This window comes from Proteus penneri, from assembly GCF_022369495.1.
Lineage (GTDB): Bacteria > Pseudomonadota > Gammaproteobacteria > Enterobacterales > Enterobacteriaceae > Proteus > Proteus penneri.
In genome coordinates this window covers 2,652,574-2,767,916 of sequence record NZ_CP059690.1, presented here as the reverse complement: position 1 = coordinate 2,767,916, position 115,343 = coordinate 2,652,574, and the positions used below count along the sequence as shown (strand labels likewise).

Here is a 115,343-nt window from a genome sequence, read left to right as displayed (position 1 = left end):
TTTTGTTCACTCGAGTGTTTTAATGACTCAACCACCGGCCACCAAACATCACACATGGTTTTGTCATTTGGCTCTGCTTTTCCTCGGCTTACAATGCCTTCTACACCTTCTGTTACCATTTCAACAAGTTGATTAAGTTCTAAGTTTTGCAATGCAGCCGTGGGTTTGGCGGCACGAATAAAGAAGGTGCCAAATAGTGGGCCACTTGCTCCACCAATATTTGAGAGCAATGTCATACCTGTGGTTTTAAGGATTGTGCCAATATCTTGTCCTTCAAATTCAGGTAGTTTTTCTTGCACTTTTCTAAAGCCTCGGTTCATATTTAAACCGTGGTCAGCATCACCAATTTCACGATCTAAGTCTGTCAGATAATCACTATTTTGTTCAAAAAGTGATGCGCATTGTTGTAACCAAAGAATGATTTGAGCATGTGTTAAAGCCATTTTTTGTTCCTTTTCTTGTGATTAAAGACTTATTTCACCATCGCTGGTGTATTCACAGGGGCATCCCATAAGGTAAGTAATTCATTATCAACTTTTAATAACGTTATTGAGATCCCTGTCATATCGAGCGAAGTACAATAAGAACCAATTAAAGAACGTTCGATGGTCAAGCCAAATTTTTCACAGCATTGAGTTAAACGGTTATAAACACCATAAAGTTCAGATTGTGGTGTGGCACCAAGGTTATTCACTAAGACAATGACGCGATCGCCAGATTTTAACGGCTGTTTTTCCTGCTTTTCATCGATCCAAGTGCCGTTTTCACGATCCCAATTGCGGATCACTCGTTGATAGTGACCATTTTCAATTAAGGTATTAAACATGGCATCAACGGTATCATTGAGAGAAGTAAATTTACGGCGGTCAATACCCGGTTCACCATGAATACCGACACCAAACTCCATTTCATTTTCAGGTAAAGTAAAAGAGGGTTTTCCTGCGGCTGGAACCGTACAGGCTTCTAAGGCGATACCGATAGAAAAACCATTGTTATTAATGTGGTGACCTAATTTAACTAGTTCATCTAGAGCGTCGCCTCTTTCTGCTGCCGCGCCCAGTAGTTTTTCTATTAAAACGGTATTGGCAACACCACGGCGCCCTGCGGTATATAAGCTATCTTTTACCGCTACATCATCATCAACTAATACGGTTGCGATTTTTACACCGTCGTCATGAAGCAGTTCTGTTGCTGTTTCAAAGTTAAGTACATCACCGGTGTAGTTTTTCACGATCATTAAAACACCTTCACCGCTATCAATCTCTTTGGCGCAGTCATACATTTTATCTGGTGTTGGTGACGTAAATATTTCACCCGGACATGCACCATCAAGCATTCCTTTACCCACAAAACCTGCATGCATAGGTTCATGCCCGCTACCACCGCCGGACAATAGCGCAACTTTATCTTTTACTGGAGCATCTTTTCGCGTGACATAAAAAGAGGAGGGATGAAGTTTGATTTCAGGATGGGCTTTTGCAAAGCCTTGTAGTTGTTCAGATAACACATCATCAACTCGATTAATCAGCTTTTTCATCTTAAATGCTCCATTTGAAATTTGTGTTTAGTCTTCAAACTAGAAATAGGGGTTCTGGTTTGGGGGCTGACAAATTATTTATTAAAGGATTGGCAAACACAGTATCAATAGGCGTGTTTGTTTTATTTAAAACATAAGAATTATTTTCATTTAGCTTAAAAATGAATCTACATCATTTATCTTTCTATAAGAATAAGTTAGTCAAATAACCTGTCAGAATGGGAGCAAGATCATAAAAATAAATAAAAAAGAGTATCTATTTGTGAGGGTTACATGTCTTGCAAAAGCGTCAATGCTTTATCTCGTTGCTCTGGAGAAAGATTTTTAATGACATCTAATAACAACGTATTCTTGTTTTTTGCGCTAGGCATAAGGGTGTGACTAAACGTGAGGTTTAAAACAAAGGTATGTCCGCATTCAGGATCACGACAAGCGCAATAGAGATCGGATAACTCTTTGTGTTTACGATTACTTTTCTTTATAAGCGCTTTTTCACCACATTCAGGACAAAAGATAGTTAAGACACGCATATTATTTTTCTCTTTACTAAGGGCTATCGGATACCTTCTATATTAGCTTAAAATTGTATTATAACCAGCCTATTTATTGTTTTTTTATATAAATATTTGTTTTATGGTTGTTTAAAGGCATATAAAACAAGTTTATTTGTATTGTTTGGTGTGAATAGTTCGGTTATTGTCGGTTAAAGCATGATAGCCGACAATAACCGAACAAACTTACTAGCCTGAAATACAAACTTTGTCGATAATGATTTTACGTTAAACCATATGGAGATAAGTAACGCTTTACAGATTATCTGATGAATGTTGGGAGGAGAGGGTTCTTTTTACGGTTAAAAAAAGTGTGATCAGAGATGAGGTGTATTCATGGATGAATATGACAGCACATTGATATCGTTAGTGGTAGTGGGCGCTTTTATTGCATTAGGAAAGATGCTCGTTGCGAATGAAACAATGACATTAAGATTGTTTATCGGCAAAATTATTTTAGGCTCGGCGGTTTCTGTTGTTGCTGGCGCACTGCTTATTTTATGGCCTGGAATTGATTCTGTCGCAGTAATGGGGATTGGCTCAGCGCTCGGTATTGTGGGTTATCAGTTAGTCGAAATCTGGTTACGTAAACGAGGTAATCAATTTTTTTCAGGGAAAGAAAAAGAGGATACCAAGTAAAAAGTGCAATATGTTTTCATCATAAAAAGTCGATAAAGTCAGTTTTGTCTCGAATGACTAAGGAGTTAGGTCATGTTCAACAAACAAGCGTTATATGCATGGATTGCAATACTGGCGTTTAGTTTGGTTTGGATTGCTCAAGGATGGCATCGAGATAATATAGCGTTAGAACAACGGATGTTAATAACGGTAATCGAAGATCAAGCAAACAGGGATGTTTGTCTTGATCTTCACTTTTTTCTTTATCATCCATCTAAATATGCTGACATCCTTTTGGGCTAATTAATTGGCCTTGTATGTCAGCGATACCGATGTGGGCAATGCAACCCGCATTAAATTGTAAATAGTCATCTTCTATACCATCAGAGAAAATTACGCCATTTTCTGGCATCAAAGATTCTAATTGCAACGGTGAATCTGGCTCAATCGTGCCGAAAGTGAGTGCCACTCCGGTCGTTCTGCTTGGAAACGGTTCTCTTACACTAAATTGTAATTTTCGTTCACTCCAGTTAAAACCTTGTAACAGAGGGTGCGAAGTTTCTCCTGTAATGGCCATCGCACCAGCAAGAATAGATTGAAACCAACCTGTTGATCCCAGTCCTGTTGATACAATAATGCCTGATGAAGATTGCGCTTCTTGAGCGCCACTCCATTGTAAAATATACCGTGCGGAGGTGTGACTTTTAGGGCCAATAAATAAGTCATTCACTGCTAATAGTGATTGACCATCATTGGTTGTCGCTTGCGCGAATGTGACCGTTTTAAATGGCATTTTTTGATTAATGGTATTAATGACTGTCTCTTTTAATTGCCCTATTTCAAAGGGTAATAATTTACCATCCCATCTTGATGGATCAGGATTTATGGCAATAATGGGCTGTCCATTAAGGTATTTTAATGTATTAGCAACCAATCCATCTTGACCGATCACCACCACAATGTCGTGGGGTGAAAATTGATAGCTAGGTAATAAACCTCTTTCTAAAAGTTGAAAACGCCCTAATGATTTTAAAATCAGTTCAGCTTCTGTTAATTGTTTTTGATATAAATTGTGTTCATTGAGGTAATCCTTTACCTCAACATTGTTGTGTTCTAGATAGAATTTGGCTTGTGACCAAGTATTAAAACGCTCGATTAATTCCTGTAAACGGCTTTTTCTCATCACCAGTACGAAGCGAAAATCATTATTACGTTGCATTATTTCCCCCCTTTTTTCATGAATTGGCTAAATAAATCAGGGGTGATATTTAGTTCGCCAATTTTTCCTGAATTCAGCGCTAAGGTTTCAAATGCCATGGCCATTAACTGTTGTGAGTCCATTTTTGCTAGCGCCATGGCTTTTAGGTTCTCAACGGGTAATTCACGATAAGCACGCATAGTCGCCTCAATGGCATAAGCATCGGCTTCTGATTGTGTTCGCTGATTTTCAGCACTTAACGCGACCAGTTCTTTGCGTTTTGCTTCTGCATTAACCTTCGCTTCAAGGCGCTCTTTTTCAATCTCGGCTTGTTCTCGTAATAATGTACGTTCATTTTCTAAGCGTGCTTCTTCAATTTCTTGACGTTTACGTTGAACGGATAAATCGGTTTCTAACTCAGCTTCTTTAATGGTGCGTTCTTGTTCTACTGAGAATTTACGGCGAGCATAAATGGCATCATCGGCTTCTTTCAGTAAGGATTCTCTCGCTTCGGCTTCTAGTGCTTTTAAAGTTTCTGGTGATGGTGTGATTGCCGCAATAGAGACATCTAAAATCGCAATACCTAATGCTTCTAATGATGAGTGTTCAATCAATTGTTCCATCACTAAAGTGACTAATGATTGGCTGAGTAATAACGCTTCTCTAAGTGGGGTACTTTGGATCTTTGCTTGAATTAAGGTTTGTGCAATACGTACAACGCGATCACTGAGTTTGAGTGGATCTTCAGAGGCATAAGACTTGCCGTTTTTACTCAAGTTAAAATTGAGCACTTCTGCCGCTTTTTCAGGCGCTTTGACCTGAAATGAAATTTGCCCTTGAATGCGTAAACCCTGAAAGTCTGCGGTTTGGAAGTTAAAAATAAAAGGGGCTTCTTGAGCGTTTAAAGGTAATGCCGCAATAGAGGTTGTGGCTGAGTTATACCAAAAACTTAAGCCTTTACCTTGTTGGCGGATTTTGCCATTAACGGATTTAATGATAAATGTTGATGAGTCAGCTTTAAAATAATTTAAGTTAAACATAGTATTTCCTTATTAAGTGTCTTTATGACAATAATTGATTGTGTCTTATCGACACTATAATTGTCAGCTGATTTAGTGTCTTTATGACAAAATTTGATTTTTTGCTGTTTAACCTTAAAATAGCCTTATCGTTTTCTAATAAAGCTTCCGTCATGAATGAACAAGATTTTTTAGCCAGTTATAACCGTCGTGATTTCCTATCCCCACTAATCACCGTTGATGCCGTGCTGTTTACTTATCATGAAGAGCAGCTAAAAGTGTTGTTGGTGAAAAGAGGGGAGCATCCTGAAAAAGGAAAATGGGGTTTACCCGGTGGGTTTGTTGATGAAGTGCAGGACAAATGCCTTGAAGATACAGTGCTCAGAAAATTAAAAGAGAAAACGGGTGTGATCCCTCCTTATATTGAGCAACTCTGTTCAGTGGGAAATAGCCAGCGTGACGCAAGAGGTTGGTCAGTAACGGTTTGTTATACCGCGTTGATTGCACATCAAGCCTGTGAAGCACATATTGATACTGTGGATTCGGTAATGTGGTGCCCTATTGATGAGGTTACACAACAAAGCTTAGCCTTTGATCATCAAGAATTAATTACACAAGCGAGAGAGCGATTAAAGCAAAAATCACTCTATTCAATTGTTCCCGGATTTGCATTACCCGAGGTGTTTACCTTGCCTGAGTTACAACATGTCCATGAAATTTTGATTGGGAAAGAGATCCAGAAAAAATCATTTAGACGACGCATCGAACAGGCAGATTTATTGATTGATACTGGTGAAAAACGGGCAGAGAGAGGACGCCCTGCAAGTCTATATCGACTCAAAGAGGCGTCGGCAGATTATCGTTTTATTCGTAATCTTGAGTTTTAATTTTTGAGTTGTTTAACAAAATAATCGGCGCCATCTCGGATGGCGTCATCAGCCACTTTCATCATACGTGAATAATGTAAAAAGGCATGTAATGTGCCAGAATACATTTTATATTCACAAGGTAATTGATGGGCTTCTAGCGTTTTAAATAACGTCACACTATCATCAATAAGTGGGTCGTATTGTGCGCTGGCGATAAAGCAAGGTGGAATATCTTGCGTCAAATCGTTATTAAATAAGCAATAATAAGGTGCGTCACGACTGCCAAGTGCGGTTAAATACGCATTATCATATTCTTCGAGATCTTGCTGGCGTAATCCATCCCATTCACCACCATACAGCCGACGGCTGGTGGAATCACGTAAGCCATATAATCCATACCAAAGTAAAGCTGCGCTCACTTTGCCACAGTGAATGTGTTTGTCACGCAACCATAACACGGTGGCAAGTGATAACATGGCACCTGCGGAGTCACCAGCAAAACCAATACATTGAGTATTAATATTGTAGTGTTTTGCATTTTGATAATAGTACTGACAAACCTGTGCGGATTCATCAATGGCTTGGGGATAGCGCGCTTGCGGTGACAGTGAATAATCAATACCAATAACGGTACAGCCAGTATAGCTGGCAAGCAGTCGCATAATGCGATCGTGGGTATCTAAATTCCCTAAAATAAAACCGCCACCATGCAGATAATAGAGAGTTGCGGGTGTTTTTTCTTTGGGTTGATAAAGACGCGTTAATACATTTCCATAAGAAGTACTAACCGAAATATCTTTTACATTAAACATCTCTGGTGCGTCTGCATTCCAATAACGTCTGTCTTGATTATAAGCAAGGCGCATAGAAGGGTAGTCATTACTTTCCGGCGCAGGTTGCGGATTATCTGCATAATATTGCATAACTTGCTTCATTTCTGGCGAAATAAGTTCTAGCACATTGATTTTATTTTTAATATTCATTAGCCCCTCCAATTATCACTATGCGGTATTGTAAATGCTAGGGCTTAATAAACTGGGATCTTGGTATCCAATATTGAAGGTTAGAAAAGTATTGAGGGGTTTCGCACTGAAAATGTGATTTTGCGTTGATATCAAATTAAAGGCTAAAGTTTGATAGATTGCACAGTTTTTCTTAACTAAATAATGCTGTTAGAAATAAATATAATCATAGCGTTCAGATCAGTGGTCGAAAAGCGTTCTTCTTAAAAATGAGTACAAAGGTTGAATTGATAAAAAGAGAATAACCCGCAATAAACTAAACGGATTATTCTCTTACTTTATTAATTTGAGACTAATTGCACCACAACAAGCCGTCCGCCTTCTTCTGTCGATAACACAAATTGCAATCCATCGGTTAATGCTATTTTATCGCCAACCGCTATTTTCCTTTTCTCTGGCAATACCATTAATCCATCAATACGCTCGTTAACCAGCCACCATGTTGAATTGTGATAAACAAAATAGCCTACACGCTTTTTTTGTTCATCTGTGGTGCGCTCATTAGGTGCAATCAGGCGATTAACGTGCCAAGGAAAGAGTGATTGATTACTCCAAACCATTAAGCGGTGATCGTCTGGTCTGAAGCTACCAGCTTTACGGGAAGAGTAGAGATTTAAAATCGGCAATTGCCCTTTATATGGTGTATGACAATAAGGACAAACCGGCTGTGTTTTTCCAGAAAAAACATACCATTGCTGTTCACAATCTTTATTCTGACAAGGCTGAACCAAATCTACCGTTTTGACTAAAGCAGTTTCCCATTCATCAGCGGTAGGCCGTTGCGAAGGATCATGTAATCCTGTAATAAAGGCTCTTTCAAAAAGAGGCGTCAGGTAAGGCCCCATAATCGTGTATGGGATTTTTTCGGGATCAGCCCAAGGTAGAGATGACGGTTTTACCTGATTAAGTTTTACCGCATTGCTACGATCTGTTGGGTGTTCAATAAACAGCGCTTTTTCACCCATAGAGAGTGTCTCATCACGCATTTCATCATCAAGATCGTGAATTTTACCGCCACGTAAAGGGTGGCGATAAAACAGATACATATAGATTAATACCGCAAGGGCGTGTCTATCAGTCGTGATACTTGGCAAGATCCGGTTAGGATCTTCTTTCGGTAAATGACTGGTTTTTACCACTTCTGGTGCAATAAAATCAGGTGTTCCGACAACATCAGGTGGGTATTTCCCAGGAACCACTAAACCGTCAATATCAATGACACAAGCATGACCTTGTTCAGGATCGATAAGCACGTTTTTATAGCTTAAATCACTATGGCATAAGCCTGCTGCATGCATTCGGCGTACAGCATGAGAGAGCAATAAACAGACTTTCAGGTAATTTAATAGATTGCCTTTTTCACGAGGATCGAGAAATTTATTTTGGTTATTTGCACTTGCAAACCATTTACCTTCTTTTTCTCGGCCTTTTATGGCAAGAAAGTCATTGTTTTTAGAGCCATATTTAAAGAAAAAGTGGGATTGATACGTGGGCACCACAATACCAATTTTTCCTTGATATTCAACAACATCTGTTGGCCAGCAAAAGAGGTTTTTCCAATATTCTCCACCACTTTGCTCAAAGATATTATGTCGATAAGAGCCTGTTATCATATCGATTCTATCTTTGGCTTGTGCGTTTTGTTTTGTCTTATAAAAGGCAACAACATAGGTTTTGTCAGGGGAAAAATAGACATCTTTCATTGAGCCAGAGCCAATAATCTCATTGACGTACTGAACTGTTTTTCCACTTTGCGTTGTACAGGTAATGATCTCTGCCATGAAACTCACCTATTTTCTCTTTGATGATCACCAAGCCACAACCAGAGTGCGGTCATCGTGATTGCCTGCTGAAAAGAAATTTAGCCATTCGGCCAGTTTTTGATCTGCGGTTTCTGGTGAGGCTAAACAAGGCGATATTTCATCAATAAGCGCTGCCCATTTATTGGGATCTTGTAAGCCATTATCCGTTTCAAATACCGGATCAGAAACGCCGTCTGTCATTAAAATAAGGTGTGAAATTTCTTTCCATTTACCAATAATAATGCGTCGATTAAATTCAGCATCGTTGAGCGCACTATCATCAAGGAAACGGGTTTGTCCTGCATATTCACCACTATCTGGAATACCTAAAATGCGAACTTTTCCCGCTGGGCCATAAGCGGCAATAGCACCATCTCCCATCCAAAATGAGGCCGCAAATAGCTCGTCATTGATACGCAAAGAAACGGTGGCTAATAACGTAGTAGAAAAAGATTTTACTGGCTCATTAATATGAATGGCTTCGTTTTTGAGGTTATTAATCGCTAATTGAGCCGCATTACGGAAGAGTTGAGCAAAGAAGCTTCCCAATTGATTAATTGCGTTATTGTCATTCCATTGATGAATGGTTTCAAGATGAGGTTTAAGCGCTTTATTCTCCACACTTAATTGCGATTTTAAATAGTGGCTTACGGTATTGATAGCAATCCGAGAGCCTTCACGAGAATAGCGCGCACTGCCAGCACCATCAGCAACAATTAAAATATTCCATTGGCTTTGGTTATCGTGATGAATATAAAAATCGTCATCACGGAATGTGCCTGCATGTTCATGAGAGCGACCGCGACGACTTGCACCTGCGATACGAATGTTGTCTTTAAGAATAAGTTTGCTATCAATATGCGCTTTGGGGTAAAGGCTATCGGCGGGAGGCTCATTGATTTGCCATAAGCTACGAGGATCAGGATTGATGATTAATAAGACTTCATCGTGATAGCAAATGGCATTTACAGACCAATGGACAATCAATGTGAAATTGCCACTTTTTGTTGGCGTACCCACTAAGCAACAACTTTCAGGATCAAAGCTTATTCCAACTACTTCTGGAAAATCAACCGCTTCAATTTTGGCAATTTCGAGGGTATCTAGTTCGATACTGAGTGTAGAATTGAACGCTGTACCGACTTTGGCATTAGAAAGGGTAATTTTGGCCGTAGGGCGGTGAATAATCGGTTTTTCTATTGGCATTGGTGATGAATGTGTGGGAGTTTGCCCCGGTTTTAATGGGGGCTCTTCTGGTAATGATATTTCTTCAGAGGCTAAATCGCGGGCGGGTGGCAATAACAGAAGAATAGGTTGTACTTTATCTTGTGGTGTAATTTTTTCTGCTGTTTTTGCTTTGATTTTACTAATAATAAAATCAATGTATTGAGCGATTTCTGCATCTTCATATAACGCAATAATCAGTTCTTCATGTATCGCAATGCGTTGCGAAGTTAGCGTATCATCAATAATCAGTTTTGTGAGTAGGGCTTTTTTATCCATTAGCCTTTACCTCGAGTGACATCAAAGTCAGATTGATTGCTGTTATTTCCAAAGGTGATGCTGTTATCACACCATGGGCAAATAACAGTTTCTGGGCCATTTACACAGAGTAATTTGCCACATTGGCAAACAGCGAAGGCGGTGGCATTGCCACAATAGGGGCAACCAGGAGTGCCATGAAGTTCACTGGTATTCACTTGATATGCCGTAGCGCTGAGATCGCTCCATGCAAAGTAATCTTCGTTTAAGGTGTAGCAGCCCGTTAAATTAAACCCATTGAGGTTGAGATTAAAATCAAGTCCAGAGGCTTTCATTGGTGGGCGTTCATATTTCATTAAATAAGGCGAGCGAGTGTGGCTACAACGGCCGACAAATGTGACACAAGATTCATCATAGGCACGAGCTACATCATCTTTAGCAAGGCGAACAATTTGCTCGGTTTTGCTTAAAAGTGGAGGTGTTTCCTCGCCAACACTGCGACTGTGGGAAACCACAGACATCGTTATCCATTTTATAAAACGGGTGAAATCGCCTTCTTGTGCTTCAGTAAATAACAGTACATTTTCAGTTAATTGTGATAACGCGTGTAAGTCAGCACTTAAGCCTAATCCAATCGCAATTAAGTTAACTTTATTGGCGTAGTGGGCTTTCCAGCGTTTTATCTCTTGTGCGTAATCATCGGTTGGTCTACCGTCAGTAAGAAGATAAACAACAGGTTTCCAATCACCTTTTTGCTCAATCGTGGTTTTTCTAACTTGAGTATCGATTTGGTGAGTAAGTTCTCGTAACGCACTGCCTAATGAAGTGCCTCCCCCTAAAGGAAGCTGAGGAGGATAAAAAGAGACGACTTCAGTGAGTGGAACAATGGTTTTTGCAACGCCAGCAAAGGCGATAACAGAAACCCAAGCAGTTTCAAGAGCGTGAGGATCTCGCCTGAGATCGCTAATAATAGTCGTCAGACCATCATTCATCTTTTTTAGGTTTTCACCTATCATCGATTCTGAACAATCTAAAACAAAGAAAATGGGTAGCCTTCTCATTGTTATACCTTATTACTTTATCGTGGCTGTTATGTATTGGAGCAGATAAACCAAAGCCTGAATAAAATAAAAGCAAAGCCTTTTGGAGCACTTTGCTTTTGCGGATCACAGTACAAGTTGGATTTCAGGAGGCGGTGGCGGTAAGGTATCTTTATCCGTATTCACTCCTGCACTTGAACTGCCTGATGCGACACTGGCAGAGACCCATTTAAAAAAGCCAGAGAAGGCATTAGAGTCTAGTGTTTCTAAAGCGACCACTTGAGGTGTGAGTTCTTTAAGGTGATCATGTTTGGCTTTAGGGCCAACAGCACAAGCGATGATCGAACCAAATGAACGTTTTTTCACTTCTTTAATCGCTTCACCATAAGCATAAGCATCAGAAGGTGTGCCATCAGTCATCAAAAAGACGAGAGGACGCCAGTCACCTTTTTGGTCACCATCGGAACGCTTAATATCACGATCGACACATTGGATTAAACATTCTAGCGCAGCACCCGTGAAAGTACCGCCGGAGCTAGGGACGGTGATATCAGAGAATTGGAAATCTTCTAATGCAGTTAATGGGATAAATTCACGTGCTTCATTATCATAAGTGATAATTGAGATATGAACGCTTTCTAATGCGTAAGGATCTTGTCTCAATGCATTAAGCATAGTTTGTATCCCTACGTTAACGGCATGAATTGATTCTCCTCTCATTGATCCTGAAGTATCAATTAACAGGTAAACAGGCAGTCTTCTCATTAGGTGAAGTCCTTTAAGTAAGAAATAAAGCTATCTGAACTCGAAGGCTCACCAATGGCGTTAAGTTTCCAGCCATTTTCTTCTCTGACTAATTCAGCAAACAGCATTGAACGTTGATTGTTGAAGGCTTCGCCTCCAGATAAATCAAAACGAGCCATTTCTATATTTTTGGCATCAACGGCGCGGATAAAGGCATTTTGTACTTTACCAAAGTGTTGTTGTCGTTCTCGACCATTGTAAATCTGCACAATAAAGACGATTTTGCTAAATTTAGGATCAAGTGTGTTTAATTTCACGATGATCTGCTCATCGTCTCCATCACCTGCACCTGTTCGATTATCACCTGTTAACCAAATCTGCCCTGATTTGTGTTGTAGGCTATTAAAGAAAATAATATCGCCATTGACGAGAGAAGGTCGTCCATCTTCGATTTTACCCAAATCGTTGACTTTGCCGTTTTCGCCACATAAGAAGGCGATAACATCTAAATCGTATTCTTCGCTTTTTTTACCAAAGAGACCACCAAGAAATCCGCGTTTTTCTTCGTTGATATCCCAGCCTAAACCGATAGTAACAGAGGAAAGGTCATATTCATTTTTCTTTAAACTAACACCTTGTCCTTTTTTTAAACTAACAGACATATTCATTCCTTTTTTATTTAAAGTACAACGTTAACCTCAGGGGGCGGTGGCGGTAAGTCATCAAGATCACTAATATCTTTCTTAGTTAAATCGACTTTTTGACTACCAACAGAAATACTGGCTGAAACCCACTTAAAGAAAGACTTAATCGTGTTGGAGTCTGCCGTATCTAGCTGTAATACAATTTCAGTGATATTTTTTAGTACATCTGTTTGTGCTGATTGTCCTGCTGCACACGCAATAACAACGCCAGTGCGTGCTGCTTTAAATTTCTCAACGCCTTTTTTCCAATCGTCCGTGGGGGCGCCATCTGTCATCACGAAAACCAATGGACGCCAATCGCCTTTTGTCTCAGCCGTAGTTTTTTGTACTTCTTTTTCAATACGATTAGAAACTAAAGTGAGTGCAGAACCTAATGCTGTTGTTCCACTTGCGACTAAATCAGGAACTTTGAAATTGATTAAATCAGTGAGTGGCACAATCTGTTGTGCGGTTGAGTCAAAGGTGATGATAGAAATATAGGCGGTTTCTAAAGCGTAAGGATCTTGGCGTAGTGTTGATAAGAGCATTTCAACGCCATTCTTTACTGCTGCAATAGGTTCTCCATACATAGAACCTGATGTATCAAGTAAAAGGTAAACTGGCAATCTTCTCATGCATTTATCCTGTGAGTGAGATAGAAATAAGCGATTAATATACTAACCGACTCATAAAGGTGTTCAATTGAGATTATGCTTAGTTTAATTAAATTGGAGAAAAAACGCAGTGATGATTGTCCAATATTAATAATCTGAATGAAGATAGTATGAAAAGCAAAATAAAAGAGGAATTGGCCTGTTTATCCCTCTTAAATCGAGTGACGAAGCGATATAATTTTATTAAAGAAAGCCTGTTTTATTCAGTCCGTATTTATAAGTGTGGCAAAAATTGAATGGTTAATAATGATTAGGTGTAAATACGTATTTCAACTAAAAATAATAATAATTATAAAAGCTAATAAATTCAATTGATTAATATATTTGTTTTTGGGTTTTTAAATATACTTAAAATAAAGTAAAAGTGTTGAAAATATATAAAATGACTTTATTAGATAAGTGTTTTTATATATTTTATTATTTTTTCTTATTTTTAAAAAATTAACTTGATACCGAAGTATCAAGTTAATTTTTATTATTTACTTTTAATTCTTTTTTTCTTTTTCTTTCTCGGCCATTTCAGCGAGTGTTGATTGAATTAAATTTTCAATATAATGATCAACTAATAATTCTACAGCTTCACTACGTGTGGAATTATTTAAATAAGATAATCTATCGATCTTGCGTAATGCTGACATTTTTAATGAAAGTGAAACTGATTTCTTTTTATCTTTATCGAGATAAACTTTGCTTGTCATTCCATTGTGACGAAGCTCTTCACTGGCGGATAATGCCTCACGCATACGACGTAATGCCTTACTATCGAGTTGGCCTCGTTCAGTCATTTGATACGCGCGAGAGGCTTTGCTGTATTTTATTTCAGCACCATAAGAATCTCTTATCTCTTTTAATACGCGAGTTAATGTAGGCTCTGAGCATTCAAGAGCAGAAATAATCTTAATAGTTGGAACCTTTTTTCCTGAGCTTAAAAGGATTGCCAGTGTAAAGACTCTGACCTGACGGGTGCTTAATTGCATGCTTAGTTACCACTTATTCTGTTATTTGTGTGTTAAAATAGTCAGCAATAATATTTATTATTCTTGTTCTGTGTTGACAAGAGTAAATAAAATAAGCTTCCTATTAAATGTAGTATAAATTAATAATTGAAATAAAAATGTACTTTTTTAAATAAAAAAATTCGCGTTATTCTTATAAGTTCTAGTTAAAGATAACATGCTTTAACTAGAAACTTATAAATTGAAATCAATATAAGATAATTATTTTATCTCATAGAGATTACAGCTCTGTTATAGAATATTTTATGTTGCGTTAAAACGCTGAGCATTATTTTGTTGATTAGGAATAATACCATAAATTTTAGCTCTGGTTAAAATACTCAATGCCCAGCGACGATGTGTTGCAGGTTCACACATCGCACCTTGTGATTTAAAGACGGCTTGCGTTGAATTTAAAATACGCAATGCATCTGAATGGTCGGATTGAGAAACCATCAGAGCTTGTTCAATTTTATGAATTTGCTTTGGATGTATCGCCGTTTTACCGACAAGACCATTGGCAATATCAAGAGCAAGCTCTTTATCCATAATATGGTGATCATCAATATGTTCACAAACAGGTGCTGTGAGGGCAAATTGACGAGCACCAAAGACAGCAACCAACATTTTTATCACGTAACCCATTGGGCCATCATAAAGTGTTAATTGGCGATTACGTCTAAGAGAAATAACATTCATTAAATCATTGCCACCAATACGTAATGCAATAATTCTGTTATGGCAAGGGTGAGTTAGTAGGTGATTTGCAAGTTCTGTCATTTGGATAACATCAAACACTTCTTCTGTTTCAAGTGTTGGCATCATACATAACTGCGTATTTTCAATAATCTTCCACCAAACTGGCAGAGAAGCTTGCGTAAACTTAGGTAAAACAAAGCCATCGATGGCACTGACATCAAGGTTTTCAGTGATCCATTGACCCATTTCAGTATGGCGAGGACGAATAAACAGCAGTGGCCAATGGCTACAATCACTGTTTTTTTTGTGTTCTGCTAAAGTATTTAATAATACTGCCAAGTTTTCTAATGCAACAGGAATATCCGCATCACTCACCGCATCTTCTAAACAGATAATTAAAGAGCGTAACCCTTCAATTTTCTGGTTAATAATTGTCGTCGCGATATCTGTCCGTGTTGCCGGCATATAAAGTGTTGCCCCTAAGTTCCATGGGGATAATCGTTCAATCATTATTTCACCTTTTTAATGATAGTCACTGCACGATATTGACCAAGCGCTTGTCCTGCTTCAATAACAGCAATATTTTTTTCCTGTGCAAGATAAACCAGTAACGCGACATCAGGATCGGTTCTTTCTCTTACAAGGACATGATCAGGTACACGGCGTAAAACAGCGCGTGTGGCTTCAGCAATACCCGGTTTTATACGATTGATATTTGAAATATCATATTTGTTTGCAAGTGAACTAACGACGTTTTCGCTCAGTCTTTTTAAGTCTGACTGTTGTTCTTTAAATGTAGCTAATGGAATATCGTTATTGATTAATATATCAACAAATTGTCCTACAGTATCAACAAGGTAACGGCTGCATTCATACTGTTTTAAATGCTGGCAATCTACAAAACCGTGAAAGCCTTCTTCAGTCCAAATTGAACGTGAAATTAATCCTGAAACAGGTGCTCCCATGATCCCAAATGGAATAAGCCAATCTTCATCGCTAGCACTTAACCATGCACAACCACAAGGATCAGCGAGGACAACAAGACGAGGTTGGGGGGGATAGCCTTTTCGTCCTGATAATGAACGAATAAGTTCACCCGTAATAGCGCCTTTTCCTGTCCATCCATCAACAAACACAACACCTTCTGTGCCGTGACGTTGTTCTATCCATGAAAGCGCTTCACTATCAATGCCTCTATCTCGAATAATACTTATTCCATAGTGATAAGAGGTTTTTCCCATTTTGCGCAATGTTTGTTGCAGCATGACACCTAGAGGAACACCAGCACGAACAAGGCTTGTCAAGATAATTGGGGTATCACCGAAACGCTCAATCAATGATTTAGCTAACATTATGACTTCAGTGGCTAAACGTGTAGCACCGGTTTCTAGCGCTTTTTCAAAGAGATCTAAATGCCATGTCGTTGGTTCTGGCTCTTGACTTAGCATGTCAGAATAGTGTCGTTTACCTGATTGTATTAGCTCTTCTTTTAATTCAACGGGCGTCATTTCAATATTAACCGGTTGAAGTAGAAAATCGACATCACCTGATACATAAGATCCTGAAAAAGGTTTATGATCCATCATGTTTATTCTCCAAAAATTTTTGTGTTGATCGCATCCGCAAACTGACTTTGACGAGGAAGCCCATACCAACTGCATAATTTCATAAAGCGATGGTCACTTAGGCTATCGCCTAAACCAATGACAGGAAATACGCCGCGTTCTGCTTTTAATTTATTAAGCAAATAGGTGACGGCTTTGCCTTTTTCAATAGGCTCAGGTAACCAAGCAATATTGTTACTGTTACGATGAATATAAAAACCTTCAGTTGAGAATGTTTTTTCTATTTCATCACCTATGGTGTATAGCTCGTCTAATCGAGTGCTATCGTTATGCTTCATGACTAAATAAATAGGCAACTCACTGTATTCATAGTTAATACGTGCCCAACCATTAATATTTCGTTCTGCCATTAATTGCGTAATTGATTGTTGTAGAGTCAACAAACGTTGTGTATAGGGCGCTAAGCTTTGAGTGATGTGATTTTGCCATTGTGCATCAGCATGACCTTCAGGTGTTAATATTACCGCCCCATGTGTGGTGATCGCCCAAGAATGAAAAGGAATGGTAACTCGGCTAATCTCTTCCGTTCCGCGTGCAGTAACAGGAATTAAATCCGCATGCTCTAACATCCAATCTACCAGCATCGCTTGCTCTTGAGTCATAAAGCTACGGGGTTCTAAACTTCTATCTAGTGCGCCAGTTTTATAGGGTTCTAGTGCTAATTCATCCACCATCTTACGACGTGTTTGAAAGAGGGTGTCATCGAGATCAGTTAAAATAACAGGTTTAGTCATAACTAATTACCTCAACAATAGGTGCCACTTTATTGAGGGCTTCAATCAGCTGGCTATCAATACTTTCGGCTGGTGTTTCACAACAAAGCAAAATGCGATCAAATTGTTGATGTGCTACGTTATAGACGAAGTTTGGAATACCTAAACCATAATTATCAGTAAATGTAATTGCTGATTGAATGGCAAAATTGGTTGAAATAGGTGAACGTGTTGTCGAACTATATTTTACGATAGCCCCTTGTTTTTCAAGACGTTCAGCTAATAAGAACGGTTCCCAAACAAACTCTCCTGATCCTAAAACAAGGATCTTTTCACCCAAAGAAGCATTGATAGATAAACCCAGATCGCTTGCGGGCGTTGTCATGCCTAATCGACCCCAGCTCTGTTTACCCGTGATCGCAAATTGCCCTGATGCTGTGATATTGACATTAGGCATAATAGGTAAAGGCGCATTTGGATTGGCATCCCATTGCCACGTCCCTTGTACTAAGGAGAGGGTTTTAATCGGTAATGGGGAGCGTTCAGCGATAGCGTCACCACTCCAATCAGTTAAGGTTACCGCAATAACCTGCTTAATATGGGTTAATCCACCGTCTTCACGCAGTGCTGAAAGCAAGTTAATGAAGGTATTACCCGTAGTCGCTTCATCATCAATTAATACTACGGTTTTTGCTTGTTGTACCCATTGGCGTTGCTCTGCTGTTTTAGGCAAATAGAGTAAGTGGTCAGTTGCGTGGCTGTGATTTTCTTTAAACTCACATAGCAACTCACCTTTATCAACAGGATGGCGTGTTGATGTTAAATAAATCGCTTGTTGAAAGCGATCTCTCACTTCATCAAAAATACCAGCACCTAAACCAACAGCGGTTTCTGCCATACCAATAAACAGAACTGGGCCTTCGAGTGAGTCAGGAAACTGACTGGCAAGTTTTTGGTAGGTTTCACGCATTTTCTTTGGCGAAACAGGGATATGTCGGCCTAATACTTTACTGACAAATAAAAATGCACGCTTAGGATTGCGTCTTTCTGCAATATCAAATAATTCATCAAGTAACTCAATAGAACAATTTGGCGTCACACTTAATGTGCCACAAGAAAGAGGGCGACGATAAACGGCTGAGTCACTTATACTATTTTTCATTATTAATTATTATCCGTACTGATTAAATTTGTTAACGTTGAATTGAAAACAATAGAATCGGTGATTGAGCGTATTTTTGTTGGTGTAAAATGGTTATTTTGGGCTTGAGCCTCTTCAATACTCATTAATCCTAATTGGCGTAAAGCAAAAATACCGGCAAGATTAATTCCACAATGTTGGGTATAACCAATTCCCCCCGAAGGGCGCATATTAATTTCAAGTAACAGCGGGCGACCTTGATGATTATTTCGAGTTTGCACATTCACCAGCCCATCGGCTTTCATCGCTGTTGCACACGCTTTGCCTAATTCATAGGCTTCACCTGAAATTTCTAAATGCTGTATTGCACCTTCTTTGCGTCGAGCTACAGCTGCAATAACATCACCTTGTTCAACCACCATATCAACAGAGTATTCAGGGCCGGGTAAATAAGGCATGAGCACTAATGGTTCAAAGTGTTCAACTGTTTTTAATGCATCAAGATATTGTTGAGGATTGACTTGGCGATTTTCTGGGTGATTAAACAGTGCCATTGGTGAAACCTGATTATCAAAGCGCCAAAAGCCCATTCCATAAATGCCTTTTATTGGCTTAATGCATAAAGGGATCTCACCAAAAGGTGGATTTTTTATTTGTTTTTCCAATTCATTGATTGAGTCAATGTAAATGGAAGGTACAACAGGAAGACCGCATTGTTCCATAGCTTGTGCAAAAGCGACTTTATTATCAGCTAATTGCAGTTGTCCTAGCTCAGTTGCACCTGTGGTTAATTTTACCCCTAATGACTCAATTTCTTGGCGGTGTAATTCAAACCATGCGCTATTGCGCCCAGTATGAATGGCTCTGACTTGATGTTGTTTTACAACATCAGCGATAAATTTTAAGCGTAATGTCTCTTCAAGAGGTTCATAAAAAGCCCCATCAGCAAGCGATAAAATCTCATTTCGAGTATGACGATGAGAAGCGAGCACAAAGATTTCTTGGTGCTGCTGTTTTGCAAAGTCTTTAACACTTTGAATTATATCGCGTTGTGATGATAAACCTTCCATAAACCAAATTGTGTTATTCATTACTCTGTATACCGTGAAATAAAAGTGTAGGGTTCAATGCTTATAATCATGAAGATTTCGAAGAACTGTGTCAATCATAATATGATTTATTTGACTTTGGTTTAAATTAGACTAAAAAAATAGCGTTATTATTATGATTACTTTGTATTTTTATAATTTTTTATCATAAAAATACAAACAAAATCAATTAATTGACAAAACTTTAGATTCTGGCGGTAAAAATAGTCTTGCTCATGTACTTCATCATGATATGATGATTTTCACGATATGGAATTAATCACAAATGGCATTATTGTTTCACTCTACCTCTGAAGGAATTTAATTATGGTTTCATTAAGCAAGAATCAAACAGTTTCTCTCAGTAAACAAGCACCTACACTGAGCCATTTAATGTTTGGTTTGGGCTGGGATCCGATTAAGAAAAAAGGATTATTAGGCGGTCTTTTTGGTGGTGGTGGTTCTATTGATTTAGATGCAAGTTGCGTATTGCTTGACGCAAGTGGCAATCAAATCGATACCATTTGGTTTAGAAAATTAAAATCAAGTTGTCAATCAGTTATTCACTCTGGTGATAACTTAACGGGTGACGGTGATGGCGATGATGAAACAATTTTCGTTGATTTAGACCGTTTACCAACAAATGTTGAATACTTGGTATTCACAGTAAACAGTTTCCGTGGACAAACATTTAATGAAGTTGAAAACGCATTCTGTCGTGTTGTTGATAAAACAACTAACAAAGAACTGGTGCGTTATACCTTAACAGAGCAAGGCTCTCATACCGGTATCGTGATTGCTTCTTTACAACGTAATCATGGTCAATGGGATTTCACTGCGTTTGGTGCGCCTTGTAAAGGTCGTGTTATTAACGACATGATGCCCGATATTGTGGCTACGGTGGTGCGATAAATGAATATGACTCCAGGTGGGAACTTACCTGTTCCTAATCAGACATTAATCATTAGAATTCAATCAGGTGCTCCTGTTGATGTGTCTGCTTTTAGGCTTTATGCGTCCGGTAAAGTGAAAGGCGACACCGATATGGTGTTTTATGGACAGACTGCTAATGATGATCGTACGGTTATCTATGCAACAGCAGGAAACTGCACATCTTTTACTGTAGATTTAACGCGTTTACGTCCAGATGTTGAAAAAATCGCGTTTACAGCGACTTGTGACGGTCAACAAACTATTGCAAATTTACAACGATTATCAATTCAAGTTGATGCTAATAATGAAGTTGTCGCGAATGGTAATGTTGATATTAACGGTCGTTCTGAAGCAGCATTAATTTTAGGTGAATTATATCGCCGTAATGGTAGCTGGAAGTTCCGTTTTATCGCTCAAGGATTTAACGGTGGTTTACAGCCATTAGCTGAACATTTTGGTGTTGATATTGCAGACTCTGAACCAGCACCAGCACCAGCACCAGCACCAGCACCAGCACCGAAACCCGCTTCAGCGCCAAATTCGGTGAACTTAAGTAAAGTTTCTTTAACTAAAGAGAAACCAGCAATCAGCCTAACGAAGAAAGATGACTTCGGTAAAATTCGAATCAACCTTGATTGGCACCGCGAAAGTAAAAGTGGGGGCTCTGGGTTATTAGGTGGTTTGTTCGGTGGCAACAAAGGTATCGATTTAGATATTGGTGCATTTGTTGAACTTCAGCAAGGACATAAGTCCGTTATTCAAGCATTAGGAAACGGGTTTGGCGATTTCAATCGAATTCCTTATGTTGAATTGCAAGGTGATGATCGTACCGGAGATGTTGCTGGTGGTGAATGGATCTTTGTGAATGGGCGTGAATGGAAAAATATTAAGCAAGTGCTTATTTTCGCGTTTATTTATGAAGGTGTACCGAATTGGAGCAAAACGGATGGTGTGGTTACCATTCATGTACCTGATCAGCCACCTATCGAAACACGCTTAACTGACGGTAATAATGGTCGTGGTATGTGTGCTATTGCCCGACTAGTTAATGAGAACGGATCAATAAAAGTTGAACGTCTCAATGAGTTTTTTAAAGGCCACCGTGATATGGATAATGCGTATGGGTGGGGATTTCGCTGGACAGCGGGTTCTAAGTGATCAAGTAGATATAAGGAAAAATAACATGAGTTTTTTTAATAAATTAAAAGAAGGTTTTAATACAAGCCGTTCTGAGTTAGCCAAGCAAGTTGGTCGCTTTAAAAATAAAAAATTTATGCAAGGTACTGTTGCAGTTTGTGCGCGTATTGCCATTGCGAGTGATGGTGTCAGTTCTGAAGAAAAACAGAAGATGCTTGGTTTTTTAAAAGCATCGGATGAACTTAAAGTTTTTGATACTTCTGAAGTTATCGAATTCTTTAATAAGCTAATCTTGAGTTTCGAATTCGATACTGAAGTCGGTAAAGGCGAAACCATGAAGTATATTCTGGCAATGAAAGATCAGCCAGAAGCTGCGCAATTAGCTATTCGTGTCGGTATTGCTGTTGCGAAAAGTGATGGTGATTTTGACAATGATGAAAAAGAAGCTGTGCGTGCTATTGCCATTGCATTAGGCTTTCAGCCCGCAGAATTTGGTTTGTAATTAATTTTATATAGGGAACCGTTCAGGAATTATTATGGTATCCACACATATTGGTTTTCCGACAGAAACTGTCATTGTCTTTGTTGTACTTGCGATTGGCGCTATTTTTATCGACTTATTTATGCATCGTGCAGATAAGCCAGTAACGTTAAAGAATGCCATCTTTTGGTCTATATTCTGGGTTGCCATTGCAATGGTATTCGCAGGATTCCTTTATATTCACCATGGTGCAGAAGTTGCGAGCTTATTCGTAACAGGTTATGCATTAGAGAAAGTGCTTTCCGTTGATAACTTGTTTGTCATGATGGCGATTTTCTCTTGGTTTGCGGTACCTGATCGCTTCCGTCACCGCGTTCTTTATTGGGGTATTATCGGTGCTATCGTTTTCCGTGGGATCTTTGTTGCCATCGGTACAGGACTGCTAAGTTTAGGACCATATGTTGAGATAGTATTCGCCTTAATCGTTGCTTGGACGGCAGTGATGATGCTGAAAAGCGGTGATGACAGTGAAGAGATTGAAGACTATTCACAACATCTTGCTTATCGCTTAGTTAAACGATTTTTCCCTATATGGCCAAAAATCACTGGACACGCTTTCTTATTAACACAAAAAGAAGTTGATGCTGAATTAGCAAAACCAGAAAACAAAGAGATTACTATCGGTCGTGGTACAAAAGCTGCGTTATATGCAACACCACTTATGTTGTGTGTGGCTGTTGTAGAGCTTTCCGATGTGATGTTTGCTTTCGACTCGGTTCCCGCTATTATCGCAGTAAGCCGTGAACCCCTTATTGTCTATAGTGCAATGATGTTCGCAATCTTAGGCTTACGTACGCTTTACTTCGTGTTAGAAGCGTTAAAACAGTATCTGGTTTACCTTGAAAAAGCGGTTATTGTGTTGTTGTTCTTTATTGCCGTAAAACTAGGTTTAAATGCAACAGACCATATCTGGCAACATGGATACAGCATTTCCGCGACAACTAGCTTATTTGTTGTGCTAGGTGTTCTTGCTCTGGGGATTATTGCAAGTTTTGTATTCCCAGAAAAAAAGGATGATCAAGGTAAGACAAATTAATAAATATTCTTGAGAAATCAGAATATTAAAAACAAAACTAAAGAGGTTATAAAATGAGCGTTTCTCTTTCTAAAGGTGGTAATGTCTCTCTGAGCAAAGCAGCCCCAACGATGAAAAACGTCCTTGTCGGACTTGGTTGGGATGCCCGTTCTACAGATGGTCAAGATTTTGACTTAGATGCATCTGTATTTTTGTTAGCTGCAAATGGAAAAGTGCGTAGCGATGCCGATTTCATTTTTTATAACAATTTAAGATCTGCTGATGGTTCTGTTGTTCATACTGGCGATAACCGCACAGGTGAAGGCGATGGTGATGATGAAGCGCTGAAAATCAAATTAGACATGATCCCAAATGATGTCGATAAGGTTATCTTCGTTGTCACTATCCATGATGCGCAAGCACGTCGCCAAAGCTTTGGCCAAGTATCAGGTGCATTTATTCGTTTAGTTAATGATGACAACCAAATCGAAGTGGCTCGTTATGACTTAACGGAAGATGCCTCAACGGAAACTGCAATGTTATTTGGTGAGTTATATCGCCATGGTACAGAGTGGAAATTCCGTGCTGTAGGTCAAGGTTATGCAGGGGGCTTAGGTTCAGTTTGTGCTCAATACGGTATTAATGCCTCTTGATAGCGGATCGATAAAATACTAACTACACTGGTAGTCATAAGATGTGATTGCCAGTTTATTCAATAAAGTAGGAGCTTTGATATGGCAGTTTCCCTCGTTAAAGGTGGTAATGTTTCTCTGACTAAAGAAGCACCAACAATGTCGGTTGCTATGGTTGGTCTAGGATGGGATGCCCGCGTGACAGATGGCGCTGAGTTTGACTTAGATGCGTCAGTATTCATGGTAGGTGAAGATGGAAAAGTACTTTCAGACGCCAGTTTTATCTTCTTTAATAACAAAGTGAGTCAATGTGGAAGCGTTGAACACCAAGGAGATAACCGTACTGGGGAAGGCGACGGTGATGATGAGCAAATCAAAATCACTTTATCAAAAGTCCCTGCTGAAGTGAAAAAACTAGTATTCGCGGTTACTATTTATGATGCAGAAAACCGTAAACAAAACTTTGGTATGGTTAGCAACAGTTTTATGCGCGTTTATAACAACGACAATAACACTGAAATTGCACGTTTTGATCTTTCTGAAGATGCATCAACAGAAACTGCAATGATCTTTGGTGAGTTATATCGCCATGGTACAGAGTGGAAATTCAAAGCAGTTGGTCAAGGTTTTGCGGGTGGTTTAAGTGCGTTAGCATCACAGCACGGCGTAAATATCTAAGACTCTATCATATAGCCCTCGCTTTTGCGGGGGCTATGGTTTGTGTTGATAAGAAAAGAGTAAGTTATTATGACTCTTTTTTTGTCGTAATTTTGATTGGCGAATTTTTAGCTTTACGGCGATCAGTATGAAAGTGACGCCAATGAGGATCTTGTGCGGCAAAAAGCAATTCATGATCGCCACGAGAGTCTCCCCAAGCTCTTAAATGATATTGTGTCAAATCCCCATAAATATTTTCTAATCGTTTGATTTTTTCACCACAACGACAGTTATTACCAATAATTTTACCTGTTAATACACCTTCAACCACTTCAAGTGTTGTACCAATTAATTTAATGCCTAAGCGGTCAGCAAATGGCTGTAATACCATTGCAGGTGATGCAGAGCAAATCGTCACTTCAGCATTATTCTTCACTTCTTCAGCAACAGCTAATAAGCCTGTAGGACGCATTAATTTGCTCCAGTAAAGCTTGCAAAATTCTTCTGCTTTTTCTTTTAACCATTGCTCATCAATATTGGTTAGGAAGGTTTTAATCAACACTTCTTTTAACTCATCGCGCGTGAGTTTGCGTCTAAAACAACGTAATGTTGGTAATACCATTTTAATCAAACGGCGTGAGAATTTACGTTTGCCAAAGGCGAATTTTAGAAAAGGGATAAAACTGTCGTGATAGGTTAGCGTGCCATCAAAATCAAACACTGATAACGTTTTTACGGTGTTTTTCGCGTTTTCAAATTGGGGTTGCATACAGGGTAAGGCTCCGTAAATCATCAGAGTTTTTAAGTTCATTAAACTTATTATATCACTGTTCTCAAAATGAGACAGCGTGTCTATTGGTTATTCAAAATCACTAATTTTTATGTGTACAAGTACAAATTATTTATGTAACTAATAAAAAAGATATCTTATAAAACAAATCGCTGATTATTTTAAATGTAGATATTAATTATTGATGGATTAGTATTATTAAAAAATATTAATTTATCGCTTTTATATTTATAGAGTATTCAATGTTTATTGTTTTTTTCTGCGTTTAAATTTTTGACTTATTTTTAGTTTTAATTAAAGTCAAAATTTAGTTGCCTACTAACTAATAACACTGAAATACTATTTCATTGCGGTATATTATTTTCGTTAACTGTTTAAAAACAGAGTAAAAAACCAATGGATATCATGGATTGAGAATTGTAATAAGTGTTTGTATTGATAATTCTGATTAATGAGTAAATAAAATCTATTTCGTGCCGATAAATGAGTACATTTGTAATATTTTATTGCCGGGGTAGATTATTTCATGAGTATTGAAAGATCAGCTAAAGTAGGTTCTATCATACTATTAGTTCTTTTCTTATTATCATCTGTATTGTCGTCGTTTTTTATTTATAGAATGCAAGAAAACTTTGCATCATTGGATTCCTTGAATACCAGATTGAATAGTGTACAAGAAGCAAGGTATGAATTAGCGACCATTCGTTCTCACGTCAACTACCTGATGTTGTTGAAAACAATGACGGATGTGAATAAGCAAGAAACAATTAAATCACTTGTTACTGAAGCAAAAGAGCTGGCGACAAAATCAAAAGCAACGATTACACATTGGGTAGGCGTGAAGAAGATAAGTCCTGATGCTCAACGTAATTCAGAACAATTATCAGTGCTATTCTATTATCTTCTCGATGAGCTGATTGCACCTATCGATACGCTAGATTACACAGAATCAAACCTCTCCAATGATTTTAATCGCTTATCTGATCTCTTTGATGAATATCTTATTATCACTAAAGGTGTGAATGATGACATTAAAGCGCAGCAAGTTTGGATGGTACAGTTGTCACTTTACACAACGATTATTGCACTGGGGATCATTCTTGTTCTTCTTTATATTGTCATCCGTTGGGTCAATAAAACGTTTATCTTTAATTTGAATACATTATCAGCCATTTTGCAGAAAGTGGGAGAGGGAGATTTAAGTTTTACGCTACCTAAGAAACGAAATGATGAGTTTGGCACCTTGTTCTCTAATGTGGGTGACATGCAAACTGCACTAACATCGACTATTCAACTTGTTAAAGAAGAAGCACTAGAGATCAAAAAAGGTTCAGCAGAAATTGCGTCTGGCAACCAAGATCTCTCTTCACGTACTGAAGAGCAAGCAAGTGCTCTGCAACAAACAGCAGCAAGTATGGAAGAGATAAAAATTGCAGTAGTAAATAATACTGATAATGCGATTTTAGCAAACTCGATTACCGCAGAAACCCGCGATTTAGCAATTGATGGTTCTAACATTATGAATGATGCGATTAACTCAATGAAGAAAATTGAGGTAGGAACATTAAAAGTCGCTGAAATCAATGATGTGGTTAATAATATAGCAAGCCAAACTAATATTCTGGCATTAAATGCCGCCGTTGAAGCTGCACGTGCTGGTGAGCAAGGCCGTGGATTTACGGTTGTTGCAACAGAAGTGAGAAATTTAGCAGCGAGAAGTGCGGATGCTGCACGTGAAATTAACCAAATTATCAGAGGAGCCGTTGCGGATGTGGCTCATGGTAGAGAATTAGTAAATAGATCTGGTGAGCATATGCAGGATATCGTCTCTTCTATTACTAAAGTTAGCGATATCATGCAAGGTATTAGTATTGCATCAGAAGAGCAAAAAGTGGGTATTGAACAGATCGCAGTAGCTATTAACCAAATGGATTCTGTTGTTCAGCAAAATGCGACCTTAGTTGAACAAGGTGCAACTTCAACAATGATTTTAGATGAAAAAGCACAAAACTTAACTGATAAAGTGTCGATCTTTAAGGTTAAAGAATAAGACTAATAAGTTAAATTAGTTACTTACTATCATATGTAAAATAAGCTCACTTTAATCGAGATATTAGAGTGAGCTTTATTTTTTTAAGCGTATTTTTCTTTTTTGTTGTATCAGTCTAGATAATCAGTTGATAGTGAGGAATAAAAATATACGGTATATCAGATAAAAAAGCGCGTATTACGAATTTGCCTTGATGAGTGCGAGTAAAGAATTCTTTTAACTTTTACACAACAACTCACTCGAGATGAAATGTATAAAAATTTTTTATACATACGACATAACAACAAAAGCAAAAGCTGAGAATGGTCCAGGCTCTACTTGACCTGTAGGAGTGAAAAGAGTGGATGTAACCGTAAATCTGTTATCATTAGCAGATAGATTAAACAGAGTCCTATTTACAGCTGGTTTATCATTAATAGTGAGTATGCTATATAGTTCATTTTCTCTTAATCTTACTCTAGTACCTATATTAGGATTACTATTTTCTTCATTAGGACTCATTAACGATAAATACATCTCAGCGTTTTGGTTGCAGCGAACGATAAAATCACCAGACACAGTATTTCCTGCAACTTCATCTACAACGAGTTCGCGGTGATCCAAATCAATACCAGCGGTTTCTAAAGAACATTCTACATCAGGCGGATTAGGTAGACTACTGCACTCGCCCCCTGACATTATTTTATATGACATATTAATACCTGATGTAGATATACCAATTGCTCCACACCATGTGATACCCTCGCTTGTTCTATTTGGTGCTGTTGCTTGATTTACATAATAGTAGGAGCCCAAACGCTCATACATTGCAGTTAAAGCGTCACCAACAGTTGTACCTTTAAAATAAATATTTTCTTGTTCTGAATCAAGATAACGTAAATCATCAGGACCACGAGATAAAGTCTGCGTGTTTATGCCTACCCAACACCCGTTCAAACAATTAGCATTTAAGGGTTCTTTCGATTTTAAACCCTCTTCACTTAAATATAAAACTGAAGTATATTCGAACTGTTTACCTTGTGGAGCACTTGGATTAATTCTATATTTAGGAATACTTACATACCAAGCATTATTAGCAAAAGATAGCATAGGGAAAAATAATAGAAATACAAATAACTTTCTCATAATATATGACCTTATGGATATTCCAATTCGAATGTAGCTGTCGCCAAAAACTCACCAAAACCTAGTGACTTATTCCTTAATACTCTATCATCACCTTTAACAAAGGCTTTAAAAGCTAAAGCGTTATAGCCACTAATTAAATTCATAGCCTTTGTGCTTTGATTTAGGGGTAAAAATTTTCCATTATCTGTTTCTATCCCAATCCCTACTCCAGAGGCGACACTACTGCTATCTAATGCAAGAAAACCACCTAACCCCTCACCGGAAGAAGACTTTCCAGTAAAAGTAACAATAACAGAATTGGCTATATCAGTTTTACAATCATCTAATTCAATAGAAAAAGGGATACTACGTGTTCTATCGTGTATATAAAGATATTTGCCAATAATATCGCCAAATTCTACATTTATAATCTTATTTCTTATTTTACAAGGAGCGTTTAATATTGAACCATGAATATAGATATTAGTCTGATTATTTCCTGAAGAAGCAGAATAGGAAATATTAGGTATAAATATAAGAGCAAATATTATTAAAATTATTTCTTTTATCATTTTCATAATAAATATCTCTATTCATAAGATAGTAAAAAGTAAATAATCGCTGTATAGTTGCTCGCTTTTAAATCTTGAGAAATTCGTACAGGTGCTAAATTATAAGTCAAAATATTTTGCCCAGGCTGCAAAATCTCAGGTGTCGTATATTCATTCAACGATATTGTTTTCTTATCTTTATCAAGAATAGCTAAACCAAAACCTTCTGCGCCAGTAACAGAAACTAGATTAGGGTAAAAAGGAACTGTTTTGGCATAAAAATTTATTTTAACAGATGGTTGTATATGACTCCAAAAAGAAGTACCCAACTTTTTATTTATTGCACTTGCTGGTGTTCTAATACAATCTATTAGTTCAATAGAAAAAGGTATTGATTTATCGACTTTCCCAATATTTTGAAGTTCAGCAGTACCAATAATACCTAAATTAATTTCTTGATATTTAGATGTCATTGCCAACTTGCAAGGACTTTCAACAAGAGAACCATAAACATAAAGTTGCCCTTTAGCACCATCAATACCTTCAGTACTAGTGTACGGTCGGAATAGTGTTTGATTGGAATCTTTTTGTGCCATTGCATTTAAAGATAAAGAGAAAACAACTAATCCAACAACTTTATACAAAATAAAATTTGATAGTTTCATCATTAGCCTTTTTCTTTTACAGCGCATTTATTGCTTACACAAGAAAAAGATACCTGAGAACGTCCACCATAATCATTAATATACGTAATCACAGGTTTAGAACCTAATACTGATGGATTAACATTTATAGTATCTTTACCAAATGGCGCTAACATAATTGGATTGAAATTAGGATCTGTTTTGCTTTTTTCATCCTTTGCCATATTAACAATAGTAACATAATATGGCGTTGGATTTTCAACAGTGTAGTTACTACTATTTTCTTGTAGTACTACCTTTTCTTGCCATGGATTATTAATAATATCCGTTCCACTCATAATTAACTTTTCTGGTCTATAGAAAAGCTTAATTTTAGTTTGTAACGCAAGTTGTAAAACATTAGCTTTTTCACTCTTAGGTGGAATCTCTCTTAGATTAAAATAAAATATACTTTCTCTGTCTTGTGGTAATGTTTGTAAGACATTAATAGCTTCTATTTTAACTTGTGTCGGTTTTCCAGGTTCAACTCGCTGTACAGGAGGAACAACAACAAATGGTGACTGGATTTTAACGCCCTTATCATTTTCAATCCACGCTTGAGCAAGATAAGGTAGTTTTTCACTTGTATTTGCAACATTCAAAGAAACAGATTTTTTATCTCCTTCAAATATCACTCTTGTGCGGTCTAAGGAAAGTGCTGCTTGTGCACTCGTGGAAATAACACATAATAACCCGATACAAAAATTTTTATTTAGAATAGTCATAACGTCAGCTCTATTAGAATTAAATTTTTATTCATTAACATTGGAACATACTAGTATTAAAGATTGGCCATTGTTTTCTATTTTATCAGGGAAATTAATTTGGCATTTTTTATTTCCACCCCAGCTAACAGTCATTGATTCATTTGGATTAATACCTGTTATATAAGCATTACCAAATTCACCTACTATGCCAGTATTTCTATCTTTCGAATTCGTTATTTGAGCTGCAAAAGGAGGATAACTGCCATCATTTAACCTAATAACAACCATTAATTTCATACCTGAATTAACTTCAAATTTACGATAACCAATAGCACCTTCAGTCAACGTTGCTAATAATACGTTGTCATTAACCTCGGCATCCTCAGGAAGGTTATTAATATCAATTTTAATTTTATTTTTATAATAACTATTCACTTCAGGTAAAATAGCTTTGCCGAAAGCATTTGTATAGACAGGAGTGCTATATCCTTGAACAGGAATATTTTCAACACCATCGGTATCAACTAACAGACGTGTACCACCAGGTAAACTACTTCTATGTATGGCCCCACCATTCATTGTCATAGTCAAACCACCCTGCACATTCAAACCAAATGCAGTATATTGATTATGAACATAAGCAGCTGTCCCGCTTAACGTGGCATTATTCGTTTCATGATAAATATAAGCGTTAGCAAGACCACCTTTACGTTGATTACCCGCACTTATTCTATATGAAGTATTATCATCAACACGATTGAAGAAACCAACGCTATTTGAAATATTATTATCATTATCAATGTTTGAACTGTAACTTAAATTACCACCAGTTCCCCAAGGCATGGTCATACTTACATAAGCACCTTGGTCATTACCCCAATTACTTTTATTTCTAAAGAGACTTAATGATAAAGATAAATTTTTATAATTACCGATGTCAAAATATTTTATTGCAGTGAAATCATAACGGTTTTGGTCAGGCTGATTCCAATATGTTTGGTAACGATAATTTAAACCTGTTGAAAGTCGATAATCTCTAAAGTTTTTACTTAGTGTAACGGTATATAATTCTTTTTGGTGATTTTCCCGAATACCATTATTTTGTTGAGCATCTAAAAATTGAGACATACTCATAAAATCACGTTCAGAAAAACGGTATCCAGCAAATTGTATTTGGCTATCTATATCATCAAATCTTTTCGAATAACTAATTCGATATGAACGACCTTGGTACTTATCTTTGTTACCACCATTATAAAGCTTAGCAATAGATTGAGTTACATCAAACGACAGTGCACCAAATATAAGTAAATCACGTCCAAAACCAGCAGAAAACGCATTATAATTTTGGCTATTAATACTACCTGCAAATAGTGACCAACCGTTTGTTACACCCCATGAGAACTCACCTGTGGCAAACACATCCCCATTAACTCGGTGATCCATATCTGCTGGGCGTCCAAAAGCGACTTTATATCTCACTTGTCCAGGACGAGTTAGATAAGGGATTGTCGCAGTATTAACTTGATATTCTTGAACACGTCCATCTTGCTCTTCAACTCTAACGTCTAAAGTACCACTAACTGCACTACTTAAATCTTGAATGCTAAAAGGTCCGGCGGCAACTTGGGTCTGATAAATAATTCGTCCTTGTTGCGAAATAATGACTTGAGCACTGGTCTGTGCGACACCATTAACCTCTGGAGCATATCCACGTAAATTTGGTGGTAACATAGATAAGTCAGAACCTAATACCGCACCAATAAATCTAAATGTATCAAATAGATCAGATTCTAAATAAACTTCTCCCAACGTTAATTTAGCTTTTAGCTGGGAAATTGCGCGATAAGCATAAAATCGGCTCCACTTAAAATCTGTATTTACAGTCTCTTCAGATCCTGTACCATGGTTTAAACGTCCTTGCCAATCACCACGAACACGCCAAACACCTAAGTTAATACCAGTAACACCATTACTATTTAATGAATATGTATTATTTCCTGACTTATGAGGTCTATTTGTTTTAGCATTTATATTGTAGTCAAATATAAGTCCAGAGATACCTTCATCCCAACGTGAAGCTGGCTCCCATGTTGCATCTGAATATTCGATATAGGCTTGAGGCATACTAATATGTAATGTCAATGTACCAAGATCACCAGTATAAGTTGCACCAGGGAGTGAACTCCAATCAAGGCAACTTTCATCATTTAGCCAAGTGATTTGTTTCAATATTTCTGGTTTTAGGGCTAATAATGAAACTTGTTCTGGTGATAAACAGACTGAACTACCTGTTTCTCGAGATTCATCAGCATAAAAAGTGATTGGTTGTTCAGCAATAACATTTTGGTTAAGCTGAATTTTTAATGTGTAGGTTCCTGGTAGAATATACCCTGACTTTGAAAACTGGGTGACATCAATATTTTCGCCATCTTCTAAATTAAACATATTTGAACTAAATTCAAATGTGTTTGAATAAGCCGGATTAAAAATAAAAAAGGCACTTATTATGATCAGCTTTCTTACTAATACATTTTTTATTTTCAATAATAACATTATGATTATCCGAATAACTAGAATTAGTAATAACTGATTCTATAAATAATAATAGTATGAAAATCACCTGCTCTTATATCAGAGCCATCAGCAATAAGTCTTAATTTATAATTTAAAAACATATCCCCAGGTGAGATTTGTATTTTATCCATACTCTTCCCTGGTATAGCTAACTGCTCACTGGTATCTTTTATTTGTAAAACAACGCCTCTTGCGTCTCCATTGACGGTATAATAATTACCATTATTAGCTCCATCAAAAGTTACATCGAAACTTTCCCATTGAAAGTTTTCTTTTGCTGTTGACACCAACTGGCAATCTATCAATTTAATTGAAAACTCTTTTTCTGGAGATGAACCATATTGGGACATATATGAAATAGGAATAATACCTAAATCTATTGATTGATCTGCACTTCCCGTATCAATTAAGCAAGGTGTTTCAACTATAGTTCCCCTCATATCAACTCGACCATGTCCTTGTTCTGTGGACGAATACGTATATGAAGTGACTAATAATAATGATAAAAGAGATATCAATTTTTTCATTAATAGTTCCAATTAGTAGAACAGGTCAGTTTTATATTAATAAAACTGACCTGCTATTTCTTATTGGTATGCTAAAGTAAAGTTAGCGGTTGCGTAGAATTCACCGACTTTAATAGCCTCATCACCTGTACCACCAAGACCTTTCACATAAGAAGCGAATTGTAGAGTGTTAGGACCAGTACTTAATTGGTGTGGTTTAGTGGCAACGTTGTTCACTACTTTGCTGCCACCAGAAACAATTGCAATACCAGCACCCATTCCTTCTTTGCCATCAAATCCAATTAAGTTGGTATCTTGACCAGCATCAGTGAAGCTAAATGTAGTAGTAACTTGTTTATCAGTTAAGTCAGAGATATCACAGTCAGCTAATTCAATGCTAAATGTTTTAACATGACTTTCACCAGTGTTACTATTAGCAGCTAGTGCCTTACGAGATATTTGGCCGAAATCAACTTCGATTGGGTTTTCTGATTCTATTGAGCATGGAGCATCAATAATATAGCCGTGGAACTTCACTTGACCAGAACCTTGACCTTGTCCACCAGCAGCAAATGCTGATGAGCTTAAAGCTACGGCAGTAGTAATTAAAGTAGCAACAATAACCTTTTTCATACTTTTCCTCTATAATATAAGTAACATCTTATTGACTCTAACGGATGAGCACTTTTAAAAATGATGGACATAGGTATCTTATTTCCATAATAAGATAAACATAATATTCCTTTTAATTTTAAATAAAGGAATATTATGTTTACTCATTAGGGAAAAACTAATGAAATAAATTTTTAGCTTAATGTGAAAATAAAAATCATTTATTATGAAATATTTATTAATTATTCATTAAAATAGAAGTATTAAAGAAATTCTTTGTTTCAGGTATTTTATTATCAAAAAGTGTTTAAATTTACATTTTTGATAAATTCATTAATAGAGACGTTTAGGATATCAAGTATAATAACGAGTGTATCGGCTGTAATATTACAAATATCGTATTCATATCTAGATATTTGTTGTTTGGAAACATTTAATAACTAAGCCAGTTTTTTAACAGTCATTAATCCATTGAACGTATTATTATGAACTCTATTTATTTTTTTTCGACTACTTTTATGAAAAAAGTCTAATATCACATTTGTTACAGTAATCACATGGTTTATTTACCTATTCATATAATTTTATTAATTACCTAGTCGTCATTTTTAATGAGCATAATAAAATAATTTATTTCATTATGTTTTCGACTAAATAATTTACTTGAGATGTTTTATAAAATCAAGACATTGAAAAGTGGTGGTTATAATATTTCATCAAAAACAAAACACTTAATAAGTGTATATTAATTTATTGTTTTTTTATTTAAGTCATTAATGGTTATTCTCTATTAGATTGTCGTATAAGTATGTTTTTTATATTTTATAAATATAACATGTGGTTGCGTTTTTTTTAAAATATTAAAATACTCGTTTTATTTGTTTTTTAGTTTTTTATAAATATATAATAATGAGCAATTCTTATAAATAATACACTATTAACTTGTGGTTTATTTTTGTAAAAAAATAAGTTTATTTTTTTTATTTTAATTATTTACACTATAAAGTAGTAAGTGAGATTTGTTTTTGGTCAAAGTTAAGTTAATTTAATAATTAATTTTTTATAAACTTTCTTTTTATGATTGTTTTAAATTGAGGCTTTTTATGATGCTAGGAATTATTAGATATTATCTATAACTCAAAATTCGATTATTTTATCTAAAATAAATTCATGAAAATTTAAAATTGATAAAATAAGTGATTTATTTCTGTTGTTATTTATCATTTTACTTTATCACCTCAGAGTTGAATAAATCGAAAAAAGATTAAGATATTCTAATTTGGATGTTCTAATATAGTTATAAAAGTATAAATATTAAAAGATCTATCACTTTTCTTGTAAAGAGTGAATTCGATACAGACACCTTAAATACAACTATCATTCTATATGAATTGATATTGAGGATATTGAACAACAAAGATGGATGAGTGATATCAAAATGTGGAGTAGGTTTTTATAGAAGGTTATAGCGGATAATTAGAAAAATAGCGCAACACTCAGCTTCGCCCATAGAAACAAAAAAGCCACTTGCTAAGAAGTGGCTTAATGTGCTGATTTAACAGCTAAAATTTGGTGGCCCCTACTGGACTTGAACCAGTGACCAAGCGATTATGAGTCGCCTGCTCTAACCAACTGAGCTAAGGGGCCTTAATGGAGTGTGATTATACGTGCCATTTGGCACTAGGTCTAGCCTTTGAATGACTGTATGCGCAATTTATGTTCAATTTAAACAATAAAAAAATAAAACAGAGAATAACTATGATATCAATAAGATAGCGTAACGATATCATTAATAAGCATGCGTACAGATACAAAAATATAAATAATAAGGCTATTTTTTATAAATATATGTAGGTGAAATCTATCGTAGTTTAAAGAGATTGTAGATATCGTATCTAAATCCTCATAAAAAAACGCCTGTGATATCACAGGCGTTCATTATAACTTTTATTGAGAGGGAAGTTGATTACTCATCAAGGAAGCTACGTAACACTTCAGAACGGCTTGGGTGGCGTAATTTACGCAGTGCCTTCGCTTCAATCTGACGAATACGTTCACGGGTAACATCAAACTGTTTACCCACTTCTTCCAAGGTATGGTCTGTATTCATATCAATACCAAAACGCATACGCAAGACTTTCGCTTCACGCAGTGTTAAGCCAGCTAACACTTCGTGAGTTGCTGAGCGTAAGCTTTCTGATGTCGCAGAATCCAGTGGCAATTCGAGAGTTGTATCCTCGATAAAATCACCTAAATGTGAATCTTCATCGTCACCGATTGGGGTTTCCATGGAGATAGGTTCTTTAGCGATTTTTAGTACCTTACGGATCTTGTCTTCAGGCATTAACATGCGTTCTGCAAGCTCTTCTGGTGAAGGCTCACGTCCCATCTCTTGCAACATTTGACGAGAGATACGGTTCAGTTTATTAATCGTTTCGATCATATGAACAGGGATACGGATTGTACGCGCCTGATCAGCGATTGAACGAGTAATTGCCTGACGGATCCACCATGTTGCATAAGTTGAGAACTTATAACCACGACGGTATTCAAATTTATCAACCGCTTTCATCAAACCGATATTCCCTTCCTGAATTAGGTCAAGGAACTGTAAGCCACGGTTGGTATATTTTTTCGCGATAGAGATAACGAGACGTAAGTTCGCTTCGACCATCTCTTTTTTCGCACGACGTGCTTTTGCTTCACCGATAGACATGCGACGGTTAATATCTTTAACCTGTTCGATTGTCAATCCAGTTTCAACTTCAATTTGTTGCAGTTTTTGTAAGCTGCGTTGTACTTCTTCTTCAATGCCTGCTAGCTTTTCAGACCAAGGCTTATTCATTGCTCGAGCAGCAGTAAACCATGTGTCATTAGTTTCGTTACCTGTAAACAGCGTAATGAAGTTTTTCTTAGGCATCTTAACTTGATCAACACAAAGACGCATGATGTGACGCTCTTGAGTACGAACTCTGTCCATCATTTCACGCATATTGTTAACCAAATAATCAAACTGTTTCGGTACTAAACGGAACTGTTTGAAAATTTCAGATAACAATAAGATTTCAAGCTCTGTATCTTTGTGGTTGCGACCTTTCGCCTTGATAGTTTGGCGAGTTTTTTCGTATTGCTCACGAAGCTCAGTAAACTTCTGACGTGCTAATTCAGGATCGATGCTGTTATCGTCATCGCTATCGCTGTCATTGTCGCCATCTTCGTCTTCATCTTCATCTTCGTCTTCAGCGTCATTGGCAACTTCATCATCTTCTTTGCCTAAATTGACATCTTCACTTTCTGCCACTTCTTCGGCATTAGGGTCAATAAATGCAGTAATTAAGTCTGAAAGACGTGCTTCGCCTGCTTCAACACGATCATATTGTTCAAGAAGATAAGTAATTGCTTCAGGATATTCTGCAACGGAACATTGAACTTGATTAATACCATCTTCAATGCGTTTTGCGATATCAATTTCACCTTCCCGGGTGAGCAGTTCAACTGTCCCCATTTCACGCATATACATACGCACAGGGTCGGTTGTACGGCCAATCTCAGATTCTACACTAGAAAGTACCTGAGCTGCGGCTTCTGCAGCATCATCATCAGTATCATTTGAATTTTCTGCCAGCATCAGATCATCGGCGTCAGGTGCTTCTTCCATAACCTGAATGCCCATGTCGTTAATCATCTGGATGATGTCTTCGATTTGATCTGAATCGACGATATCTTCCGGCAGATGGTCATTGACCTCAGCATAGGTCAGGTAGCCTTGCTCCTTACCTTTAGTAACAAGTAGCTTCAGCTGTGACTGCGGGTTTTGCTCCATAAGACGGTATCCACACTTCAAAGTAATTTGGGTTGGTGTCGGGTCGGCGATAACTGTTTAGCCAACAATAACTACGGAGGGGCATTTTCATTGTCGATTGCTACGATCCCCTCAGCGTAGCAAATGTAGGTTTTTAGTACCTACCGATAGCGGCAATTAAGCCGTGTTTTTAATCTTAATTTTGTATTTACTTTTTAACGCGTGCCTGTATTATCAATTGGACTTCTTCGCGTTCATCTTGCGTTAGACCTTCTGTTCTCTCTTTCGCAATAAGCGCGTTTAAACGTTCGTCCATTGCGGTTAAAAAAATATGATCTAACGTGTCTGTAAAGGTTTTTTCTGCAATCTCATCTATATCTATATCGTTCCACATTGCCAATTTTTCAAGCTGTTTACCGAATTTATTCTCTCTATAGAGTTCGATAATCTGCCCTGTATTCAGGCCTGGTTGTGCTTGGCAAACAGAAACTAATTCAATAAAAAGCGATAAACCTGCGATTTTTTCTGTACTTAATCCCTCGAGAGGGGGCACTAATTTAGAGAATTCTGGGTTTTGTATCAATAGGGCAATCAATATACGCATCGGTGTTGTGCGTAATTTTGTCGGTTGATACGATAACTCGTGATTAACCGGCGTTCTGCCAAATAATCGATCCATCTGCTCAATATCGGGATTTCCCGTTAAGCTTCCAAGCTCTCTTAATAAATATAGACGTAAAGTTTCACTTGGGATCTTATCTATTAATGGTCTGGCTAAACTATATAGCTTACCATTGCCTTCTTGAGTACTCAGATCCACTTGAGGAACGAGTGAATCAAATAAAAATTCTGATAATGAATGTGCTTGTTCCATACGTTTTTCAAAAGATTCTTTACCTTCACGACGAACCAGAGAATCGGGATCATCACCTTCGGGTAAAAACATAAAACGTAAAGAGCGGCCATCATTTAAAAAAGGAAGGGCGGTTTCTAATGCTCGCCATGCGGCATCACGTCCAGCTCTATCTCCATCATAGCAGCAAATAATGTTATCCGTTGTTCGAAAAAGCAACTGGATATGTTCTGCTGTGGTGGAGGTTCCTAATGAGGCAACGGCATAATCAATACCAAACTGTGCTAATGCCACAACATCCATATAACCTTCAACAACTAATAGCTTTGTGACGTTATTATTAGATTGTTGTGCTTCATAAAGTCCGTAAAGTTGACGGCCCTTATGGAAAATCTCTGTTTCTGGTGAGTTTAAGTATTTAGGTAAATCATCACCTAAAACACGCCCACCAAAGGCAATAACTCGGCCACGTCTATCTCGGATAGGAAACATGACGCGTTGGCGAAAACGATCATAAGTGCGACCATTATCGTTAGTGATTACCATACCCGCTTCAAGAAGTAAGGCTCTATTATCGGCATCTTGACCAAAACGTTTTAGGACGTTATCCCAACCAGTTGGCACAAATCCAATAGAAAAACGGGTAATAATTTCTTCACTAAGCCCACGATGCGCAAGGTAGTTTCTTGCTTCCTGTGCATCAGGTTTATTGAGAGCGTTACTATAATACTGATTCAATCTCTCCATCACTTGATAGAGATTTTGTCTTATATGTCGTTCAATAGGGCTACTGCCTGTTCCTGATTCATAAGGAACTTCTAACCCATGCATTGCTGCTAACTCTTCAATGGTTTCGACAAAATCGAGCCTGTCGTAATTCATCAAAAAATCAATAGCATTGCCATGCGCGCCACAACCAAAACAGTGGTAAAACTGTTTGTCACTATTTACTGTAAAAGAGGGCGTTTTTTCATTATGAAACGGACAACACGCTGAATGATTTTTGCCTTGTTTTTTTAACGGCACGCGAGCGTCGATAAGATCGATGATATCGGTTCGAGCTAGCAAATCATTGATAAATGAACGTGGAATTCGTCCAGCCATAAGCCCTTTTACGCCTGTTGTTGAACGAGAATAAGCCGCGCTCTCGAAAGAAAGCACGGCCTTTAACTGCGACTACTGTGTCTGCATATGTTGCGGTATAAGCCGCAATATATTAGTACAGACGAGTACGACGTGCGTTTTCGCGAGCTAATTTTTTAGCGTGACGTTTTACTGCTGATGCTTTAGCACGTTTACGTTCAGTCGTTGGTTTTTCATAAAACTCACGACGACGAACTTCTGCTAATACGCCTGCTTTTTCACAAGAGCGTTTGAAACGACGAAGAGCAACGTCAAATGGCTCGTTTTCACGTACTTTGATTACCGGCATGTGCCTCTCACCTCAATAGAAATCGGTTTGCGCTGGCATTATTTAAGCCAGCCGACATTTAAAATGGTGCGGAATTTTACTTCAAAGCAGGGCACTTTGTAAAGAGATGCACAAAATTGAAACGCAAACTCTCACTTTTGTGTCTTTTTAATAAGCACAAAAAGCGAAAGTCGCTAACCACACATTTAAATCACTTAAAATAGGTGGATAATTATAGACCAGAAAAAGGAATTTGTCACATGCTGGTATGTAAAAGATGTCGTGAAGGCGTATAAAATCACCGAAATAATGATACAATTGACTTATTACGCGGATCAGCGATGAAGAATTTGGAAGCGTCATGCGAGTTTTAGGTATTGAAACATCTTGCGATGAAACCGGTATCGCAATTTACGATGATAAAGCCGGTCTATTAGCAAATCAACTTTATAGCCAAATTAAATTGCACGCCGATTATGGTGGTGTGGTTCCTGAGTTGGCTTCACGAGATCATATCCGTAAAACAGTGCCACTTATTCAAGCCGCGCTTAAAGAAGCAAATCTGACTGCAAAAGATATTGATGCGGTTGCTTATACTGCGGGACCTGGTCTTGTAGGCGCATTACTTGTAGGTGCAACTATTGGGCGTTCATTAGCGTTTGCGTGGGATGTTCCCGCTATTCCTGTTCATCATATGGAAGGCCATTTATTAGCACCAATGCTTGAAGAAAAAACCCCCGAGTTTCCATTTGTGGCACTTCTGGTTTCTGGTGGTCATACACAGTTAATTAGTGTGACAGGAATTGGTGAATACACCTTATTGGGTGAATCTATAGATGATGCGGCTGGTGAGGCTTTTGATAAAACGGCAAAACTGTTGGGATTAGATTACCCTGGTGGTCCAGTATTATCGAAAATGGCGCAACAAGGTACAGAAGGCCGCTTTGTTTTTCCTCGTCCAATGACAGACAGGCCGGGACTTGATTTTAGTTTCTCAGGTTTAAAAACTTTTGCGGCTAATACTATTCGTCAAAATGATGATACAGACCAAACGCGCGCGGATATCGCACGCGCGTTTGAAGATGCAGTTGTTGATACGTTAGCAATAAAATGTCGTCGAGCCTTAGAACAAACAGGTTTTAAGCGTTTAGTCATGGCGGGTGGAGTGAGTGCAAACCGCACATTACGTGCAAAAATGGAAGCTGTTATGAAGCAAATCGGTGGAGAAGTCTTTTATGCTCGCCCTGAGCTTTGTACAGATAATGGCGCAATGATTGCATTGGCAGGTATGATCCGTTTTAAAGGTGGTACAGAAGGCCCATTAAGTGTGACGGTAAGACCACGTTGGCCTTTAGCTGAATTACCTGCGCTTGATAAGCAATAATTTATTTGAGTATTTAGATTTTATTCCTTTGTTAAAAAGCCACTTTTTTTCAAAAGTGGCTTTTTGTTTTTGGTGTTTATTTGAAGCGTAGCGTAATGTAATTAATCTTCTTTTTCTTGTTCTTTTGCTTCTTGAATGATCTCTTTTTCTGTTTTTTCCGTTTTTTTCTTCAATTTTTGCCAAATCCGACTCTCTTGACCACGCCATAAACGTTGAATATTGTCATGATGGCGGTAAAGTACAAGGCATGATAATAACGCAACGGGATAAGTGAATTCTGGTTTAAACCACCAAACATAAAAAGGGGCGAGTAATGCGCTGATAATCGCGCCAAGTGATGAATAGCCACTAAGTAATACGGTGAGTAACCACGTTCCTGCGATAAGACCACTTAAATCCCAGCCAATTGCGGCAATGGCACCAAAGGCGGTTGCAACCCCTTTTCCTCCTTTAAAGTGGAAAAAAACAGGGTAGATATGCCCAAGACATGCGGCAATGGCGACAATGCCGAGGTAAAAAGGAGGCACATTTAAGTAATAGGCGAGCCAAACAGGGATCATCCCTTTTAGGACGTCACAGATAAGAACGGCTGCTGCGGCTACTTTTCCACCAATACGTAGGACGTTGGTCGCTCCGGGATTGCCAGAGCCAAATTTTCTTGGATCAGGTAATCTTGCCAGTCGGCAAATCAATATCGCGCTGGAGATTGAGCCGCACAAGTAGGCGAAGATGATCATTCCAAGTGCGTTAGCACTCATTTGTATTCTCCAATGTTTATGTAAGTTCGTTAGGCATGTATGGATAATACGCATATTTCATCGGAAGTGGTATCCGATGAACAGAAAAAATAAGAGATGACGTGATGGATATCGTATTTATTGAGCAATTATCAGTAATAACTACAATCGGTGTTTATGATTGGGAAAAAACCATAAAACAAAAATTAGTGTTCGATATCGAAATGGAATGGGATAACAAACGCGCATCCCAAACTGATGATGTTGTTCATTGTTTAGATTATGCCAGTGTGAGCAATGCAATCATTGATTATGTCGAGAGTCGACGTTTTGAATTAGTTGAACGAGTAGCTGAAGAAGTGGCACAGCTATTGATAACGCAATTTGCTGTACCAAGAGTAAAAATTAAATTAGCGAAACCGGGAGCTATTGCACAAGTGACAAATGTGGGTGTGATTATTGAGCGTAAAGCTTAATTACTCACTTTCTCGATTAAGTTGCGATTTCCATTTAATAATCGCAACTTCTCGTTGCTTGGTTAGCGCATCTCGTATTGCACTTCCTTTTAATCCACTTTCAATGATTGGCTTAATATCCACATTATTTGCAACGGCGAAAGCTTGGCAAAAAAATGCGTGTTGTGGATAAGCTAGGTTTTCTAACCCGAGACGTCCTCTAGCATCCGCTTCACTGACCATTGCTAATTGTTCAACACGTTCAGGCTTTCGCCATGCATCAATAGCATCAAATAAGCGGATAATTTTAGAAGGGCGCATTCTATCGATACGATGGATATGATCGTGAAATTTTGCTGTTAAACGAGCCAAATCACGAATGTGATTTGGAATACGATATCGTTGACACAATGCTTCAACTAAAGGTACACCAGCAGGCCCATGACCGTGATGATGAGGCCAATTTTCAGGAGGCGTTAATCCTTTTCCTAGATCATGACATAAGGCACTAAAGCGTACCGCAATATCGTCTGTTAATTGACTGGCGATATTCAGTACCATCATGGCATGAATACCCGTATCGATTTCTGGGTGCCATTTTTCAGGAGCCGGTACGCCAAATAAGGCATCAATTTCGGGGAAAAGAACTTTTAAAGCACCGCACTGGCGTAAAACTTCAAAATAAACCTGAGGGGCATGGCTCTCAAGGGCTTTTTCAGTCTCTTTCCAAACGCGTTCTGCCGTTAGTGCATTTAGTTCGCCACTTTGTGCCATTGTCTTCATTAATTGCAGTGTTTCTGGTGCTACGCTAAAACCTAAAGGCGCAAATCGAGCCGCAAAACGTGCAACCCGCAAAACTCTTAAAGGATCTTCTGAAAAGGCATCGGAGACGTGGCGAAGCAATCGTGCATTGATGTCATCTATACCTTGGTAAGGGTCAATGTATTCACCATTTGCAGAATACGCTATGGCATTTATAGTGAGATCGCGACGTGCAAGATCGTCTTCTAATGTGACATCAGGAGCGGCATAACAAGTAAATCCCGTGTAACCTGATCCAGATTTTCGTTCCGTACGTGCAAGTGCATATTCTTCATGCGTATCAGGATGAAGAAAAACAGGAAAATCTTTGCCGACTTGTTGATAGCCTTGTTGTAACAGTTCTTCGGGTGTTGCACCAACAACAACCCAATCTCTGTCTTTTACAGGTATCTGTAATAATTGATCACGCACAGCGCCACCAACAAGGTATATATTCACGGGATCATGATTCCTTTTGGCTGAATATTAGTTCATCCAACGATCGTTGCGTTTACGACGACGAGGAATGATATGCGGAAGGATCAGACCAAAAATCAGACCTGCACCAGCAACACCACCACCATACATAAACCACTGTAAAATGATGTCACGTTGTCGGTCATCTAACTGTTGATTAGCAAAATCGAGTTTTTTCTCTGCGACAGCGAGCTTTGTTCTCATTTGCTCATTTTCTTTTTTCAAACCATTGATGATGTCATCGCTGTTTGAAACTTTATTTTGCATATCAATGGTGCGTTGGTTCCAGCTTTGGTCGATATTTGCCAGTTTATCACGCAGTGTTTGGATCTCTTTTTCCATAGCAGGGATGCGAGTACGCATACTTGGCTGCGTGCTGAGTTGGTTTTCTGGTAACCAAACAGTACGATCTTTATCATCTTTAACCTGTACATAACCCGTTGCTGCATTACGAGAAAGTACAGTCACGGTTGAGCCCGAATTTAAAGAGCCAACAATTCGATACTGATTTCCAGGTCCACTGTGTACATAAGTGGATAATTCATCGGAAACATAGCGAGTTTCTGCGTGTGAGCTCAGAGAAACACCTAAGCCAAGTAAGGAAAGAAAAAGTAAGGGTAATTTTCGCATTATGTTTTCAACTTTTTTATCTATACAAGAGAATATTTTTACTGATACTAAAGAGTAAAGTTTGCGTAAGCAAATAGTAAACCAGAATGAGAACACTCTTAACTGGTAGAATATAGGGATAATCTGCCTTTTATTCATTATTGTTATTAGGCTATCACTTGCTAAATGAAAATGCGTTAAATATTTTACTAATCAATTGATTTACTTAAGGGAAATAGAATGAGCCAATTAGAAACCGAACTCAAAATGAGTGCCATACCTGCCGCTATTCCTCACATTATTCAGCGCATTCTGACTCTACCACATCAGCACGCTGCCCCCAAAAAGCTGACTAATCTTTACTTTGAGACGACAGATAATCAAATTCGTCGTTGGGATATGGGGTTGCGTATTCGTGGTGTTGATGAACGTTATGAAATGACAATTAAAACAGCGGGTAAAGTTGTTGCAGGTTTGCATCAACGTCCAGAATATAACGTTGAATTAACACAACCTAAATTAGATTTGGCTCGCTTTCCTGCGGAAATCTGGCCAGAAAAAACGGATCTCACTTTATTAGAATCCCAGCTTAATGTGTTATTTCATACCGATTTTTATCGTGAAATCTGGCTTGTTGAGTATCAAGACAGTCAAATAGAAGTGGTCTTAGATCAAGGTGCTATTCGTACTGAGCAATATGAATTACCCATCGAAGAGTTTGAGCTAGAACTTAAAAAAGGTAAGGTGTCAGACGTTATTGCATTAGCGACGTATTTAGGTGAAAAAGGCGGATTACGTCTTGCCTCTCGCAGTAAAGCGGCTCGAGGTTATTATCTGGCAAAAGATAAGCCTGCGTTATCGTTGAGTGTCGTAAATCTTTCTCCTAGTGATACTACGGCACAACAACTGACAAAATGGTTAAGTGCAATACAGGCATTAGAAGAAGCTATTTTTGCTAATCCAACACCTCCGACAATAACTATGCCAGCGATGTTGGCATTATTTTCAGATTGGTGCAAAAAACAGTCAGATCTGCCTGAATTTATGCAACAGTCACTCAATGCAATTTCACCGTTAACATTTACAACTGCAACCAACTATTATCATGTTTTATGGTTGAACTTTAAGTTATCTTCTACGTCGTGGTTACTGTCTATTGCTTAATTTCCTGACAACGTGAGAATCTATTTATGTCTGTTATCAGTGTACTTCAATCATTGTGGGATAAAGCACAGTGTGGTTTTTCTTCTCAACTTAATGCGCTGGCACCTTTTAGTGAACAAGAACAACAATTTCTTGCATTTAGTCCCTTTGCAACCGAGCATTTTCGGGTTAATCCTCAATGGTTGACTGATATCAGGCAAAATCCACCAACTTGTGTCGAATGGCAGAGTTATGAATCTCAATTAACGGCAAAATTAGCCAATATTGATAATGAAGATGATGTGATGCGGATCTTACGCCAATTTCGTCATCAACAATTAGTGCGAATTGCATGGTTACAATTTTTTCAATTAGGCGATATTCCTTGTGTGCTAAAACATTTGAGTGTATTGGCTGAAACATTAATTTGTGTCGCGAGAGATACGCTTTATCAGCAATGTTGCCAACAATGGGGGACGCCTTGTGATAGTGAAGGTAAACCTCAGCCATTACTGATTTTAGGCATGGGGAAATTAGGTGGATTTGAACTTAATTTTTCTTCTGATATCGACTTAATTTTTGCCTATCCTGAAAATGGATTTACGCAAGGTGGACGTCGAGAATTAGATAACGCACAGTTTTTTACTCGCTTAGGTCAAAAGCTTATTAAAGCGCTGGATCAGCATACCATTGATGGTTTTGTCTATCGTGTTGATATGCGATTACGCCCTTTTGGTGAAAGTGGGCCTTTGGTGATGAGCTTTGCGGCGCTGGAAGATTATTACCAAGAGCAAGGGCGAGACTGGGAGCGCTATGCAATGATCAAAGCGCGTGTTTTAGGTGCAGAAAAGAGAGAGTATTGCCAAGTTTTACGGCAAATGTTGCGTCCTTTCGTTTATCGTCGTTATATTGATTTTAGTGTTATTCAATCACTTAGAAATATGAAATCCATGATAAGTCGTGAAGTTCGTCGTCGTGGCATGATTGATAATATAAAATTAGGCTCTGGTGGTATTCGTGAAATCGAATTTATTACTCAGGTTTTCCAGTTAATTCGTGGAGGAAGGGAGCCTGAGTTACAAAACAATTCATTATTAACAGTGCTTAATGTTATCACCAAACTTGAACTATTAACGCCACAAGAAACCGCCCAATTGTCTGATAGTTATCTTTTCCTTCGTCGATTAGAAAACTTACTGCAATCTATTGGCGATCAACAAACCCAAACTTTACCTGAAAGTGAAGAAGATAAAGCACGGTTAACTTTCGCAATGGGATTTGATGATTGGGATACGCTTTATCAAGAGATTAACCACAAGATGCGGGCTGTTTCCGTGATTTTCACGCAATTAATTGGTGAAGAAGACGAGAACGATGATGAAGATGATATCTCTGAATTTAAACGTCTTTGGTTACTTGGACGCTTACCTGAAACGTCGTCATTATTTCATGAAACATTAACCATTGAAGCGCTTGAGGCTATAAATCAGACGTTGCAGATTTTTCGCCAAGATATTGGCAAGCGAACTATTGGGCCGAGAGGACGCGATGTTCTTGACGCCTTAATGCCAAAACTATTGGCTAAAATTTGCCAGCAACCTCAAACATTAGTCACGTTAAAACGGATCACTCCATTACTATTAAGCATTGTCAGTCGCACGACATATTTAGAGTTGATGCAAGAGTCTGATGAAGTTTTAACACACGTTATTCGATTATGTGCAGCATCTCCGATGATCGCAGAACAATTAGCGCTTCATCCTTTATTGTTAGATGAATTACTTGATCCTAATTCACTCTATCAGCCACTACCTTTAGATGCCTATCGTGATGAATTACGTCAATATTTATTACGTGTACCAGAAGAAGATGAAGAGCAACGATTAGAAGCACTGCGCCAATTTAAGCAAGCCCAACTGTTGCGCATTGCTGCGGAAGATATCACAGGTGTATTACCGGTGATGAAAGTTAGCGATCATTTAACCTATTTAGCTGAAGCTATTATTCATGCGGTTGTGCATCAAGCTTGGTCATATATGGTGAAACGTTATGGTGAGCCTGAACATTTATCTCATCGTGATGGATTGGGCTTTGCGGTGATTGGATACGGTAAATTGGGGGGATGGGAATTAGGCTATAGCTCAGATTTGGACTTGGTTTTTTTATTAGATTGTCCAATGAATATCATGACAACTGGAGCAAAACAGATCGATGCCCGCCAATTTTATCTTCGTTTAGCACAGCGTATTATCCATTTATTTAGTACCCGAACCTCCTCTGGCGTATTGTATGAAGTCGATGCGCGTTTACGCCCTTCAGGTGAATCAGGAATGTTAGTAAGTACGATCCAAGCTTTCGATGAATATCAGAAAAATGAAGCTTGGACATGGGAACATCAAGCCTTAATTCGTGCCAGAATGATTTACGGTGACGAGCAACTACAACAGATGTTTTCACGTATTCGTCATGAAACATTGTGCCTCTCTCGGGATGCTGATGTGTTACAAAATGAAGTCCGCGATATGCGTAAAAAAATGGTACAACATCTTGCACCAACACAAGCAGACAAGTTTGATTTAAAAAACTCATCTGGTGGTATTACTGATATTGAATTTATCGCGCAATATTTAGTATTGCGTTTTTCTCATCAATACCCTGCTTTAACTCGTTGGTCTGATAATGTGCGTATTTTTGAGTTAATGGCAAAGCATCAAGTAATGGATGAAGATGAAGCTCTCGCTTTAACACATGCTTATGTCACTTTGCGTAATGAATTACATCATCTGGCGTTACAAGCATTACCTGCCATTGTGGATAATCATTGTTTTATCGCAGAGCGAGAGTGTGTATTAAAAAGCAAACTGAAGTGGCTTGGTGAACAAGAGTAATGGTTTGTTGGCATGAAGTCTTTATGTGTATCTCTTTTTGCCTAACAAGTTATGGTATTATTTCGGCTTATTTTGAAAATAAATGTGGAGTATGGGATGAAAGTAACGCTGCCGGATTTTAATAAGGCCAATGTGTTGGTTGTCGGTGACGTCATGTTAGACCGCTATTGGTATGGCCCAACAAGTCGAATTTCACCAGAAGCCCCAGTGCCAGTGGTTAAAGTCGATACCACAGAAGAGCGACCAGGCGGTGCCGCAAACGTTGCGATGAATATTGCGTCTCTTGGTGCTAATTCGCGTTTAGTGGGTTTAACAGGTATTGATGAAGCCGCAAAAGCATTGAGTAATACATTAAATCAGGTCAATGTGCGTTGTGATTTTGTCTCTGTTGCGACACACCCAACGATCACAAAATTACGTGTTCTTTCTCGTAATCAGCAATTAATTCGTCTTGATTTTGAAGAAGGGTTTAGCAACGTTGATCCTCAACCTATCTATGAACGAATTCAACAAGCGTTGCCTTCTATTGGCGCTCTGATTTTATCAGATTACGCGAAAGGCGCACTTTCTCATGTTCAAGAGATGATCCAACTGGCAAAAAAAGCGGGTGTACCTGTATTAATTGATCCTAAGGGATCTGATTTTGAACGCTATCGTGGTGCGACGCTATTAACGCCAAATATGTCTGAATTTGAACAAGTCGTTGGGGTATGTAAAACCGATGATGAGCTGGTGGAAAAAGGGACTCAATTAGTTCGAGATTTAGATCTTGAAGCGTTGCTGATCACTCGTTCAGAACGTGGAATGAGCTTACTTCGTGCAAATGAAGCGCCATTGCATTTACCAACCCAAGCACAAGAAGTCTATGATGTTACTGGGGCTGGTGATACGGTAATTGGTGTATTAGCCACCTCTTTAGCTGCTGGCAAACCTTTAAGTGAAGCTTGTTTCCTGGCTAATGCAGCAGCGGGTGTTGTTGTCGGTAAATTAGGAACATCGACAGTATCACCTATTGAACTGGAAAACGCCATTCGTGGTCGTGCTGACAACGGTTTTGGTATAATGGAAGAAGAACAATTAAAACAAGCAGTTGAATTAGCACGTCAGCGCGGTGAGCGTATTGTGATGACTAATGGATGTTTTGATATTCTTCACGCAGGCCATGTTAGTTATTTAGCCAATGCACGAAAATTAGGTGATCGTTTGATTGTTGCTGTAAATAGCGATGCTTCAACAAAGCGTTTAAAAGGTGAAACTCGTCCTGTTAATCCATTAGAGCAACGTATGACAGTGCTTGGCGCTTTAGGTGCAGTAGACTGGGTTGTTGCATTTGAAGAAGATACACCACAGCGTTTAATCGCTTCTGTCTTACCGGATATCTTAGTGAAAGGTGGTGATTATAAACCTGAAGATATCGCGGGTAGTAAAGAAGTTTGGGCTGCAGGCGGTGAAGTAAAAGTGCTAAACTTTGAAGATGGCATTTCTACAACAAATATTATTAATGCGATTAAAAAGAAATAATTAAGCTCTTTTATTAAGTTTAAAAAGCACTCTACGGGGTGCTTTTTGCTATAGCGATTATTTATTATTAATAACTATTGCTCTCGTTTTAAATGATACTCAACAATATAATCTTGGGTATTTCTATACATTATTGAATAATTTATATAATCACCATTGGTGCTGTATGATAATGTGCTGAGTCTTAATATTGGAATGTTATTCTCTATTTTTAATAATTGACAAATATTGTTGTCTGGTATTATAGGGTGAAATGTCTCGTAACTTCCCGCTATTTTTATTTGGCAAATATTTTCAATAAAATCAAATTTAGAACCTTCTAAATGGGTTAAGGTTAAATTACGAAAATATTTAACAGGCATATAACTATCTTCAACAATAAGTGGTTTATTATCAACGTAACGTATTCTCCTTGAATAAAAAATACGTTCATTTGAATTAATTCGTAGTTTACTGGCGATAGATAAAGGACAGGGAATAACGCTAAATTCTATCACTTCACTTCTTACATTGTGGCCTGTATTTGCCATTAATTCGACAAAGCCTTTTAGGCTAGCATTTTCATGATGAACATCTTTTTCTTTAATATAAGTACCAGAGCCATGTTTTCGTTCTAATAATCCTGCGGTCACTAATAAATCCACCGCTTTACGTATTGTCATTCTCGATACGTTGTATTGTTGTGCTAATGATTTTTCTGCTGGTAAAGGGTCACCAATTTGGTATCCAGCCGAATTTATTTGAATTCTTAGGCTTTTTGCAATGTCTTTGTAGATCACTTTTATACCTCTTTTCACTCTTAAAATCGGCTCTTTTTATTTAATCTATCTGAATATAATTTTTTGATATATAAGAAAATCATTTATAACTCTAAAATGTGAACGTTATCAAAAAATAAAAAGTGATCTGCCTTTTGACTAAAAATGAGATCACTTTGACTGAAAGATTAGTATGAATCAGATCACGAATAACTCATTTCAGATGAGAGAATAAAGAGAAAAGAATCTAATCTGAATTTACAGAAAAAAAATGAATTAAATAGCATATCGTTTCAGTAGCAGTAAATAAGAGGATATTTTTATGCTCAGTCAAATACAACGATTTGGTGGAGCCATGTTTACTCCTGTCCTGCTATTTCCATTTGCAGGTATTGTTGTAGGCATTGCAATTCTATTACAGAATCCATTATTTATTAGTGAAGATTTATTAAGACCCGATAGTTTATTTTCCCAAATTGTTCATATTATTGAAGAAGGGGGATGGACTGTTTTTCGTAATATGCCTCTTATTTTTGCAATTGGCTTACCAATTGGTTTAGCTAAAACTGCACAAGCAAGAGCTTGTCTTGCTGTAATGGTAAGTTTTCTCACTTGGAATTATTTTATTAATGCAATGGGAATAGTTTGGGGCAGTTATTTCGGCGTAGATTTTACAAATGAAATCGGCGGAAATAGTGGCTTAACAATGATAGCTGGAATTAAAACATTAGATACCAGCATTATTGGAGCAATTATTATTGCGGGTATAGTTACCGGTATTCATAATCGTTATTTCGATAAACAACTTCCTGTCTTTTTAGGTATATTTCAAGGAACATCTTATGTTGTATTAATTAGTTTTTTTGTGATGTTACCTTTAGCGTGGATAACATTATTTTTCTGGCCTAAAGTGCAAATTGGTATTCAATCTTTGCAAGTATTTATGGTTGAATCTGGCTCTTTAGGTGTTTGGATATATACCTTTCTTGAACGTATTTTAATTCCTACTGGCTTGCATCACTTTATTTATGGTCCTTTTATTTTTGGTCCCGCTGTCACTGAACATGGTATTCAAGTTGATTGGGCTCAAAATATGCAATATTTCAGTCAAAGCACCCAATCTTTAAAAGAGTTATTTCCTGAAGGTGGCTTTGCTTTACATGGCAACAGCAAAGTCTTTGGTTCTATTGGTATAGCACTTGCTCTTTATTTTACTGCTGCACCTAAAAATAGAGCCAAAATTGCAGGTTTACTTATACCCTCTGCATTGACCGCGGTATTTGTGGGAATAACAGAACCGTTAGAGTTTACATTCTTATTTATCTCTCCGTTATTGTTTGCCATTCATGCCGTGTTAGCCGCCACATTAGCGACAACGCTTTATCACTTTGGTGTTGTCGGAAATATGGGTGGGGGGATCATCGATAATTTCCTGCCTATGAATTGGATCCCTATGTTCCATAACCATTACGGGATGATTATTACACAAATAGTCATAGGCCTTATTTTTACAATGATTTGGTTTGTGGTGTTTAGAACATTAATTATCAAACTTAATTTAAAAACACCAGGTCGTGAAGAAGATGATGAAGAGATCAAGCTTTATAGCAAACAAGATTATAAAAATAAAAAGTCACAAACTTCAGATAGTTCAAAAACAGAAAAAGAAGACCGCAAACTCGCCCTTCCTAAAGGCATTCTTGAAGGCCTAGGGGGAAGTAAAAATATCAAATCTTTAAATAACTGTGCAACACGTTTACGTATTGAAGTGATAGATAACGAGATAGTTGAAACGGATGCCTATTTTAAAGAGCTCGGTGTACATGGTGTGGTGCGTAAAGGTCATGCATTACAAATCATTATCGGGCTACACGTTTCTCAAGTGAGAGACAAAATTGAACAACTTATGAAAGAAGATACACAAAATATCACCTTGTCGGAGGCTATATAATGAAGAAGTTCTCAGTCGTAATTGCAGGTGGCGGTAGTACATTTACACCCGGTATTATTTTGATGCTACTGGAAAATTTAAAACGTTTTCCATTAAGAGCCATCAAATTTTATGACAATGATGCCGAGCGGCAAGAAACCATTGCTAAAGCTTGTGAAATAATTCTTACTGAAAAAGCACCTGAAATTGAATTTTGCTATACCACAGATCCTAAAACTGCTTTCACGGATGTTGATTTTGTTATGGCTCATATTCGTGTTGGTAAATATCCAATGCGTGAAAAAGATGAAAAAATTCCTTTACGCCATGGCGTATTAGGACAAGAAACCTGTGGGCCTGGTGGTATCGCTTATGGTATGCGCTCTATTGGTGGAGTATTGGAATTGGTTGAATATATGGAAAAATATTCACCAAATGCATGGATGCTAAATTATTCTAACCCAGCAGCAATTGTCGCTGAAGCTACTCGCCGTTTAAAACCTAATGCGAAGATCTTAAATATTTGTGATATGCCAATTGGCATTGAATCACGTATGGCACAAATTGCAGGATTAAAATCACGCAAAGAGATGCGAGTCCGTTACTACGGTTTAAATCACTTTGGTTGGTGGACTCAGGTCGAAGATTTGCAAGGTAATGATTTACTGCCGGTTATTCGTAAACATGTTGCCGAACATGGATATATTCCAAAAGTGGCAGGTGAGCCGGTTGAAGCAAGTTGGAATGATACATTCGGTAAAGCAAAAGATGTGTGGGCGTTAGATCCATCAACGATGCCAAACACTTACTTGAAGTATTATCTATTCCCAGATTATGTCGTTGCGCATTCTGATCCTCATCATACTCGTGCGAATGAAGTGATGGAGCACAGAGAAAAGAATGTATTTAGCGCTTGTCGAGCCATTACAGCCGCTGGTAAATCATCAGCAGGTCATCTTGAAATAGATGAACATGCCTCTTATATTGTCGATCTTGCAACGGCTATCGCGTTTAATACTCAAGAAAGAATGTTGCTGATCGTTCCTAATAACGGTTCAATTATTAACTTTGATCCTGAAGCAATGGTGGAGATCCCTTGTATTGTCGGAAGCCATGGGCCAGAGCCTTTAGTCATGGGTAAAATTCCATTATTCCAAAAAGGGATGATGAGCCAACAAGTTGCAGTTGAAAAATTAGTAGTAGAAGCATGGATTGAAAAATCTTATTTGAAACTTTGGCAGGCGATTACAATGTCTAAAACAGTACCTAGTGCGACTGTTGCAAAAGCAATTTTAGATGATTTAATTGAAGCGAATAAAGACTATTGGCCAGAATTAAAATAGTTGTTAATAACGATATTTAGTAGATAAAAAATAACCCTGTGTCTTTATGAGATACAGGGTTTTTGCTTTATGGCTTAAATAAGCAATAAAGTCATTGGCTAAGCTTTATTTTCTGCTGGAGTTTCTACCACAATTTCAACCTCTTCAACTTGGGTAACTTCAGCTTGAGGTTTTGCCTGCAGACTCGCTTCTAGCTCATTTAAACGTTGTTCTAAACGATTAAGTTTTTCACGAGTGCGTAATAAGACTTGAGTTTGTACATCAAACTCTTCGCGATTGACTAAATCCAATTTGTTTAATTGAGATTGCAGAACAGTGCGGATTTTTTTATCAATATCATCACCAAAATCTTTAACGCCTTGTGGCAGTACGTTTTGGATTTGGCGCGCGACTTGTTCAAGTTTTTTCGGGTCCAACATGGGAAATCCTCACAAATAAAATAGAAAGCTGAGGTTAAGTGTAATATGAGGACAGAGGGAATAAAACTAGATATCAAGATTATTGTTACTTTTTATTATAAATCGTTAAATAACCGTATGTCATAAAATGATTATGTGATGAAACAAAGATTGTCGTCGATTGATGATTGCCTCTTATAATTTTAAAGCGTATAGTTTCACCGTTAATCTCAGGGCGGGGTGAAAGTCCCCACCGGCGGTAGATACCTGAATACATAGGTAAAGCCCGCGAGCGCTTTGTGTTGCTATTGTAATGCAAAGGTCAGCAGATCCAGTGTAATTCTGGAGCCGACAGTTAAAGTCTGGATGGGAGAGAATAAAATAGCATCAGTAGGATCATTGTATCCATTCCTGTTGTTTCTGCTTGTGTTTTTATTAAGCAGAGATCCACTCCTAAGACTGCCCTGATTCTGGTAACTTTCATTAATTATTGAGGTTTTTTTACCATGAATCAGACGCTACTTTCCGAATTCGGTAATCCATTTGAGCGTGTTGAACTTGCTCTAGAAGCCCTTCGTGCGGGTAAAGGCGTGATGGTGCTCGACGACGAGAATCGCGAAAATGAAGGCGATATGGTTTTCGCCGCAGAAACAATGACTACAGAACAAATGGCGATGTCTATTCGTCATGGTAGTGGTATTGTTTGTTTATGCATTACAGAAGAACGTCGTCAACAACTTGATTTGCCTATGATGGTGGAGAATAACACCAGTCATTTTCATACGGCATTTACAGTAACGATTGAAGCAGCACAAGGCGTAACAACAGGTGTTTCAGCATCTGATCGTTTAACCACAGTACGTGCAGCCGCCGCTGACAATGCAAAACCAAGTGATTTAAATCGCCCAGGTCATGTATTCCCATTACGTGCTCAACCTGGTGGTGTGTTAACGCGTGGCGGACACACAGAAGCATCAATTGATTTAGCAACTTTAGCTGGTTTTAAACCTGTTGCAGTGTTATGTGAATTAACCAATGACGATGGCACAATGGCAAGAGCACCAGAAGTGATTACTTTTGCTAAAAAGCACAATATGCCAGTGTTAACTATTGAAGATTTAGTGGCTTATCGTCTTCGTAAGGAGAAAAAAGCTGGCTGAAATTAACATGTTATAACCGACACTGAAAACACACACACACTTATTTAAGCCACTTAAGGAAACTTAGGTGGCTTTTTTCATATTTTTTGAATAACTATTTCATACTTCTTTGACTATATTTCAAGTAATAAGGCAGTATGCTTATACGATAAGAACACTTGCCATAGAGGTGGTTATGGAAACAAAAATGATGCCAGCACTGTTTATTGGGCATGGTAGTCCAATGAATGTATTAGAAGATAATACATATACTCGCCTCTGGTCAGAATTAGGGGAAACGCTTCCTCAACCTAAAGCGATTTTAGTGATTTCAGCCCATTGGTATACTGATGGAACGTATGTAACGGCAATGTCGCAACCAAAGACAATTCATGATTTTTATGGATTTCCACCAGAATTGTATGCAATAGAATATCCAGCGCGAGGCTCGATAGGTTTAGCCGCACTGATTGAAGATCTGATTGATCCGATTAAATTAAAACTCGATATGGATCAATGGGGATTAGATCATGGAAGTTGGGGAATACTTGAAAAAATGTATCCCAACGCAAATATTCCAGTTGTTCAGTTAAGCATTGATGCACGTCAATCGGCACAATGGCACTATGAATTAGGGCAAAAGCTGGTTGAATTGCGTAAAGAAGGTGTCTTAATTATTGGTAGCGGTAATATCGTTCATAATTTAAGAATGATGGATTGGCAAAACAGCGACGCAACGCCTTATCCTTGGGCATTGGCTTTTAATGAGGCAGTCGAAAATAGTTTACAAAGCGATAAGGTACCAGAAGCGTTATTTACGATTTTATCAACAGAAGAAGGGCGATTGTCACATCCTACTCCCGATCATTTTTTGCCTGCTTTGTATCTATTAGGTTTAAAACAAGCGGGTGAAAAGGTAACAGTGTTGAATAATGATATTGTGAATAAATCATTAAGTATGATGACGTTTCAAATTGGATAAAACCATCCAATAAAACCTATTGATATAAGTAAAAGGCTAAATTCATTTTATGGGATTTAGCCTTTTTTACTAATAACGAAACCTATTTTGAATAAAAAACACCTTACTGCTTATCAGCAATAAGGTGCTCAATATAATTTTAAGATTTCTATTAATCTAAAATAATATGTGGATAGAAGCGTGAAAGATCTTGCGTGATAAGCTCTCTATCTTCTCTGATGCAAATACCTGCAGATTGGTCGTTAACCAGCCAGCTACCAATTAATGTATAGCTATCGCCAAATTTTGGCAGTGGGTGGAAATCCTGAACAATAAAGCCTTCTTCACCGTAAGGACCATCTGCGACAGCAATATCTTTGCCGTTTTCAACAATGCGAATATTTGCACCTTCGCGTGAAAACAGTGGCTTGATAACATAACGTGATAATGAATCAGGCGCTTTACCCTCATAAAAATAAGCAGGTAGCAGATTGGGGTGATTAGGGAACATTTCCCAAAGCATTGGTAATAATGCTTTATTTGAGATAATGCTCTTCCAAGAAGGCTCTAACCAACGAATACCCGCATCAGCCAGTTTAGTTGAGAAGTCTTCGCGGAACATAAATTCCCAAGGGTAAAGCTTAAACATGTTGCTGATTATCTGATCTTGCAGATCAGTTAATTCACCACGTTCACCTAAACCTAGATCTTCAATAAAGACAAAGTCAGTTGTGACTTCTGCTTCTTCAGCACAATCTTGTAAGTATTGAACGGTACCACGATCTTCTTGCGTATCTTGGCAACAAGACATATGCAGATAACGCATCCCGTATTGATCACGAAGCTCTGCAAAACGATCAATCAACTTTTCTTGTATGCTATTAAATTGATCGGCATTTTGCGGTAAACGACCTGCATTGACTTGATCTTCAAGCCAGATCCATTGAAAAAAAGCAGATTCATACAATGAAGTTGGTGTGTCTGCATTATTTTCTAACAGTTTTGCCGGACTTTTACCGTCATACGCTAAATCAAGACGTGAATAGAGCGAAGGTTGAGACGATTTCCATGAATCACGTACAAAATCCCAACAGTGACGAGGGATTTGAAAACGAGTCAGCAACTCTTCGCTATTAGCCACTTTATCAGCGACTTGTAAACACATCTGATGCAGCTCTTCTGTCGTTTCTTCTAACGTTTCAACCTCTTCCATTGAGAATTGATAATAAGCATCTTCAGACCAATAAGGCTCGCCATACATTGTATGAAAGTTAAAGCCAAATTCAGTTGCTTTTTCACGCCAATCCGGGCGTTCAATGATATTTTCGCGTTTCATGGTTTTAATTAACCACCTGAACGATAAGAAGATGAACCGGTTGAGCTACGGTTATTATTCGTAGCATTGGTACGTTGAGCCGCAGCTTGTCTTGAAACCGTATTACCAAAGCCACCACGTGTTATTGTTGAGGTTGTTGATGGTTTTGGTGTCATGGCTGTTTTTGGTACGTTCATTTGACGCCCACCAACCGCAGGACCATAGTTACGGCCTGTCGCATCCACAAATTTACCGTTTGCAGGGCTTGTTGGATTACGCGAACTAAACAGTGGTTGTGCTGGTGCGCCACCCCCCATTAAGCGACCCATCATATAACCCGCCATTAATGGCATAAAGAAGCTACCACCGGAGTTAGCTTGGGCCATTTGTGAGCTGTCTGGGTTTAAATTATTGGCATTTTCAGTACTCACAGCTTGTCCATCAATCGACGCTGTTTGTGTACATTGAGCATCACCGAATTCAGCTACACAATCTTCTAATGTTGCGTATTTAGGTGCTGTACGTTGTGCCTCTTGTAATGCAGTACGATAAGAGTCTTCACACTGTGCTGCTTGTGAAGGATTCGCTTGAGCACATTCTTGTGCATTCATATACAGTGAAACTGTCTCATCGCTCTCTTCACATCCTGAAAGCGCGAATACAGCAGTGATGGCGATTGCAACAGGCGCCAGACGATAAGGACGGAATGCTTTACGGAAAGCATCTCGATTAATCGATTTGGTACGTTTCATTGGCATATTGGTAAGATCCATAAAAGGTAACACGTTCAAAATAAAAGCTAGGATAGGTTAAATAGTCTAGAAAATAAATAAGAAACGCCTAATCATCAGGGATAACCAGAAATTTGTGATCTTTATAAGGTTAAGAATAATGAAATTAGGTGAATCTTCTCTTTTTAACCTAATTGTGATTAAGCTATTTGTTAATACAAGAATATAGATATTGTTGAGATCTTAATTTAAGCCATAACATGATATTGTAATGTTAAGAATAAGCATAAAAAAACCGCTTATCAGTTTATTGCTGAAAGCGGTTTTTTATAAGTGGCTAAATTCTTAATTCACGATCACGGAGCAACGTTAAGAGCAGGGCTTGTTAACGAGCGAATAATACTATCTGGTGAAGTAGAAACTTCTGCACCCAGTGTATTATTTAGCTGAATTAAGTCATTTTCATTTAATGTGCCACGTGCATATTCAATATTTAGTTGGTTAATTAAATAGTCATAACGTGCGTTGGATAATTTTTGTTTTGCATCATAAAGTGTTGTTGTGGCATTTAACACATCAACAATAGTACGAGTACCCACTTGATAACCCGCTTCAGTTGCATCTAATGAACTTTGTGCAGAAACAACAACTTGTTGATACGCTTTGATGCTACTGATTGATGCAGAAATATTGTTATAAGAAGAACGTGCGATTTGGACAATAGAACGATAAACCGACTCTAATTGTTCGCTTGCACTCGTAAAACCATATTGTGCTTGTTCAACTTGTGAGCTTGTTCTGCCACCTGTATACAGAGGAATACTAACAGACAGACCAATACTATTTTGACCACTGTAACTATTGCGACTAGTGTTAGGCGTTACAGGAGGTAATGCGCTACCGTGACTATGGCTATTGGATACGCCAGTTGATGCATTTAAATCTACGGTTGGTAAGTGACCAGATTGCGCTAAACGAATATTTTCGCGCGCTAAATCTTGGCCTAAACGTGCACTTAATAAACTTAAGTTACGTTCTTCGGCATCTTTTAACAGTTTCTCAATAGAGTCTGGTGATGTTGTTGAAAAACGGCTGATATTGAGTGATGCCAGATTAATGTAATAAATACCACTGACTTGGCGTAGTTTCTCTAATGCGTTATCTAATTGGTTACGGCCAACCACTTCTTGTGCCAGTACGCTATCATAATTTGCACGCGCATTTTGTACGTCAGTAATAGCCACTAAACCTACGTTAAAACGTTGAGTTGTTTGATCTAACTGACGGTAAACTTGTTCTTTTTGCGCTTCAATAAATGATAATGAATCAATAGCACGTAAAACATCAAAGTAAGCGGTCGCGGTGTCTAAAATCAGCTTTTGCTGACTTGTTTGATAAGTCACATCGCTCATACCCGCAGTTTTTTCTTGAATGTTTAACTGGCGCCATAATGACATGTTAAACACACTTTGAGTTAGCGTTAAACTTGCACCAATAGAATTGGATTCGGTGTTGTTATTATCGCGGTAGCCGCTTTTATAATCGGCAGAGGCACCTAATCCTAATTGGGGTAATAATGAGCCACGAGCTTCATTAATTTTTTCAAAAGCTTGATTTCTTTCAGCTAATGACTTGCGTAACTCAGGGTTACTGTCCTTTGCTTTTTGATAAACTTGAAGCAGATCCTCAGCCTGACTTGCAGTGCTGAATCCTGCCAAACTCATCGTGACCAAAAGAGAGAGCAGTTTTTTCATTTTAATTCCTTGTTGCAACAGTTTCGCTGAGTTGCCTCTGTTAATCTTGATTGGGGATAATTCTAGCAGATTGTTTCCCTAAGTAGGGGTAGCCATTTGTGCCATATCCTTTTATTTTAGATTAACTTTACATGAATTGTTGGCAAATTTCTTTAAATCTGTATTAAACATAAGCAATAAAAAGACTCTTAAATATAACTTAAGGAACATTGTATGAAGAAAAGGGAAAATACACCATTTTTATACGGCCGTGAAGACGTGAAATTGCTCAATCAAAAAGATTTATATAAAGGCTTTTTCCGTATGACTGAGTACCGCTTTAAACATCGCCTTTTTGAAGGCGGATGGAGTGAAGAAGTCAAACGTGAAGTCTTTGAGCGAGGCAATGCGGGTGTTTTGTTAGCTTATGATGCTAAACGTGATGAAGTGGTATTAATTGAGCAAATTCGTATTCCTGCGTATGAAACCAGTGAGACACCTTGGTTGCTAGAAGTGATTGCGGGTATGGTTGAACAAGGCGAAAGCCCAGAAGACGTTGTTAGACGCGAAGCCCAAGAAGAAGCGGGCGTTGTTGTTGGGCGATGCGAGTCAATTATTAGTTATCTTTCTAGTCCTGGTGGCACCAGCGAAAGAATGCATGTTTATGTCGGTGAAGTTGATGCAACAACAGCAAAAGGTATTCATGGATTAGCGTGTGAAAATGAAGATATTCGTGTTCATGTTGTTAGCAGAGAACAAGCTTATCGTTGGGTTGAAGAGGGCGTGATTGACAATGCTGCATCCGTCATTGCACTTCAATGGTTACAACTTCATCATATTGAGTTAAGAAAGCGTTGGTCGGTAATTTAATATATTAATCAATCTTTAAAGGGTGTTTTTAGTAATATTATCAAGTAGAGTAACTATCTCTAAGTGTACGATATCAAATGAATTAAATTGTAAAAAGAAGTGAAAAAAACGTGATTGAAAGCGAGAATATTTCTCACTAATCTTTTGAAATGTGTATTGGTTGGCAGATCTTTACTACGAAAATACGTTAACATAACGGCTAATGAGAGTGAAACAAGGAAACCTTTTGGAAAGCCAGCTTGAATTATCGGTGAAACACAAAAACACCGTAAGAATATTACAAATCACAGACACCCACCTCTTTGCTAATGTGGAAGACACTTTGCTGGGCATAAATACTTATCGTAGCTACCATGCGGTATTAAATGCGATTAGAGAGCAGGGTCTTGATGTTGACTTGATTGTAGCAACAGGTGATTTAGTTCAAGATCAAACCTTTGAAGCTTATCAGCATTTTGCGGATGGCATTGCAACGTTAACACCACCTTGTGTTTGGTTGCCGGGTAATCATGACTATCAACCTGCGATGATTGATGCTTTAAATCAGGCAGGCGTTTTGTCAGCTAAACAAGTGTTGATTGGTGATAATTGGCAAATGCTGTTATTAGATAGCCAAATTCAAGGTGTTCCTCATGGTGAATTATCAGATTGTCAATTAGATTGGCTAACACGCTGTCTCGAAAGTCAAAAGCACAGAGATACGATTATCTTGTTGCATCATCATCCTATGCCGTCAGGGTGTACATGGTTAGATCAACACAGTTTAAGAAATTCTCAAGAATTGGCTGAGCGTTTAAGAGAGCACTCTCAAGTAAAAATGATGCTTTGTGGTCACATTCATCAAGAAATGGATGAAATGTGGAATGGTATTCGTTTGTTGGCAACACCTTCTACGTGCATTCAATTTCGCCCTCATTGTACTAATTTTACATTAGATACTGTTTCTCCGGGCTGGCGTTATTTGGAAATGTCACTTTTATCTGATGAGAAGGGCAGAATTGAAACACAAGTTTACCGTTTAGAGGGGACTGAATTTTGTCCTGACCTTGATTCGGATGGCTATTAAGTCATGCCTCGTATTCTCTATTTACATGGCTTTAATAGCTCACCAAAATCAGCAAAGGCACAGGCTTTTCGTCAATGGCTTGAAGTAACACATCCTGAAATTGAATTGTTAGTACCTCAATTGCCACCTTACCCTCAAGAAGCCGCTCAGTTAATTGAATCGTTAGCTAAAGAGTGCGTAGATGACAAGCTTGGATTAATTGGCTCATCATTAGGTGGCTACTTATCGATCTGGCTATCTCAACGTTTTAATTTACCCGCTGTTGTTGTTAATCCTGCGATCCGTCCTTTTGATCTCTTACAAAATTTCTTGGGTGAAAACGAAAATCCCTATACACATCAAAAGTATAGATTAGAACCTCATCATATGGATGAGTTACTTGCCTTGCGTATTCCCGTAATTACATCACCCGAACTTATTTGGTTGCTTCAACAAACTGGAGATGAAATACTTGATTATCGTCAAGCTGTCTCATATCTTGGCGCGTGTAGGCAAACCGTAGAATCGGATGGAAATCACGCATTTGTGGGTTTTGAACGTTTTTTTCCGAAAATTATTCAATTTTTAAAGATAATTTAGTCTTTCGGTTAATTAACCTGTAAAACGTAGGTTGATGTATCTATCCGAAAATTAATATCATATTGCCGCAAACACCTGTTATTATAAACAGTATTTTCTAACAGCGAACCGCAGATTAAAACAATGACTCAATCAAGTTATAACGCAAAGGATATTGAGGTTCTTAATGGTCTAGAGCCTGTACGTCGCCGTCCAGGGATGTATACAGATACAACAAGACCGAACCATTTGGCACAGGAAGTGATCGATAATAGCGTGGACGAGGCGCTTGCGGGACACGCATCGAAGGTCGATGTCATTTTATATGCAGATCAATCTATCGAAGTTATCGATAATGGGCGAGGAATGCCTGTCGATATTCACCCAGAACTTAAGGTCTCTGCTATCGAGTTAATCCTTGCTCACCTTCACGCCGGAGGAAAATTCTCTAATAAAAACTATCAATTTTCTGGCGGGTTGCATGGTGTGGGGATCTCGGTTGTTAACGCCCTCTCAAAGCGTATTGAAGTAACTGTTCGTCGTGATGGTAAAATTTACCAAATTGCCTTTGAAAATGGCGATAAAGTTGAAGAGTTGCATGAGATTGGCACCTGTGCAAAACGAGATACAGGAACGAGTGTGCATTTTTGGCCTGATGGCGCCTATTTTGATGTTCCTCGTTTTTCTTCTAAAAGCTTATCTCATGTATTAAAAGCTAAAGCGGTATTATGCCCGGGCGTGAATGTTTCTTTTGTCGATAAAGTAAACAATACTCAAGAAAATTGGTGCTACGCTGATGGTTTAACCGATTATTTAAGTGAAGCTGTTGCTGAATTTGTTCGCCTTCCTGAAGAGCCGTTTACAGGCAAATTTGAAGGAGATAATGAAGCCGTTGAATGGTCTATGTTATGGCTACCTGAAGGTGGCGATCTACTCACTGAAAGCTATGTTAACTTAATTCCGACGGTTCAAGGTGGTACACACGTAAATGGTTTACGCCAAGGTGTGTTAGATGCAATGCGCGAATTTTGTGAATTCCGTAATTTGCTACCAAGAGGTCTTAAGTTAACCGCGGATGATACATGGGAGCGTTGCGCTTATGTATTATCAGTGAAAATGCAAGATCCTCAATTTGCAGGGCAAACCAAAGAACGACTCTCTTCAAGACAAACCAGTGCATTTGTTGCAAATGCGGTAAAAAACGCTTTTAGCTTATGGCTAAATCAAAACGTTCAAGTCGGCGAATTACTCGCTGAAATGGCGATTAGTAGCGCGCAACGTCGTATGCGAGCAGCTAAAAAAGTGGTGAGAAAGAAACTCACTTCAGGGCCAGCATTGCCGGGTAAATTGGCTGATTGTACTTCTCAAGATTTACGTTACACCGAGCTATTTTTGGTCGAAGGGGACTCTGCAGGAGGTTCTGCTAAACAAGCTCGAGATCGTGAATATCAAGCGATTATGCCTTTGCGCGGTAAGATCCTAAATACATGGGAAGTCTCTTCAGATGAAGTGTTAGCGTCACAAGAAGTCCATGATATTTCGGTTGCAATTGGTATGGATCCTGATAGCGATGATTTAAGCCAACTGCGTTACGGTAAAATTTGTATTCTTGCGGATGCGGACTCGGATGGTTTACATATCGCAACTTTATTGTGTGCTTTATTTGTGCGCCATTTCCCAGCTCTTGTTAAGGAAGGGCACGTTTATATGGCGATGCCACCACTTTACCGTATCGACTTAGGTAAAGAAGTTCATTATGCCCTTGATGAATCAGAAAAAAATGCCATTTTACAACGTTTAAGTCGTAAAAAAGGAAAGCCTAACGTACAGCGCTTTAAAGGTTTAGGTGAGATGAACCCACTTCAACTGCGTGAAACAACGCTTGATCCCAATACGCGTCGTTTAGTGCAATTGGTGATTGATGATGAAAATTATCAAGAAACCCTAGGCATGATGGATATGTTGTTAGCGAAGAAACGCTCTGAAGATCGCCGAAATTGGTTACAAGAGAAGGGCGATGAAGTTGACATCGAAGTGTAATGGATACCACAAGAGTCTGAGGAAAAATTGAATGAGTGAATTGACTCATGATGGTGTAGAGCGCCAACCGCTCCACTTATTTACAGAGAATGCCTATCTCAACTATTCCATGTACGTCATTATGGATCGTGCATTGCCTTTTATTGGAGATGGGCTAAAACCTGTGCAACGTCGTATTGTTTATGCGATGTCAGAGCTAGGTTTAAGTAGTTCTGCTAAATTTAAAAAATCAGCCCGTACTGTTGGTGACGTGCTAGGTAAATATCACCCGCATGGTGATATTGCATGTTATGAAGCAATGGTACTGATGGCTCAGCCGTTCTCTTATCGTTATCCGTTAATTGATGGACAAGGTAACTGGGGGGCGCCGGATGATCCAAAATCTTTCGCCGCTATGCGTTATACCGAATCACGCCTTTCCAAATATTCACAAACATTATTGAGTGAATTAGGACATGGTACGGTAGATTGGATCCCTAACTTTGACGGCACGATGCAAGAGCCGAAAATGTTGCCAGCACGCTTACCTAATATCGTGCTTAATGGCACAACGGGGATTGCTGTTGGGATGGCAACGGACATTCCACCGCATAATGCACGTGAAATAGGACAAGCTTTAGTGATGCTTTTAGATAATCCTGATGCGGGATTATCTGACGTGATGCAATATGTCCAAGGCCCTGATTATCCAACTGAAGCTGAAATTATTACGGCTCAAGACGATATCAAAAAAATCTATAAAACGGGTCGTGGTTCGGTCAGAATGCGAGCTGTTTGGCAGAAAGAAGAAGGATGCGCGGTGATCACTGCATTACCTCATCAAGTTTCTGGTGCCAAAGTACTTGAGCAAATTGCAGCCTTGATGCGAGCAAAAAAACTGCCTTTAGTTGAAGATTTGCGTGATGAATCCGATCATGAAAATCCAACCAGACTTGTGATTGTTCCTCGTAGTAATCGTGTTAATTTAGAGCAAGTGATGTACTACTTGTTCGTAAATACCGATTTAGAAAAAAGTTATCGCGTTAACCTAAATATGATTGGGTTAGATAACCGCCCAGCAGTAAAAGGATTACTGACTATTTTAAACGAATGGTTAGTTTATCGTCGCCAAACAGTCACAAATCGTCTAAATCATCGTTTAGAAAAAGTTTTACGTCGCTTAGAGATCCTCAAAGGTTTATTAATTGCTTATCTCAATATTGATGAAGTGATTGAAATCATTCGTCATGAAGATGAGCCAAAAGCAGAATTAATGCGTCGCTTTGAGTTATCTGATATTCAAGCCGAAGCTATTTTAGAGTTACGTTTGCGTCATTTAGCCAAACTTGAAGAGATAAAACTAAAAGCTGAAAGTGATGAACTTGAAAAAGAACGCGATAGTATTGAGAAATTATTAAGTTCACCACGTCGCTTAAATACTTTACTGAAAAAAGAAATTGAAGCCGACGCAAAAGAATTTGGTGATGACAGACGTTCTCCTATTCGCCCTCAAGAAGAGGCGAAAGTGGTTAATGAACAAGATATGTTGCCATCAGAGCCTGTCACCATTGTGCTTTCTGAAATGGGCTGGGTACGTAATGCAAAAGGACATGATATTGATCCTAGCGGTATGAGTTATCGCGCTGGGGATAGTTATCACAGTGCAGTTCGAGGCATGAGTAATCAGCCTGTTCTGTTCCTTGATTCCACTGGCCGAAGCTATACTCTAAGCCCAAATGATATGCCTTCTGGACGTAGCCAAGGCGAACCATTAACCGGTAAGTTAACTTTCCCTCCAGAAGCTAGCGTGAAATACATGTTAGCGGGAAGTGCTGGACAAGAATATTTACTGGCAACAAAAGAAGGTTATGGCACGGTTCTCTCTTACGATGAGATGGAAACGAAGAATAAGACAGGTAAAGGTCTACTCACTGTTTCTGAAGAGACTGAATTATTAGCACCGCTCTTAGTTGATCCTCAAAAGAAAAATGAGCAACACTGGTTTATTATCATCACTGATAAAACACGTATTTTAGCCATTTCAGCAGAACAACTAAATGAAATGAATAAAAAAGGGCGTGGTACACGTCTTGTTGCTTTAGGGAAAGAGCAAGGTGATGTGATTGAACAAATGTTGTTTGCACCAAAAGATGAAGCATTAATCTTTACTGTTGATGGTCAGCAAGAAGTGCTTAAAGCAGAAGAGATCAACTATTTTAGCGGTAATGCGGGTGATGAACCTATTCCGTTAAAACATCTGCATCCTGAAGCAGTTACCGTCATTATGTCTGAAAAAGGGCTTATTCGTTGTCAAAAAGGACATAGTATTGATGCTAAATCGGTTGGTTTTAAATCTGGTGATGATTATTTTGATGCTGTTGAAGGGATGAGTAATCAACCAGTACACTTAATTGATACCACAGGTCAAAGTTATACTGTTGATGTTGATGCATTACCTTCTGGTCGTAGCAAAGGTGATGCGCTAACTGAACGATTAAAAGTTCAGAAAGGTGCGCAATTGCGTCATGTTGTTATGGGCGAAAATACCGATAAGATCGTCATGGCATCTGATGCCGGTTATGGTTTTATCTGTCAGGTTGATGATTTAACTTCTAAAAATAAAGCAGGAAAATCATTACTGACTTTACCTGAAAATGCATTACCATTACCACCACAGCGCTTGAACAATGAGCTCACTGATCTCATTATGATCATTACTAAAGGCGGTAGAATGCTGATTTTTGAAGCATCTGAATTACCAACTATGGTAAAAGGAAAAGGAAATCAGATGGTTTCTATTCCGGCGTCACAAGCCGCAAGTGGTGAAGATAACGTCGCTTGGTTACGTGTATTACCTGAGAATGCCTCTGTTACATTGCATTTCGGTAAACGTAAGATGACAATGTCGATGAATGAGTTAGTTAGCTTTAAAGCAAAACGTGGACGTCGAGGAACCTCTTTACCTCGTGGTGCTCAAGTTATCGATCATATTGATATTGAAACAAATTAAATCTAATACTTAATTGATATTGAGTGGGTCTGTTGACCCACTTCTATTTAGGACGCTAAAACTTATGTTAGCCATTATTCGAGGCATCATTGTCATTCTTTACACCATTATTGTGGTGACGTTTGGAATGATTTATTGCATGTTTTCACCAAGAAATCCTAAACATGTAATGACTTATGGACGCTTATTCGGCAAGTTATCTACTGTTTTTGGTATCAAACTCGTTGAGCGCTTTCCAAAAGAAGCAAAAAGTTATGGTCCAAGTATTTATATCGGAAACCATCAAAATAATTTCGATATGGTAACGATGTCAAATGCGGTTCAACCTAATACCGTGACAGTAGGTAAAAAAAGCTTAATTTTTATTCCTTTTTTTGGTCAATTGTATTGGATCACAGGGAATATTTTAATTGATAGAGCAAACCGCTCTAAAGCACATGGCACCATTTCACAAGTTGCTGATCAAATTAAATCGAAGAAGATTTCTGTTTGGATGTTCCCAGAAGGAACACGTAGCCGTGGCCGTGGACTATTACCGTTTAAAACGGGGGCATTCCATGCCGCCATTCAAGCGGGCGTACCGATTATTCCTGTTTGTGTTTCAACAACACAGGGTAAGATTAAGCTAAACCGTTGGAATAATGGGTACGTTATTGTTGAAATGTTACCTCCAATTGACGTTTCAAAATACACCAAAGATCAAGTTCGAGAATTAGCAGAAGATTGTCGTCAAATTATGAAAGCGAAAATCGAAGAGCTAGATAGAGAAGTTGAAGAAATGAATAAACGTGATTTTCCCGGTAAGTTAAATTAATACTTTTTTCGTTGCTTTGTTTGTACAAATATAAGCCTGATCTTCATATACTCGTCATACTTCAAGGTGCAACGTTGTTGACTACACTCATTTGCGCTAGTTACATATTTATGTATGTGACTAGCGGCTCATTCATTAGTTGCCTAGTTGTATTTTGAATTATTTAGAGTGCTGGTTATCAACTATTTTTAGGATTTATGTCACATCCGCGCTATTATGCTCCCGTAATTTCATTTAAGTCCTTTTGTCTTTAAATCACAGCAGCTTTTTTCCTGTCACAGCATTTTGATTATGCAATAGGAATATTTGTATTTTGTTGCGGAGAAAGTATGTCATTTAGTCGTCGCCAGTTTATTCAGGCTACAGGCTTAGCGGTATGTCTGGGCTCTATATCTTCTGTTCGTGCTGAATCAGTTAATGATAAAAAATTACCTATACCGCCTTTGTTGGAATCGCGTCGTGGTCAGCCACTGTTCTTAACTTTGCAAAACGTGCATTGGGCGTTTAATGGTACTCAAAAAGCACAGGTTTGGGGGATCAATGGCTCAACTCCGGGACCGACAATCAAAGTCAAAAGTGGCGATGATATAAAACTGATTTATAGTAACCGCCTTAATGAAGCGGTATCAATGACGGTAAGTGGCTTATTAGTTCCGGGCACTCAAGTCGGTGGAGCCGCAAGACTAATGTCACCCGGAGCTTATTGGTCGCCGGTATTGCCTATTCGTCAGAAAGCAACAACATGTTGGTATCACGCCAATACACCGTTTAAAATGGCACCTCATGTTTATAATGGATTGGTAGGAATGTGGATTGTGGAAGATGAAGAGAGCAAATCCCTACCGCTACCAAAACATTATGGAGTGAATGATTTTCCGATCATCATTCAAGATAAACGGATTGATAACTTTGGTACGCCACAATACGACAAAGAAGCTGCTAGTGATGGCTTCTATGGTGATACATTGTTAGTTAATGGACGTGAAGATCCTTATATTGAAGTCTCTAGAGGTTGGATCCGCTTACGTTTAGTGAATGCATCTAATGCTCGTCGTTATGAATTAACTGCAAATGATGGTCGATCGCTTTACCTTATCGCTTCTGATCAGGGGTTATTAACATCTCCTGTAGAATTGAAGTCAATTCCAATGGCTCCAGGGGAGCGACGTGAAATATTGGTTGATATGTCTGAAGGTGGTGACGTCACCATTACCGCGGGGCAAAGTGCCGGCTTTATGGATAGGCTCCGTGGTATTTTTGAATCTTCAGATTTATTACGTAATACCAATATAATAACGATTAAACCAACCGGATTAATGTCATTAATGACAGACAAAGTCCCTGCGCAATTAGCGGTAGATGACACACAAATCACTACCTCTATTCAGCCTAGAACTATTCAACTGCATAACAGTCCTCCGGGAATAAATAATGCTCGTTGGGAACTTTCAAGAATTGATTTAGTCGGTAAGCAAAATGGCTGGGAGCGTTGGCTTGTAACAGTACCGACACCGCAACCATTCCATATTGAAGGTGCCCGTTTTAAAGTGATTAATCATAATGGTCAGAAACCTGCACCCTCTGATTTTGGTTGGAAAGATACTGTTTGGATTGAGGATCAAAGTGAATTGCTGGTGGAATTAAAACAGCCTTCTTATTCGCATTTCCCTTTCTTATATTACAGCCAAGTATTAGAAAATGCAGATAAAGGTATGGTAGGACAAATGGAAGTCACGCCTTCGGAATAAAAATTCAGTAGTAATACTAAATTAAAATAAAAACAGTATTTTTCAAATAAAAATACTGTTTTTTTTCATGTTAAAAACAATGTGAATTATATTTTTTAGACTAAAGTTTAAATAGAGAAAATATTTCCAAAAAAATTGTTAATTAATTTAATATTTTTGTTTGTTTATTTAAGTTCTCTTTATTAAGTTGATTTAAATATTGTCATTAATGAGATTAATATTGAAATAGGTTAATTTTGGTTATTTTTAATATAATAACAAACGATCTAATTTTGTTTAATCTATCTGCTAATTTGTGACTGGTTAGTCAATCTATCTATTTTTATGGTTTTAAGTGATATTTTTGGGATGTTCTTCAAGTAATTATTTTTCTAGAAACTAGAGAATCTCTGCGTCTTTTATTTTTGATCCTTAATTAATGTTATTAAATTTTAATATAATTGAAGGTACAGAATGAACAAAGAAATAGCTTTAAGTCATCATCATAAAATGAATAAAATAAACAAAAATATATTTCAACTTTCCCTTGTTGCATCTGCATTGCTTTTTTCTGGATATTCTGTGGCATATTTAGAAACTGGGCAATTAGGTGATAGAAAAAGTTGGGAGAGCCAAGAATATCAAAAAGACTGGGGACTAGCTGCAATGAATGCCTCTAGTGCTTATGCACTTGGTTTTCATGGGCAAGGTGCCAAAATAGGTGTGATGGATTCAGGTGCATTATTATCACATCCTGAATTAAATGATGCACGTTTCCATGCCGTTAAAGCCAAAGGTCAATACGGTTCAACAGGCATGCGTTACCCCCAAGAAATGGGGGGACATTATGAAAAAGGTCAAGACTTTGATGTTGATGGAAGCTGGATCAAAGATGTGAATGATACACACGGAACACATGTTACAGGCACGGTAGGCGCAAGCCGTGACGGTAATGGCATGCATGGGGTTGCATGGGGTGCTGATGTTTATTTAGGAAATACGGGGGCAACAGATAGCAATAACTACGGCCCTTACCAAGATTACACCTACTTCTACACTGGCTGGAAAGCCATGGTCGATGCAGGCGCTCAGGTGATTAATAATAGCTGGGGAACCAACCCACGAATTATTAATACAGTTCCGACGAAAGGTCCTGATGGTGGTAAGACAACTGAGCACATGCCGGTTGATACCACAGCACAAACTGAATACGAATATTTTTATTTCAAAAAAGTCTATGGTGATAAACCTTCTTTTGTTGATGCCGCTTATGATGCAGTAAAAGGCACGAATGTTGTGCAAGTCTTTACAACCGGTAACCGCGATTTTGCCCAGCCTTATTATCGCCCCCTTTATCCTTACTTTAATCCTGAAGCAGAAAAACATTGGATTGCAGTTGCAGGTCTTAAACAGAATGCAGACAAGTCGGGTTATGAATTAGAAAAAATCTTTAATGAAGCAGGGAATGCGAAATGGTGGACGGTGGTTGCTCCGGGTCGTTACATTTATTCGTCAGTTGTTGATGAAGAGGGAAATGCAGGTTGGGATACCTTTAGTGGTACATCTATGGCTGCACCTCATGTTACAGGTGCTATGGGCGTCTTAATGTCGCGTTATCAATCAATGAATGCGATGCAAGTACGTGATGTGATGTTCACAACTGCCAATCACCATAATCCAGATGGCTCTTTATATGATAGTTGGACGGCAGCTGAAGGTACGCCTGATGTACGTTATGGTTGGGGGACTCCTGATTTAGATAAAGGAATGTATGGCCCTGGTCAATTCTTAGGTAAGTTTGAATATAACTTAAGCATGACACCGCTTGATGTTTGGACAAATGATATTTCACAAACTGCGTTAGATCTGCGAGAACAAGAAGATTTATCATGGCTGAAAGAGTACCAAGAGAAAGGCATTTCGGCGGGTGGTGATTACAATCTAGGAACGGATTTTGTTATCAACGACGGTAACCCAGATCCAACTTCACACATTGTCAGCAAAGAAGATGCTGAAAAATGGCGTAAAGAGTATTACCAAAAACGTGCTGATGCTATTCAAGCGAAAATTGACGCTGGGTTATATGATGGCGCTTTAGTCAAGAAAGGTGAAGGTACGTTGGTGATGACTGGCGATAATACTTATCGTGGTGGTACAACAGTCGGACAAGGTACTTTATATGGCTTTACAGAATCGTTTGGTACAGAAGCGGTTAATGTGAATGGCGGTAAATTAAGTGTTATTGATCGCTATAACGATACTTTCACACAACAAGGTCAATTAGCATCAAATGAGAGTCATAAAACCAATATTAATATCAATGATAAAGGGACATATTTAGTGACCGTCGGGCACGATGTTAATGTCGGCGATATGTCCTTAAATAAAGGGGCAAATTTAGATATCGGTGCAGATAATGAAGGTCAGTTAAAAGATATTTATCTTAACAACGCTGTTGCGACAGGCACTGTAAATGCAGACAATTTAGTTGATAATCGCACCAAAACAAAAATGTTAGCGAATAACAACGTGGCTTCAAATAGTGATTATGCATTATTTGATAAAAATGTTTCTGTAAAAGATAACACCATTACAGGCACATTAAGTAAGAAAGAAAATACCTCTTTAGCCACTTTTGCAAATAATGAAAATGGCCGTTCTATTGCTAATACATTAGATATCACTGGCAGTGGCGATTTATTTAATGCTGTACTTCCTATGAATGAAAGAGATCTGAATAAGACCTATGGATCATTAGGGAGTGATATGTATTTAAATGCTAACAGTGCGAGTGTCGTAAATGTTTTAGGGTTAACTCGTACAGTGAAAGATCAAGCTATGGGTATTGGTCAAGGTCGCTATGCTACATTGGATAACAGTAACGCCCGTATTTGGATGACCGGCATTGGTCAATGGGGTAATGCTGATTATGGTCATAGCAATATGGATGTTGATTTCTATGCGGGGTTATTAGGTGCAGAAATTGATGTGACTGAAAATACGAAAGTAGGTCTCTTCTTTGGTGCCGGCTCAACCAAATATAAAGGTAATGAACACGGTAAAATAGATAGCAACGATATCCATATTGGTGCTTATGGTGTGTCTAATTTGTATGATGTGGCTTCATTAAACTATGGTTTCACCCATACTAATCAAGATAGAGATGCAAAAAGAACACTTTGGGTGGGACAAAATGCAGGTTATAACTCAACCAGTTATGATGCAAAAATTACTCAAATTTTCTTAGAAGGTGCTTATACTCAATTTAATACTAATCAATACTCGATTGAGCCATACGCAGGATTTAGCTGGTTACGCGTATCAACAGATGATATCAATGAAAATGTCGGTAATATGAAATTTACCACTAAGACTGATTCACAAGATATTCAAGTCGGTACTATCGGTTTACGTGGTGGTTATCCATTTATGGCTGGCAATATAAATATGGCATTAAAAGGCGATATTTCTGCAAGCCATCTGTTTGGTGACAATCGTCCTGAATCACGCCTGTTCTTATCAAATTCCGGTGATGCAACATTACGCGGTGGTAAGCTAGATAATTTGTTTGGTGTTGGCTTAGGTGTTGATGCGCAATTAAGTAGATCAACTACCTTCGGGCTGTCTTATCAAGGCCAATATAATAGTGATGTAAGTACAAGTGGTATCAATGCAACATTGAAAATTAATTTCTAATTATATTTAGTTTTTTTCTATAAAGGCCCTTAGCAATAAGGGCTTTTTTCGGTATGAATATATAGATAAAAAGAGAATTATTCTACTATGAAATAAGGAGTTATTATGAAGATAATGGATTATTGTACTCAAGCTACACCAATAACAGATTTCAATATAGATAGAAAAGAAAAAAAGAAAATAAAAAATTCAATTAATAGTATTTCAAATAGTTTCAGTAGCTTTTATGTAAGAGAGGAGAAGAAAAGCTTTTTATCTAAAATATCTTTTTTATAAAGAAAATATTTAATATTAAGACTAGTTTGACTTATTTATTAAATTTAGATCAACATGATAGATTAAATAATTTATCTACTCTTTTGGTGGGGTGTGAAAAAATAGAATTCAAAAATAATAATTTAATAAATTCAGACTTCGTTAGCATTAATAATAAATATTTGGATTCGTTTTTTTTAAGTTTAAATATTGCAATAGAAAATGGCTATAATGATAGTGCAAAAAAGATAATACAAAATTACCTTTATGAAAAATCTAAAACAAAAGGCGACTTTATTACTATAATGAGGATCTCTCTAGATGTGATTAATAATTATCAAAAAGAAAAATTTGAGCCATTTAATAAACATAATTTAGAATACACTAGTATGCTAGATTATATTAATTTTAACTATATACAACGTATTGATATGGCATTGAATTATGCTTGTAAAGAGATTGATGGAAAAGGATCTAATAAATTAGGTAATTCAATAATGTATTTAGTTAATACAATGCATGATATTTACTCGATAGAAATGGAGAAAAATTTCATTATAAATATTGCTAAATGTTTTATGGATAAAGTAGTGAAATATAATGTTGGAAATTATAATAATGATAGTTTTAGAAAGTTGATAATAAATCTCTTAATAAATAAATTAAAAAATAATGAAGGTGTCAAGGAATTTGTGGACAATATGCTTGGGTCTGGCGTGTTAGAATACGAGGACATTATTAAAGAAAAAGAAAAAACAGCAGGGGATGAATGCTTTATATCTGATTATAATCGAAAAATAAAGAATTTTTTTAGTAAAAATATAAGCAGTGATGAAATGAAAAACAATATAGCGAGTGTTATTAGGGATAACTATGACTTTATTTTAATTAAAATGAAAAATAACTCTAATTATCTTGAGAACGAAAGGGTTTTACTAGATATTATTGATTGTTTAAAGAGTGATAATGATTGGAGTTTAAATTTATTATAAATGAGTTATACCTCTCTAATAAATCTTATCAAAGAGGTTTTTATTTAACTCAATGCCACTTTAATACCTAATCCAATCAGTACCACACCTAAAACTTTATCAATACTTTTTTGGATTTTATTGAGTACTTTTCTCACTGGTGCACTTTGAATTAATAAAACGAGCAAAGGCCAATAAACGACAGCTAATCCCCAAATAATAAAGGCATACCATAATTTTTCACCGATGCTTGAATCGATACTTAATACCTGAGTGAAAACGGCAAGAAAGAACAAAGTGGCTTTAGGGTTGAGTAAATTACAGAGAAAACCTTGTATAAAAGCTTTCTTAAAACTGATTTGTGAATGTTGTGCTGTTTTTTCATCAATCGAATGATTAGATTTTGAGAGCAAACTTTGAAAACCAATCCATAGCAAATAAACAGCACCTGCATATTTTAAAATAGAAAAGAGCCAAGGTGTTGTGGTGATAAGAACGGCAATACCTGCAACACAATATGACATATGCACAAGTAATGCTGCCACAATCCCCATTGCAGTCATCATTGCTGCAGATCGTTGATAACGCGCCGCATTTTTTACAACGAGAAAAAAGTCAGGACCTGGTGAGATCATACCGAGTAAAGCAATTGTAAAAACAACTAAAGAAGTTTCAAGCATAATAGCGCCTTGTATATAACAATATTATAATGATTGAATCTTATATGATTAAGTTAACACTTCGAGTATAAAGCAATTATTTATTATCAAGGAAGCATAATTTGTATCGACTCAGGTTTTAGCTTTACGTATAGTGTGAGCAGTTTTTTCCCATCTTTACCCGTAGGTGTGTAAATGAATATTAGTTTAATCGCAGCATTAGCGATGGATCGCATTATTGGTATGGAAAAGGCAATGCCTTGGACATTACCGGGTGACCTCGCATGGTTTAAAAAGAATACGCTAAATAAACCCGTTATTATGGGCCGGGTGACTTATGAATCTATTGGTCGTCCTTTACCGAATCGTCTCAATATTGTGTTAAGTAGCCAACCAGGAACAGATAGTGAAGTTGTTTGGGTGAAGTCTGTAGAAGAAGCTTTGCAAGCTGCTGAAAATCATGATGAAATCATGGTTATAGGAGGCGGTAAAGTGTATGAGCAATTTCTGCCTATGGCAAATACACTTTATCTAACTCACATCGATGCTGAAGTCATCGGTGATACAACATTCCCAGATTATGAGCCTGATGAGTGGGATTCTACTTTTATGGAATATCATGAAGCAGATGAAAATAACTCTCATAACTACTGCTTCGAAATATTAAAAAGAAGAAAATAACAAGAATTAAATAAAAAGGGAGATTAAATATCTCCCTTTTTATTATTCCTATTTTATTCATATAAAAATAATAAGAAGCAAGATTTATTATTCTACTTAAATATTTTTTATAAACAGAGATTTATTTTAAGCTAATCATTATTTATATTTTAATAAATTCATTTTATAAGAATAATATATGAGATATTAATCAATATAGAGGTTTTTTATTCCCAATATCGTATTTTTTGATACTTATTTTACTATGAAAAAAAATAACTTATTGATTATTAATGATTAAATTTATGGGTATTTTAAGGTGTTCGTTTTTGTGTATAAAACGTTCTCTTTAGAATAAAAAAGAGTCATTAAGTTATATGTGAGGATAAAATCGACATAGCGCAAAAGGCAATGTCGCCATTTTGCGCAAGAAGAAGTAAAGGGATAATAAGTGCGTTATTTGGGGGCTGATAGGCTAGATTGAGTGAAATATTGTTTGTCTTCCCAACGTAAACAAGTGAGATTACCACCCCAGCAACATCCCGTATCTAATGCATAAACATTATCAGGAGTGCCTTTTCCTTCAAGAGAGGCCCAATGCCCAAATACAATACTATAACCTTCAGGTAACTGGCTTGGTAAATCGAACCAAGGCTTTAATGGTGCTGGTGCGTCTTGTGGTTTATCTTTACAAATCATATCGAGCTGACCATTGGGAAAGCAGTAACGCATACGAGTGAGTGCATTAGTACTGAAGCGTAATCGTGCTAGTCCCGAAAGTTCTGGTGACCAATTGTTTGGTAAATCGCCATACATTGAGTTAATAAATAAAGGGTAGCTATCACTACTTAAAATAGCTTCAACTTCACGCGCACACATTTTGGCTGTTTCTAAATCCCATTGTGGCGTGATCCCAGCATGAGCCATGATGATTTTCTTGTCTTCATCAATTTGCAATACAGGTTGACGTCTTAACCAATTAATTAATTCATCTGCATCAGGTGCATTAAGTAAGTCATTCAGCTTATCTCTTGGTTTATTGCGACTAATTTTTGCAAATACACCTAAAAGATGAAGATCATGATTGCCCAAGACGAGCTTTAGTGAATTGCCTAAACTTTTTACAAAGCGCAGTACTTCAAGTGAGTCAGGGCCTCGTGCAACAAGATCTCCCGTTAACCATAATGTATCTTGTGCTGGCTCGAAACTGACTTTATCAAGAAGGTGGCGCAATTCACGGTAACAACCATGAATGTCACCAATTAAATAAGTTGCCATAGTTAGTTTATCAATGTTGGGAGTGCAAGGCGGAAAACAGGGATCTCGATTTGAAATAATCGACCATCAGTGTCAATCATTTCATAATGACCTTCCATTGTTCCCATTGGTGTTTCAAGAACGGCTCCGCTGGTATAGCGGTATTGTGTGCCTGGCTCGATAAGGGGCTGTTCGCCGACAACACCTTCACCTCGAACTTCAGTGGTATTACCTTGTGCATTGGTGATTAACCAATAGCGGCGCAGGAGGCGAATTGCACATTTATTCAAATTATGAATTGATATGGTATAAGCAAAAACATATCGTTCATCTTCAGGAGATGATTGGCTTTCAATGTAAACGCTTTGTACCTGTATCGCCACTTTTGATGAGGTGAACATAGTGCCTCCTGTCTCTGGCTTTATCTTATGCTTGTGAGTCTTGCTTTTGCGATAACCAGTTTGCCACTTTGCAATATTGCTCAACAGAGATATTTTCAGCTCTTGCTGTTGGGTCGATATCAAGTGCTATCATATCTTCTGCTGTGAGTAATCCACCTAAGCTATTGCGTAGTGTTTTACGGCGTTGATTGAATGCTTGAGCGGTAATACGGCTAAGCATTGCAATATCCGTTACTGGGTATGGTTTTTCTTTATAAGGGATCAAACGAACAACCGCTGAATCAACTTTAGGTGCAGGTTTAAATGAAGTTGGTGGAACTTCAAGTACAGGGATGATTTGGCAATAATATTGCGCCATCACACTTAAGCGACCATAAGTTTTGCTACCGTGACCCGCAACAAGGCGATTAACCACCTCTTTTTGCAACATAAATGTCATATCAGAGATTGCGTCGGCAAAACTGAATAAGTGGAACATGAGTGGTGTAGAAATGTTATAAGGCAAGTTACCAAAAACACGCAGAGGCTGCTGACGCTCTTTTGCTAATTGTGCAAAATCGATCGTCATTGCATCTTGCTGAATAATGGTCAGCTTGTCTTTTAATGTAGGATGAACTTCTAAACGAGCGGCTAAATCACGGTCAATTTCTACAACCGTCATTTTATCCATTCTTGCGCCTACTGGCTCTGTAATTGCTCCTAAACCAGGGCCAATTTCAACAATGGCTTGACCAGGTTGAGGGTAAATGGATTCAACAATACTTTCAATAATATAGCTGTCTGTTAAAAAGTTCTGCCCGAAGCGTTTGCGGGCAAAGTGCCCCTGATGGACTCTATTATTCATTACAATTTTGTATCATATTAATGGCTAAATTTAATGCGGTGCAAAAACTGCCAGCATCTGCGCTTTTCGTACCTGCAAGCTCAAGGGCAGTGCCATGATCAACAGAAGTACGGATAAAAGGAAGACCGAGAGTGATATTCACGGCGCGACCGAAACCTTCATATTTTAGCACAGGTAATCCCTGATCGTGATACATCGCAAGTACCGCATCAGCATGTGTTAAATATTTTGGTTGAAATAAAGTATCAGCAGGATAAGGTCCATGAAGATGAACGCCTTGCTGACGTAATTGTGCTAATGCAGGCTCAATAATATCAATTTCTTCACGTCCCATATGACCGCTTTCTCCCGCATGAGGATTAAGGCCACAAACGTAGATTTGAGGTTCTGCTATGCCAAATTTGGTTTTTAAATCGTGGTTTAAAATAGTGATAATTTCATGCAGAAGCTCGCCTGTAATTGCATCAGCGACATCTCGCAGAGGCAAATGTGTGGTTGCTAATGCAACTCTTAATGTATCTGTTGCTAGCATCATGACAACACGTTCACAGTGGCTACGATCAGCAAAAAACTCGGTGTGTCCAGTAAAATGCACACCTGCATCATTGATTATGCCTTTATGAACCGGCCCCGTCACGAGTGCTGCAAATTCACCGTTTAGGCAACCATCACAAGCACGAGCTAATGTTTCTACAACGTATAATCCATTGCGCGCATCTAATGTACTTGGAATGACATTGGTGTGAAGTGTGATTGGGAGTACACAAATTTGGCTTGGTGTGTGTGTTTTAGGTGGTGTGGCAGGATCGTATTCAACTAATGAAAGAGGCAGGTTTAACAATTCTGCTCTTGTTTTAAGTAACTGAGGATCAGCACAAACAACCCAAGGTAAATCCCAACTCATTTGTGCTAATGAGATAATTAGGTCAGGACCAACCCCGGCTGGTTCGCCGGGGGTGATAACAAGTGGTTTTATTTGCTTAGTTTGCATTATTCTCGTTCATTATTTTCACATAAGCCCCTACTCGTAGCTCTTGCATCCAGTTTTGTACTTCTTCATTAAATTTACGGTTGAAGAGTAAACGGTATGCTTGTTCTTTATTAGCGGCATCTGTTTTATCAACACTACGGGTGTCTTCTAATTCAATTAAATGCCAGCCAAAATTTGAGCGAACAGGTTGGCTTAATTCGTTTTTATTTAAGCGCATTAACGCATCACGGAATGCAGGATCGTAAACATCAGGCATTGACCATCCTAACTCACCGCCACGCAATGCTGAACCTGGATCTTCAGAGTACTCTCTTGCAGCATCAGCAAAAGTTATTTTACCACTGCGAATATCGGCAGAGATTTGCTGTAACTTGGCATAGGCTTGCTCATCACTCATGATTGGTGAGCTTTTTAGCAGAATATGACGGCTTTTAACTTCCGTAACAGAGAGGGTATTAGAGCCACCACGAATATCGTTTACTTTGATAATGTGTAAGCCAACACCAGAGTGAATAGGTCCTACGATTTGGCCTTTTTGCGCATTTGTCAACTCTTTCGCAAATAGCGTTGGTAATTCATCAATAGATGCCCAGCCCATATTACCGCCATTTAAAGCTTGTGGATCAGCAGAATAAGTTGCAGCTAATTTACCAAAATCTGTACCATTTTTTAGCTGATTCATAATGCGAGTAATGACTTGCTGGGCTTTTTCTATTTCAGCTGGTGCAGGATTTTCTGATAATGGAATTAAGATGTGGCTTAGGTTGAGATCAACACGTTGGCTTGCTTGGCCTTCAATTTGTTTAGCAAGAGAATCAACTTCTTGAGGTAAAATAGTAATACGGCGACGCACTTCATTGTTACGAACTTCGGCTAGCATCATCTCTTTACGAATATCTTGGCGATAATCGTTGTAAGAAATACCATCCGCTGCGAGACGTTTTTTCAATTGATCTAGTGAAAGTTTATTTTCAGCAGCAATACCCTGAATTGTCGATTCTACTGCGGCATCAGGAATATCAATTTGCATTTGTTGTGCCATTTGCAAAATGATGTTATCCATCACCAAACGCTCTAGAATTTGTTGGCGAAGAACTTGCTCATCTGGCATTTCTTGACCCGCATTTTTTGCGTTCATTTTGACAGTCTGTAGCATTCTATTAACGTCACTTTCTAGAACGACACCGTTATTGACGATAGCCGATACACGGTTTAATTCTTGTGCAGCAAATGTTGTTGAGCTGGTAGCTGCACCGACCGTGATCATTAAGCCGATAAACAGCGTTTTCCAATTTTTCATAAGTTTCCCATTATGTGTTTTCCGCATCTTGTTGCGGGATGACATATTTATTCAGCCAATTCCGTAGTCTGATTAAATCAGAATGCTCTTTGATAAGGTAAGATACCGCGTTCAAGCATTTTCTGGCTACCCAAACTATGATTGTTACTTAGGCCTCTGAGTTCCACATTGACAGACCATTTATTATCAATATCGCTGTGGTCAACTTTCCAACCAACAATTTTTCGTTCATAACCCACATTCACAGCCCAGCAACACGTGTTGTATTGTAGACCAACCATTTGGCTAACAGGCTCTGATTCTTTGGTATCAAAGTAATATGATCCCACAAGGCCCCAACGTTCGGCTAATGGCCAACTACCGACCACGCCGACTTGAGAAATACCTTTTTGGTATTCAGGTAGTGGTTGCATTTTTCCATCATAAGGGCGAACACGTGTTGCTTGAATATAATCGCGATCCACATAGCGATAGCTCAACTGTAAAAGATGATCACTATCGGCACGATATTCCATTATAGCATCACCCATTGAGACGCTACCTAAACGACGGTCATACTGTAAACCTCCGCGCATACCTACGGTATCAGTGATACGCCAATAAGCATCACCCGCCCAGACCATAGAGCCACTTTCATCTTTACTGTTAATTATTTCACCAATAGATGATGGACCGGTTCTTGGACGTTCAAAGAAGTAGATTTGACCTATAGAAACGTTAAAACGTTCAACTAATTCGCTATCATAAAAACGCGAAGTTACCCCTGTGGTGAATTGGTTTGCAGAGGCAACACGGTCTAGACCCCCGTACATTCTGTCGCGGAATAATCCGCCATAGTTTGACTGTAATAATGCAGAGTCAAAGTTGTTGATGTTAGATTGGTCTTTATAAGGGACATAAAGATATTGCACACGAGGTTCGAGGGTCTGTGTAATATTATTGGTTTGATATTGGCGTTCGAAAACCACTTTCATATCAGATTTAAACTGTGGTAGTACACGGTTTACATTATCGTCTAATTGATTAGGGTTCTTTTGCTTATACGCATCAGGAATATCTTGATCGTAATGAGTTGCCATTACTTTCAATTCATTATTAAAGCTAGCCCAACCAGTTGATAAAGGTAAGGATATTGTTGGCTCAATATGGAAACGATTTGCTTCAGGCGTGTTATCACCCACGCTGGTGAAACGCGCAAATTGAGCATAAGTTCGGAAATCAAATGGCCCGATATCATTCTTATAATAATTCAGATCAAGCTGGGGTTCGGCACGATAAGCTTTTGCATCTTTATTATCAGAGAAAATTTGGAACTGTTTAGTGGTTAATGTGGCATTCCAGTTCTGTTGTGCATAACCCGTACTAAATTTCTGAGTCGCATAACCATCAGTCGTATTACCGTATTGAGAGGTGAAATCAGTGAAGTATTTATTATCACTTACTTTTGTATAATCGATATTAAATCGCCACACATTGTTCATAACACCACTGTGGCCCCAGTAGAATAACCAACGTGTAGCGGTGTCACGAGGAAGATAGCCTGCTTTATTTTCTTCTTTGTCTTTATTGTATTGGCTATCGTGATTGATCCAATCTACCGCGATGGTACCGCGTCCTGGGGTTGTTAAATAACGGAATTCGTTATCTAATTTTAAACCACGACGACTGATATAGTTGGTTGTAATGGTGGCATCATAATTAGGGGCAATATTCCAATAATAAGGTAATTGGAAATCAAAGCCTGAGCTACGAGAATAGCTTCCGTTAGGAATTAAGAAACCAGAGCGACGTTTATCGCCAATCGGTAATTGAAGGTAAGGACTATAAAAGATAGGCACATTAGCGACGCGAAAACGTGCATTCCAGATTTCAGCAACTTGCTCTTCACGGTCTAAAATAACCTCTGAGCCGACAACGCTCCAGCTATCATCTCCCGGTAAACAAGAAGTGAACATACCTTTATCCATAATGGTATAGCGATTTTCGCCACGCATTTGCATTTTATTTGCGTAACCACGGCCTTGGCGGCCAACCATTTGGTAATTACCTTGTTCGATATCCGTATCTTTATTATTAAGATTAGACCAAGCGCGAGGCCCTTTTAAGATGATTTGAGGATCATCATAAGAGACATTTCCCGTTGCTGTGACCATTCTTAATGGTGTTTCTCCCTCAGTTTGTGTTAGTTCAACACTGTCTGCACTTAAGGTTTGGTTGCCCTGTTTAATATCAACATCACCTTTATATTTGATCATGCGAGGATATTCACCTTGCATATCATTTGCAGTGATAGTGACTGGCAAGCTGTTGGGATCGCCTTGTACTAACGGTTTATTATAAACAGGAACTCCCAGTAAACATTGGGAGGCAAGATCAGCATAAGCAGGCTGACCATATATTGTGGCCCAAACTAGGGTGGCCAGCAGTGTGGGATAACTTTTTTTCATAAGTATTTATGTGCTTCCGTCATCAGTGGCTTCGTGCTGATAAACAGCTAGAAACTAACGCAGGGAGTTATGCGACACCAGCCCAACGTTCTGAACATTGTTCTAACGGTAACCGAAAAATAGGTCTAATTCCCATTTTTTCGATGTTTCTGTGTTGAAATAGTGTTATAGCCTTATTAGAAACAAAAAAACACCGCGCTGATGCGGTATTTCGTGCTGTATAACAACGCTAAAATTATTTGTTTGGTCACTCATTTTACTTTAACACAGTTTAAACGAAAACAGCATTACCTCTGTCCAAAGAGACACAGCAAATCTCTTTATTTTAAGAAAAAGTTTATTTAGAGGTTGCTTGGTGTTAGGTGTGCAAGCAAATGAATAGTATGATAATGCAAAATTGCAGGCAGAGCATCGAAGATTTGAGGAGTCTATGCGCTATTGGGGAAAATTATTAGGCCTTACCATCGGTAGTTTTGCTGGAATAGGCTTTTGGGGCATTGTTATTGGTGTTTTTCTTGGGCATCTCTATGACATGCAACGAAGTAAATTAGGAAGTGGTGGTCGCTATACGCGTGATAGACAAGCTTTTTTCTTTGCTGCAACCTTCCAAGTTTTAGGGCATTTAACAAAATCAAAAGGGCGAGTGACTCAAACTGATATCTCACTTGCCAATGAATTGATGGATCGCATGAATCTGCATGGTGTCGGTCGCCAAGCTGCACAACAAGCTTTTAGAGAAGGTAAATCACCTGATTTTCCATTAAGAGCCACATTGCAACGTGTTAGACAAATTTGTGTTGGGCGCCGTGACTTACTTCAGATGTTTCTGGAAATCCAATTACAAGCTGCTTTTGCGGATGGCCAACTGCATCCAAATGAAAGAAAAATGCTGTTTATCATCATTGATGAGCTTGGTTTTTCTCGTGCGCATTTTGAGCATATATTAGCAATGATGCAGGCTGGTCAGAATTTTCATTATCAAAATGGACAGGGCTATCAGCCTCACCCTCAAGGCCCTACGCTCTCGGATGCATGTAAGGTACTCGGCGTCGATGAAAATGATGATGTTAAAACTATAAAGAGAGCTTATAGAAAATTAATGGGAGAGCATCATCCAGATAAACTTGTAGCGAAAGGTTTGCCACCAGAAATGATGGAAATAGCAAAACAAAAAGCACAGTCTATACAAGTTGCTTACGATTTGATAAAAAAAGAAAAAGGATTTCGTTAACATCTTGTAAAAGAAGATGAGAAAAGAGAGAATTATTTCGTGATAGAGATAACTTAGACTGAGTTGAGTTTATTATTTATCACGGTAAAATATAAGTGAAATTTAATTATTTCATTCTCTCTTCTCTTAAAAAAGGAACTATATCCATGTCAAACGTCCGTGTTCTTGTTGGGGTTATGGGATTAGCGCTTTGCTTGCTCCTTGCTTCATTGAGTTCAGTGACTGTTTTAGTGTCATAAGACATTAAAAATCGGCAAGGCATTCAAAATGTATCGGGGATCGAAAAGCAGGATGCGTAATAAATAATTCCTGAGCATGTAATTGCAGGCGAGGTGCCATCGCTCTTGCCTGCGGATGTGCATAAAAGCGATCCCCTAAAATAGGATGCCCCAACGCTAACATATGTACCCGCAATTGATGTGAACGCCCCGTAATTGGTGAGAGTTTCACTCTTGTTGCATTCTCTTCATATTCCAGCACTTCATAAAAAGTTTGCGCCGCTTTTCCTGTTTCATGACAGACTTTTTGTTTTGGTCGATTAGGCCAATCGCAAATCAAAGGTAAATCAACCAATCCTTCTTCTTTTTCGACATGTCCCCAAACGCGTGCAATATAGGTTTTTTTGGGTTCACGTTCACGAAACTGACGCTTTAGCTCACGCTCTGCTTCTTTATTTAGTGCCACAACGATAACGCCACTGGTTGCCATATCAAGGCGATGTACACATTCAGCATTAGGAAACTCAGCTTTAATGCGCGACATAATACTGTCGTTATGCTCGGGCGCTTTGCCCGGCACTGACAGTAATCCGCTGGGTTTATTGACGGCAATAATATGCTCATCTTGATATAAAACATGTAACCAAGGATCTGTCGGCGGGTTATACACTTCCATCATGGTGGATATCTCATCAAAACAACGGGGAGTAGAATACTCCCCGCTTTAACGGTGATTATTGGTGGGTAACAACAATGAGGCGAATTGAATCTAAACGCCACGTTGCTTCATCTAAATGGTTAAGAATATGAGCTCGTTCATTTTCAATGGCTTCGACTTCATCATCACGAATATTTGGGTTTACCGCACGTAAAGCTTCTAAGCGCGATAATTCATGAGTTAGTACGCGATCAGCTTCTTCTTTCGCTTTTTGAATCAGTCCTTTCGCTTCGATTTCCATTAACGGTTCAGAAGCTTTGAGTACATGGTGTACTTCGCTCTGTACCGCATTGACCAGTTTGCTAGAAGTATGACGATTAACCGCATTTAATTGGCGGTTAAAACTTTCAAACTCAACTTGAGAGGCTAGGTTATTACCTTTTAGATCAAGTAATAAGCGAACGGGTGTTGCCGGTAAGAAACGACTTAAGTGCAGATGTTTAGGTGCTTGTGCTTCTACGACATAGATCAGTTCAACTAACAGCGTTCCCACTGGTAAGGCTTTATTTTTTAATAAAGAAACGGCACAACTTCCTGTATCACCAGATAAAATTAAATCTAAGCCATTACGGATAATGGGGTGTTCCCAACTGATAAATTGGGTATCTTCACGAGATAGCGCTTGCTCTCTATCAAATGTGATAGTGCAACCATCTTGTGGTAAGCCAGGGAAATCAGGTACTAACATATGATCGGATGGTGTTAAAATAATTAAGCTATCACTGCGATCTTCTTGATTAATACCGACGATATCAAACAAATTCAGTGCAAAGTTCACTAACTCAGGATCGTTATCTTGAGCGGCTATTTCACCGGCTAATTCAACACCCACTTCACCACCGTTAGAATGCATCTCTAATAGGCGGTCGCGACCTTGTTCAAGTTTGAGCTTCATTTCATCATGTTGTTTACGACAAGCAGCAATAAACTCATCAAAATCAGCTAATTCATTAGGTTGTGCAAGATAAGAGATGAGAGCATCATATTTACTGTCGTAAATAGTACGACCAGTTGGGCAAGTATGTTCAAAGGCATCTAAGCCTTCGTGATACCAACGCAACAATACAGATTGAGCCGTACCTTCCAGATAAGGAATGCTGATATCAATGTCTCGATTTTGGCCAATACGATCAAGACGACCAATACGTTGTTCTAATAAATCAGGGTTAAACGGCAGATCAAACATAACCAGTTGATTAGCAAACTGGAAGTTACGTCCTTCAGAGCCGATTTCTGAACATAGCAGAACTTGAGCACCTTCTTCTTCGGACGCGAAATAGGCTGCAGCGCGATCGCGTTCAAGTAAAGACATACCTTCATGGAAGACGGCAGCACGAATACCTTCACGCTCGCGTAAAACTTGCTCTAACTGCAATGCAGTTGCTGCTTGCGCACAAATAACTAGAACTTTTTCATTGCGATTTGCCGTTAAGAAACCCAGTAGCCATTCAACACGGGGGTCAAAGTTCCACCATGTTGCGTTTTCACCTTCGAATTCTTGGTAAATACGTTCAGGATAGAGCATCTCTTTCGCACGAACTTCGAGGCTCTTTTTCGCTGCCATAATTTCAGCAACTTTAATCGCTGTTTGATATTGTGTTGGCAGTGGCATTTTTATCGCGTGAAGTACGCGATTTGGGAAACCTTTCACACCAGAGCGTGTATTACGGAATAACAGACGGCCCGTTCCGTGTCTGTCCATTAACATATGGATAAGTTCTTGGCGAGATTTGGTGCGTTCTTCGCCTTGGGTATTTGCCGCTTTCAGTAATGGTTCAACATCTTGCTCGCTGATCATTTCACTGATGATATTTTGTTGGTCGGTATTTAAATCATCTTCTGATAGCAAAATAGTAACAGCATCGGCAACAGGGCGATATTTTTGTTGCTCATTAATAAATTCGTTGTAGTCATGGAAACGGTTTGGATCAAGCAGACGTAAACGAGCGAAGTGGCTTTCTTGGCCTAACTGCTCAGGCGTTGCGGTTAATAGCAACACTGAAGGAATAGATTCAGCTAACTCTTCAATTACTTGATATTCACGGCTTGGTGCATCTTCACTCCAAACAAGGTGATGGGCTTCATCGACAACCAGCATATCCCATGTTGCTTCAACCAAGTGTTCAAAACGTTGCTTATTTTTACGCACAAAATCTAAAGAGCAGATGATCATCTGTTCTGTTTCAAATGGGTTATCGCTATCTAATAAAGATTCACTATAACGGCTATCATCAAACAGAGAGAAACGTAGGTTGAAACGGCGTAACATTTCAACTAACCACTGATGTTGTAAGCTTTCAGGCACAATAATCAACACTCGCTCTGCACGACCATCCATTAATTGCTGGTGGATAATCATACCGGCTTCAATTGTTTTACCTAAACCCACTTCATCAGCTAATAATACGCGAGGGTTATGACGTTTACCCACTTCATTGGCGATATAAAGCTGATGAGGAATAAGGCTTGCACGAATGCCACGTAAACCACTTTGAGCTTGCTTAAACTGCTCGCTCATAAATTTACGAGCGCGGTAGCGTAAGGCAAAGCGATCCATACGGTCGATTTGGCCTGCAAAAAGGCGATCTTGAGGTTTATTAAAAGTGAGTTTGTTATCTAAGAACACTTCACGTAATTGCGCGGGCTCTTCGGTGTCTAAACGTACACCTTGATAGATAAGAAGGCCATTATCTTCTACAACGTTATCGATGGCGAGTTTCCAGCCTTCGTGACTGGTGACGGTATCCCCTGCATTGAACATCACCCGCGTTATTGGTGCATCATGACGGGAGTAAAGGCGGTTTTCGCCACAGGCGGGGAAAAGTAAGGTAACCATGCGGGCATCAACTGCCACAACAGTACCCAGTCCAAGCTCGCTTTCAGTATCGCTAATCCAACGTTGACCAAGAGTAAAAGGCATATATATAAACTCAGCTCTCAAATATATAATTTAGGAATTATTAATGAATGCAGTATTGCGGTGTTGTCATTAAAATCTGCGGGATAAAAAGTGCATTCCTAGAACAAAGAAAAGCTAATTATCACCAAAGGGGCGTTATGTTAATAGATGCAAAGCAAACCGTCACCTGCAAAATGACACAACTTAAAATGAGAGTGTCATTTGCCCATTTAACAAGGTTGAAAAATCATCTTGTATAAAAGGCAGGATAGCATCTGCAATCGGCATTAACTGCTTATTGATATAGTGCTCATAATCTGGTGCAGTGGTAATGTGCTCTAACGGTTCTGGCCCCAAGGGGGTAATTATATAACTAATCCAACCGCCTTGCTGATATTGTTGAGGTCTATTTTTGGATAAATTATATTCATCCGCTTTGCGTGCCGCTTTGACATGAGGGGGAACGTGATGCTGATATTCTGATAATTTTCGACGTAACCGTTTACGATACACTAATCTATCATCATATTTTCCCGCAAGCGTATCCGCGACATAATCACGAATAAACTGCTGATAAGGTTGCTGATGAAAAATGCGCGTATAAAGCTCTTGTTGAAATTTTTGAGCGAGTGGGGTCCAATCCGTTCTGACAGTTTCTAATCCTTTAAATACCATTTTATCATTGCTTAATCCCGCATAACGCTTTTTACTACCTGTTTCCATCCCTCGAATAGTGGGCATTAAAAAACGGCGATAGTGTGTTTCATACTCCAGCTCTAATTTGCAATCAAGTTGATAGGTTTCAAAAAGGTGTGTCTTCCACCATTGGTTAACCTCTTGTACTAACTGATGCCCTATTTGTTGGGCTTGTTGCTCAGTATGTGGCGATTTAAGCCAAACAAAAGTAGAGTCCGTATCACCATAAATAACTTGATAACCTTTAGCTTCTATTAATTCTCGCGTTTTTTTCATAATTTCATGACCTCGTAGTGTAATAGATGACGCTAAACGAGGATCAAAAAAACGACAGCCCACAGAGCCTAAAACACCATAAAAAGCGTTCATAATAATTTTGAGAGCTTGAGAGAGCGGGGCATTTTTATGTAACTTTGCGTTATCTCTTTCATGCCAAATTTGCGACACAATAGTGGGTAAACAATGCTTTTCCCGCGAAAACCACGCTTGGCGAAAACCTGGAATAGCCAGTTTTTCATCGGGTTGATGTGTTCCTTCAATCATTCCGACAGGATCGATTAAAAAAGTACGAATAATAGAGGGGTAAAGGCTTTTGTAATCAAGCACAACGACTGAATCATATAAACCGGGAGTAGAGTCCATCACAAAGCCACCGGGACTATGCTCTTCAGGTTTTTCACCTTGGTTAGGCGCAACATATCCAATGCGATGCATTGAAGGGAGATAGAGATGCGTAAATGCAGCCACAGATCCGCCGCTTCTATCAACGGAAAGCCCTGTAACACAAGCTCTCTCTAATAAGAATGCCATAAGAGAGGTTGCATCAAAGATACGGTTTACTAAGACACAATCTTGCCAATTATAATAAGCTAGTGCGGGCTTATCTTCTTTAAAGCGTCGATTAATTTCATCCATTCTGGCGTAAGGGGTATCGATGGCTTTACCTTCGCCTAACAGTGTTTGAGCAACGGATTCAAGACTAAAAGAGGGAAAGTTCCATGTCGCCATTTTCAAAGCCTCGATTCCATCGATAATTAAACGACCTTGAGCCGAAGCAAAAAAATGACCTTTTTTAAATCCATGCTCTCGCCATTCTAACGGGCTATTTTGGCGGCCTAATAATAAACTGACACCATACCGTTGGGCATGTGTGTACAAAATACGCAGATCGAATTGAATTAAATTCCAACCGATAATCGCATCAGGATCGTAATGTTGTATCCACTCATTCAGTTTTTCAATTAAACGCAATCGGCTACTGACATAACATAAGCGATAACCTTTGGATTGCTGACTCTCATTCTCTGTAGATAAATTATCTGTCAGCATAAACACGACATTATCGCCACAACCTGCAAGCCCAATAGAGTAAAGTTCACCGAATTCACTGGTTTCAATATCTAAAGAAACAGTTCGCAGTGTAGGGCGATAATCAGGTGCGGGTTTTAATGTCGTAATATTATTTTGTTGATAACGAAACCAGACAGGTGCGGTAATAAAGCGCTCCATCATGTAACGTTCGTGTGGGCGAATATCCGCTTCATAAAGACGAATGTGATGCTCTTTGAGTTGCTGTTCTAGTTGAACGAGTTGGCGGTATTGTTTGCAGTAGACGCCAAAAACAGGCTGCCTTTCAAAGTCTTTTAAATCGAGAGGGCGAATTTCTATATCAGGGTTTTTATTAACGAGTGAACGTAAAACCGCTTCATGTTGGCGGGCAACAAAACCGATAGCGCGTTGCATAGGAACTGTAACTTTACGTGGGCCGTTATTTGTCGCCAGCCAATAAGAGACGACAATACCTTTTGGCGTGTCGCTCCAGTGGCGGGTAAGAATAAAGCCTTGTTCCGTATGACCAATCATGAGCACCTAATAAACACAAATTATTCACTAAAGATGAGTTTATTATAGTCAATATAGTGGTTATTTATACAGTTAATTTAAGCTAAGATTAATTAAATGGAATACCTAAAATAAGTGATTGATCCACTTCACCATTTATTAGTGATTGTGTATTTCCATCGTAAACAATTATACCGTTATCTATCACAATCGATCTTGAGGCAATTTTTGCTGCATCTTCTAAGCTATGAGAAACCATCAATAAGGTTAACGCTTTTTCATGGCAAAGTTGCTCAAGTAGTGCCAACATCTCAATGCGTAAAGCGGGGTCGAGTGCAGAAAAAGGCTCATCGAGCAATAAGATAGGCTGTTCACGTACAAGGCAACGAGCAATGGCAACACGTTGGCGTTGACCGCCTGATAACTGGGAAGGTAAACGTTCAAGATATTCACTGAGCGCTACTTGTTCAGCTCGACTCTCTAATAGTGCTTTTTGCTCTCTAGTCAGTTTTAAACTTGGATTTAACCCCAAGCCAATATTTTGCCTTACAGTTAAATGTGGGAATAGATTATTATCTTGAAATAACATGGAAATAGGGCGTTTGGCCGGTACTGTTTTGGTATGATCTTGGCCATTAAGAAACAGGCTTCCCTTCTCTGATGGTAAAAAACCAGCGATTAAACTGAGCAATGTACTTTTACCTGCACCACTTGGCCCTAATACAGCAATGCGTTCTCCTGCATTGACCGTTAGATTAAATAAGAGGTGTTGGTGTTCATAAGTATAAGTTAGGTGCTCTAATTTAATCATAAGATTTTCCAGCTAATCGTTCTATTAGGCTAAAAAGAGAGAAGCAAAGTAGTAATAAAATCATGGCTGTCACAGCCCCATCTTGTGTGTGATAAGCACCAATTTGCTGATAAAGATAGAAAGGCAATGTCCTAAATGTTTCATTACCAAATAGGGCAACAATACCAAAATCACCAATAGAAATAACACAAGCAAAAGCAAGTGCTTGTGAAATCGGTTTTCTTAATGCTCGTAATTCGATCCAACGAAGTCGGTTGATACCCTGAATGTTAAGCGATTGACATAAAAGACCATAACGTGAAGCAATATCATTCATTGGATTTTCGAGCACTTTTAAAGCATAAGGAATGGCAATTAAAGCGTTGGTCAAAATCACTAAAATATAAGGTGATTCAGGTAATCCAATCGTATTGTTTAATAACAAAAAAAAGCCTGTTGCTAACACAATACCCGGCATCGCTAGAATGATCAAACCACTCATTTCCATAGCCTGCCCCGCTTTTTTAAAGTGGCGTAGGCGAAGTTCTCGGCTACTCCATAGCAACATCATCGTTAATACAACGCAAACAATACCCGCACCAACAGCAATAATCAGTGAGGTTGTAAAAGCTTGCCAAAGTACAGGTTGTTGTATGACACGTAGAAATTGGCTATTAAGACCATCAGTGAGTACGGCCAAAATGGGGGGCACTAAAAAGAGGAGTGCAAGTGTGATAATGAGACCATCTGCTATTTTACTAAAGATAGGATCATCGGGATCGCGCCAATGCTGTTTTTGGCTATCTCCAATAAAGAGTGTACCTTTGAGTTTTTGGCTGATAAGTACTAAGCCTAAACAGCAAAAGAGCTGGATTAGTGCTAAAAGTGCAGCACGATGTAAATCGTAGTCATAACTTAATGCTTGATAAATTGCTAGCTCAACGGTTGTTGCCGCAGGGCCTCCACCTAACGCCAGTACAGTAGCAAAGCTGGCAAAACAGAGCATAAAAATCAGTGACGCTGTGGGAAGTATTTGTCGCCATAAATAAGGAAATTCCAGAAAGCGAAAACGCTGCCAACCATTCATGCCTAATTGTGAGGCTAACTGGCGTTGTTCTGGCGAGATACTTTCGAGAGCTTGTAACAGCATTCGGGTTGCTAATGGCATATTGAAAAAAATGTGTGCTAATAAAATGCCTTGTAAGCCATAAGGGGTAAATTGGTAATTAATCCCCAACCATTCACAGATTTGAGCAATCCAACCGACTCGTCCATAAACCGTTAAAATACCAAAAAGTGCCACTAAAACGGGTAACACAAGGCTCATGGCACATAAACGTAAGAAAAGTGTTCTACCTTTAAATTGGCGTCGATAAAGTGCTTTAGCGAGCCAAATGGCAGGTAATATTGAAAATAAGGCAGATAAAAAGGCTTGCCAGAAAGTAAAGCGCACGACATGCCATAAATAGTCATCAGCAAAAATAGAGGATAATTCGCCACTTGGCGCATTAATCCATAATGCACCAAATGACAATAATGCCACAATAAGCAGTAAACCCGAGGCACATAGCCCCGGGATAAGCCATCTTCCCATTAGCGACTCACCGCAGATTGCCAATTACGCGTCCACGTTTGGCGCTCTTTGGCGACAATATCTGCATCGAATTGCAATGATTTTTCGGGTTTAGGCATCACGGAATAGACATCCGGTAATGGCATATCTATAACAGGATACATCCAATTGGTTGTAGGTATCGTTTCTTGGAACGTCGGGGTGAGCATAAATTGCATAAATTGCTGCGCTAATTCAGGTTGTTTACTTGATTTGAGTTTTGCAGCAACTTCGACTTGCAAGTAATGCCCTTCATCAAAAATCGCAGCAGCATAGTTATCTTTTTTATCCGCTAAAATATGATAACCGGGGGATGATGTGTAGCTAAGCACAAAATCACCTTCACCTTTTAAGAATAAGCCGTAAGACTCACTCCAACCTTTAGTGACTGTCAGCGTTTTCTCTGACAATTTTTTCCATTCAGTAGCCGTGTTTTCAGGATAAAGTGACTGCATCCATAGCATTAAACCTAAACCCGGTGTGCTGGTGCGAGGATCTTGATACAAAATCTTCCACTTTTCTTTGCTATTTAACAGTTCAGCCATGCTTTTGGGTGGATTCTGGACACGGTTTTTATCATAAATAAAAGCAAAGTAACCGTAGTCATAAGGCACAAAGGTATCGTCAGTCCATTTTTCAGGTAAGGCGAGTTTGGATGTATCGATATTGCTTGGTGCGAAAAGTCCAGTTTCTTTTGCTGCATGGATCAGATTGTTATCTAACCCTAAAATAATATCAGCTTTGCTTTTATCACCTTCCATGCGTAAGCGATTAAGGAGTGATACACCATCAGACAGAGCAACCAGTTTTAGCTCACAATCACATTGTTGTTCAAACGCTTTTTTTATTGCAGGCCCAGGGCCCCAATCTGCGGTAAATGAATCATAAGTGTAAACAGTGAGTGTGGGCTTTTGTGCTAAGGCTTGAGTTGAAAAAGTGCCCATAATGCCCAGTGCGCCCAGAAAGAAAGTAAAGCGAAGTGATTTATTTAACACGTTTAGTTCCTCAGTAAAAGTCAGGTAGGATCTGAGGAGTAAGGATAGCAAACCAATGAATATTGCAACATCCTGACTCAAATCCCTACGCCAGTATTAGCTGGATCAGGTTCCACGAGTTTTTCTCAGCCTAAAAAGGCACCCCGTTGAGACTTTCCCATTGTAGATAAATACACGCGCCATGCAAAGTCTGTTGATAGAGGTTTACCGTTTGTGGGTAGTATGAAACAATGAGTTATCTTTCAAATTTGGTTATTGAGGTAGTCTAGTGATTGATGATGATGGCTACCGCCCGAATGTAGGGATTGTAATTTGTAATCGGCAAGGGCAAGTGCTTTGGGCTCGTCGCTATGGGCAACATTCATGGCAGTTTCCTCAAGGGGGAATTAATCCTGGAGAATCGCCAGAGCAGGCAATGTACCGAGAGTTGTTCGAAGAAGTTGGGTTAAGTCGCAAGGATGTCAAAATTCTTGCCTCCACACGTAACTGGTTACGTTACAAGTTACCTAAGCGTTTGGTGCGTTGGGACACAAAACCTGTTTGTATTGGACAAAAACAGCGTTGGTTCCTTTTGCAGTTAACAAGTAATGATAAAGACATTAATGTTCAACAAAGCAAAACGCCAGAATTTGATGGCTGGCGTTGGGTGAGTTATTGGTACCCCGTTCGACAAGTCGTCTCTTTTAAACGCGATGTTTATCGACGTGTAATGAAAGAGTTCGCACCAGTAGTCATGCCATTGCAAGAACAAGTGTCTTTACCGCGTCCATCGTATGGATATCGGCGTAAAAGGTATTAGATAACACTATGCTGACACGTTTGCGAGAAATTGTAGAAAAAGTGGCTATGGCAGCTGGGCTTCCAGAAGCGCTTGAACTCTTAGTCAAGGAAACGTGTCAGGCAATGCACACGGATGTGTGTTCTATTTATCTTGCCGATAAACAACGTAGTTGTTTTTATCTTATGGCGACCAAAGGGTTAAAAAAACCTAGAGGGAGAGCGGTTAGTCTTTCATTTAATGAAGGCGTGGTTGGTGAAGTGGGGCGTCTTTCAGAGCTTATCAACCTCGCTGATATTCGCGAACATCCTAGTTTTAAGTACCTTCCTCAAGTTAAAGAAGACGATCTCCGTGCTTTTCTTGGCGTTCCTATTGTCTACCGTCGCCAACTCCTTGGTGTATTAGTTGTTCAGCAAAAAGAGCGTCGCTTATTCAATGAAAGCGAAGAGTCTTTTATGGTGACGCTGGCGACACAGCTCGGGGCTACATTATCGCAAGTACAAACTAAAGGGCTTTTTGGGCAATATCGCCAAAGTCGGATTAAAGCACTTTCAGTTTCGACTGGCGTTGTTATGGCTTATGGTTGGCAAGAAATTTCCCAGCCAGTTCTGGAAAATGTATTTAAAGCCAGCGCACTTGATATTAAGGCGGAATTAAATCGACTCACTGTGGCTTTAGAAGATGCCACTGCAGAATGTCGTCGCTTTAGTAAACGCTTTATGGCGAATGCACAAAAAGAGAGTGCCGCTATTTTTGATCTCTACTCTCATTTACTTAATGATCCCCAGCTTAAACATAAAATGACAGCGATTATTACTCAAGGATATGTCGCAGAATGGGCTGTAAAAGTGGTTGTTGAGAAAGTTTCGTCACAATTTTCTAGCCTGAAAGATGGCTACATGAGAGAAAGAGCCTCTGATCTTAAAGCATTAGGGCGCCGTTTATTATTTCATTTAGATGATGATCTAAGTTCAACTAATATTTGGCCAGAGCGTTTTATTTTGGTTGCTGATGAATTAAGCGCAAGTTTATTGGCGGAGTTACCAGAGCAACAGCTTGCAGGTGTGATTGTGCGAGATGGTGCAACACACTCACATTCTGCGATCCTTGTTAGAGCAATGGGAATTCCCGCGATCATGGGCGCGGATATTCAACCGGAGCTTTTACACAATCGTATGCTTATTCTTGATGGTTATCGTGGTGAGATTTTTATTGAACCAGAGCCTTTTATTACTCAAGAATATAAACAGATTATTGATGAAGAAAGTGTATTAAGCCAAATTGCAGAAGATCAGCTTGAACAGCAAGCTGTTCTCAAAAATGGTGAATCGGTTAGCGTTCAATTGAATGCGGGATTAAATATTAAATACGAGCAACGCATTAGCGTGGGAATAGATGGCGTTGGTTTATATCGGACAGAAATCCCTTTTATGCTACAAAGCGGTTTCCCTTCTGAGGATGAACAGAAAAATCGCTACCGCGAAATACTCTCTTTTTTCCCTGATAAGCCTGTTGTATTGCGTGCTTTAGATATTGGTGCAGATAAACAACTTCCTTATATGCCCATTAATGAGGAAAATCCTTGCTTAGGTTGGAGAGGCATAAGAATATTGCTTGATCAACCTGAAATCTTTCTTATTCAGCTACGAGCAATGCTAAAAGCAAACCTCGAATTTAAAAATTTGAAAATTTTGTTGCCGATGGTGACAAGTATTGATGAAATTGACGAAGCAAGAACATTGCTGCTACGCGCATGTAATGAAGTGAGTCGAGAGCTAAAATGTGAATGTGTTCCACCTCCACTGGGTATTATGCTTGAAGTGCCTTCATTGGTGTTTATGTTGTCACAATTAGCGAATCGGGTTGATTTTATCTCTGTTGGAACAAACGATTTAACTCAATACTTGCTTGCAGTCGATCGTAATAATACCCATGTAGCATCACTCTATGATAATTTGCATCCTGCGTTATTGCGTTCACTGAATTTGATTGCAACACAATGCCAATATTATCAGTTGCCAGTTAGTGTTTGTGGCGAAATGGCAGGAACCCCTATCGGGGCATTGCTGTTAATAGGGCTCGGTTTTAGGCAGTTAAGCATGAGTGGTCGTAGTTTACCTAGGGTAAAATACTTATTACGCCATCTTGATCCTGTGGTGTTACAGTCTTTTATGCAACAAGTGTTGCAAGCTGAAACAGCAACAGAAATCAAAAAATTGTCTTCTGAATTTATGGAACGGCAAGGATTAGGTGGATTAATTCGCGGAGGTATTTAGTCTGCCTTCGTATAAGCCTTTTCTATGTTGGTATTAAATAGCCAATACAGAAATTATTGATTAAGTGAAGTAGGGAATAATGAGTATAAGCTACCTTAAATTTCCAGAGATTGATCCTGTAATGTTCTCTATCGGGCCTGTTTCATTACACTGGTACGGTATGATGTATTTAGTTGGATTTGTCTTTGCCTTATGGCTTGCAAATCGTCGAGCTGCAAAACCGAATAGTGGCTGGAATAAAAATGAAGTTGAAACATTACTTTATGTTGGTTTTGTCGGTGTATTTATCGGTGGTCGTTTAGGTTATGTTTTATTCTATAACTTACCTGTCTTTTTAAATGATCCTCTTTACCTCTTTAAAGTGTGGGATGGCGGTATGTCGTTCCATGGTGGTTTAATTGGGGTCATTTGTGCCATGATTTGGTTTGCTAAACGAACTAAACGTAAATTTTTCCAAGTGGCTGATTTTGTAGCGCCTTTAATTCCATTTGGTTTAGGTTTAGGTCGTATTGGTAATTTTATTAATGGTGAATTATGGGGACGCGTCACATTAGATACGCCTTGGGCTTTCTTATTCCCAAGCTCTCGTTCTGAAGATCTCCAGCTTGTTGCTCAAGATCCAACAACACTACTGCCGATTATTCAAGAATATGGCGTTTTACCTCGCCATCCCTCACAACTTTATGAAATGCTGTTAGAAGGTGTGGTGCTATTTATTATCCTGAATATCTTTGTACGCAAAAGTCGTCCTGTAGGTAGTGTGTCAGGTCTGTTCCTGATTGGTTATGGTGCATTCCGTATTATTGTTGAATTCTTCCGTCAACCAGACGCACAACTAGGATTATTTGGTGGTGTGAGTATGGGGCAAATACTTTCAATTCCAATGATTTTATTGGGTATTATTTTTATGGTATGGGCTTATCGCCAAGATAAAAAAACACCACAAAACCCAACACCAACTCACAAATAGTGTGAGATAAATTTCTTATTATTAGTTAATTACAAGAGAGACAACATGAAGCAGTATCTGGCATTGTGTCAACGCATTATCGATGAAGGGCAATGGATTGATAATAAACGAACAGGAACCCGTTGTTTAACGGTGATTAATGCCGATCTGGAATATGATGTTGCGAATAACCAATTTCCGCTGATAACGACACGTAAAAGCTTTTATAAAGCAGCAATTGCAGAGCTGTTAGGGTATTTACGTGGTTACGACAATGCAGGTCAATTTCGTGAAATTGGTTGTAATACATGGAATGCAAACGCCAATGAAAATGGAGCATGGTTAAACAACCCTCATCGTAAAGGTGAAGATGATATGGGGCGTGTTTATGGTGTTCAAGGACGTCAATGGCAACGCCCTGATGGCTCCCATTTTGATCAACTACGCAAAGTGATAGATAACCTGACTAAGGGGATAGATGATCGTGGGGAGATCGTAACATTTTATAACCCAGGTGAAACTGAGTTAGGTTGTTTGCGTCCTTGTATGCATACACACACATTTTCATTGGTGGGTGATACGCTTTACTTAACCTCTTATCAACGTAGCTGTGATGTACCATTAGGGTTAAATTTCAACCAAATACAGTGTTTTGTTTTATTAGCGCTGGTGGCTCAAATTACAGGACATAAGCCGGGTAAAGCATTTCATAAGATAATCAATGCACATATCTATGAAAATCAATTACCTCTAATGCGTGATGTACAGCTAAAAAGAGAGCCTTTACCGTTACCAACGTTGCATATCAATCCAAAAATTAAAACATTGGAAGATATCGAAACATGGGTAACAACGGATGATTTTACTGTTGAAGGTTATCAATGCCATGAAGCAATAAAATACCCATTTACGGTTTGATTTTTCCTTTATGTTTTAAAGCCTCTGTTTAGTGATAAACAGGGGCTTTTTATTCCTACCATTAAATTTAAATTCAATAAACTAAGATTAACCCCAGCCTTGTTGATAACTATTTTTTTGTGTTTGTTCTGAAAATATAGTTATTGCGTCATCGTTCGAAAAAAACACTCTCTTTTATTTACCTTACAAAGGTTTAGCTGCATTCTCATCGCAGGCTCTAGAGGAGAACAAAATGAACAGTAATATGGAAATAAGCCTAAATAGTAAACTTGAACAAGAGAGTGAATGGGGGATAAGCCTGCTCGAAATGCTTATTGTCATGATGATTGCCTCGATTTTAAGTTATTTATCAATTACGACCTATCAGCAATTTACTCACCAACGTCAATTGATACATAGTGTACGAGAAACCATTGCATTTCTTTCATATCAACGACAACAAGCGCTACTGTTTAATATAAAAATTAAAATATCACTTCATTTATCACCCAGCAATAAAGTCGTCGCTATACCTTTTTCTCAACGGCATTTAACTGAAAAACAAACAGTTTTTCAATTAACCACGGGTATTCAACTTAAACAATCAACGGTCTCAAATTTTACGTTTGGGGATATTCGTCAAACTTTAAGACCAATGAGTTTTGTACTTCAAAGCTCAGAAGGTGAAGTAAAAATTGTTATTTCATCTTTAGGGAGAATAAGAGCATGTAGCCAGAAAATTAAGGTATTTTCGCCATGTTAAAGCGATCAATATTTTCATTTTCATCTGGCATGATGCTGATGGAATGCCTTTTTGCCATGGCAATTAGTGGCGTTCTATTTCTGTGCATCAGTCGGGCATATCCTCAAGTAATGAACACACTGCTCCATTCTTACCAAAAATATCAGTTAGATATTTTTTTAAGGGAAAGGTTATTGGTGCTAGAAACACAATTAAGGCGCACTGGATATTGTCAGGGTGAGTGTGCTTATGTATCGCAGTCAAAGGGGTTACACTCTTCACCATTAAAAATAGGGCAGTATTCTTATCAAGAAAAAAACTCCTGCGTTATTTTCGCTTATGACGTAAATGGCAATGGTCGATGGGATGCGCCTTCCTCAAAAGAGAGTGATTATTTTGGTTATCGGCTTAGAAATGGGCAACTAGAACAATTAAGAGGAGTACAAGATTGTACTTCTTCAGGATGGCAACGATTCTTTGAAAGTCATGAAATAGAAGTGACGGAGTTTATTTTACGTCCTTACTCAAAGCAACATCTTATCAAAAAGAAACCCTTTTTTTATCTCTCTGTTTCCTTGAAATTTCATTTAAAACAATCGCCTACTGTGAAACTGCATTATAAGAATAACATTCGGTTAAGGAATGTGACCACGTTATGAGTATTGATTTAATTAATAATAAAAGTGAGCAAGGATTTGCAAGTTTACTTGTCGTAATTGGGTTTATTGTTATGAGCTTATCAGCGCTAGGAAATTTTGCTTATCATTACAGGCAATCTCAGCAAATAGTAATGCAAGAGTTGCAAGCACGACAAGCTTTTTTATTTGCTGAATCTGCATTAGCGTGGGGAATAAAACGGAATTGGGAAATTCTATCGTCACAGTTAAATAAATGGCAGTGTCGTCATTTTCATGTAAACCCTAAAATAAAGAGTTGTTTATTTTTGATTTCTTTAGAAAAAGGATTATTACAAGGACAAGCAGAAAGCTTAAATGGTTATAAAATATATCATTATCAATGGGTTGATTTTTTGGAGGACAAAAATAAATCCATGGTGACACATCCAAATGGATGGCTAGATTATTGCCCATTAGTACATAAGGAGTGTGTGTTATAGATAACATTCAAAATAAATCAGAAAGTGGCTCTATTTTACTTAATACAATGTTTATATTACTGTTTTTTAATATTAGTTTTGTCGCTATTATAGGGTATAGTCAATCATTAAAAGCTGACTTTCAGCGGTTAATTCAAATGCAGCAGGCAGGGCAGGAACTTTTTGTTTTATTTGAACAAATGACTGATAAATTACCTGACTATTTCGTAGCCAATTCCAAAATAATGACACGCTCACTATTACAGTCTGAAGGTTGTCAGGAAATAGAAGGTTATGTTGCCAATAATGTATTACCCGAAATAAAGCTGTATTACTGGTCATGCTATTAATAAGATGAGGATCTGATGTTTCATATATATCACTCAAATCAGTTGTCATTACTAAAGTCACTTATGGTGCACTTTATGCAGACCAGACCACTCTCTTCTCCCTTTGAACAAGAAGTGATCCTTGTACAAAGCCCCGGAATGTCTCAGTGGTTGCAAATCCAGCTTGCCGAAAGCTTGGGTATTGCTGCTAATATCCGTTACCCATTACCAGCAACCTTTATTTGGGAAATGTTTACGCGGGTGCTATCAGGTATACCTAAAGAAAGTGCTTTTTCTAAAGATGCCATGACATGGAAATTAATGGCATTATTACCTGAATATTTATCTCATGAAGAATTTAAACCGCTACTTCATTATCTTGATGATGATGAGGATAAACGTAAATTACACCAATTAGCAGGGCGTGTTGCTGACTTATTTGACCAATATTTGGTATATCGTTCAGATTGGTTAGCTTCGTGGGAAAAAGATGAATTGATAGAAGGGCTGAGTGAAAATCAGCGTTGGCAGAAAATATTGTGGGTAGCGTTACAGCAATACACAAAAGATCTCAATCAGCCCCAATGGCATCGTTCTAATCTTTATCAGCAATTTATTTCGACATTAAATGGTGCAAAAGAAGGAGAACTTCAACACTGTTTTCCACCCCGTATTTTTATTTGTGGTATTTCGGCATTACCGCAAGTTTATTTGCAGGCTCTGCAAGCTATCGGGCGTCATACAGAGATCTATTTACTCTTTACCAATCCTTGCCGTTACTATTGGGGCGATATTCAAGATCCTAAATTTCTTGCTCGGCTGAATAGTAGAAAACCTCGTCATTATCAGCAATTACATGAATTATCGTGGTTTAAAGATGAAAAAAATGCCTCATCATTATTTAATGAAGAGGGGGAGCAAAATATCGGTAATCCGCTATTAGCGTCATGGGGAAAATTGGGTAAAGATAATCTCTATTTTCTTTCTGAACTTGAATATGCCGATGTATTGGATGCTTTTGTTGATATTCCAAGAGATAATTTACTTCATCAATTGCAAGCTGACATTCTTGATTTAGAAGATTTTTCGCAATTAGGTACAACACTTGAAACTTATGAATGTAGTGAAAATAAACGTGTAATTTTACCAGATGATAACTCATTGACTTTTCATGCCAGTCATAGCCCACAGCGTGAAGTAGAAGTACTACAAGATCAATTACTGCATTTATTAGAGCAAGATCCCGAATTATTACCACGTGATATTATTGTGATGGTTGCGGATATCGATAGCTATACACCTTATATTCAAGCGGTGTTTGGTAATGCACCTTCAGAACGTTATCTTCCTTTTGCAATTTCAGATAGGAAAGCTCGTCAAGCACACCCTGTATTACAAGCTTTTATTACGTTGCTAGAGCTTCCTCAAAGTCGTTTCACCGCAGAACAAGTATTAGCTTTACTTGAAGTTCCTGCTTTAGCTGGGCATTTCTCTATTTTTGAAAATGAACTAAAACTACTACGTCGTTGGGTCGATGAATCAGGCATACGTTGGGGATTGGATGATGAGAATGTGGCTTCATTCTTATTACCCATCACGGGTAAAAATACGTGGGAGTTTGGTTTACTGCGCATGTTGCTTGGTTATGCGATGGAAAGTGAAAATGGCCCTTGGAAAGGGGTCCTTCCTTATGATGAATCAAGTGGCTTAGTTGCTGAGCTTGCAGGATATCTCGCTGATTTTATTTATACATTAAGTGAGTGGCGTACACGTTTGAGTGAAACTCGCTCATTAGAAGCATGGCTAGAAGTTGGACAACAATTAGTTGATGCTTTTTTTGAATCTGATGAGGAAACGGAATTAGTTTTAGCGCTTATTATCCAGCAATGGCAAAAGGTGATTGAAAATGGACTGAAAGCGCAATATCAAAATGAAATCCCGCTAGTCCTTATTCGTGATGAATTAACCGTACGGTTTGATGATGAAAAAATCAGTCAGCGTTTTTTAGCGGGTAGCATTAATTTCTGTACGTTAATGCCTATGCGCTCTATTCCCTTTAAAGCGGTGTGTTTATTAGGCATGAACGACGGTATTTATCCTCGTAATATTCAGCCGTTAGGGTTTGATTTAATGGCGGAAAAACGCCGTCGTGGTGATAGAAAACGTCGTGATGATGACCGCTATTTATTCCTTGAAGCGCTTAGTTCAGCTGAAAAATACCTTTATATTAGTTATATCGGAAAATCGATACGGGACGATCGAGAATGTAACCCATCTATATTAATCAAAGAGTTACAAGATTATATTGGGCAAAACTTCCGTTTGCCGGAAGATGGTGAACGCAATGTCGATGAAAGTGCGATTCGTATAAATCAGCATTTGTTAACACAACATAGCCGTGTTCCTTTTGCTCAAGAAAATTTCCGAATCGGTGCTTCTTTTCGCTCTTATGCTTCCGAATGGCTACCTGCTGCGAGTGGGCAGGGGGAGGTTCATCAATGTTTTACGGAAGCACTTAATGACGATGACACAATAGATAAAGTCTCAATTGACGAGCTTGCACGTTTTTATCGCCATCCTATTCGTGCTTTTTTCCAACAAAGATTAAAAACAAACTTTGTTATTGAAGAAACAGAATTACCTGAAGAAGAGCCATTTGTGATAAATGCGCTTCAACGTTATCTATTGAATCAATGGTTATTAAAAGCATTGATTGATCAAAGTTCAACAGAAGCTTTGTTTGAGCGTATCAAAGCCGCGGGACAACTTCCGGCGAGCGCATTTGGTCAAATTTATTGGGAGCAACAAATAGAAGAGTTACTCCCTTTAGCGGAAAAGATAAGAAGTGAACGATCAGCCACACATTCTGTCACATTAGAGCAAAGCTTTAGTGCAATGCCACTGATTGGCCGTTTAAATGAGGTACAAACTGATGGTTTATTACGCTGGCGACCTGCCAGCTTAACAGCTAATGATTTATTACAGCTTTGGATTGAGCACTTAGTTTATTGTTTAAAAGAGGGGACGGGCGAGAGCCGGTTTTACGGCAGAAAAGAGACTCAATGGTGTTTATTACCTGTTGATCCTGAATTTGCCTATTCAACATTAGACAATTTAATTAGTGATTATAAACAAGGGTTAAACAGCCCATTAGCGCTATTTGCGAAAAGTGGCTGGGCTTGGTTACAAGCTTGCTATGATAAAAAATCACAAGCGTTTTTACTTGATGATGAAGAGACACTAGAAAAAGCAGAATTAGTTCTAATGCAACATTTAACGGATAGTTATAATCGAGATGGTGAAATGAATGACATGTATGTTCAGCGTGCTTTCTCTCAATTAGACGAGCCTTTTTTACAAACAGTCAAGCAGACGGCATTAACAATATTTAAACCAATAATTCCATTTCTGAAAAAATAAGGGAGCTCATATCAGATGAGAAAATACTGCTCGCAACTAGGGATCATGTTGCTATTGATGCTACTGAGTATCAACAGTTTTGCTACTGATCCACTTTGGCAAGTATTGCCTGATAGTATTGAAAAAAGTGAGAGTGATCCACGGCAATATCAAGCGATTAAACTACCTAATGAAATGACCGTATTACTGGTTTCTGATGAAAAGGCAGTTAAATCATTAACGGCAGTTGCATTACCTGTTGGAGCATTAGAAGATCCGGATAGCCAGCAAGGTCTTGCGCACTATTTAGAACATATGGTGCTAATGGGATCGGCGAAATATCCCCAATCAGGCAGTATGTCTGAATTCTTACAAAAGAATGGTGGCTCTCATAATGCGAGTACAACGACCTATCGTACTGCATTCTATTTAGAAGTGGAAAATAGTGCTATTAATGAAGCAGTTGATCGCCTTGCTGATGCTTTAGCTGAACCCTTACTTGATCCTAAAAATGCCGATCGTGAGCGTAATGCGGTTAATGCTGAATTAACAATGGCGCGTGCACGTGATGGTATGCGTTTTTGGCAAGTCAGGGCTGAAACTTTAAATCCATTACATCCAAGTTCTCGCTTTATGGGGGGGAATCTAGAGACATTAAGTGATAAACCAAATAGTAAGCTTCAAGATGAATTGATTAAATTCTATCAAAAACACTATTCTGGTAATTTAATGAATGGTGTTATTTATAGTAATAAATCACTTGATGAATTATCTAAATTAGCCGCAAACACTTTCGCTCGTATCCCGAATAAAAAGGCAGATGTGCCAGTCACCACAGTACCTGCTATGACGGATAAAGAAAAAGGGTTAATGATCCATTTAGTACCCGCTCAACCGCAAAAGACTTTACAAATTGAGTTTGGTATAGATAACAATATTGCTGATTTTCGTAGTAAATCTGATGAATATATTGGCTATTTAATCGGTAATCTTAGTGCAGGCACATTGGCAACATGGCTACAAGATCAAGGTTTAGCTGAAAGTATTAGTGCATCTTCAGAGCCTTATATCGATCGCAATCAAGGCTCATTTACGATTTATGTTGCGTTGACAGATAAAGGTTTAGCGCAAAAAGACAAAGTGATTTCCGCTATCTTTTCATACATTCGTTTAATTAAGACAGAAGGTATCAGCCAACGTTATTTTGATGAAATTGCGAATGTATTAGATCTTTCATTCCGTTATGGCTCTATTGTAAGAGATATGAATTACATAGAAGGTATTTCGGATATGATGTTGCGTTATCCAATCAAAAATATCCTCAATGCGGGTTATATTGCTGATAAGTATGAGCCTTCAGCTATTCTTTCTCGTCTTGATTCTCTTACACCAGAGAAAGCGCGTATTTGGGTAATAAGTCCTAATGAGCCGTCTAACAAACAAGCCTACTTTGTTAATGCCCCTTATCAGGTTGATAAAATCACAGATAAGCAATTAAAAACATGGCAGACATTATCGGATGATATTTCATTATCTCTGCCAGCACTTAATCCTTATATCCCTGATAACCTTTCTCTGATTGATGCGGATAGCAAAATCATCAAACCAGAATTGTTGTGGCAGGATAAAAGCGCTCGCTTGTTTTATATGCCATCACACTATTTCTCTGATGAGCCTAAAGCCAGTGTGACATTAAGTTTAGTGAATAAGGGAGCTGACATTACCGTTAAGCAACAAGTGACACAAACTTTAACGGATTATCTTGCTGGTTTAGCGTTAAGTGAATTATCTTACCAAGCTTCTGTTGCTGGAATGAATATCTCATCCTCATCAGGACAAGGCATTGATTTTTCAATGAATGGTTATACACAACATTTACCAGAACTCGTTAATGCTACACTGAAAAGCTATATGAGTTTCGAATCAACTCAAGAAGAGCTCGATCAAGCTAAATCTTGGTATCGTGAACAACTTGATGTGACTCATAACTTAAAAGCATTTGAAGAAGCTATGTTGCCGGCTCGTCGATTAAATACGATCCCGTATTATGAAGAAGCTGACAAACTCAAAGCATTAGAGTCAATTACACTGCAAGATATTATTGATAATCGCCGTGAAGTAATTAAAAACGCAGTACTTCAAGCGCTAATTATTGGTAACTTAACGCCAGAGCAAAGCCGCGATATCGCTAAATCTGCACACGAATTATTAGGTAATCAAGGTACAGAATACTGGATCGGTGAAACATTAGTATTCAATAAATTAAATGCGGTTGATTTCCAAAGTAAATCGAAGAGTACAGATAACGCATTAGGTGAGCTTTATATCCCAATAGGTTATAGCCGTCTTGAAGGTCAGGCAATTTCTTCAGTGTTAGCGTCTGTTATCAAACCTTGGTTTTATGATCAATTAAGAACAGAAGAACAGCTAGGTTATGCAGTATTTGCTTATCAAGGCACTATGGGTGAACAGTTTGGTCTAGGTTTCTTATTACAAAGTAATGCTAAACCGCCAGTTTACTTAAATGAACGTTATAACGCATTTTATCAGCAAGCCTATGAACGTTTGAAAAGAATGAGTGAAGCAGATTTTAATCAGTATAAGCAAGCAATTATTACTGAAGTTAAACAACCACCTCAAACGTTCTATGAAGAAGTTTCTCTTTATCGAAATGACTTCCATCGTAATAACTTAAAATATGATGGACGTGAAAAATTCTTAGCTGAGCTTAATAAAGTGACTTTAAAACAAGCTATTGAATTTTATGAAAAAGCAATTATAAAACCGAACGGATTTATTTTTGTCTCTCAAGTTATTGGTAAAGATGGCAAAGATGCTGATTACGCCGAAAATAAACAGTGGAAACGTTACGCCACAGTAAGCGAATTACAAAAAACTTTACCTATTGAGGAAATTAAAGAGTGAGTGAAGTGATACAGGCACAGCCACTAAACCCGTATACACTTCCGCTGTACCAAAGACGCCTCATTGAGGCGTCAGCAGGAACAGGGAAAACTTATACAATAGGGTTGTTGTATTTACGGTTGCTTCTTGGATTAGGCGGGGAGTCTGCATTTTACCGCCCTCTCAGTGTTGAAGAGATTTTAGTTGTGACATTCACGGATGCGGCGACAGATGAATTACGAGCACGTATTCGCAAAAATATTCATGAACTAAGACTTGCCTGTATTCGCCATGATGTTGAAAGTTGCAATGATACTTACCACGAATTACTTAAACAGATCCCTAATAAAGATCTGGCTGCATTATGGTTGCTCGAAGCAGAGCGCCAAATGGATGAGGCGGCTATTTATACGATTCATGGTTTTTGTCAGCGTATGTTGGCAAACAATGCATTTGAATCAGGCGTCTTGTTTGAACAAGTCTTGATCCAAGATGAATATGAACTCAAAAGGCGGGTATGTGCTGACTTCTGGCGCCGCCATTGTTATCCACTTTCTTATGATGTTGCTAATGCAGTAAGCCAGATTTGGTCTGGTCCTGAACAACTGCTTTATGAAATACAGCCTTATTTACAAGGTGAAATGCCTGAAATCGAAGGTGTGGCATTAGACAGTGAAAATGAATCAGTTAAAGAGCGTCATCAAGCGGTTATTGAAGCAATTAACAAGGTGAAAACGCGTTGGCATGCACATCAACATGAAATTGAAGCATGGATAACAGCTTCGGGTGTTGATAAACGTAGTTATAGCAGTCGTTTTTTACCTAAATGGATTGAAGAAATAACGTTGTGGGCGTCAACAGCAGAAACGAAAAGCTATCAATTACCAGATTGTTTGGTTCGTTTTTCGCAAGAAACGCTGAATGAGAAGAGCACAAAAGGCCCAGCACCAGAACATATTCTTTTTGTTGAAATTGAACGATTAACAAAGCAGAGCTTGACTCTGCGTGATGTTATTCTGCTCAATGCGATCCCTGAAATACGTCGAGGCATTGAAAATGAAAAGATGCGTCGCGGTGAAATGGGGTTTGATGATTTATTAACACGCTTAGATAGAGCATTGAAACGTGAAGGTGGTAAAGCTTTAGCACAAGCTATTCGTGAACGCTATCCAGTTGCAATGATTGATGAATTCCAAGATACAGATCCCCAACAATATCGTATTTTTGATGCGATTTATGGTGAGTATGAAAACAGTGGGTTGTTGTTTATCGGCGATCCTAAACAGGCAATTTATGCTTTCCGTGGTGCGGATATTTTTACTTATATTCAAGCCCGAAAGCAGACATCTCATCACTACACATTAAATACTAACTGGCGCTCTGCGCCGGGTATGGTGAATGCAGTTAACAAGCTTTTTATGCGTTCCAATGCTCCATTTCTATTTGAGCATATCCCTTTTATTGAAGTAAGCTCGGCTGAAAAAAACCAAGACATGGCCTTTGTTTACCATGACAAACCGATTTCACCTTTTAATTTTTGGCTTGCTGAAGGTGAAAGTGTTTCTACGGGAAATTATGAGCAAATTATGGCAGCACAATGTGCTGCACAAATTCGTGATTGGTTATCAGCAGGGGATCAGCAACAGGCTTGGCTGATCGAACAAGGTACAAAAAAAACGGTTACATCTGCTGATATTATGGTATTGGTGCGTAGCCGCAGAGAAGCGATACTGATCAGTGATGCATTGAATTTACTTTCAATACAGTCAGTATTCTTATCCAATCGTGAAAGTGTTTTTGAAACCAACGAAGCCAAAGATCTACTTTGGCTATTACAAGCGGTTGTAACACCTGAAAAAGAGCGAGTTTTAAGGGCTTCTTTAGCCAGCCGATTATTTGGGTTTAGCGCAAAGCAAATTGATGATTTGAACCGCAGTGAGGCACACTGGAATAGTTACGTGGAGAAGTTTGCTGATTATTATGTATTGTGGCAAAAGCGTGGTGTTTTACCAATGTTGCGCAAGATCATGATGGATAATCAAATTGCAGAAAATTTACTCGCAAGTATTGGTGGTGAACGCCGGCTTACAGATATCATGCATATTGGTGAACTATTACAAGAAACATCATTACAACTCGATAGTGAACATGCTCTTATTCGTTGGTTAGCACAACAGATTTCTCATCCTGATGCACAATCTGAAAACCAACAAATGCGTTTGGAAAGTGACCGAAATCTTGTACGAATTTGTACTATCCATAAATCTAAAGGTCTTGAATATCCGATTGTTTGTTTACCTTTTGCTTGTAATTACCAAGAGCAAAAAGGAGCGCTTTATCATGATAGAGAGAAATTTTACGCAAAATTAGATATTTTTAGCCGACCTGAAAGTTTACGCTTAGCGGATGAAGAACGCTTAGCTGAAGATTTACGCTTACTTTATGTGGCATTAACGCGATCTAAATTTTGCTGTTATGTTGGTGTCGCTCCTCTTGTCAAAGGGAATAAACGTAAGTCAGGGCTGACTGATTTGCATAAAAATGCGTTAGGGTATTTATTACAGCAAGGCGAAGAAGGTAATAGTGAATTATTACATCAAGCAATTCATGCCTTATTAGATGATAATATCAGTGTTACAACGCTTGATAATATATCAGCGCATCGCTACCAGTCTCAATTAGCCCCTGAAACCAAACTTGAAGCTGCTATATTTAAACGTCAGATCCATGATAATTGGCGTATAACAAGTTATTCAGGATTAACCTATCAGCATTCAAATCGTCATTATCATTTTGATTTAGGTGATATTGAGTCTTTGGTGCAATCTATCGCACCGGGACTTGATACAGATGCTAAAGGTGAGAAACGACAAGGAGAGGTTGATGAAAATTCTATTCATCATTTCCCGCGTGGTGCAGTCGCAGGAACGTTCTTACATAGTTTGCTGGAAGTATTAGATTTTTCGCAACCTATTGATGAACAGTGGATGCAAGGACAATTGAGCGTTCAAGGTTTTGATGAAAAGTGGGCTCCCCTTTTAGTTACTTGGATGGAAACACTGTTTCATACACCGCTTAATTCTCAAGGATTGTGTCTTGCTGATATCCCAAAATCACAACAACTTGATGAATTACAATTCTATTTACCTATTGAAAAAGAACTATCATCAACCCAATTGACCCAGTTAATTAGTCAGTTTGATCCTCTATCAAGACATTGTCCGGCTCTGCAATTTCAACAAGTAGAAGGGATGCTTAAAGGCTTTATTGACTTAGTCTTTTCTTGGGAAGGTAAATACTATGTTGTGGATTATAAATCGAATTGGTTAGGTGAATCGAGTGAGGATTACACACAAGAAGCGATGATGAATGCAATGATGGATCATCGCTACGATTTACAATATCAACTCTATACCTTAGCGTTACATCGTTTTTTACAACAGCGCATCCCTGATTATGATTACAAAAGCCACTTTGGTGGAATTTATTACCTCTTTTTACGTGGAATAGACAAAGCGCACCCTGGAAATGGTGTTTATGCCTATTTACCTGATGAAGCTTTTGTTTTGGCATTAGATTCACTATTTACAGGGCAAAGTAGCAAACCCGATGTAGTCGGTGAGAAATAAAAATGATCAAACTCTTAGAACAAGCGATTACACAAAATTTATTACGACCTTTAGATCTTCGATTTGCACAAATGCTGGTTGAAGATGAAAACCCTATTTTACTGTTTGTATTTGCTTATTTGAGTGCTCAAACTGGAGCGGGTCATGTTTGTTTACCATTGAATATTATTCAGAAAGATCAATTATTCGATGGTAGACAAAAAGAGTTTGCACTAGAGATTTGGCAAAAAATGGGTAAGCCTTCTGCTAAAAAGATAGTAGAAGAGTTGACTCATTGTCATTGCGTTAATCAAAGTCGCGATGATCCCTCTTTTCCTATTATTTTAGATAATGAATATCTTTATCTACAAAGAATGTGGAGCTATGAAGAGAAAGTTGCTCAGTTTTTTAGGCGAGAGCAGGCTATTGTTGATATTGATGAAAATGAATTAATTAAAGTGCTCAACCAACTTTTTCCAGCAACGAAAGAAAATCAAGAAACAAATTGGCAAAAAGTGGCTGCCAGCGTTGCTATCACTAGCCCCATTTCCATTATTTCTGGCGGTCCAGGAACGGGAAAAACGACAACAGTTGCTAAAATTTTAGCCGCTTTTGTGATGCTTACATCGAATGAAAAGCCGATTATTCAATTAGCCGCTCCTACAGGTAAAGCGGCAGCGAGATTAACGGAATCTTTAGGTAACGCCTTAGCACAACTTAATTTAAGTGAAGAAGAAAATAAATGGATGCCAAAGCAGGCGCAAACTATTCATCGCTTATTAGGCGCTCAGCCTGAAAGTCAGCAAGTGCGCTACCATAAAGATAACCCATTACAGCTTGATATTTTAGTTGTTGATGAAGCCTCAATGGTTGATTTACCTATGATGGCGCGTTTGATTGATGCACTTCCATTAAAATGTCACGTTATTTTCTTAGGAGATAAAGACCAACTTGCTTCTGTTGAGGCGGGGGCTGTATTAGGTGATATTTGTCGTTTTTCTGAAGATGGTTTCAGTCAAAAAAGATTTGATCAGATTAATCACTTAACCCAAGGTGAATTGGTTAAATCGACGGATACTATTCCAGTTTCTCAAACCCCAGTATCTGTCGTCAGTGATTCTCTGTGTCTATTACGTAAAAGCTATCGTTTTGGTGAAGATTCAGGCATAGGGCAACTGGCTTTTGCGGTTAATAAAGGGCAGACCAAAACAGCGATTACATTGCTAAAAAAAGCAGAGATTAGCCCACAACAGCTTGAAATAGTATTAGAGCCTCAAGATGTGAGCTTTATTGCTTTGGAATCAAAAGAAAGTTATTTACTGATGATTCAAGATGCCGTTAATGCCTATCGAGAATATCTCACATTAGTTTCCCAAAAAGCCTCACCTGATATTATTCTTAATGCATTTAACCAATACCGTTTATTGTGTGCACGAAGAGAAGGCCCTTTTGGTGTAAGTGGGTTAAATGACAGAATTGAAATGTTATTGCATCGCCAGCGATTGATCCGCCGTCCTACAAATAGTTATCAAAGTGATTATATTGGACGACCTATTATGATCCAAAGAAATGACAGTACATTAGGTCTGTTTAATGGTGATATTGGCATTATGCTCAATAATGATGAAGGTGAAATGAAGGCTTTTTTTCAGCTACCTGATGGAAAATTGAAAGCGATCCAACCGAGTCGATTACCACAACATGAAACCGCATATGTAATGACCGTGCATAAATCACAAGGTTCTGAATTTACCCATACAGCGTTAGTACTACCCGATAAATTTTCACCTGTTGTTAGTCGTGAATTGCTGTATACCGCATTAACACGCGCTAAAAAGAAGCTTTCTCTATATGCTTCAGAGTCTATGGTGAGAATGGCAATACAAACACGTATTCAACGTCGAAGTGGATTAATTGATAAATTACGTTATTAGCTGTTAGTTAATGATAGAAAATAAAAAGACAGGCATTGAGAGGGCTCCTGTCTTTTTTTATACTTATTAATTACTCTTTACGTAAGTCTAAAATTAAAATTTTAGAACGACGTTGGTAATTATAAAGTGCTTGTTTTTCAATCGGTAGCTTATCAATTTCGGCAGGTTCAAATCCTTTTTCTTGAAACCAGTGTATGCTACGAGTTGTTAGAACAAACAGCTTCTCCAATCCTAATTGCTTAGCATGTGCTGAGATACGTTGTAGTAAAACCTCACCACGACAAGAGCTTCGATAATCTGGATGTACTGCAACACACGCCATTTCACCAATTTTTTCTGATGGATAAGGGTACAGTGCGGCACAGGCTATAGTCATATTATCGCGTTCAATAATAGTGAATTGGTCAATTTCAATTTCTAATTGTTCTCTTGAACGTCTGACTAAAATACCTTGCTGTTCTAATGGGCGAATAAGTTCGAGTATGCCACCAATATCATTAATATTTGCTCTACGAACTTTCTCTGCACTTTCCATGACGATTTGAGTACCAATACCATCACGAGAGAATAATTCTTGAATAAGCGCACCATCAGATTGATAACTTAGTAAGTGGCTACGTTCTACACCTCGACGACAGGCTTTAACCGCACCTCGCAAGAATCTTACTGTGCCTGAGTGGTAATCACCTTCTGTTTGTAGCTCTAGAATTTTATCTTCAGCTTGATTAGGTAGCAGTTCAGAAACAATGTGGCCTTCTTCATCGGCAACACCTTGAAATGAGCAAAAACCAATCAGTTTTTGTGCTTTAAGTTTGATTGCAAGCTGTGTTGCCACTTCTTCTGAGGTGAGATTAAAACTTTCACCGGTAACAGACACTGCAACAGGGCCAATTAATACAATAGCATTACTGTCTAACTGGCGATGAATAGCTTCTTCATCAATACGACGAATTTTCCCGCTATGACAGTAATCAACGCCATCATCAACCCCTAATGGCTGCGCGATAACAAAGTTACCACTGACAACATTAATATGAGCACCTTGTAATGGAGTATTGCTTAAACTCATTGATAGGCGAGCCGTAATATCGAGTTGCAATGTACCCGCAGCTTGTTTAACGATTTCTAAGGTTTTGCTATCTGTGATACGTGTATACTTATGATAAATCGGAGGTATTTTTTGTACTTCAAGAGTTGCATCAATTTGTGGGCGAGCACCATAAACCACCACTAAACGAATACCTAGGCTGTGTAACAACCCAATATCATTAATGATGGATGGGAAATTTTCGTGAGCAATGGCTTCGCCACCCAACATAATGACAAATGTTTTGCCTCTATGTGCATTAATATACGGAACCGAGTGGCGGAATCCATCGACCAATTCGGTGCTACGCTCTTTCATAAAACCCTCTCAAGTGAATTTTTATTCGTATTTAATGTATTTTTATTCTTTTTGGGGAGGAATGGCAAGTAAAATCCTATCTTATTGTTTTCC

The 115,343-nt window shown here is 38.4% G+C and carries 95 protein-coding genes, 1 tRNA gene, 1 pseudogene and 2 riboswitches (1 of these 99 running past the window's edge); of the genes and pseudogenes, 44 read left to right on the top strand and 53 right to left on the bottom strand.

What is annotated here, in order from left to right; all coding sequences use genetic code 11:
• From dhaL to H1225_RS12535, 3 genes are all read right to left on the bottom strand, one after another.
• A protein-coding gene (dhaL, locus tag H1225_RS12545; RefSeq protein ID WP_006536081.1) for a dihydroxyacetone kinase subunit DhaL crosses the window boundary here: on the bottom strand, positions 1-443 show its 5' portion. The gene continues 190 nt to the left of window position 1, outside the view; only the first 443 of its 633 coding nucleotides appear in the window; it begins with the start codon at positions 441-443; its stop codon lies off the left edge, out of view.
• Positions 444-472: 29 nt separating this feature from the next.
• Positions 473-1,537: a dihydroxyacetone kinase subunit DhaK gene (gene dhaK, locus H1225_RS12540; RefSeq protein WP_161669313.1), complete on the bottom strand. Its 1,065-nt coding sequence runs from the start codon at positions 1,535-1,537 to the stop codon at positions 473-475.
• Between the two features lie 269 nt (positions 1,538-1,806).
• Positions 1,807-2,067 carry an Ogr/Delta-like zinc finger protein gene (locus H1225_RS12535; protein ID WP_006536077.1) on the bottom strand — a complete coding sequence of 87 codons (261 nt, stop codon included), beginning with the start codon at positions 2,065-2,067 and terminating at the stop codon, positions 1,807-1,809.
• 357 nt (positions 2,068-2,424) lie between these two features.
• On the opposite strand from H1225_RS12535, the gene H1225_RS12530 reads away from it, so the two are divergent.
• Both H1225_RS12530 and H1225_RS12525 read left to right on the top strand, forming a co-directional pair.
• Complete coding sequence (locus tag H1225_RS12530; protein ID WP_072064343.1) at positions 2,425-2,727, top strand: phage holin family protein; 303 nt, start codon at positions 2,425-2,427, stop codon at positions 2,725-2,727.
• Between the two features lie 72 nt (positions 2,728-2,799).
• Complete coding sequence (locus tag H1225_RS12525; RefSeq protein WP_115065622.1) at positions 2,800-3,009, top strand: hypothetical protein; 210 nt, start codon at positions 2,800-2,802, stop codon at positions 3,007-3,009.
• Here the strand turns inward: H1225_RS12525 and H1225_RS12520 are convergent.
• Positions 2,981-3,925 carry a diacylglycerol kinase catalytic domain-containing protein gene (locus H1225_RS12520; protein WP_006536072.1) on the bottom strand — a complete coding sequence of 315 codons (945 nt, stop codon included), beginning with the start codon at positions 3,923-3,925 and terminating at the stop codon, positions 2,981-2,983. The two genes, H1225_RS12525 and H1225_RS12520, sit on opposite strands and share 29 nt — an antisense overlap.
• On the bottom strand, positions 3,925-4,944 hold the full coding sequence (locus H1225_RS12515) for an SPFH domain-containing protein (protein ID WP_109400006.1): 1,020 nt from the start codon (positions 4,942-4,944) through the stop codon (positions 3,925-3,927). The genes H1225_RS12520 and H1225_RS12515 overlap by 1 nt, the downstream gene beginning before the upstream one ends.
• A 152-nt stretch (positions 4,945-5,096) precedes the next feature.
• Between H1225_RS12515 and H1225_RS12510 the strand changes: the two genes are divergently transcribed.
• Positions 5,097-5,810, top strand: a complete 714-nt coding sequence (locus H1225_RS12510; protein WP_006536068.1) for an NUDIX hydrolase — start codon at positions 5,097-5,099, stop codon at positions 5,808-5,810.
• Here the strand turns inward: H1225_RS12510 and aes are convergent.
• From aes to H1225_RS12445, 13 genes are all read right to left on the bottom strand, one after another.
• Complete coding sequence (aes, locus tag H1225_RS12505; protein ID WP_239739142.1) at positions 5,807-6,775, bottom strand: acetyl esterase; 969 nt, start codon at positions 6,773-6,775, stop codon at positions 5,807-5,809. The two genes, H1225_RS12510 and aes, sit on opposite strands and share 4 nt — an antisense overlap.
• 320 nt (positions 6,776-7,095) lie before the next feature.
• A complete protein-coding gene (locus tag H1225_RS12500; RefSeq protein WP_239739141.1) occupies positions 7,096-8,595 on the bottom strand; it encodes a helix-hairpin-helix domain-containing protein in 1,500 nt (499 codons plus the stop codon).
• Positions 8,596-8,622: 27 nt separating this feature from the next.
• Entirely contained in the window at positions 8,623-10,119 is a 1,497-nt protein-coding gene (locus H1225_RS12495; protein WP_161724182.1) for a PP2C family serine/threonine-protein phosphatase, read from the bottom strand.
• Positions 10,119-11,159, bottom strand: a complete 1,041-nt coding sequence (locus H1225_RS12490) for a TerY-C metal binding domain-containing protein (RefSeq protein ID WP_109848070.1) — start codon at positions 11,157-11,159, stop codon at positions 10,119-10,121. The genes H1225_RS12495 and H1225_RS12490 overlap by 1 nt, the downstream gene beginning before the upstream one ends.
• Positions 11,160-11,264: 105 nt before the next feature.
• Entirely contained in the window at positions 11,265-11,903 is a 639-nt protein-coding gene (locus H1225_RS12485; protein WP_072064336.1) for a vWA domain-containing protein, read from the bottom strand.
• On the bottom strand, positions 11,903-12,544 hold the full coding sequence (locus H1225_RS12480; protein ID WP_109848071.1) for a TerD family protein: 642 nt from the start codon (positions 12,542-12,544) through the stop codon (positions 11,903-11,905). Before H1225_RS12480 ends, H1225_RS12485 begins: the two co-directional genes overlap by 1 nt.
• A gap of 17 nt (positions 12,545-12,561) precedes the next feature.
• Positions 12,562-13,200: a vWA domain-containing protein gene (locus H1225_RS12475; protein WP_072064334.1), complete on the bottom strand. Its 639-nt coding sequence runs from the start codon at positions 13,198-13,200 to the stop codon at positions 12,562-12,564.
• A gap of 524 nt (positions 13,201-13,724) precedes the next feature.
• Positions 13,725-14,216, bottom strand: a complete 492-nt coding sequence (locus H1225_RS12470) for a tellurium resistance protein TerW (protein WP_161748185.1) — start codon at positions 14,214-14,216, stop codon at positions 13,725-13,727.
• 282 nt (positions 14,217-14,498) lie between these two features.
• Positions 14,499-15,443 (bottom strand): HpcH/HpaI aldolase/citrate lyase family protein, encoded by a 945-nt coding sequence (locus H1225_RS12465; protein ID WP_006536055.1) that lies wholly within the window; start codon positions 15,441-15,443, stop codon positions 14,499-14,501.
• Positions 15,443-16,519: a cysteine protease StiP family protein gene (locus tag H1225_RS12460; protein WP_115065617.1), complete on the bottom strand. Its 1,077-nt coding sequence runs from the start codon at positions 16,517-16,519 to the stop codon at positions 15,443-15,445. The genes H1225_RS12465 and H1225_RS12460 overlap by 1 nt, the downstream gene beginning before the upstream one ends.
• Positions 16,520-16,521: 2 nt before the next feature.
• Positions 16,522-17,292, bottom strand: coding sequence for an HAD family hydrolase (locus H1225_RS12455; protein ID WP_115065616.1), 771 nt, complete (start codon positions 17,290-17,292; stop codon positions 16,522-16,524).
• On the bottom strand, positions 17,285-18,433 hold the full coding sequence (locus tag H1225_RS12450; RefSeq protein WP_109848075.1) for a phosphoribosyltransferase domain-containing protein: 1,149 nt from the start codon (positions 18,431-18,433) through the stop codon (positions 17,285-17,287). Before H1225_RS12450 ends, H1225_RS12455 begins: the two co-directional genes overlap by 8 nt.
• 2 nt (positions 18,434-18,435) lie before the next feature.
• Entirely contained in the window at positions 18,436-19,503 is a 1,068-nt protein-coding gene (locus H1225_RS12445; protein WP_161729802.1) for an ATP-grasp domain-containing protein, read from the bottom strand.
• A 324-nt stretch (positions 19,504-19,827) separates the two neighbouring features.
• Here H1225_RS12445 and H1225_RS12440 point away from each other — a divergent pair, with 324 nt between their 5' ends.
• From H1225_RS12440 to H1225_RS12415, 6 genes are all read left to right on the top strand, one after another.
• The gene (locus tag H1225_RS12440; protein ID WP_072064329.1) at positions 19,828-20,412 is read left to right on the top strand and encodes a TerD family protein; all 585 of its coding nucleotides are present in this window, start codon (positions 19,828-19,830) and stop codon (positions 20,410-20,412) included.
• On the top strand, positions 20,413-21,591 hold the full coding sequence (locus tag H1225_RS12435) for a TerD family protein (RefSeq protein ID WP_239739140.1): 1,179 nt from the start codon (positions 20,413-20,415) through the stop codon (positions 21,589-21,591).
• A 25-nt stretch (positions 21,592-21,616) separates the two neighbouring features.
• A complete protein-coding gene (locus H1225_RS12430; protein WP_072064327.1) occupies positions 21,617-22,072 on the top strand; it encodes a tellurite resistance TerB family protein in 456 nt (151 codons plus the stop codon).
• A 34-nt stretch (positions 22,073-22,106) separates the two neighbouring features.
• Positions 22,107-23,147, top strand: coding sequence for a TerC/Alx family metal homeostasis membrane protein (locus H1225_RS12425; protein ID WP_109399997.1), 1,041 nt, complete (start codon positions 22,107-22,109; stop codon positions 23,145-23,147).
• Positions 23,148-23,200: 53 nt separating this feature from the next.
• Positions 23,201-23,779: a TerD family protein gene (locus H1225_RS12420; protein WP_006536043.1), complete on the top strand. Its 579-nt coding sequence runs from the start codon at positions 23,201-23,203 to the stop codon at positions 23,777-23,779.
• A gap of 81 nt (positions 23,780-23,860) precedes the next feature.
• Complete coding sequence (locus tag H1225_RS12415) at positions 23,861-24,436, top strand: TerD family protein (protein WP_006536042.1); 576 nt, start codon at positions 23,861-23,863, stop codon at positions 24,434-24,436.
• A 67-nt stretch (positions 24,437-24,503) separates the two neighbouring features.
• On the opposite strand, the gene H1225_RS12410 is transcribed toward H1225_RS12415, so the two are convergent.
• Positions 24,504-25,184, bottom strand: coding sequence for an HAD family hydrolase (locus H1225_RS12410; protein WP_072064485.1), 681 nt, complete (start codon positions 25,182-25,184; stop codon positions 24,504-24,506).
• A 547-nt stretch (positions 25,185-25,731) separates the two neighbouring features.
• Here H1225_RS12410 and H1225_RS12405 point away from each other — a divergent pair.
• A complete protein-coding gene (locus H1225_RS12405; RefSeq protein WP_198813323.1) occupies positions 25,732-27,255 on the top strand; it encodes a methyl-accepting chemotaxis protein in 1,524 nt (507 codons plus the stop codon).
• Between the two features lie 264 nt (positions 27,256-27,519).
• Here the strand turns inward: H1225_RS12405 and H1225_RS12400 are convergent, their stop codons facing one another.
• The 12 genes from H1225_RS12400 to rpsU form a co-directional block, all read right to left on the bottom strand.
• Positions 27,520-28,380, bottom strand: a complete 861-nt coding sequence (locus H1225_RS12400) for an MrpH family fimbial adhesin (protein ID WP_109848080.1) — start codon at positions 28,378-28,380, stop codon at positions 27,520-27,522.
• Between the two features lie 11 nt (positions 28,381-28,391).
• A complete protein-coding gene (locus H1225_RS12395; protein ID WP_109848081.1) occupies positions 28,392-28,940 on the bottom strand; it encodes a fimbrial protein in 549 nt (182 codons plus the stop codon).
• A gap of 11 nt (positions 28,941-28,951) precedes the next feature.
• Positions 28,952-29,581 (bottom strand): fimbrial protein, encoded by a 630-nt coding sequence (locus H1225_RS12390; RefSeq protein ID WP_161707034.1) that lies wholly within the window; start codon positions 29,579-29,581, stop codon positions 28,952-28,954.
• Positions 29,581-30,321 carry a fimbria/pilus periplasmic chaperone gene (locus tag H1225_RS12385; protein ID WP_109848083.1) on the bottom strand — a complete coding sequence of 247 codons (741 nt, stop codon included), beginning with the start codon at positions 30,319-30,321 and terminating at the stop codon, positions 29,581-29,583. Before H1225_RS12385 ends, H1225_RS12390 begins: the two co-directional genes overlap by 1 nt.
• Positions 30,322-30,348: 27 nt before the next feature.
• On the bottom strand, positions 30,349-32,859 hold the full coding sequence (locus tag H1225_RS12380; protein ID WP_109848084.1) for an outer membrane usher protein: 2,511 nt from the start codon (positions 32,857-32,859) through the stop codon (positions 30,349-30,351).
• Between the two features lie 23 nt (positions 32,860-32,882).
• Positions 32,883-33,407, bottom strand: coding sequence for a fimbrial protein (locus tag H1225_RS12375; RefSeq protein ID WP_109848085.1), 525 nt, complete (start codon positions 33,405-33,407; stop codon positions 32,883-32,885).
• Positions 33,408-33,467: 60 nt separating this feature from the next.
• A complete protein-coding gene (locus H1225_RS12370; RefSeq protein WP_115065612.1) occupies positions 33,468-34,019 on the bottom strand; it encodes a fimbrial protein in 552 nt (183 codons plus the stop codon).
• Between the two features lie 275 nt (positions 34,020-34,294).
• Complete coding sequence (locus H1225_RS12365) at positions 34,295-34,384, bottom strand: hypothetical protein (RefSeq protein ID WP_239739694.1); 90 nt, start codon at positions 34,382-34,384, stop codon at positions 34,295-34,297.
• A gap of 1,184 nt (positions 34,385-35,568) precedes the next feature.
• Positions 35,569-35,645, bottom strand: a tRNA-Ile gene (locus H1225_RS12360).
• A gap of 319 nt (positions 35,646-35,964) precedes the next feature.
• Entirely contained in the window at positions 35,965-37,821 is a 1,857-nt protein-coding gene (rpoD, locus tag H1225_RS12355; protein ID WP_072064321.1) for an RNA polymerase sigma factor RpoD, read from the bottom strand.
• A gap of 187 nt (positions 37,822-38,008) precedes the next feature.
• Positions 38,009-39,757, bottom strand: coding sequence for a DNA primase (dnaG, locus tag H1225_RS12350; protein WP_161669602.1), 1,749 nt, complete (start codon positions 39,755-39,757; stop codon positions 38,009-38,011).
• Positions 39,758-39,869: 112 nt separating this feature from the next.
• Complete coding sequence (gene rpsU / locus H1225_RS12345; protein WP_001144069.1) at positions 39,870-40,085, bottom strand: 30S ribosomal protein S21; 216 nt, start codon at positions 40,083-40,085, stop codon at positions 39,870-39,872.
• A 340-nt stretch (positions 40,086-40,425) separates the two neighbouring features.
• On the opposite strand from rpsU, the gene tsaD reads away from it, so the two are divergent.
• Positions 40,426-41,448, top strand: a complete 1,023-nt coding sequence (tsaD, locus tag H1225_RS12340) for a tRNA (adenosine(37)-N6)-threonylcarbamoyltransferase complex transferase subunit TsaD (protein ID WP_109396238.1) — start codon at positions 40,426-40,428, stop codon at positions 41,446-41,448.
• A gap of 101 nt (positions 41,449-41,549) precedes the next feature.
• On the opposite strand, the gene plsY is transcribed toward tsaD, so the two are convergent.
• Positions 41,550-42,206, bottom strand: coding sequence for a glycerol-3-phosphate 1-O-acyltransferase PlsY (gene plsY / locus H1225_RS12335; protein ID WP_006536028.1), 657 nt, complete (start codon positions 42,204-42,206; stop codon positions 41,550-41,552).
• Positions 42,207-42,310: 104 nt separating this feature from the next.
• Between plsY and folB the strand changes: the two genes are divergently transcribed.
• Positions 42,311-42,661 carry a bifunctional dihydroneopterin aldolase/7,8-dihydroneopterin epimerase gene (gene folB, locus H1225_RS12330; RefSeq protein ID WP_239739692.1) on the top strand — a complete coding sequence of 117 codons (351 nt, stop codon included), beginning with the start codon at positions 42,311-42,313 and terminating at the stop codon, positions 42,659-42,661.
• On the opposite strand, the gene H1225_RS12325 is transcribed toward folB, so the two are convergent.
• Both H1225_RS12325 and H1225_RS12320 read right to left on the bottom strand, forming a co-directional pair.
• Positions 42,662-43,900 carry a multifunctional CCA addition/repair protein gene (locus tag H1225_RS12325; protein WP_109399985.1) on the bottom strand — a complete coding sequence of 413 codons (1,239 nt, stop codon included), beginning with the start codon at positions 43,898-43,900 and terminating at the stop codon, positions 42,662-42,664.
• A 27-nt stretch (positions 43,901-43,927) separates the two neighbouring features.
• Entirely contained in the window at positions 43,928-44,548 is a 621-nt protein-coding gene (locus H1225_RS12320; protein WP_072064315.1) for a TIGR04211 family SH3 domain-containing protein, read from the bottom strand.
• A gap of 219 nt (positions 44,549-44,767) precedes the next feature.
• On the opposite strand from H1225_RS12320, the gene H1225_RS12315 reads away from it, so the two are divergent.
• The 3 genes from H1225_RS12315 to hldE all read left to right on the top strand — a co-directional run bounded on the left by H1225_RS12315 (position 44,768) and on the right by hldE (position 50,079).
• Positions 44,768-45,691, top strand: coding sequence for a CYTH domain-containing protein (locus H1225_RS12315; protein ID WP_161769523.1), 924 nt, complete (start codon positions 44,768-44,770; stop codon positions 45,689-45,691).
• 26 nt (positions 45,692-45,717) lie between these two features.
• Complete coding sequence (glnE, locus tag H1225_RS12310) at positions 45,718-48,558, top strand: bifunctional [glutamate--ammonia ligase]-adenylyl-L-tyrosine phosphorylase/[glutamate--ammonia-ligase] adenylyltransferase (RefSeq protein ID WP_239739139.1); 2,841 nt, start codon at positions 45,718-45,720, stop codon at positions 48,556-48,558.
• 96 nt (positions 48,559-48,654) lie between these two features.
• Positions 48,655-50,079, top strand: a complete 1,425-nt coding sequence (hldE, locus tag H1225_RS12305) for a bifunctional D-glycero-beta-D-manno-heptose-7-phosphate kinase/D-glycero-beta-D-manno-heptose 1-phosphate adenylyltransferase HldE (protein WP_072064312.1) — start codon at positions 48,655-48,657, stop codon at positions 50,077-50,079.
• A gap of 74 nt (positions 50,080-50,153) precedes the next feature.
• On the opposite strand, the gene H1225_RS12300 is transcribed toward hldE, so the two are convergent.
• On the bottom strand, positions 50,154-50,858 hold the full coding sequence (locus H1225_RS12300; protein ID WP_109399982.1) for a GntR family transcriptional regulator: 705 nt from the start codon (positions 50,856-50,858) through the stop codon (positions 50,154-50,156).
• A gap of 301 nt (positions 50,859-51,159) precedes the next feature.
• Between H1225_RS12300 and H1225_RS12295 the strand changes: the two genes are divergently transcribed.
• Both H1225_RS12295 and H1225_RS12290 read left to right on the top strand, forming a co-directional pair.
• On the top strand, positions 51,160-52,788 hold the full coding sequence (locus tag H1225_RS12295) for an alpha-glucoside-specific PTS transporter subunit IIBC (protein WP_239739138.1): 1,629 nt from the start codon (positions 51,160-51,162) through the stop codon (positions 52,786-52,788).
• Positions 52,788-54,110, top strand: a complete 1,323-nt coding sequence (locus H1225_RS12290; protein ID WP_072064309.1) for a 6-phospho-alpha-glucosidase — start codon at positions 52,788-52,790, stop codon at positions 54,108-54,110. The genes H1225_RS12295 and H1225_RS12290 overlap by 1 nt, the downstream gene beginning before the upstream one ends.
• A gap of 98 nt (positions 54,111-54,208) precedes the next feature.
• On the opposite strand, the gene ubiK is transcribed toward H1225_RS12290, so the two are convergent.
• Positions 54,209-54,529: a ubiquinone biosynthesis accessory factor UbiK gene (gene ubiK / locus H1225_RS12285; RefSeq protein ID WP_161737867.1), complete on the bottom strand. Its 321-nt coding sequence runs from the start codon at positions 54,527-54,529 to the stop codon at positions 54,209-54,211.
• 201 nt (positions 54,530-54,730) lie between these two features.
• Positions 54,731-54,890: riboswitch (FMN riboswitch) on the top strand.
• 124 nt (positions 54,891-55,014) lie between these two features.
• Between ubiK and ribB the strand changes: the two genes are divergently transcribed.
• Entirely contained in the window at positions 55,015-55,668 is a 654-nt protein-coding gene (gene ribB, locus H1225_RS12280) for a 3,4-dihydroxy-2-butanone-4-phosphate synthase (RefSeq protein ID WP_006536009.1), read from the top strand.
• A 175-nt stretch (positions 55,669-55,843) separates the two neighbouring features.
• On the top strand, positions 55,844-56,629 hold the full coding sequence (gene ygiD / locus H1225_RS12275) for a 4,5-DOPA-extradiol-dioxygenase (protein WP_072064307.1): 786 nt from the start codon (positions 55,844-55,846) through the stop codon (positions 56,627-56,629).
• A 151-nt stretch (positions 56,630-56,780) separates the two neighbouring features.
• On the opposite strand, the gene H1225_RS12270 is transcribed toward ygiD, so the two are convergent.
• From H1225_RS12270 to tolC, 3 genes are all read right to left on the bottom strand, one after another.
• Positions 56,781-57,944 carry a glutathionylspermidine synthase family protein gene (locus H1225_RS12270; RefSeq protein WP_072064306.1) on the bottom strand — a complete coding sequence of 388 codons (1,164 nt, stop codon included), beginning with the start codon at positions 57,942-57,944 and terminating at the stop codon, positions 56,781-56,783.
• Positions 57,945-57,952: 8 nt separating this feature from the next.
• Complete coding sequence (locus H1225_RS12265) at positions 57,953-58,681, bottom strand: DUF1190 family protein (RefSeq protein WP_072064305.1); 729 nt, start codon at positions 58,679-58,681, stop codon at positions 57,953-57,955.
• A gap of 329 nt (positions 58,682-59,010) precedes the next feature.
• Positions 59,011-60,408, bottom strand: a complete 1,398-nt coding sequence (gene tolC / locus H1225_RS12260; RefSeq protein WP_072064304.1) for an outer membrane channel protein TolC — start codon at positions 60,406-60,408, stop codon at positions 59,011-59,013.
• A 213-nt stretch (positions 60,409-60,621) separates the two neighbouring features.
• Here tolC and nudF point away from each other — a divergent pair, with 213 nt between their 5' ends.
• From nudF to H1225_RS12205, 11 genes and pseudogenes are all read left to right on the top strand, one after another.
• A complete protein-coding gene (gene nudF / locus H1225_RS12255) occupies positions 60,622-61,257 on the top strand; it encodes an ADP-ribose diphosphatase (protein WP_161669596.1) in 636 nt (211 codons plus the stop codon).
• Positions 61,258-61,483: 226 nt separating this feature from the next.
• Positions 61,484-62,323 carry a 3',5'-cyclic-AMP phosphodiesterase gene (gene cpdA / locus H1225_RS12250; RefSeq protein ID WP_072064302.1) on the top strand — a complete coding sequence of 280 codons (840 nt, stop codon included), beginning with the start codon at positions 61,484-61,486 and terminating at the stop codon, positions 62,321-62,323.
• Between the two features lie 3 nt (positions 62,324-62,326).
• Positions 62,327-62,902: an esterase YqiA gene (gene yqiA / locus H1225_RS12245; RefSeq protein WP_006535999.1), complete on the top strand. Its 576-nt coding sequence runs from the start codon at positions 62,327-62,329 to the stop codon at positions 62,900-62,902.
• 123 nt (positions 62,903-63,025) lie between these two features.
• Positions 63,026-64,921, top strand: a complete 1,896-nt coding sequence (parE, locus tag H1225_RS12240) for a DNA topoisomerase IV subunit B (RefSeq protein WP_072064300.1) — start codon at positions 63,026-63,028, stop codon at positions 64,919-64,921.
• 31 nt (positions 64,922-64,952) lie between these two features.
• Positions 64,953-67,133, top strand: a pseudogene (gene parC / locus H1225_RS12235) (DNA topoisomerase IV subunit A); the annotation flags it as partial.
• Between the two features lie 51 nt (positions 67,134-67,184).
• Entirely contained in the window at positions 67,185-67,910 is a 726-nt protein-coding gene (locus tag H1225_RS18440) for a DNA gyrase C-terminal beta-propeller domain-containing protein (RefSeq protein WP_373273832.1), read from the top strand.
• Positions 67,911-67,974: 64 nt separating this feature from the next.
• Positions 67,975-68,724 carry a 1-acylglycerol-3-phosphate O-acyltransferase gene (locus tag H1225_RS12225; protein WP_072064298.1) on the top strand — a complete coding sequence of 250 codons (750 nt, stop codon included), beginning with the start codon at positions 67,975-67,977 and terminating at the stop codon, positions 68,722-68,724.
• A 329-nt stretch (positions 68,725-69,053) separates the two neighbouring features.
• Complete coding sequence (gene ftsP / locus H1225_RS12220) at positions 69,054-70,472, top strand: cell division protein FtsP (RefSeq protein ID WP_161724240.1); 1,419 nt, start codon at positions 69,054-69,056, stop codon at positions 70,470-70,472.
• Positions 70,473-70,925: 453 nt separating this feature from the next.
• Entirely contained in the window at positions 70,926-74,147 is a 3,222-nt protein-coding gene (pta, locus tag H1225_RS12215) for an autotransporter Pta (RefSeq protein ID WP_161729808.1), read from the top strand.
• Between the two features lie 105 nt (positions 74,148-74,252).
• Positions 74,253-74,423: a hypothetical protein gene (locus H1225_RS12210; RefSeq protein ID WP_161748391.1), complete on the top strand. Its 171-nt coding sequence runs from the start codon at positions 74,253-74,255 to the stop codon at positions 74,421-74,423.
• 26 nt (positions 74,424-74,449) lie between these two features.
• Entirely contained in the window at positions 74,450-75,394 is a 945-nt protein-coding gene (locus tag H1225_RS12205) for a hypothetical protein (RefSeq protein ID WP_239739137.1), read from the top strand.
• Positions 75,395-75,438: 44 nt separating this feature from the next.
• Here the strand turns inward: H1225_RS12205 and H1225_RS12200 are convergent, their stop codons facing one another.
• Entirely contained in the window at positions 75,439-76,053 is a 615-nt protein-coding gene (locus tag H1225_RS12200; RefSeq protein WP_161727488.1) for a LysE family translocator, read from the bottom strand.
• 174 nt (positions 76,054-76,227) lie between these two features.
• On the opposite strand from H1225_RS12200, the gene folA reads away from it, so the two are divergent.
• Positions 76,228-76,713: a type 3 dihydrofolate reductase gene (folA, locus tag H1225_RS12195; RefSeq protein ID WP_006535980.1), complete on the top strand. Its 486-nt coding sequence runs from the start codon at positions 76,228-76,230 to the stop codon at positions 76,711-76,713.
• Positions 76,714-77,148: 435 nt separating this feature from the next.
• Here folA and apaH read toward each other — a convergent pair whose 3' ends face one another.
• Genes apaH through lptD form a run of 6 tightly spaced genes read right to left on the bottom strand, consistent with a single transcriptional unit; the run spans position 77,149 to position 83,932 of the window.
• Positions 77,149-77,970 carry a bis(5'-nucleosyl)-tetraphosphatase (symmetrical) ApaH gene (apaH, locus tag H1225_RS12190; RefSeq protein ID WP_006535979.1) on the bottom strand — a complete coding sequence of 274 codons (822 nt, stop codon included), beginning with the start codon at positions 77,968-77,970 and terminating at the stop codon, positions 77,149-77,151.
• 2 nt (positions 77,971-77,972) lie between these two features.
• The gene (gene apaG, locus H1225_RS12185; RefSeq protein WP_006535978.1) at positions 77,973-78,350 is read right to left on the bottom strand and encodes a Co2+/Mg2+ efflux protein ApaG; all 378 of its coding nucleotides are present in this window, start codon (positions 78,348-78,350) and stop codon (positions 77,973-77,975) included.
• Positions 78,351-78,375: 25 nt separating this feature from the next.
• Positions 78,376-79,194, bottom strand: a complete 819-nt coding sequence (gene rsmA / locus H1225_RS12180; protein WP_006535977.1) for a 16S rRNA (adenine(1518)-N(6)/adenine(1519)-N(6))-dimethyltransferase RsmA — start codon at positions 79,192-79,194, stop codon at positions 78,376-78,378.
• A complete protein-coding gene (pdxA, locus tag H1225_RS12175; protein WP_115065606.1) occupies positions 79,187-80,185 on the bottom strand; it encodes a 4-hydroxythreonine-4-phosphate dehydrogenase PdxA in 999 nt (332 codons plus the stop codon). The genes rsmA and pdxA overlap by 8 nt, the downstream gene beginning before the upstream one ends.
• A complete protein-coding gene (surA, locus tag H1225_RS12170) occupies positions 80,175-81,512 on the bottom strand; it encodes a peptidylprolyl isomerase SurA (RefSeq protein WP_072064292.1) in 1,338 nt (445 codons plus the stop codon). Before surA ends, pdxA begins: the two co-directional genes overlap by 11 nt.
• A gap of 50 nt (positions 81,513-81,562) precedes the next feature.
• Entirely contained in the window at positions 81,563-83,932 is a 2,370-nt protein-coding gene (gene lptD / locus H1225_RS12165; protein ID WP_109848100.1) for an LPS assembly protein LptD, read from the bottom strand.
• A 430-nt stretch (positions 83,933-84,362) separates the two neighbouring features.
• Between lptD and djlA the strand changes: the two genes are divergently transcribed.
• Positions 84,363-85,163, top strand: a complete 801-nt coding sequence (gene djlA, locus H1225_RS12160) for a co-chaperone DjlA (RefSeq protein ID WP_239739136.1) — start codon at positions 84,363-84,365, stop codon at positions 85,161-85,163.
• Between the two features lie 243 nt (positions 85,164-85,406).
• Here djlA and rluA read toward each other — a convergent pair whose 3' ends face one another.
• The 6 genes from rluA to thiB form a co-directional block, all read right to left on the bottom strand.
• Positions 85,407-86,060, bottom strand: a complete 654-nt coding sequence (rluA, locus tag H1225_RS12155; RefSeq protein ID WP_006535967.1) for a bifunctional tRNA pseudouridine(32) synthase/23S rRNA pseudouridine(746) synthase RluA — start codon at positions 86,058-86,060, stop codon at positions 85,407-85,409.
• A 55-nt stretch (positions 86,061-86,115) separates the two neighbouring features.
• The gene (gene rapA, locus H1225_RS12150; protein ID WP_006535966.1) at positions 86,116-89,019 is read right to left on the bottom strand and encodes an RNA polymerase-associated protein RapA; all 2,904 of its coding nucleotides are present in this window, start codon (positions 89,017-89,019) and stop codon (positions 86,116-86,118) included.
• A 183-nt stretch (positions 89,020-89,202) separates the two neighbouring features.
• Positions 89,203-91,557: a DNA polymerase II gene (locus H1225_RS12145; RefSeq protein WP_161669383.1), complete on the bottom strand. Its 2,355-nt coding sequence runs from the start codon at positions 91,555-91,557 to the stop codon at positions 89,203-89,205.
• A gap of 88 nt (positions 91,558-91,645) precedes the next feature.
• Positions 91,646-92,347, bottom strand: coding sequence for a thiamine ABC transporter ATP-binding protein ThiQ (thiQ, locus tag H1225_RS12140; RefSeq protein ID WP_161669384.1), 702 nt, complete (start codon positions 92,345-92,347; stop codon positions 91,646-91,648).
• A complete protein-coding gene (gene thiP, locus H1225_RS12135) occupies positions 92,340-93,920 on the bottom strand; it encodes a thiamine/thiamine pyrophosphate ABC transporter permease ThiP (protein ID WP_375803981.1) in 1,581 nt (526 codons plus the stop codon). Before thiP ends, thiQ begins: the two co-directional genes overlap by 8 nt.
• Positions 93,920-94,933, bottom strand: coding sequence for a thiamine ABC transporter substrate binding subunit (gene thiB / locus H1225_RS12130; protein ID WP_219515823.1), 1,014 nt, complete (start codon positions 94,931-94,933; stop codon positions 93,920-93,922). Before thiB ends, thiP begins: the two co-directional genes overlap by 1 nt.
• A 64-nt stretch (positions 94,934-94,997) precedes the next feature.
• Positions 94,998-95,089: riboswitch (TPP riboswitch) on the bottom strand.
• A 112-nt stretch (positions 95,090-95,201) separates the two neighbouring features.
• Here thiB and rppH point away from each other — a divergent pair.
• From rppH to recD, 12 genes are all read left to right on the top strand, one after another.
• Complete coding sequence (gene rppH, locus H1225_RS12125) at positions 95,202-95,732, top strand: RNA pyrophosphohydrolase (protein ID WP_036934096.1); 531 nt, start codon at positions 95,202-95,204, stop codon at positions 95,730-95,732.
• Positions 95,733-95,740: 8 nt separating this feature from the next.
• A complete protein-coding gene (ptsP, locus tag H1225_RS12120) occupies positions 95,741-97,987 on the top strand; it encodes a phosphoenolpyruvate--protein phosphotransferase (protein WP_072064285.1) in 2,247 nt (748 codons plus the stop codon).
• Between the two features lie 79 nt (positions 97,988-98,066).
• The gene (gene lgt, locus H1225_RS12115; protein WP_006535954.1) at positions 98,067-98,957 is read left to right on the top strand and encodes a prolipoprotein diacylglyceryl transferase; all 891 of its coding nucleotides are present in this window, start codon (positions 98,067-98,069) and stop codon (positions 98,955-98,957) included.
• Positions 98,958-99,002: 45 nt separating this feature from the next.
• Positions 99,003-99,854: a thymidylate synthase gene (locus H1225_RS12110; protein ID WP_006535953.1), complete on the top strand. Its 852-nt coding sequence runs from the start codon at positions 99,003-99,005 to the stop codon at positions 99,852-99,854.
• Positions 99,855-100,086: 232 nt separating this feature from the next.
• Positions 100,087-100,596 carry a potassium:proton antiporter gene (locus tag H1225_RS12105; protein WP_237612100.1) on the top strand — a complete coding sequence of 170 codons (510 nt, stop codon included), beginning with the start codon at positions 100,087-100,089 and terminating at the stop codon, positions 100,594-100,596.
• A complete protein-coding gene (locus H1225_RS12100) occupies positions 100,590-101,234 on the top strand; it encodes a prepilin peptidase-dependent protein (protein WP_115065601.1) in 645 nt (214 codons plus the stop codon). The genes H1225_RS12105 and H1225_RS12100 overlap by 7 nt, the downstream gene beginning before the upstream one ends.
• Positions 101,231-101,692 carry a DUF2509 family protein gene (locus H1225_RS12095; protein ID WP_161669386.1) on the top strand — a complete coding sequence of 154 codons (462 nt, stop codon included), beginning with the start codon at positions 101,231-101,233 and terminating at the stop codon, positions 101,690-101,692. The genes H1225_RS12100 and H1225_RS12095 overlap by 4 nt, the downstream gene beginning before the upstream one ends.
• Positions 101,693-101,829: 137 nt before the next feature.
• Positions 101,830-102,021: a hypothetical protein gene (locus tag H1225_RS12090; protein WP_237584690.1), complete on the top strand. Its 192-nt coding sequence runs from the start codon at positions 101,830-101,832 to the stop codon at positions 102,019-102,021.
• 15 nt (positions 102,022-102,036) lie between these two features.
• Positions 102,037-105,420 carry an exodeoxyribonuclease V subunit gamma gene (recC, locus tag H1225_RS12085; protein ID WP_239739135.1) on the top strand — a complete coding sequence of 1,128 codons (3,384 nt, stop codon included), beginning with the start codon at positions 102,037-102,039 and terminating at the stop codon, positions 105,418-105,420.
• A gap of 15 nt (positions 105,421-105,435) precedes the next feature.
• Entirely contained in the window at positions 105,436-108,324 is a 2,889-nt protein-coding gene (gene ptrA / locus H1225_RS12080; protein ID WP_161669387.1) for a pitrilysin, read from the top strand.
• The gene (gene recB / locus H1225_RS12075) at positions 108,321-111,932 is read left to right on the top strand and encodes an exodeoxyribonuclease V subunit beta (RefSeq protein ID WP_161724258.1); all 3,612 of its coding nucleotides are present in this window, start codon (positions 108,321-108,323) and stop codon (positions 111,930-111,932) included. Before ptrA ends, recB begins: the two co-directional genes overlap by 4 nt.
• Positions 111,933-111,934: 2 nt before the next feature.
• Positions 111,935-113,845 carry an exodeoxyribonuclease V subunit alpha gene (recD, locus tag H1225_RS12070; protein ID WP_161669389.1) on the top strand — a complete coding sequence of 637 codons (1,911 nt, stop codon included), beginning with the start codon at positions 111,935-111,937 and terminating at the stop codon, positions 113,843-113,845.
• A gap of 70 nt (positions 113,846-113,915) precedes the next feature.
• Here the strand turns inward: recD and argA are convergent, their stop codons facing one another.
• Positions 113,916-115,250, bottom strand: a complete 1,335-nt coding sequence (argA, locus tag H1225_RS12065) for an amino-acid N-acetyltransferase (RefSeq protein WP_109848108.1) — start codon at positions 115,248-115,250, stop codon at positions 113,916-113,918.
• Positions 115,251-115,343 lie beyond the last annotated feature (93 nt).

Bases quoted from the DNA above. Each gene is read 5' to 3' on its own strand.
- djlA (WP_239739136.1), top strand. From the start codon at position 84,363: ATGCGCTATTGGGGAAAATTATTAGGCCTTACCATCGGTAGTTTTGCT.
- H1225_RS12525 (WP_115065622.1), top strand. From the start codon at position 2,800: ATGTTCAACAAACAAGCGTTATATGCATGGATTGCAATACTGGCGTTT.
- apaG (WP_006535978.1), bottom strand. From the start codon at position 78,350: ATGTTCACCTCATCAAAAGTGGCGATACAGGTACAAAGCGTTTACATT.
- argA (WP_109848108.1), bottom strand. From the start codon at position 115,250: ATGAAAGAGCGTAGCACCGAATTGGTCGATGGATTCCGCCACTCGGTT.
- hldE (WP_072064312.1), top strand. From the start codon at position 48,655: ATGAAAGTAACGCTGCCGGATTTTAATAAGGCCAATGTGTTGGTTGTC.
- H1225_RS12295 (WP_239739138.1), top strand. From the start codon at position 51,160: ATGCTCAGTCAAATACAACGATTTGGTGGAGCCATGTTTACTCCTGTC.
- H1225_RS12410 (WP_072064485.1), bottom strand. From the start codon at position 25,184: ATGCAACCCCAATTTGAAAACGCGAAAAACACCGTAAAAACGTTATCA.
- H1225_RS12090 (WP_237584690.1), top strand. From the start codon at position 101,830: ATGCAGCAGGCAGGGCAGGAACTTTTTGTTTTATTTGAACAAATGACT.
- H1225_RS12450 (WP_109848075.1), bottom strand. From the start codon at position 18,433: ATGAAAAATAGTATAAGTGACTCAGCCGTTTATCGTCGCCCTCTTTCT.
- H1225_RS12405 (WP_198813323.1), top strand. From the start codon at position 25,732: ATGAGTATTGAAAGATCAGCTAAAGTAGGTTCTATCATACTATTAGTT.
- H1225_RS12460 (WP_115065617.1), bottom strand. From the start codon at position 16,519: ATGATGGATCATAAACCTTTTTCAGGATCTTATGTATCAGGTGATGTC.
- H1225_RS12210 (WP_161748391.1), top strand. From the start codon at position 74,253: ATGAAGATAATGGATTATTGTACTCAAGCTACACCAATAACAGATTTC.
- H1225_RS12270 (WP_072064306.1), bottom strand. From the start codon at position 57,944: ATGAAACGCGAAAATATCATTGAACGCCCGGATTGGCGTGAAAAAGCA.
- H1225_RS12095 (WP_161669386.1), top strand. From the start codon at position 101,231: ATGAGTATTGATTTAATTAATAATAAAAGTGAGCAAGGATTTGCAAGT.
- H1225_RS12145 (WP_161669383.1), bottom strand. From the start codon at position 91,557: ATGATTGGTCATACGGAACAAGGCTTTATTCTTACCCGCCACTGGAGC.
- H1225_RS12400 (WP_109848080.1), bottom strand. From the start codon at position 28,380: ATGAGAAAGTTATTTGTATTTCTATTATTTTTCCCTATGCTATCTTTT.
- pta (WP_161729808.1), top strand. From the start codon at position 70,926: ATGAACAAAGAAATAGCTTTAAGTCATCATCATAAAATGAATAAAATA.
- dhaK (WP_161669313.1), bottom strand. From the start codon at position 1,537: ATGAAAAAGCTGATTAATCGAGTTGATGATGTGTTATCTGAACAACTA.
- H1225_RS12290 (WP_072064309.1), top strand. From the start codon at position 52,788: ATGAAGAAGTTCTCAGTCGTAATTGCAGGTGGCGGTAGTACATTTACA.
- H1225_RS12470 (WP_161748185.1), bottom strand. From the start codon at position 14,216: ATGCAATTAAGCACCCGTCAGGTCAGAGTCTTTACACTGGCAATCCTT.
- folA (WP_006535980.1), top strand. From the start codon at position 76,228: ATGAATATTAGTTTAATCGCAGCATTAGCGATGGATCGCATTATTGGT.
- surA (WP_072064292.1), bottom strand. From the start codon at position 81,512: ATGCGGAAAACACATAATGGGAAACTTATGAAAAATTGGAAAACGCTG.
- H1225_RS12110 (WP_006535953.1), top strand. From the start codon at position 99,003: ATGAAGCAGTATCTGGCATTGTGTCAACGCATTATCGATGAAGGGCAA.
- tolC (WP_072064304.1), bottom strand. From the start codon at position 60,408: ATGAAAAAACTGCTCTCTCTTTTGGTCACGATGAGTTTGGCAGGATTC.
- apaH (WP_006535979.1), bottom strand. From the start codon at position 77,970: ATGGCAACTTATTTAATTGGTGACATTCATGGTTGTTACCGTGAATTG.
- glnE (WP_239739139.1), top strand. From the start codon at position 45,718: ATGTCTGTTATCAGTGTACTTCAATCATTGTGGGATAAAGCACAGTGT.
- H1225_RS12415 (WP_006536042.1), top strand. From the start codon at position 23,861: ATGGCAGTTTCCCTCGTTAAAGGTGGTAATGTTTCTCTGACTAAAGAA.
- H1225_RS12475 (WP_072064334.1), bottom strand. From the start codon at position 13,200: ATGAGAAGATTGCCAGTTTACCTTTTACTTGATACATCAGGTTCTATG.
- rpoD (WP_072064321.1), bottom strand. From the start codon at position 37,821: ATGGAGCAAAACCCGCAGTCACAGCTGAAGCTACTTGTTACTAAAGGT.
- parE (WP_072064300.1), top strand. From the start codon at position 63,026: ATGACTCAATCAAGTTATAACGCAAAGGATATTGAGGTTCTTAATGGT.
- H1225_RS12370 (WP_115065612.1), bottom strand. From the start codon at position 34,019: ATGAAAAAGGTTATTGTTGCTACTTTAATTACTACTGCCGTAGCTTTA.
- H1225_RS12465 (WP_006536055.1), bottom strand. From the start codon at position 15,443: ATGATTGAACGATTATCCCCATGGAACTTAGGGGCAACACTTTATATG.
- ptsP (WP_072064285.1), top strand. From the start codon at position 95,741: ATGCTGACACGTTTGCGAGAAATTGTAGAAAAAGTGGCTATGGCAGCT.
- H1225_RS12440 (WP_072064329.1), top strand. From the start codon at position 19,828: ATGGTTTCATTAAGCAAGAATCAAACAGTTTCTCTCAGTAAACAAGCA.
- lptD (WP_109848100.1), bottom strand. From the start codon at position 83,932: ATGAAAAAAAGTTATCCCACACTGCTGGCCACCCTAGTTTGGGCCACA.
- thiQ (WP_161669384.1), bottom strand. From the start codon at position 92,347: ATGATTAAATTAGAGCACCTAACTTATACTTATGAACACCAACACCTC.
- rapA (WP_006535966.1), bottom strand. From the start codon at position 89,019: ATGCCTTTTACTCTTGGTCAACGTTGGATTAGCGATACTGAAAGCGAG.
- H1225_RS12265 (WP_072064305.1), bottom strand. From the start codon at position 58,681: ATGCCAATGAAACGTACCAAATCGATTAATCGAGATGCTTTCCGTAAA.
- H1225_RS12425 (WP_109399997.1), top strand. From the start codon at position 22,107: ATGGTATCCACACATATTGGTTTTCCGACAGAAACTGTCATTGTCTTT.
- H1225_RS12320 (WP_072064315.1), bottom strand. From the start codon at position 44,548: ATGCGAAAATTACCCTTACTTTTTCTTTCCTTACTTGGCTTAGGTGTT.
- recC (WP_239739135.1), top strand. From the start codon at position 102,037: ATGTTTCATATATATCACTCAAATCAGTTGTCATTACTAAAGTCACTT.
- ubiK (WP_161737867.1), bottom strand. From the start codon at position 54,529: ATGTTGGACCCGAAAAAACTTGAACAAGTCGCGCGCCAAATCCAAAAC.
- rluA (WP_006535967.1), bottom strand. From the start codon at position 86,060: ATGATGGAAGTGTATAACCCGCCGACAGATCCTTGGTTACATGTTTTA.
- H1225_RS12455 (WP_115065616.1), bottom strand. From the start codon at position 17,292: ATGACTAAACCTGTTATTTTAACTGATCTCGATGACACCCTCTTTCAA.
- H1225_RS12430 (WP_072064327.1), top strand. From the start codon at position 21,617: ATGAGTTTTTTTAATAAATTAAAAGAAGGTTTTAATACAAGCCGTTCT.
- rsmA (WP_006535977.1), bottom strand. From the start codon at position 79,194: ATGAATAATAGAGTCCATCAGGGGCACTTTGCCCGCAAACGCTTCGGG.
- H1225_RS12100 (WP_115065601.1), top strand. From the start codon at position 100,590: ATGTTAAAGCGATCAATATTTTCATTTTCATCTGGCATGATGCTGATG.
- rpsU (WP_001144069.1), bottom strand. From the start codon at position 40,085: ATGCCGGTAATCAAAGTACGTGAAAACGAGCCATTTGACGTTGCTCTT.
- ygiD (WP_072064307.1), top strand. From the start codon at position 55,844: ATGGAAACAAAAATGATGCCAGCACTGTTTATTGGGCATGGTAGTCCA.
- H1225_RS12420 (WP_006536043.1), top strand. From the start codon at position 23,201: ATGAGCGTTTCTCTTTCTAAAGGTGGTAATGTCTCTCTGAGCAAAGCA.
- folB (WP_239739692.1), top strand. From the start codon at position 42,311: ATGGATATCGTATTTATTGAGCAATTATCAGTAATAACTACAATCGGT.
- H1225_RS12380 (WP_109848084.1), bottom strand. From the start codon at position 32,859: ATGTTATTATTGAAAATAAAAAATGTATTAGTAAGAAAGCTGATCATA.
- H1225_RS12495 (WP_161724182.1), bottom strand. From the start codon at position 10,119: ATGGATAAAAAAGCCCTACTCACAAAACTGATTATTGATGATACGCTA.
- H1225_RS12530 (WP_072064343.1), top strand. From the start codon at position 2,425: ATGGATGAATATGACAGCACATTGATATCGTTAGTGGTAGTGGGCGCT.
- tsaD (WP_109396238.1), top strand. From the start codon at position 40,426: ATGCGAGTTTTAGGTATTGAAACATCTTGCGATGAAACCGGTATCGCA.
- ptrA (WP_161669387.1), top strand. From the start codon at position 105,436: ATGAGAAAATACTGCTCGCAACTAGGGATCATGTTGCTATTGATGCTA.
- H1225_RS12535 (WP_006536077.1), bottom strand. From the start codon at position 2,067: ATGCGTGTCTTAACTATCTTTTGTCCTGAATGTGGTGAAAAAGCGCTT.
- thiP (WP_375803981.1), bottom strand. From the start codon at position 93,920: ATGGGAAGATGGCTTATCCCGGGGCTATGTGCCTCGGGTTTACTGCTT.
- H1225_RS18440 (WP_373273832.1), top strand. From the start codon at position 67,185: ATGTCTGAAAAAGGGCTTATTCGTTGTCAAAAAGGACATAGTATTGAT.
- pdxA (WP_115065606.1), bottom strand. From the start codon at position 80,185: ATGCAAACTAAGCAAATAAAACCACTTGTTATCACCCCCGGCGAACCA.
- ftsP (WP_161724240.1), top strand. From the start codon at position 69,054: ATGTCATTTAGTCGTCGCCAGTTTATTCAGGCTACAGGCTTAGCGGTA.
- H1225_RS12315 (WP_161769523.1), top strand. From the start codon at position 44,768: ATGAGCCAATTAGAAACCGAACTCAAAATGAGTGCCATACCTGCCGCT.
- H1225_RS12485 (WP_072064336.1), bottom strand. From the start codon at position 11,903: ATGAGAAGACTGCCTGTTTACCTGTTAATTGATACTTCAGGATCAATG.
- lgt (WP_006535954.1), top strand. From the start codon at position 98,067: ATGAGTATAAGCTACCTTAAATTTCCAGAGATTGATCCTGTAATGTTC.
- plsY (WP_006536028.1), bottom strand. From the start codon at position 42,206: ATGAGTGCTAACGCACTTGGAATGATCATCTTCGCCTACTTGTGCGGC.
- H1225_RS12225 (WP_072064298.1), top strand. From the start codon at position 67,975: ATGTTAGCCATTATTCGAGGCATCATTGTCATTCTTTACACCATTATT.
- H1225_RS12500 (WP_239739141.1), bottom strand. From the start codon at position 8,595: ATGGCAGAGATCATTACCTGTACAACGCAAAGTGGAAAAACAGTTCAG.
- H1225_RS12480 (WP_109848071.1), bottom strand. From the start codon at position 12,544: ATGTCTGTTAGTTTAAAAAAAGGACAAGGTGTTAGTTTAAAGAAAAAT.
- H1225_RS12375 (WP_109848085.1), bottom strand. From the start codon at position 33,407: ATGAAAAAATTGATATCTCTTTTATCATTATTATTAGTCACTTCATAT.
- H1225_RS12390 (WP_161707034.1), bottom strand. From the start codon at position 29,581: ATGATGAAACTATCAAATTTTATTTTGTATAAAGTTGTTGGATTAGTT.
- aes (WP_239739142.1), bottom strand. From the start codon at position 6,775: ATGAATATTAAAAATAAAATCAATGTGCTAGAACTTATTTCGCCAGAA.
- recD (WP_161669389.1), top strand. From the start codon at position 111,935: ATGATCAAACTCTTAGAACAAGCGATTACACAAAATTTATTACGACCT.
- H1225_RS12200 (WP_161727488.1), bottom strand. From the start codon at position 76,053: ATGCTTGAAACTTCTTTAGTTGTTTTTACAATTGCTTTACTCGGTATG.
- H1225_RS12510 (WP_006536068.1), top strand. From the start codon at position 5,097: ATGAATGAACAAGATTTTTTAGCCAGTTATAACCGTCGTGATTTCCTA.
- dnaG (WP_161669602.1), bottom strand. From the start codon at position 39,757: ATGGCTGGACGAATTCCACGTTCATTTATCAATGATTTGCTAGCTCGA.
- nudF (WP_161669596.1), top strand. From the start codon at position 60,622: ATGAAGAAAAGGGAAAATACACCATTTTTATACGGCCGTGAAGACGTG.
- H1225_RS12490 (WP_109848070.1), bottom strand. From the start codon at position 11,159: ATGAGAAGGCTACCCATTTTCTTTGTTTTAGATTGTTCAGAATCGATG.
- H1225_RS12435 (WP_239739140.1), top strand. From the start codon at position 20,413: ATGAATATGACTCCAGGTGGGAACTTACCTGTTCCTAATCAGACATTA.
- H1225_RS12445 (WP_161729802.1), bottom strand. From the start codon at position 19,503: ATGAATAACACAATTTGGTTTATGGAAGGTTTATCATCACAACGCGAT.
- H1225_RS12515 (WP_109400006.1), bottom strand. From the start codon at position 4,944: ATGTTTAACTTAAATTATTTTAAAGCTGACTCATCAACATTTATCATT.
- yqiA (WP_006535999.1), top strand. From the start codon at position 62,327: ATGCCTCGTATTCTCTATTTACATGGCTTTAATAGCTCACCAAAATCA.
- H1225_RS12105 (WP_237612100.1), top strand. From the start codon at position 100,087: ATGAACAGTAATATGGAAATAAGCCTAAATAGTAAACTTGAACAAGAG.
- ribB (WP_006536009.1), top strand. From the start codon at position 55,015: ATGAATCAGACGCTACTTTCCGAATTCGGTAATCCATTTGAGCGTGTT.
- H1225_RS12395 (WP_109848081.1), bottom strand. From the start codon at position 28,940: ATGAAAATGATAAAAGAAATAATTTTAATAATATTTGCTCTTATATTT.
- H1225_RS12385 (WP_109848083.1), bottom strand. From the start codon at position 30,321: ATGACTATTCTAAATAAAAATTTTTGTATCGGGTTATTATGTGTTATT.
- H1225_RS12520 (WP_006536072.1), bottom strand. From the start codon at position 3,925: ATGCAACGTAATAATGATTTTCGCTTCGTACTGGTGATGAGAAAAAGC.